The organism is Leclercia adecarboxylata, from assembly GCF_023639785.1.
GTDB lineage: Bacteria > Pseudomonadota > Gammaproteobacteria > Enterobacterales > Enterobacteriaceae > Enterobacter > Enterobacter adecarboxylatus_D.
Window position 1 is genome coordinate 4,404,229 of sequence record NZ_CP098325.1, and the last position, 115,343, is coordinate 4,519,571.

The window sequence follows — 115,343 nt, forward strand, 5'->3', positions numbered from 1 at the left end:
GGGCCTGGAATCAGGGCAACCTGCTTTTTGATCTCCGCCAGGGTTTCGAGCACCTTCGCGCCCTGCTCCGGGCTAAACTCAGCATGCAGACGGAAATCGAACAGGCCGAACTCCAGCTGGCGCAGGATAAACATCGCCGCCTGGTAGTTTTTCGCTTCCAGCATCTTATCCAGCAGTTCTTTCGGCAGCGGTTCGCCGGTCTCGTAGTGGCCGGAGATAAACGCCAGCGCGTCCGGCTCCCAGCACCAGTTTTCCATAAACTGGCTCGGCAGCTCTACCGCATCCCATGGCACACCGCTGATACCGGCAACGCCTGCCGCTTCAATGCGGGTCAGCATATGGTGCAGGCCGTGGCCGAACTCGTGGAACAGGGTAATCACTTCGTCATGGGTGAACAGCGCAGGCTTGCCGTTTACCGGACGGTTGAAGTTACAGGTCAGGTAGGCCACCGGCTTCTGCAGCGAGCCGTCGGCTTTACGCATCTGGCCCACGCAGTCGTCCATCCAGGCGCCGCCGCGTTTATTTTCGCGGGCGTACAGGTCGAGATAGAAGCTGCCGCGCAGTTCGTTTTTATCGTCATACAGCTCGAAGAAACGCACGTCGTCGTGCCACACGTCAACGTCGTTACGCTCTTTCGCGGTGATGCCGTAGATGCGTTTGACCACTTCGAACAGGCCGTTAACGGCTTTGTTTTCCGGGAAGTACGGGCGCAGCTGCTCATCGCTGATGCTGTAGAGATGCTGTTTCTGTTTTTCGCTGTACCAGGCGATATCCCACGGCTGCAGCTCGTCGACGCCGAACTCCGCTTTCGCGAAGGCGCGCAGCTGGGCCAGCTCTTTCTCACCCTGAGGACGGGCGCGTTTTGCCAGATCGGTTAAGAAATCGAGCACCTGCTGCGGGTTCTCGGCCATTTTGGTGGCGAGGGATTTGTCCGCGTAGCTGTCAAAGCCCAGCAGCTGCGCCAGCTCGTGACGCAGGGCGAGGATTTCGGCCATCACCGGGCTGTTATCCCATTTACCGGCGTTCGGGCCCTGATCGGACGCACGCGTGCTGTAGGCGCGATACATCTCTTCACGCAGAGCCTGGTTTTCGCAGTAGGTCATCACCGGCAGATAGCTCGGGATATCCAGGGTCAGCAGGTAGCCTTCCTGCCCTTTTGCTTCGGCCTGGGCTTTTGCCGCCGCCAGCGCGCTCTCCGGCATGCCCGCCAGCTCCGCTTCGTCGGTAATCAGCTTCGTCCAGCCCATGGTGGCATCCAGCACGTTGTTGCTGTACTGGTTGCCCAGCTCGGACAGGCGGGTGGCGATTTCACCGTAGCGCTGCTGCTTCTCTTTGGCGAGGCCGATGCCCGACAGTTCAAAGTCACGCAGGGCGTTATCGACAGACTTTTTCTGCGCGATGTTCAGCGCCGCATAGTGATCGCCATCGCGCAGGTCGCGGTACGCTTTGTACAGCCCCTCGTGCTGGCCGACCCAGGTGCTGTATTCCGACAGCAGCGGCAGGGTTTGTTCGTAGGCTTCACGCAGTTCCGGGCTGTTTTTCACCGAGTTCAGGTGGCTGACCGGGGAGAAGATGCGACCAAGCACATCATCCACTTCCGCCAGCGGCTGACACAGGGTTTCCCAGGTGTAGGGGGCGCCTTGCGCAACCACGCTTTCGACGGCAGTACGGCAATCGTCCAGTGCTTTAGTGACCGCGGGGACAACATGTTCAGGCAGAATGGAGGAGAACGGTGGCAACGAAAAAGGCGTCAGTAATGGGTTGGTCATAAACACTGTCCTGTTAAATGAGTGAATGAAGCGCGCATCCTGCGCGAGCATATTGTATCCAGGATGGGGTTAAGTGTAGTGAATTTCAATGGCCGAGGTGACAGAAAAACCGCCGCCGCGACGGTGGGTGCCGGGCCTGCGGGTAATCTGTGCCGTTCTGCTGTAAACTGTGGCCAATCGACATTATCTGGAATTTATCTACCCATGCTCAGTTATCGCCACAGCTTTCACGCGGGCAACCACGCCGACGTCCTTAAACATACCGTTCAGAGCCTGATTATCGAAGCGCTGAAAGAGAAAGATAAGCCTTTTCTCTATCTGGACACCCATGCTGGCGCGGGCCGCTATCAGCTGAGCGGTGAACATGCCGAGCGCACCGGGGAGTATCTGGAAGGCATCGCCCGTATCTGGCAGCAGGACGACCTGCCGGCAGAGCTGGAGCCTTACATCAGCGTCATCAACCACTTCAACCGCAGCGGCCAGTTACGCTATTACCCTGGCTCACCGCTGATTGCCCGCCAGCTGCTGCGCGAGCAGGACAGCATTCAGCTTACTGAACTGCACCCGAGCGACTACCCGCTGCTGCGCTCTGAATTCCAGAAGGACAGCCGCGCACGCGTGGAGAAATCGGACGGCTATCAGCAGCTGAAAGCAAAGCTGCCGCCGGTTTCCCGTCGCGGCCTGGTGCTGATTGACCCGCCATACGAAATCAAAAGCGACTATCAGGCGGTGGTTGCGGGCATCAATGAAGGTTACAAACGCTTTGCCACCGGCACCTATGCCCTGTGGTATCCGGTCGTGCTGCGTTCGCAGATCAAGCGCATGATCAAAGACCTTGAAGCGACCGGCATCCGTAAGATCCTGCAAATTGAGCTGGCGGTTCTCCCGGACAGCGATCGACGCGGCATGACCGCCTCCGGCATGATTGTGATTAACCCGCCGTGGAAGCTCGAGGCGCAGATGAATAACGTTCTGCCGTGGCTGCACAAAAAGCTGGTTCCGGCCGGAACGGGCCACACTACCGTCAGCTGGATCGTGCCAGAGTAATCGCAGCCATCGATGGAAACTATTGATTTCAGGTATACAATCGCGGCAATTAACGATTAAGGATAAGACCATGACTAAGCATTATGACTACATCGCTATCGGTGGCGGCAGCGGCGGCATCGCCTCGATTAACCGTGCGGCCATGTATGGCCAGAAGTGCGCGCTGATTGAAGCGAAAGACCTCGGCGGCACCTGCGTCAACGTCGGTTGTGTACCGAAAAAGGTGATGTGGCATGCGGCACAGATCCGCGAGGCTATCCACCTGTATGGCCCGGATTACGGTTTTGACACCACCATCAACAACTTCGACTGGGATCGCCTGATTGCCAGCCGTACTGCGTACATTGACCGTATTCACACCTCCTACGACAACGTGCTCGGCAAGAACAACGTTGACGTGATCCGCGGTTTCGCCCGCTTTGTGGATGCGAAGACGATCGAAGTGAACGGCGAGACGATCACCGCCGATCATATCCTGATCGCCACCGGGGGCCGTCCGAGCCACCCGGCTATCCCGGGTGCGGAATACGGCATCGACTCTGACGGTTTCTTTGAGTTGCCTGCTCTGCCAAAACGCGTCGCCATCGTGGGCGCGGGTTACATCGCCGTGGAGCTGGCGGGCGTGATTAACGGCCTGGGCGCTGAAGCGCACCTGTTTGTCCGTAAACATGCCCCGCTGCGCAACTTCGACCCGCTGATTGTGGATACGCTGGTAGAAGTGATGAACGCCGAAGGCCCGCATCTGCACACCGAAGCCATTCCAAAAGCGGTGCTGAAAAACGCCGACGGCAGCCTGACCCTGGAGCTGGAAGATGGCCGCAGCCAGACCGTCGACTGCCTGATCTGGGCCATTGGTCGTGAACCGGCAAACGACAACTTCAACCTGGCCGTCACCGGCGTTGAAACCAACGACAAAGGCTATATCGTTGTCGATAAGTTCCAGAACACCAGCGTTCCGGGCATCTACGCGGTGGGCGATAACACCGGTGCAGTCGAACTGACTCCGGTGGCCGTGGCCGCGGGTCGTCGTCTTTCTGAGCGTCTGTTTAACAACAAACCGGAAGAGCACCTGGATTACAGCAACATCCCAACCGTGGTCTTCAGCCATCCGCCAATCGGCACCGTCGGTTTAACCGAACCGCAGGCGCGGGCGCACTATGGCGATGACCAGGTGAAAGTGTATAAATCCGCTTTCACCGCCATGTACACCGCAGTGACCTCTCACCGCCAGCCGTGCCGCATGAAATTAGTGTGCGTCGGCCCGGACGAGAAGATCGTCGGCATTCATGGTATTGGCTTTGGTATGGATGAGATCCTGCAGGGCTTTGCGGTGGCGCTGAAAATGGGTGCGACGAAGAAAGACTTTGATAATACTGTGGCTATTCACCCGACGGCGGCAGAAGAGTTTGTGACCATGCGTTAATCACGCACAGCGACCGGTGTCAGGCAATCATCATCTGCCCGACACCGGTACACTCCTCGAAAATGAACATCCTTAACGGCATATTCAACAGCCGCATCCCCGCCACGTTGCAGTGACGTAAACGAATAGGTTGCGTCGCGGTACTGTTTGAGAAAAAGACATTGCGCATATCGCAATTCTCAAAACAGAGTCCGTCGATATAACAGCGGTTAATTAATAAACTGCCAAACTGAATATTGCGAAACACACCTTTCTTCAGATTGCTGCGAAAAACAATCGCTTTGTTCTCTCCTTCACAAATATCCAGCCACGCTAAATGGCGGCTTTCCAGCAGCCCTACCAGTTCTGTTATAGTGGATTTATATCCTTCAGGTTTTTCAAAAGAAAAGGGCGTAACGCCCTGACGCTTCGCGTTAAGGTTCATAAGGATCCCTGTTTTGAGGTTGTCATCTGATGCGATGACGACGGAGTGGAATCTCTTAATTACTTATTTCAGCGTGGCGAAACAATATCGATTTTGGCCAATTATTTGCAGAGTTGGCCGATAAAATAAAAGTCTGAATACACAGCGTATTTAATTTAATAAATAATTAATTTCACTTAGGTATCTATTTTATGTCAATCAGCATCAATAAGAATGCCATTCTGGTTCTGGAATCTCCGTGGAAGCTCGACGATCACGATGCCCATCGCTCGTCGGTATTACCCTTTGTGCAAGGGATCGCGAAGATGCACGGCAACACTGAGGTTTATTGCCTGAACTTCTACAACAAAAGCAGCTTTGATGTCGCGCTGGAGTGTCTGTGTCGACAGAAGTTCGACAACACCATCGTCTACGTGGCGGCACATGGCAGCAGAACGCATATCGGCGATGTTTCCCTTGACCATCTTCTCTATGCCATTAATCAAAAATCGAAGAAATTTAATATTAAAGGCCTGATGCTTGGCTCATGCTTTGCGGGCAGTAAAATCGAACAGCTGGAAGCTTTTATCGAAGACAGCAAACTGACCTGGTGCGCGGCGTATTCCTCTTCATGTTACTGGCTTCAGGGAACCATGCTTGACTGCGCCATTATTCATAGCGCGCTGAATATTGAAGACGAACAATATAAAACGCGTGAAGAGATGGAAGAGGCTTTTGCCGCTGCTGTCGCGCCATTCGCCCCAAATGCGGTCATCGGCTCGAACGCGAAAGATGAAGATGTGGCCCTGTCTGCCTCCCTGCAGTTTGTTATCCAGCCGGAAGGCAGAGGTTTTCGCGCACTATGCTCATCTGACAAGGTGTTTGAACGCGCCAGCGGGTATCGCTTTGACGAAGAGACGGAAAAGGTCATCTTATAAGCGCGATAATGCATAGCGAAAGATCCGAATTTTAGCTGCCCTTTTTACTGCTGGATGCCCTGTTTATTGCCGCAAAAACATCAACATGACGCCAGCAGCCTCCCTTTTCCCCTCAGCATAAAACGTGATCTACCGCACATTTCCCTCACCACAGACCGAAGCGAATGTCTAAGATTAGTAAGCAACCGGATAAAACCAGACCTGAGACAACGTAAACCGGAGGTCCTGACCACCATGTTCAACCAGAAAATACGCACTGTAGAGACCGTAGAGTTCGATATAGAACAAGAACTTCTCTACGAAATCGATCCCTGCGAGTTAAAACTGGATGAAATGCTCGAGGCGGAGCCGGAACCTGAGATGATTGAAGGGCTGCCCGCATCCGATGCGCTCACCCCTGCCGATCGCTACCTTGAACTCTTCGAGCATGTGCAGTCGTCGCGCCTGTTTGCCGACAGCAAAACCTTCCCCGACTGTGCGCCGAAGATGGATCCGCTGGATATTCTCATCCGTTATCGTAAGGTGAGACGCCACCGGGACTTTGACCTGCGCCAGTTTGTGGAAAACCACTTCTGGCTGCCGGAAGTGCTGTCGAGCGAATATGTATCCGATCCTTCTTTCTCGCTCAAAGACCATATCGACAACCTGTGGCCGGTGCTGACCCGCGAGCCGCAGGATCATATCCCCTGGTCATCGCTGCTGGCGCTGCCGCAGGCCTATATTGTGCCCGGCGGGCGATTCAGCGAGACCTACTACTGGGACTCCTACTTCACCATGCTGGGGCTGGCCGAAAGCGGCCGTCACGACATGCTCAAATGCATGGCGGATAACTTTGCGTGGATGATCGAAAGGTACGGCCATATTCCCAACGGAAACCGCACCTACTACCTGAGCCGCTCCCAGCCGCCGGTGTTCGCCCTGATGGTGGAACTGTTTGAAGAGGACGGCGTGCGCGGGGCCAAGCGCTATCTGGATCACCTGAAAATGGAGTACGCCTTCTGGATGGACGGCGCGGAGTCGCTGCTGCTCAACCAGGCCTACCGTAGCGCCGTACGCATGCCGGACGGCTCTCTGCTCAACCGTTACTGGGACGATCGTGATACCCCGCGGGACGAATCCTGGATAGAGGACGTCGAAACCGCCCGTCATTCCGGGCGCCCGCCTAACGAGGTCTACCGCGACCTGCGCGCCGGGGCCGCCTCCGGGTGGGACTACTCCTCCCGCTGGCTGCGGGATCCGAGCCGACTGGCGAGTATTCGCACGACCCAGTTTATCCCTATCGATCTCAACGCCTTCCTGTTTAAGCTGGAGAGCGCCATCGCCAATATTTCGGCATCGAAAGGAGATAAAGAGACCGCGGAGCTGTTCCGCCAGAAGGCGAGCGATCGCCGCGCGGCGGTTAACCGCTATCTGTGGGATGATGAAAACGGCTGCTATCGCGATTACGACTGGCGTCGGGAGCAGCTGGCGCTGTTCTCCGCGGCCAGCATCGTGCCGCTTTACGTCGGCATGTGTACTCATGAGCAGGCCGAACGCTTATCCGATGCGGTCAAAGCCCGCCTTCTGACGCCGGGCGGTATCCTTGCCACCGAGTACGAAACCGGCGAACAGTGGGACAAACCCAACGGCTGGGCGCCGCTGCAGTGGATGGCAATCCAGGGGTTCAAGCAATATGGCAATGACTCGCTGGGAGATGAAATTGCCTGGAGCTGGTTGCACACGGTGAACCACTTCTACAAAACGCATCATAAGCTGATTGAGAAGTATCACATCGCCAGCAGTCAGCCCCGGGAAGGTGGCGGGGGTGAGTATCCCCTGCAGGATGGGTTTGGCTGGACCAACGGCGTGGTGCGCAGACTGATTGGCCTGTACGGGGAGCCGTAGCTCCCCGCGGTGTCAGCGGATGACCTCATAAATGGCCGTCTGAATGGTCTGCCATTTTTTGGTGCTGGCGTCCGGCTGAGCCTGCGCCCGCCGCTTCGCCTGGTCCATATCTCGTCGCTGACGCTCCACCACCGCCGGAACGGTGCAGAAGGCCTGGAGGTACTCCTTACGCAGATCGGTCAGTGGCTCACCACCTGCCATCGCGTGTCCGAGCGTGTTAATAAACTGCCGACAGGGCTTCTCCTGCCCCATTTGCAGACGGTAGCGCATTAGCAGCTCCAGCACCTCGCGGTGGTTCATGGAAAGCGCATGCTCCGTCCAGGAGAGTTTCCACTCCATTCCCGCCTTCAGGAACAGCTTCGCCACGCGGATGTCGTTCCTGTCGATTGCCGCGCGGAAGTTACTCTCATCCCATGTAATGCCCAGACGCGTCAGCGTTTCGCGGGAGGAAGGCATCTCGCGCATCTCTTCCTCGACCGTCGTGTTTATCGGGGGTGCCGAAGTGCTGGCCGCCTGGGTCGGGCCGCTGCTCTCAATTAACAACCACGTGCCCATCATCAGCATGCCCATCACCATCACGCCTACTGCGCCCCACAGCACAACCGAGATCAGGTAATCGCGCTGCTCCGGGGTACGTGCGGGCCGACGGTTCGGTTTATCGATGGTGTCGCGCACCTCAAAGATGTCGTCGCCGGTGGCCTGGTTTTTTTTCCTCGCGCTCTCCCAGAAGAGATTCAGCTCGTGGGCCCCCTCGGCCATCAGCCCCGTTGGGTTGACGGCGGTGCGCCCCTCGTTAAAGGCGCGCTGAACGGGGCTGGCGATCTGGGTGTAATAGTTTTCCAGCAGCAGGAGTTGCGCAGAGGTCAGCGGCTGCCGGGCAATAATGTTATTGCGGATCAGCCGGATATCATCAAGAAAGGACTGGAGTGTTTTACGCGGATCGACCATTAACGTCAGCAGGGTGGGATCGCTGAACAGCGTAGAATAGGAGCGGGAGTACTCTTTTTTATCCACCAGCATCAGCGCCAGCTCGCTGAACATCATGCCGCCGAGGGCATCATTGCGTTCACCCTGCTGCAGCCAGCGGCGAACCCGATCGGCCCCAAACAATGTTTTCAGATGATTGTTCAGGCGCGTTGGGTCCGGCCAGGCCTGCATAATCAGCCCTTTCATCATCAGTTCCAGCGCCCGCACCTGTTTTTGGGCATGCTGCTGGCGAGGCTCATCGCCGGTACTCAGTTCCGTACTGTAGGTTAGCAGCGGCTGCTGCAACCGCAGATGTTCCAGCGCCGTGATGAAGCGCATCGCGGCAATCAGCTGGTTGTCGCTCACCTCCTGGCCGCTTTCGTACTGCGGCACCCGCTGCTGCAAAAGCCGCAGCTGCAGGGTGAACTGCGACAGTTCCGCATCGTTAAGGTTTAGCCGTTTTGCCACGCTCGCCCAGCCCCCCAATGCCAGCCTGGCGGAATCCAGTTGCTCAAGGAACCAACGGGGATCTTTGCCTTCGGTAACATGCACCTTTAACAGGAGCAGGATCTCCACGGAGGCCTGACGAATAATTCCCAGACAGCGTTCAAACTGCTCGCGGATCACGTGCGAATTACTGAGGGTCATCATTTTCCTTTAAATGCCGCGCAAAGGTTCGGGCGCAGCTAACGGAGAGCGTTGATTTTTTAAGTGGTTATACCAGATTAAACATAACCGATAACCGGTACTATTTCAGTGATAATGTTAAAATCATTTACAAAAGCTCCCGGAGATCTGGCATGCCCGTGTTGCACACCCCGCGTTTAACCTGCTCGCCGTTGCAGGAAGAAGACTGGCCCTTTTTTCTCGCGCTTCAGCAACACCCCGATGTGATGCGCTACGTGGCCGAAGCGCGCCCGGAGGAGGCTATTCGCGAAGCCTTTTCTGCCCGTCTACCCGCATGGACGCCGGGCAGCGCCCACTGGCTGTGCCTGGTCGTGCGGGACAATATTCATCACACGCCCCTCGGGGTCACCGGCTATATTCATCATGATGATGACTGCGCAGAAGTGGGCTTTCTGTTTGCCCCCCAGGCGCAGGGAAAAGGCTACGGCTTTGAGTCTCTACAGGCGGTATGCGATTACGCTTTTAGCCAGGGAGGTATCCGCCGCTTAACCGCGACGGTGACGGCGGGCAACGTGGCCTCAAAACGTCTGCTGGAAAAAGTGGGGTTTGTGCTGGAAGGTGAACTGCGCGAAAGCTACTGGCTGGCAGGCGAGTGGCATGACGACTGGCTGTTTGGCCTGTTAAGAAAAGAGTACTGCTAAACGTGCCGCGGGGATCCCTCCCCGGCACCTGCTTACAGGAACATCCCTCCGGAAACTTCAATACGCTGGGCATTCATCCAGCCGAGCTCATCGCTGAGCAGGGCGGCAATCGCATCGCCGATATCGTCCGGCAGCCCGACCCGTCCCAGCGCCGTCTGGGAGGCAATCTGCTGATTAATCTCTTTATTATCGCGCACGCGACCGCCGCCAAAATCGGTTTCGATGGCCCCGGGAGCAATAATATTGGCGGTGATCCCGCGCGCGCCCAGCTCTTTGGCCTGGTAGCGGGTGAGCACTTCCATCGCCCCTTTCATCGCCGCATAAGTGCTGGAGCCTGGCAGGGCAAATCGGGCCAGACCGGATGAGACGTTGAGGATCCGCCCGCCGTCTTTCATTAGTGGCAACAGGCCCTGGGTCAGAAAGAAGGGGCCTTTGAAATGGATGTTCATCACTTCATCAAACTGTGCTTCCGTGGTCTCTGTATAGGGGGCGTATAAACCCACGCCAGCGTTGTTCAACAAATAATCGAAGTTGTTACGCTGCCACACCGACTGCAGTGTTTCGCTTACCTGTGAAGTAAAAGCCCCAAAGCGGGTGACATCGCCGACGTTCAGCTGCAATGCCGCCGCTTTTACCCCTTTTTGCTCAATTTCGCGTACAACATCAAGTGCTTCCTGCTCACTGCGGTTGTAGGTCAGCAGGATTCCGACGCCTTTCGCTGCCAGCTTCAATGCCGCATTTTTACCGAGTCCGCGGCTACCGCCAGTCACTATTGCAATACGTTCAGTCATAAGAAACCTCGTTTCGGCTGTTGTGGTGATTGAGAAAGAGCTTATTAGGTGATAGAAAATCAATAAATACGCTCTGCAACGCTTCACTGTTTCAAACTCAACAACAATGAGCGCTCCCTATGGATAAAATTCACGCAATGCAGTTGTTCATTCGCGTCGCTGAACTGGAGAGTTTTTCCCGCGCCGCGGACTCTATGGGCCTTCCTAAAGGTAGCGTATCGCGCCAGATTCAGGCGCTGGAGAACGGGCTTGGCACGCAGTTGCTGCACCGCACCACGCGGCGTGTCAGCCTGACTCAGGACGGCATGGTCTATTACGAGCGGGCAAAAGATCTGCTGGCAAACATGGATGAACTGGATAGTCTTTTTTTGCACGACCCTGCCAGCGTCAGCGGACGGATCCGCGTGGATATGCCGGCAGGCGTTGCGCGAAATTTAGTCATCCCCAAACTGCCCCTTTTTTTACAGCAGTATCCCGGTATTGAACTGGAGCTGAGCAGCAGCGACCGGCTGGTGGATGTGATCCGGGAAGGGTTTGACTGCGTGATGCGCGTCGGCACCCTGAAGGATTCCGGCTTAATCGCCCGACCCATTGGCAGGCTGTCGGTAATTAACTGCGCCAGCCCCGATTATCTGTCGCGTTTTGGCTATCCTGACGGGCTGGATGATTTAGCCTCCCATGCGGTGGTGCACTACACGACGCATCTCGGTACCCGGCCTCAGGGGTTCGAATATTTTGATGGTGACATAAGCCACTGGATCAAGACCGGTGGCGTCCTGACGGTCAACAGCACCGAAACCTATCACGCCTCGGCGCTTGCCGGGCTGGGGATTATTCAGGTTCCAAGGGTCGGCGTGCGTGACGCGCTGCGCGCCAAAAAGCTGCTGGAGATCCTGCCGCAGTACCGCGCCAGACCGATGCCGGTGTCGCTTATTTATCCCCACCGCCGCAACCTCTCCCGCCGGGTGCATCTGTTTATGGCCTGGCTCACGGAAATTATGAAAACCTACGTTGACTGAGCGCAGGCTATAATTGCAGGGACTACTCGCTAAACGATAAGGAAAACGTGACTGATGCCGGATAGCAGCCCGCAACGTCCCACCCAGGATCTGGACTACGAGCCGATTAAAAAACTGGAAAACAGCCCGCCACAGGCGCCGGCTGAACCTGAAATTACCGCCGTGCGTAAAACGGGCAGCCTGCTCGACAAGGCGAAAGACGTTATCCAGTTGATTCAGCAAAGGCCGATGATTGCCCACCTGCTGCGCGCTACCGAGCGTTTTAACGATCGACTGGGCAATCAGTTTGGCGCGGCAATCACCTACTTCTCGTTTCTGTCGATGATCCCCATCCTGATGCTCTCCTTTGCCGCAGCAGGGTTTGTGCTGGTGTCGCATCCGACGCTGCTGCAGGACATCTTCAGTAAAATTCTGCAAAACGTCAGCGATCCGACGCTGGCCTCCACCCTGAAAAGCACCATTAGTACCGCCGTCCAGCAGCGTACGACCGTGGGGATTGTCGGGCTGTTTGTGGCGCTCTACTCCGGCATTAACTGGATGGGCAACCTGCGGGAGGCGATCCGTGCCCAGTCGCGCGACGTCTGGGAACGTAAGCCCCAGGACCAGGAGAAGATATGGACCAAGTATTTCCGTGACTTTGTCTCGCTGATTGGGCTGCTGGTGGCGCTGGTTATCACCCTCACCATCACCTCCGTGGCCGGCTCGGCGCAGCAAATGATCATCTCCGCGCTTTACCTCGATACCATTGAGTGGCTGAAGCCCGTCTGGCATCTGGTGGGGTTAGGGATCTCGATGCTGGCGAACTATCTGTTGTTCTTCTGGATTTTCTGGCGTCTGCCGCGCCACCGGCCTCGCCGCAAGGCGCTGATCCGCGGCACGTTCATTGCTGCCATCGGCTTTGAGGTGATTAAAATCGTGATGACCTATACCCTGCCGTCCCTGGTGACCTCCCCGTCCGGCGCGGCGTTCGGCTCCGTGCTGGGGCTGATGGCCTTCTTCTACTTCTTTGCCAGATTGACCCTGTTCTGCGCAGCCTGGATCGCCACCGCCGAGTACCCGGATGACCGGCGAATGCCGGGCAAAACGCACCGTTAAATACCCCATCGGGCTGAATAGTATTGCAATATTTCAGCCCGATTCATCATTTCAGCATATAAATCCAGCCTGTAACTTTTATTTAACCAAAAAACAGTTTTATCCTCTAAGTTTTAATTTCTGTGAAGCATTTCATAGTTGTGATTGTCCTGGTCTGAAAATTATCCGCTTTTTGCTGCTTTTTTCACCGTGCGCCGCGTTTGTTACAGATTGAAATGTCGCTTTTGCTGTGCGTAATATGGCCTTTCGTTCGCCAAAAATAAGAAAAGTTTATGCAAGCCACAGCCACAACACTCAATTCAGAGCAGGAAAACGCCCCGGTTAACTCGCGCAATAAAGTTGTCGTCGCATCACTGATTGGCACCGCCATCGAATTCTTCGACTTCTATATTTACGCCACCGCGGCGGTGATTGTTTTCCCGCATATCTTCTTCCCACAGGGCGACCCGACGGCGGCAACCCTGCAGTCGCTGGCGACCTTCGCCATTGCCTTCGTCGCGCGTCCTATCGGCTCTGCGCTGTTCGGCCACTTTGGCGATCGCGTCGGACGTAAGGTGACCCTGGTCGCCTCGCTGCTGACCATGGGGATCTCCACCGTTGCCATCGGCCTGCTGCCGACCTATGAAACCATCGGTATTCTGGCTCCGCTGCTGCTGGCGCTGGCCCGTTTTGGTCAGGGTCTTGGGCTGGGTGGTGAATGGGGCGGCGCGGCGCTGCTGGCTACCGAAAACGCGCCACCGCGCAAGCGTGCGCTGTATGGCTCCTTCCCGCAGCTGGGCGCGCCGATCGGCTTCTTCTTTGCCAACGGCACCTTCCTGCTGCTCTCCTGGCTGCTGACCGATGAGCAGTTCATGACCTGGGGCTGGCGTATTCCGTTTGTCTTCTCAGCGGTGCTGGTGCTGATCGGCCTGTATGTGCGCGTCTCTCTTCACGAGACCCCGGTGTTTGCCAAAGTGGCCGCCGCGAAGAAACAGGTAAAAGTTCCGCTGGGTACGCTGCTGACCAAACACGTCCGCGTGACCGTGCTGGGCACCTTCATCATGCTGGCGACCTATACGCTGTTCTACATCATGACCGTCTACTCCATGACCTTCAGCACCACGGCTGCGCCGGTGGGCCTGGGTCTGCCGCGTAACGAAGTGCTGTGGATGCTGATGATGGCGGTCATCGGTTTTGGTGTGATGGTGCCGATCGCAGGCCTGCTGGCCGACCGCTTTGGCCGTCGCCCGAGCATGATCGTCATCACCTCGCTGATTATTGTGTTTGCGCTGTTCGTCTTCCCGCCGCTGCTCGGTTCCGGAAACCCGGCCCTGGTGATGGCGTATCTGTTGATTGGTCTGAGCCTGATGGGGCTGACGTTCGGCCCGATGGGCGCGCTGCTGCCAGAGCTGTTCCCGACCGAAGTGCGTTACACCGGAGCCTCTTTCTCCTATAACGTCTCCTCGATTCTGGGTGCGTCCGTGGCGCCCTATATCGCCACCTGGTTACAGGCGAATTATGGTCTGCAGTATGTAGGGTTCTATCTGGCGGCCATGGCGGCACTGACGCTGATTGCGCTGCTGCTGACCCACGAAACCCGTCACCAGTCGCTGTGATCCTTCATGCCCTCTCCTGAAAGGAGAGGGCGAGTCATTCCCAGGCCCGGCAGGCATTGCGCCGCCGGGCAATAACTCCCGCACTATTTCTTCATCTGCGACAGAATGGTCTGACACTGATTGGCCTGCCCTTCTGACGGCGAGATAAGCGCCAGCAGTGCCGCAGCTGGCGTAACCAGCGTTGCCAGCGCCGCAGCCACCGCGCCACGGGCAATCAACGGCCCTGCTTTCACTCCCGCGTCCGGATCCTTAAAGCTACCGCGCACGTACAGCGGCGAGCGCAGCGTCACGATGCGTATCCCTTTACTTTCCGGGTTGATGGTGAGATCCAGCTGCTCCGAAGCCATACTGGCCGTGCCGGTAATATTGATCACCGCATTTTCGGTATCGAAGGCAAAGATTTGCGGACGCGCCACGCCGTTTACCAGGTCGATATTGGCTGCGGCACAGTTCACCCGCACTTCGTCATCGCCAAAGATCTGCCCGATAATAAAGTTACCGACGTTCAGACCGAGGATCTCCATCAGGTTACGGCTTACCAGCCCGTCGTTCATCAGCAGCTTCAGGTTGCCGTTGCCGTTACCCAGCAGGGCCGCCACCGAGTTGCCGGTACCGCGAATTTTGGCATCGCCGTTCATCTCACCCAGGGTTTTCTGCATCAGTTCCACATCCGGCATCAGCTCTTTGAGCTTAAGACGACGCGCCTGGATGTCTGCCTGACCGCGCATCGGGTTTTTATCCCCTTCCAGATGAATGTTGGACGAGATAGTTCCCCCGGCCAGGCCGAACTTCAGCGGCTCCAGGCGCAGATCGGCATTTTTCAGGATGATATGGGTAGAGAGATTACTAATAGGCAGGCTGCTGCCATGCTCGATTCTGCGCCCTTTAAAGCGCACATCGGCATCCATCACGTCCCACTTATCGGTTTCGAAGCGGTCATTCGGCAGTACTTTGCCCGATGGCGGAGCCTCCTTTCTGACCTTCTGCGCTTTTGTCCCTTTACCGGAATCGACGCCAATCAGCGGCCCCAAATCGGCAAGGCGTAGCTGACGGGATTCCACGTCCCCTTCCAGCTTCGGTCGCGGTTTGCCGGTGCTGTAAGTCAGCGAGCCATGGATATCGCTGTCACCGATCCGGCCATTAAAGTCGCGATAATCGAAGACCGAGGATTTTTCCGTATCGATTTTCGCCACCAGATGGCCGTCAGTTTCAAACGGCGGCGTATCCGGGAGCAGTACACCGGTCAGCTTATAGAGTTCACCCAGTGAATCTCCGGCGAACTTAAGCTGCAGATCGACCCCGCCCATTTTCATCGGGTCGTTCACTGTGCCAACAAAGGCCACCCGGGTATTACCGGAGCGGAAGTTGGCCTGTACCGGGAAGGGCGTGCCTTCACTGCGCAGGGCCAGCATGCCGCCAATTTTACCGGTGCCGCGTAACGGCTGATCGTTGTAACGCCCTTCGGCCTTCAGGCCAAAGACGTAATCACCCACCTTGCCCTTCTCATCTTTCCCCTTCGCGCCGGTCACTTCACTGAACGGCAGCGGTTTACCGAGCGGATCGACAAAGATCTCCAGGTCAGCTTTACTCACCGCATCATCAATGGCGACGCGGCCGCGATCGAAAATAATATTATCAAGCCGGAACGACCAGGCCGAAGGCTGCGCGTTGGCCTCTTTGTCATCGCTACCGGCAAGATCAAAGGTCCAGTTGTTGGTCTTTTCCGACAGGCGGATCAGCCTGGCATCGGGCTGTTGCAGTTTGATCCACGGCAGATAGACCGTTTTGGTGAGCAGCGCCAGCGGTGCCAGCGTAGCTTCGACGCGCGGCAGGTGGACCATTGTGATATCGGGGATCTCCGGCGGATTGCCGAGGAGGATGTCGTTAGCATGGACGTGCGGCCAGGGGATCCAGCTGCGCCAGCCCGTTTCGCCCTTCTGGCGTTCCCATACGACGCCCAGATCGCCGCGAATGGCGAAAGGACGGTTAAGTTCGGTCGAGACTTTCTGGTTGATGGTCGGTTTGAGGCGGTTCCAGTCAAACGTCGCAATGATGACGATTGCCACCACAATCAACAACAAGAAGACCCCCATGATCCAGGTGATAATCTTTGTTGTTTTTGTCATTCCATTCTCCCTTTCAGTATTCACTTGCCTTTCATGAATATAGTCGAGGCATGCGGAAAGGGGGCGGCAGCGTCCGGTAATAACGCGTTAATCACGCGCTATTATGGGAAGCTGCCGGATTTCAGAGGGTGATAATAACGTTGTCGAGCGTCTCCATCGACACCGGACGGGAGAGGAAATAGCCCTGCGCGGCGGCGGCAGGTGAGTTCTGGACATCGCGCCACTCTTCCAGCGTCTCGACGCCTTCGACGATCACACCCTGGCAGTAGCGGTTCATCAGTTGCAGCAGGAGCGTGAACAGGTTGCGGCCTTCCGGGGTCTGGCGCAGCATGATGAACAGGTCACGCGCCACTTTGATGTAGTCGTAACGCACTTCACTCAGGGCGGAGAAGTTCGCCATGCCGGTGCCGAAGTCGTCCAGCCACAGCGGACCAAACTCGCACATGGTGGCAAACGAGGAGTCCTGCGGCAAACGAACATGTTCCACCAGCTCAAAGCGCAGCCACGGCAGCCGCTGGATCAGCTTCTGCAGGCTCTCATCCTGGCGCACCGCCAGCAGGGTTGGACCATCGACGTTAACCGAAGCCAGAATGTTATTGTCAGCGAAAAATTCCTGCCTGGCCGCCAGCATGATGAGCTGCTCTTCCAGAATATCCAGACGATGGCGCACGGGCACTTCCGCAAAGTAGCGATCCGGTGCGATGCGCTGTGCCGGGTTTGAAGGATGGGTCACGACGGTCAGGATCTCAATCGCCATCAGCTTACCGTCGGTACGGTAGATCGGCTGATAAGTATAAGTGCGCTCACACTGCAGCCAGTAGCGGTGTTCCTGTAAGTTCTCAATACTCGCTTCAGGGATGCTCAGGAGCTGGATGTCCTGCCTTAACTTCATTTCAGATATCCTGTTGAATAGGGAATAGCCTGTCGGGACTGGTCAAAGGATTATCGGCCCCAGGTAAGAGAACTTTATGTCCCGTTGCGGTCGAAAATGAAAATCTGGGATCTCATACCCGCCAGGAACTTGTCCGAGTTCAAAAAAATAATGGAACGTCGTTTTAATACAGTTGACCGCTCCCGGCCTCCAGCGCAAACTAACCGCAGTTTAATTATCCAGGTTCACGACTATGTCCAAAAAAATTGCCGTGATCGGCGAATGTATGATCGAACTGTCCCAGAAAGGGGCGGAAGTCAGCCGCGGCTTCGGTGGCGATACCTTAAACACCTCGGTGTATATTGCCCGTCAGGTTGATGCTGACGCGCTGGCGGTAAACTATGTAACTGCTCTGGGCACAGATAATTTCAGCCAGCAGATGCTGGACGCATGGCAGAGTGAGAACGTCGATACCTCGCTGACCCAACGCATGGAGAACCGCCTGCCGGGTCTCTATTACATCGAAACTGACAGCACGGGCGAGCGCACGTTCTACTACTGGCGTAACGAAGCTGCCGCCAAATTCTGGCTGGAGAGCGACAGCGCGGCGCAGATCTGCGAAACGCTGGCCCACTTCGACTACCTCTATCTCAGCGGCATCAGCCTGGCGATACTGAGCCAGAGCAGCCGTGAAAAGCTGCTCTCCCTGCTGCGCGAATGCCGCGCCAACGGCGGGAAAGTGATTTTCGACAACAACTACCGTCCACGCCTGTGGACCAGCCGCGAAGAGACGCAGCAGGTCTATAGCCAGATGCTGGAGTGCACCGATATCGCCTTCCTGACCCTCGACGACGAAGACGCGCTGTGGGGTGAGAAGCCGGTTGATGAGGTGATTGCCCGCACGCAGGCCGCCGGCGTCAGCGAAGTGGTGATTAAGCGTGGCGCAGAGTCCTGCCTGGTGGCGATAGCCGGAGAAGCGGTTATCGAGGTGCCTGCAGTGAAGCTGGCAAAAGAGAAAGTGATTGATACCACCGCGGCGGGTGACTCCTTCAGCGCCGGGTATCTGGCAGTACGTCTGACGGGCGGTACGCCGGAAGCAGCAGCCCAGCGCGGTCATCTCACCGCCAGCACGGTGATTCAATATCGCGGGGCCATCATTCCACGCGAAGCGATGCCAGAGTAACTGCGGCCTGGTGCCCTCACCCCGACCCTCTCCCACGGGGCGAGGGAGCAAACACTAAAAAAGGCAACTTACGTTGCCTTTTTGCTTTTATTTCCCTGGCGCCATAATCTCATTCCACGTCGCCTGCAGGTCCTTCATGTCATATTCTGGCTCACCTTTCGGCTGCATCAAAATCAACGACATATCCTGAGAAAGCTGCTGACGCAGATCCTGGCTCAGCATATCCGCGGTCAGGCTGTTAAGGAAATCCTGACGTAGCTTCTGATACTGTTCTGGCGCGATATCCACCACCTGATTTTGCAGGGAGCGAATACGCTGACTGATCAGGATATCGGTATCCGTGCGGGCATAGGTGGCGAACAGTTTTTGCAGCTCGAGGTTTTTCTGCGCCACCAACGCGTTGAACTCCTCTTCGCTCAGGCCATTATCGCGCACTTTCGCCAGCTCTTTGGCCACCACCGCCATATTGGCGTTCAGCTTGTCGCCCGGCGACTCAACGTTAATGGCGCACTGGGCACGCTGGAACAGCACCCGGCAATCGAAGCCCAGACCAATGTCTTTGGCGTTGTTCTTACTCAGGGTTTGCTGAACATGCCAGAACAGCGCTTCACGGGCCAGATCGGCGCGCCAGTAGCGCAGCAGCGCGGCTGATTCACGAATCGGCTGCCATGGGCTGTCCCACATAATAGAGAGACGATCCTGACGCACGGCATCGGTCATGATGCTCACCGGCTCTGCGCGCAGAGGCGAAAGCGTGGGCACCGGCGCTGGCGTGCTGCGTTTGCCTTTCAACTCGCCGAAGGTTTTGCTGATTTGCTCAATCACCGCGCGGCTATCGATATTGCCCACCACAATCAGGGTCATGGCATCCGGGGTGTACCAGGTCTGGTAGAAAGACTTCAACTGCTCGATATCAACCGGCTGCTTTAACGGCTCTGCCGGATCGTGGCCCAGCAGCGCAGACCCTTTCAGGCGATACCGCCACCAGCCCTCTTTGGTATCCGCCGGCCAGGTCGCCACCATATCGCTGTTGCTCAGGGTGTAATTCACCGTTTCAGGGGTAATGGAGACGCTACCGGCAGTATCTGACAGCCAGGTCAGCGCCTCTTTGAGCAGATCGTTGCGGTTGTTCGGCAGGCTGAGGTTAAACATGGTGTAGTCGTAGGAGACGATTGCAGGCGGCAGCGGGCGTTTTGGATCGATGCCCTGTTGCCATAATGAACGTACCTGCACGGCCTGCAGGCTGCCGCTTTGCGTCAGCGCCAGACGAGGCAGAAAATGGCTGAAACCGCTCTGTTGCGTGCTCTCGGTCAGGGAGCCGGTGTTGACGGAAAGGCGGATTTCAATGCGGTCACTGGGGCGCTGTGGGGTGGCTAATACCTGCCACTGAAAACCATTCGCCAGCGTTCCCTGTTGCCAGGCCGGGTCCGGCTGGAGCGCGTCAGCCTGCACGTAACTGGCTGCTGCCATCATCAGCAAACCGCCGGTTAAGAGTCGAATTTTTGTGCCCTGCATGTGAACCCCTGATCAACATTCCTGGTTACAAAGAGTGCCACACGCCCTGTCGCACTCTAAATATGATGTTCAAAACACTCCGATTAGACCGCGCATGAAGCGAAACGTCACGGCATGAAGTGAAATTTACCCGAAATAAATCTTATCGAATTATGACAAGTAATCAGGGCCATTATGCGCAGGAGCCCGCACCCCGACAAGGGAATGCGGGCCAGAGGGAAGATTTTAGGAGGACAAACCGCGTGTTTTGACGTCTGGCGCACGATTATTCAGCGTATCGTCGAGCTTTTTGTGGTCCAGCTCTTTCACCCACTTCGCCACGACCACCGTCGCCACACCGTTGCCGACCAGGTTAGTCAGGGCACGAGCTTCAGACATAAAGCGGTCGATACCGAGGATCAGCGCCAGCCCGGCCACCGGCAGGTGCCCGACGGCGGAGATGGTTGCCGCTAAAACGATGAAGCCGCTTCCCGTCACCCCTGCCGCCCCTTTCGAGGAGAGGAGCAGCACCACCAGCAGCGTAATCTGATGGAAGATATCCATGTGGCTGTTGGTGGCCTGCGCGATAAACACCGCCGCCATCGTCAGGTAGATGGACGTCCCGTCGAGGTTAAAGGAGTATCCGGTGGGAATAACCAGCCCCACCACCGATTTACGGCAGCCCAGCTTCTCCATCTTATCGAGCATGCGCGGCAGCGCCGACTCGGACGAGGAGGTGCCCAGCACAATCAGCAGCTCTTCACGAATGTAGCGGATGAACTTGAAGATACTGAAGCCGGTCGCGCGCGCAATGCTGCCCAGCACGACCACCACAAACAGAATACAGGTGATATAGAAGCAGATAATCAGCTGACCAAGCTGCACCAGCGTACCGACGCCATATTTACCGATGGTAAACGCCATCGCCCCGAAGGCGCCGATGGGAGCCAGACGCATAATCATATTGATGATGCCGAAGATCACCTGCGAGAAGCTTTCAATGACGTTGAAGATCAGCTGGCCTTTGCTGCCGAGACGATGCAGGGCAAAACCAAACATCACGGCGAACAGCAGCACCTGCAGAATATTTCCGCTGGCGAAGGCGCCAATCACACTGCCGGGGATCACATCCAGCAGGAAGGCAACCACGCCCTGATCTTTCGCCTGGTCTGCGTAAACCGCGACTGCTTTTGCATCCAGCGTCGAGGGATCAACGTTCATGCCCGCGCCAGGCTGCACGACGTTAACAATCACCAGGCCGATGATCAGCGCAAGGGTACTGACCACTTCGAAATAGAGCAGCGCCACCGCCCCCGTGCGGCCAACGGCCTTCATGCTTTCCATGCCTGCGATGCCGGTCACGACGGTACAGAAAATAACCGGGGCGATAACCATCTTAATCAGCTTAACGAAGGCATCACCAAGCGGTTTCATTTGGGCGCCTAATTCAGGGTAGTAATGGCCAAGCAGAATACCGATGGCAATGGCGGTTAACACCTGAAAATAAAGACTTTTAAAGAGAGAGGTTTTCATAAGATGTCCTTGGGAAGAAAAACCACAAGTGCTGTAGGGTTACTGCTCACCCGCGGCTTTAAAATACCACCCATAAATCAGGACAGATAGGCGTTCAGGCTGAATTTGAAACGAAAATGTTAAGAATTTTGAGCTGGCTCGCACAAGCCAGCAACATTTCAGTCATCAGCGCTATTGTCATTTTGTTTGAGATAGCGGCTCTCAAAAATCTCGCCCGGAACGGCCTTGTCGAACAGATACCCTTGTCCGCATTCAACCCCGGCATCGGCCAGCCAGCGACGCTGGGCTTCGGTTTCGACACCTTCTGCGATAATCCTCAGTTTCAGGCTACGCGCCAGCTGGATAATCGCCTCAACCATGCTGCTGTCGTCCGGCAGCCCCTCCACGAAGGCCTTATCAATCTTCAGTACGTCTACCGGCAGGGTTTTCATATGCTGCAGCTGACGCAGGCCTGCGTATCCCATGCCGAAGTCATCCAGCGCAATACGCACGCCGGCATTACGCAGCGGACGCAGAATCGTCACCGCTTCGTTAGGATCGTCAATCCGGCGGCTCTCAGTGACCTCAAGCATCAGGGTATCGGGCTTGATCTGGTAGCGGTGAATCAGCGCCAGCAGATCCGGAACCATGTTCGGATGCATCAGCTGCAGTGCCGACAGGTTGACCGACAGCGGCATCATTATCCCCCGCGACTGCCAGGCTGACAGCAAGCGGCAGGACTCCTCCAGCACCCAGTGACCCACCGTCACAATCAGGCCACAGTTCTCAATACGGTCGATCAGCCCTTCCGGAAGTTCCCAGCTGCCATCGGCCTGCCGCACCCGCAACAGCGCTTCGGCGCTATGAACCTTCCCGGTATGCAGATCCACCTGCGGCTGGAGCCAGATGGCGAAATGGTTGCTGTCCAGCGCGTTCAGGATATCGTTCTCTTCTGACAGCCGCTGCTGGGCCTTCTCCATCTGCTCAGGTTCGAAGAACTGAATCTGATTCTTTCCCTTCTGGCGAGCGGTAAACGCGGCGGAAAACGCCCGGCGGTAAAGTTGCTCTGCGGTCAGGTTGCCGTAAAACATCGCGATACCAATGCTGGCGCTCGGACGCAGCTGGATCCCCTGCACCGGCAACCGCTCATTAATAACAGTGAGCACTTGCTGACCTAATGTGATGGCGTGCCATGGCTCCTTAACGCCATTGGCGATAATCACAAAGTCATAGCCGCTTACCTGAGTCAGCACCATGCGGGGTGCCAGCACAGATTTCAGCTTTTCGACCAGCGTAAGCAACACCATCTCCCGCTGACTCTCTTTCAGCACGCCAGCGGTATCCTGCAGAGTTTCGCAGGCCACTACCATCAGCGCCATGGTCTGCTGACGCTTAACCGCCTGCTCCAGCAGCATCATCAGAAACGCCTTGTTGGGCAGTTCCGACACCGGGAAGCGGGTGGCATTGTGGTTGAGTTCATCATGCTGACGCATCATGCGCTGCTGATTGAGGTTGTAGCTGCGTACCAGCATACCGATCTCGTCATCATGGTGCAGGCGCTGCAGGGCCAGCTGGTGCCCCACCTGTTGCTGAGGTGAGAGGGAATCCAGCTCGCGGGCAATGCGACGTAACGGGTGGACTATCAACCGGTTAATGCACCAGGTCAGCGCCACGGTCAGCATCAGCGTCAATAATAAGTAAGTGGTTACCAACGTTGAAATCCAACTGATAACGAATTTGTACATTCGCCATGAGTCAGACTTCAGCACCAGATAGGCCAGCGGCTGCGGGTTGGCCGGACGCTGCAACGAATAGACAGGCAGCGAGATTTGCACCGGCATCTCAAACAGGCGTTTCATCATCACCGGTACCGGACGCTCCGGGATAAAGCTCATGCGCAGCGCCTGAAACTGGTTCGGCAGTACGACATCCGCCTGGCTGACGACGCCTGCAGGCTTGATGCTTTTAATAATGGACTCCGCCTGGGGAATATCACCCTTCAGAATGGCGGCAGAAAGGGGCTCACGGATTGAGCGGGCGATGCTCTCGAGTTGCGTAGCCGTGTTGTAGCGATTCTGCTGAATGGCATGAAACAGCAAAATGACGCAAAAGACGAAAACAAACACCATGGTGACGGCAGTGACCATCGCCATTTGTTTGATAGTTAAAGAGCGACTGACACGCAAAATGGATCTCCAGAAACGCGAAAGGCAGGTTAATCAACGGTTACCCTGCTGCTTTCAGAGTATACCTTATCGGGAACTGTTTAAGAGAGTGTAACCAGGCGTTTAGGGATTATTCTGGTTGCCGCTTCGCACCGGGCTGACGGCGATAGAGTTGAAGGGCCGGGAGCCAGCGGCTCCCGGCAATTTATTCGGCGCTGCGCAGCGAAATCTCGCCGCCGACCCAGGGTTTAATCACGCCATCCTGCTCCAGCAACAACGCGCCCTGCTCGTTGATACCGCGCGACGTGCCGTAGATCTCTTTGTCACCGATGATCAGCTTCACCGCACGGTGGGCAAAATTATCCAGCTTCTCCCAGCGAGGCAGGAACGGCGTTAAACCTTCCTGTTCGAAGATTTTCAGCGAGTCGCGTAGCTCATTAATAACGCGCACGGCGAGGACATTGCGATCGATGGCGATCCCTGCTTCCTGCAGATTGATCCAGCCCTGGTTAATATCATCAGCCTGCACATTGCGCATCACCAGGTTGATCCCGGCTCCCATGACGATCTGCGCAGCGTCCCCGGTTTTACCCGTCAGTTCCACAAGGATACCGGCCAGTTTGCGATCGTTCAGATAGAGATCGTTTGGCCACTTCACACGCACTTTATCGGCACCCAGCGACTGCAGAACTTCTGCCAGCACAATGCCAATCACCAGGCTAAGGCCGATCGCGGCGGCAGGCCCTTGCTCCAGACGCCAGTACATAGACAGATAAAGGTTAGCGCCAAAAGGCGAGAACCATTTACGTCCCCGACGGCCACGGCCCGCCTGCTGATACTCTGCCACACAGCAGTCGCCGGACTGCAGCTCGTTGATTCTGTTGAGCAGGTACTGGTTGGTAGAGTCAATCACCGGCAGAACGGCGACGCTGTTACCGGTGATTTGGCTGTGGATAAAGCCTTCATCCAGCAACTGAATCGGCTCCGGCAGGCTGTAGCCTTTGCCCGGCACGGTAAAGACATCCACTCCCCAGTCACGCAGGGTCTGAATATGTTTATTGATGGCGGCGCGGCTCATTCCGAGCTGTTCACCCAGCTGTTCACCGGAATGAAAATCACCGTCGGCCAGAACAGCGATCAGCTTCAGGGGAACGGTATGGTCTTTCATGCAATGGCCTCCACCGCATTCACTTCGCCATGATGGCCAATGAAGCGCACCTCTGGCTCCAGCCAGACATCAAATTTTTCACCCACGCGCTGGCGCACCTGATGGGCCAGCTGTACAACATCATTGCTGGTCGCATTGTTTTCGTTGATCAGCACCAGAGCCTGCTGACGATGTACCGCCGCGCCGCCAAAGGTTGTCCCTTTGAGCTGACACTGATCGATCAGCCAGCCTGCGGCCAGCTTGACGCTACCATCGGCCTGCGGATAGTGCGGTGCATTCGGCCATTGCGCCAGTAAGATACCCGCTTTTTCGCCGGAGATTACCGGGTTTTTGAAGAAACTACCGGCATTACCGTTTATTTTAGGATCCGGCAATTTACTCATACGCATATGGCACACCGAATCGAAAACGTCTTTCGCTGTGACGGTGGCCGGATCCAGACGGGTGAGATCGCCGTAGGTGAGCACAGGCTGCCAGTTTTTCGTCAGGCGCAGTCCAACCGCGACGATGACATATTTATCCTGATACTCATGTTTAAAAATGCTGTCGCGATAGCCAAAACGGCACTGTTCTGCGCTTAAACGGAGCGCGTTGCCCGTTGCCAGTTCAATGCAATCGACATATTCGCAGACATGTTTGAGCTCGATACCGTAAGCACCGATGTTCTGAATAGGCGATGAACCGGCGCAGCCAGGGATCAGGGCAAGGTTTTCCAGCCCCGGCATATTGTTTTCAAGGGTAAACTTCACCAGGTTATGCCAGTTCTCCCCGGCACCCACGTGCAGACGCCAGCAATCCTGGGTCTCTTCAACCTCGATCCCGCTGATGCGGTTAACGATCACTGTGCCTGAAAAGTCTTCCAGAAAAAGAACGTTACTGCCTTCGCCCAGGATAAGAACAGGCTGGTGGTGTTGCGTGGCGTGATTCCATGCGGCCAGCAGTTGCTGCGCATCGTCGGCCCGTACGATCTGTCGGGCATTTCGGTCGATACCGAAGGTATTCCAGGGCTTAAGGGAGTGATTCATAGACGCTATCCAGATGCAAAAACCGGGATAGTTTACCCCATCGGGGGATCTTTGTCGGCTGGAATCGGGATATGTAGGTCGGGTAAGGCGATTTTGCCGAAACGCAAAAAGCCCGTCCTTGCGGACGGGCTCTCGGCTTTAATTGATGCCTGGCAGTTCCCTACTCTCGCATGGGGAGACCCCACACTACCATCGGCGCTACGGCGTTTCACTTCTGAGTTCGGCATGGGGTCAGGTGGGACCACCGCGCTACAGCCGCCAGGCAAATTCTGTTATCTGTATCAGGCTGAAAATCGTCTCAAATCACACCGAAACAGCTTCGGCGTTGTAAGGTTAAGCCTCACGGTTCATTAGTACCGGTTAGCTCAACGCATCGCTGCGCTTACACACCCGGCCTATCAACGTCGTCGTCTTCAACGTTCCTTCAGGACCCTTAAAGGGTCAGGGAGAACTCATCTCGGGGCAAGTTTCGTGCTTAGATGCTTTCAGCACTTATCTCTTCCGCATTTAGCTACCGGGCAGTGCCATTGGCATGACAACCCGAACACCAGTGATGCGTCCACTCCGGTCCTCTCGTACTAGGAGCAGCCCCCCTCAATTCTCCAGCGCCCACGGCAGATAGGGACCGAACTGTCTCACGACGTTCTAAACCCAGCTCGCGTACCACTTTAAATGGCGAACAGCCATACCCTTGGGACCTACTTCAGCCCCAGGATGTGATGAGCCGACATCGAGGTGCCAAACACCGCCGTCGATATGAACTCTTGGGCGGTATCAGCCTGTTATCCCCGGAGTACCTTTTATCCGTTGAGCGATGGCCCTTCCATACAGAACCACCGGATCACTATGACCTGCTTTCGCACCTGCTCGAGCCGTCACTCTCGCAGTCAAGCTAGCTTATGCCATTGCACTAACCTCCTGATGTCCGACCAGGATTAGCTAACCTTCGTGCTCCTCCGTTACTCTTTAGGAGGAGACCGCCCCAGTCAAACTACCCACCAGACACTGTCCGCAACCCGGGTAACGGGTCTACGTTAGAACACCAGCCATTAAAGGGTGGTATTTCAAGGATGGCTCCACGCAGACTGGCGTCCACGCTTCAAAGCCTCCCACCTATCCTACACATCAAGGACCAGTGTTCAGTGTCAAGCTATAGTAAAGGTTCACGGGGTCTTTCCGTCTTGCCGCGGGTACACTGCATCTTCACAGCGATTTCAATTTCACTGAGTCTCGGGTGGAGACAGCCTGGCCATCATTACGCCATTCGTGCAGGTCGGAACTTACCCGACAAGGAATTTCGCTACCTTAGGACCGTTATAGTTACGGCCGCCGTTTACCGGGGCTTCGATCAAGAGCTTCGCGTTGCCGCTAACCCCATCAATTAACCTTCCGGCACCGGGCAGGCGTCACACCGTATACGTCCACTTTCGTGTTTGCACAGTGCTGTGTTTTTAATAAACAGTTGCAGCCAGCTGGTATCTTCGACTGATTTCAGCTCCACCCGCAGGGGCTTCACCTACATATCAGCGTGCCTTCTCCCGAAGTTACGGCACCATTTTGCCTAGTTCCTTCACCCGAGTTCTCTCAAGCGCCTTGGTATTCTCTACCTGACCACCTGTGTCGGTTTGGGGTACGATTCGTTGTTACCTGATGCTTAGAGGCTTTTCCTGGAAGCAGGGCATTTGTTACTTCAGCACCGTAGTGCCTCGTCATCACACCTCAGCGTTAAAAAGGTACCGGATTTACCTGGAACCTCCGCCTACATGCTTAAACCGGGACAACCGTCGCCCGGCCAACATAGCCTTCTCCGTCCCCCCTTCGCAGTAACACCGAGTACAGGAATATTAACCTGTTTCCCATCGACTACGCCTTTCGGCCTCGCCTTAGGGGTCGACTCACCCTGCCCCGATTAACGTTGGACAGGAACCCTTGGTCTTCCGGCGAGCGGGCTTTTCACCCGCTTTATCGTTACTTATGTCAGCATTCGCACTTCTGATACCTCCAGCAAACCTCACAGTTCACCTTCAACGGCTTACAGAACGCTCCCCTACCCAACAACACATAGTGTCGCTGCCGCAGCTTCGGTGCATGGTTTAGCCCCGTTACATCTTCCGCGCAGGCCGACTCGACCAGTGAGCTATTACGCTTTCTTTAAATGATGGCTGCTTCTAAGCCAACATCCTGGCTGTCTGTGCCTTCCCACATCGTTTCCCACTTAACCATGACTTTGGGACCTTAGCTGGCGGTCTGGGTTGTTTCCCTCTTCACGACGGACGTTAGCACCCGCCGTGTGTCTCCCGTGATAACATTCTCCGGTATTCGCAGTTTGCATCGGGTTGGTAAGCCGGGATGGCCCCCTAGCCGAAACAGTGCTCTACCCCCGGAGATGAGTTCACGAGGCGCTACCTAAATAGCTTTCGGGGAGAACCAGCTATCTCCCGGTTTGATTGGCCTTTCACCCCCAGCCACAAGTCATCCGCTAATTTTTCAACATTAGTCGGTTCGGTCCTCCAGTTAGTGTTACCCAACCTTCAACCTGCCCATGGCTAGATCACCGGGTTTCGGGTCTATACCCTGCAACTTAACGCCCAGTTAAGACTCGGTTTCCCTTCGGCTCCCCTATACGGTTAACCTTGCTACAGAATATAAGTCGCTGACCCATTATACAAAAGGTACGCAGTCACACCACGAAGGTGCTCCCACTGCTTGTACGTACACGGTTTCAGGTTCTTTTTCACTCCCCTCGCCGGGGTTCTTTTCGCCTTTCCCTCACGGTACTGGTTCACTATCGGTCAGTCAGGAGTATTTAGCCTTGGAGGATGGTCCCCCCATATTCAGACAGGATACCACGTGTCCCGCCCTACTCTTCGAGTTCACAGCAAGTGTGCTTTCATGTACGGGACTATCACCCTGTACCGTCGGACTTTCCAGACCGTTCCACTAACACACAAGCTGATTCAGACTCCGGGCTGCTCCCCGTTCGCTCGCCGCTACTGGGGGAATCTCGGTTGATTTCTTTTCCTCGGGGTACTTAGATGTTTCAGTTCCCCCGGTTCGCCTCGTTAACCTATGTATTCAGTTAACGATAGTGCAACGGATTGCACTGGGTTTCCCCATTCGGACATCGCCGGGTCAAAGGTTCATATCACCTCGCCGGCGCTTTTCGCAGATTAGCACGTCCTTCATCGCCTCTGACTGCCAGGGCATCCACCGTGTACGCTTAGTCGCTTAACCTCACAACCCGAAGATGTTTCACTTCATGGTTGTGAAAATTTGAGAGACTCGAACACACTTTCGTGTGTCGTTTCAATTTTCAGCTTGATCCAGATTTTTAAAGAGCAAAACTTCTTAATGCACTCAAGAGTACATTCAGAAGTTCATCATTCATCAGACAATCTGTGTGAGCACTACAAAGGCAGGTTCTTTAAGGTAAGGAGGTGATCCAACCGCAGGTTCCCCTACGGTTACCTTGTTACGACTTCACCCCAGTCATGAATCACAAAGTGGTAAGCGCCCTCCCGAAGGTTAAGCTACCTACTTCTTTTGCAACCCACTCCCATGGTGTGACGGGCGGTGTGTACAAGGCCCGGGAACGTATTCACCGTAGCATTCTGATCTACGATTACTAGCGATTCCGACTTCATGGAGTCGAGTTGCAGACTCCAATCCGGACTACGACGCACTTTATGAGGTCCGCTTGCTCTCGCGAGGTCGCTTCTCTTTGTATGCGCCATTGTAGCACGTGTGTAGCCCTACTCGTAAGGGCCATGATGACTTGACGTCATCCCCACCTTCCTCCAGTTTATCACTGGCAGTCTCCTTTGAGTTCCCGGCCTAACCGCTGGCAACAAAGGATAAGGGTTGCGCTCGTTGCGGGACTTAACCCAACATTTCACAACACGAGCTGACGACAGCCATGCAGCACCTGTCTCAGAGTTCCCGAAGGCACCAATCCATCTCTGGAAAGTTCTCTGGATGTCAAGAGTAGGTAAGGTTCTTCGCGTTGCATCGAATTAAACCACATGCTCCACCGCTTGTGCGGGCCCCCGTCAATTCATTTGAGTTTTAACCTTGCGGCCGTACTCCCCAGGCGGTCGACTTAACGCGTTAGCTCCGGAAGCCACGCCTCAAGGGCACAGCCTCCAAGTCGACATCGTTTACGGCGTGGACTACCAGGGTATCTAATCCTGTTTGCTCCCCACGCTTTCGCACCTGAGCGTCAGTCTTTGTCCAGGGGGCCGCCTTCGCCACCGGTATTCCTCCAGATCTCTACGCATTTCACCGCTACACCTGGAATTCTACCCCCCTCTACAAGACTCTAGCCTGCCAGTTTCGAATGCAGTTCCCAGGTTGAGCCCGGGGATTTCACATCCGACTTGACAGACCGCCTGCGTGCGCTTTACGCCCAGTAATTCCGATTAACGCTTGCACCCTCCGTATTACCGCGGCTGCTGGCACGGAGTTAGCCGGTGCTTCTTCTGCGAGTAACGTCAATCACTGTGGTTATTAACCACAATGCCTTCCTCCTCGCTGAAAGTACTTTACAACCCGAAGGCCTTCTTCATACACGCGGCATGGCTGCATCAGGCTTGCGCCCATTGTGCAATATTCCCCACTGCTGCCTCCCGTAGGAGTCTGGACCGTGTCTCAGTTCCAGTGTGGCTGGTCATCCTCTCAGACCAGCTAGGGATCGTCGCCTAGGTGAGCCGTTACCCCACCTACTAGCTAATCCCATCTGGGCACATCTGATGGCAAGAGGCCCGAAGGTCCCCCTCTTTGGTCTTGCGACGTTATGCGGTATTAGCTACCGTTTCCAGTAGTTATCCCCCTCCATCAGGCAGTTTCCCAGACATTACTCACCCGTCCGCCACTCGTCACCCGAGAGCAAGCTCTCTGTGCTACCGTTCGACTTGCATGTGTTAGGCCTGCCGCCAGCGTTCAATCTGAGCCATGATCAAACTCTTCAATTTAAGTTTGATGCTCGTGAATTAAACTTCGTAATGAATTACGTATGTTCACTCAGAGACTTGGTATTCATTTATTGTCCGAAGACATTAAGAATCCATGTCACTTTGAGTGCCCACACAGATTGTCTGATAAATTGTTAAAGAGCAGTGCAACGCGGCTTTCGCTCACCGTTGCGAGGTGGCGTATATTACGCTTTCCTCTTTCAGAGTCAAGCGATTATTTCACGCTTTTCTCTGCTGACCCGGCGGCTTATTTGCCGTTGTTCCGTGTCAGTGGAGGCGCATTATAGGGAGTTCTCCGGCGGTGACAAGCATAAATATTAAAAAACTTTCCGTTCGCTTGATTTTCGACCTTTACGTTTATTAAAGCCGCGATGTGCGGGTTAATTGCGCAATTTCCCGGGCGAAACTGGCGACCTGAGACCAGTCGGTATAGACCACTTCTTTGCGGGTATCCGTTTCGCCGCCGGTCATCTTCATAATAAGACGGATCATAAAGCGATCGTACCAGCGATAGCGTGGGTAACGCAGGGCACCGGCAAAGACAGCACAGGCGGTTGGCTTCCACGGAGAACTCAGCAAAAACTTGCGCGTGTAGCTATTCGTCTGCGGCGTGCGCTTTTCTGCTTTACGCGCTACCAGATTCACGGAATAGAACGCGCCCGGCAGGCTGTTCAGCGCTGCCGTATGTTTTTTCACAAAGCGATCCACCGCCGGATGGAAATGGCCGTAACGAATCGAGGCGCCGATCACCACGCGGTCATACTCCTGCCACGCAATCTGCTCGGTGCGGTTCAGATTGATGACATCCGCATAGATACCCTGCTCTTTTAACTCAGAGGCCAGAAAGGCGGCAATCTCCCGCGTCTGCCCGTCGCGCGTTGAAAATAGAATTAATGTTTTCACAAACTGCTCCCTTATTCGCGCCAGAAAGTGGGTGTAAAGAGGACCAACAGCGTAAAGACCTCAAGACGCCCGAACAGCATATTAGCAATCAGGATCCATTTCGCGGTTGGATTCATGCTGGCAAAGTTATCTGCAACCACGCCAAGACCTGGCCCCAGGTTATTCAGTGTGGCGACAACAGAGGCAAACGCCGAGAAGTCATCCACGCCCGTCGCGATAATCGCCAGCATGCTGACAATAAAGACCAGCGCGTAGGCGGAGAAAAAGCCCCATACCGCTTCCAGAATACGCTCCGGCAACGCGCGGTTACCCAGCTTGATACTGTAAACCGCATTCGGGTGAACCAGACGTTTCAGCTCACGGTTCCCCTGTTTGAACAGCAGCAGGATGCGAATCACCTTCAGGCCCCCCCCCGTCGAACCGGCGCAACCGCCGATGAAAGCCGAACAGAGCAGCAGGACAGGCAGGAAGAGCGGCCAGCGCGCAATGCTGTCGGTGGTAAAGCCTGCCGTGGTCGCCATGGAGACTACCTGGAAGAACGCCTGGTTGAGGGTGGTTAGCGCCGAGTTATAGACGTCGTGTAGCCACAGTACCAGAGTACAGATAGCCACCAGCGTCAGCTGCACGCCGATAAACATGCGGAATTCCGGGTCACGCCAGTAGACCTTCAGGTTACGGCCGCTTAATAAAGAGAAGTGCAGGCCATAGTTACACCCGGAGATCAGCAGGAAGACCGCAATAATGGTGTTGATCGTCGGGCTGTCAAAATAGCCGATGCTGGCATCATGAGTAGAGAACCCGCCGATAGCGATGGTGGCAAAGCTATGGCCGATAGCATCAAAGGCGGGCATCCCGGCAAACCACAGCGCCAGCGCGCAGGCGACGGTCAGCAGTACATAGATGAGCCACAACGTTTTAGCCGTCTCGGCGATACGCGGGCGCATCTTATTATCTTTCAGCGGCCCCGGCATTTCTGCCCGGTAGAGCTGCATCCCCCCGACGCCCAGTATTGGCAGGATAGCCACGGCTAACACGATGATCCCCATCCCGCCGAACCACTGCAGCATCTGTCGGTAAAAAAGGATGGCATGAGGCAGCGAGTCCAGCCCCACCAGCGTCGTGGCCCCGGTGGTCGTCAGTCCGGAGAAGGATTCGAAGAACGCGTCGGTGATCGTCAGGTTGGGCTGTTCTGAAAAGATGAAGGGTAATGCCCCCACGCTGCCCAGCACGGTCCAGAAAAGAACCACGATAAGGAATCCTTCGCGGGATTTTAGTTCCCCTTTCTGACGACGGTTAGGCCACCACAGCAGGGAGCCAATCATCAGCGCGACGAAAAAGGTCTGCGTAAAGGCACGGCCCGCACCATCCCGATAAATAAGCGCCACCAGTCCAGGGAGGATCATCGTCCCGGAAAAGAGTATGACCAGCAATCCAACGATTCGGGTTATGGCACGAAAATGCATCTCTGCCGCTTCCTTAGGTATTAAAAAGTAAGGTGGGGATTATTCTTCAATCGGCCGTAATTGCAACGAACCACGACTAAAATCAGCCAGTTTTGCTGAGAATGCCGGAAGCGACGCCTGGGGTAACGCGACCCGCAACTGCACCATCGCCTGGTAATCACTGTGCACGATCAATCCCTGATACTGCTTCAGCAACGCTTCGATGCCGGATAACTGGGCGTAATCGCACAATAAAGTATATTCGGTAAGTGGCGTTTTGCGGATAGTCGTCAGATGATTAAGTGCCTGCTGGACACCGCCGCCATAGGCCTTGACCAGCCCGCCCGTTCCTAATAGTACGCCGCCGTAGTATCGCACCACGACGGCGGTGATCTCACCAACGCCGCTACCCATTAGCTGGGAGAGCATCGGTTTGCCCGCCGTGCCCGCCGGCTCACCATCATCCGAGAAGCCAAGCTTTTGCGAGTCGTCAGGCGGCCCGGCCACCCATGCCACACAGTGGTGGCGGGCGTCAGGATGTTCCGCACGTACCGACTCAACAAAGGCCTTTGCCGCCTCCACGCCATCGGTATGGGCCAACAGCGTGATAAAACGGCTTTTCTTGATCTCTTCCGTAAAGGTGACCGGCGCTGCCGGTATGAGCCAGCTTTCCATTACGCCAGCTTCAGATCTCGCGTCATGTTTTCAGTACCGTTTTCGTGGATCACCACGTTATCTTCGATACGGATCCCGCCAAACGGCTTCAGCGCTTCAATTTTCTGCCAGTTGAAGTGTTTGCTGAACTGCCCTTCACGCCACGGCGCCAGCAGCGACTCAATAAAGTAGATGCCCGGCTCGATGGTCAGCACCATGCGCGGCTGCAGGATGCGGGTGCAGCGCAGGTACGGATATTTGGACGGTGCAGCCAGGTGCGTACCGGTGTCATCCTGCATAAAGCCTGCGGTGTCATGCACCTGCAAACCCAGCGGATGACCGATACCGTGCGGCATGAACGGCCCGGTGAGATCGTTTTCCACCATCGCCTCTTCGCTCATATCGCTGACGATCTGATGCTTACGCAGCAGCTTCGCAATGCGCTGATGGAACTGGATGTGGTAATCCACATAGCTCACGCCCGCCTTCATGGTGGCGATCAGGGCCAGCTGCTCATCGTTCACGTCTTTAATAAGCGCAGCGAAATCGGTGTCGCTGTTCCCGGCCCAGGTTCGGGTGAGGTCAGCGGCATAGCCGTTATATTCCGCACCGGCATCCAGCAGGAAGCTGCGCATTTCGGACGGCGCACGGTGATCGAGTTTAGTGTAGTGCAGCACCGCCGCGTGCTCGTTCAGCGCCACGATGTTGCTGTAAGGAACGTCGGTATCGCGATGACCGGTGGCCGTCAGGTAAGCCTGGTTGATATCGAACTCGCTCATGCCGGACAGGAAGGCTTCATGCGCCGCACGATGGCCGTTTACCGCGGTTTTTTGCGCTTCACGCATACACGCCAGTTCATAATCGGTTTTATAAGAGCGGTAATAGTGCAGATAGTCGATAACGCCTTTCGGGTTGATGTTATCCGCCGCGATCTCCAGACCGCGCGCACGTTCAGGCACCGGGCCAATATAGGCGATATTGCCGCGGGCTGCGGGTAACTGGCTGCCAATGCCGTCAGCTTTTGGCAGGGCAATCACCTCTACTTCATCCGTCCAGAAAGATGTCGGCAGCGGCTCCACGTTGTGCCAGTAATCCACCGGCAGGTAGAACCACAGCTTTGGCTTGTTCACGCCATCCACCAGCAACCAGCAATTGGGAACCTGCGTTACCGGCACCCAGGCTTTAAATTGCGGGTTCACTTTGAAGGGATAAGCGTGATCGTCGAGGAAGACATTGAACAGTTCGCCGGAGTGGATGAGCAGTGCATCCAGCTTAAAGCGAGCCAGTACGTCGCGGGTACGTTCCTGTAAGGTAACAATATGATTTTTGTAGAGCGCGGCCAGTGAGTCCATCATTATTCCTTTCGTTTTGACCTCAAGTCTCCGCATCTTAGCACACCTCAGAAAGGCTGCGTGATCTTCGCCGAGCGTGATCGAACCTACAATTATTTAATGACTGATTTGCATTTCATTAACACAAAACCCACACTCCGATTCATCTGGTATGACCAGATCCAATTGCTGGATTCAGGAGACTGACATGCTCTACAAAGGCGACACCCTGTACGTAGACTGGCTGGAAGGTGGCATTGCCGAACTGGTATTCGACGCCCCCGGCTCAGTGAATAAGCTGGACACCGCAACCGTGGCCAGCCTTGGCCATGCTCTGGACGTTCTTGAAAAACAAACCGATTTAAAAGGTCTGCTGCTGCGTTCCGAAAAAGCGGCATTTATCGTCGGCGCGGACATTACCGAATTCCTTTCGCTGTTCCTGGTACCTCAGGAGCAGCTCAGCCAGTGGCTGCATTTCGCCAACAGCGTCTTTAACCGTCTGGAAGACCTGCCGGTTCCGACCATTTCCGCGGTCAATGGCTACGCGCTGGGCGGCGGCTGCGAATGCGTGCTGGCCACCGATTATCGTCTGGCAACACCGGATCTGCGCATTGGCCTGCCGGAAACGAAGCTGGGCATTATGCCGGGCTTTGGCGGCTCAGTTCGCCTGCCGCGCCTGCTGGGTGCCGACAGCGCCCTTGAGATCATCGCCGCCGGTAAAGATGTTGGTGCCGATCAGGCGCTGAAGCTTGGTCTGGTAGACGGCGTGGTTAAGCCTGAAAAATTGCGTGAAGGGGCAGTGGCGATCCTGCGCCAGGCAATTAATGGCGATCTCGACTGGAAAGCGAAACGCCAGCCGAAGCTGGAGCCGCTGCACTTAAGTAAAATTGAAGCCACCATGAGTTTCACTATCGCCAAAGGCATGGTGATGCAGACGGCGGGTAAACACTACCCGGCACCGATCGCCGCGGTGAAAACCATCGAAGCCGCTGCGCGTCTGGACCGTGACGAAGCACTGAAATTAGAAAACCAAAGTTTCGTCCCACTGGCTCACACTAACGAAGCGCGTGCTCTGGTGGGGATTTTCCTCAACGACCAGTTCGTGAAGGGCAAAGCGAAGCAGCTCACCAAAAATGTCGAGACGCCAAAACAGGCTGCGGTGCTGGGCGCAGGCATTATGGGCGGCGGCATTGCGTATCAGTCCGCCTGGAAAGGCGTGCCGGTGGTCATGAAAGACATTAACGACAAATCCCTGACCCTGGGCATGACCGAAGCGGCCAAGCTGCTGAACAAACAGCTGGAACGCGGCAAAATTGACGGCCTGAAGCTCTCCGGAGTGATTTCCACCATCCACCCGACCCTGGAATACAGCGGGTTTGATCGCGTGGATGTGGTTGTTGAAGCGGTAGTCGAAAACCCGAAAGTGAAAAAAGCGGTGCTGGCGGAAACAGAAGACAAGGTCCGGCCGGATACCGTACTGGCGTCCAACACCTCTACTATTCCCATTGGCGAACTGGCCAGCGTCCTGAAGCGCCCGGAAAACTTCTGCGGGATGCACTTCTTTAACCCGGTGCACCGTATGCCGCTGGTTGAAGTGATTCGCGGGGAAAAGACCTCCGATGAAACGATCGCCAAAGTGGTGGCCTGGGCCAGCAAAATGGGCAAAACCCCGATTGTGGTCAACGACTGCCCGGGCTTCTTCGTCAACCGCGTGCTGTTCCCTTACTTTGCCGGGTTCAGCCAGCTGCTGCGCGACGGAGCTGACTTCCGCAAGATCGATAAAGTGATGGAAAAACAGTTTGGCTGGCCAATGGGCCCCGCTTACCTGCTGGACGTTGTCGGCATCGATACCGCCCATCACGCCCAGGCGGTGATGGCGGCTGGTTTCCCTGAGCGGATGCAGAAAGATTATCGCGATGCTATCGACGCGCTCTTCGACTCCAGTCGTTACGGCCAGAAAAACGGCCTCGGCTTCTGGCGTTATAAAGAAGACAGCAAAGGCAAGCCGAAGAAAGAGGAAGACGCAGCCGTGGATAGCCTGCTGGCAGACGTCAGCAATGCGAAGCGCGATTTCAGCGACGAAGAGATCATTGCCCGCATGATGATCCCGATGGTCAACGAAGTGGTGCGTTGTCTCGAAGAGGGCATTATCGCCAGCCCGGCGGAAGCCGATATGGCGCTGGTGTACGGCCTGGGCTTCCCTCCGTTCCACGGCGGCGCGTTCCGCTGGCTGGATACGCTCGGCAGCGCCCGCTATCTGGATATGACGCAGCAGTACGAGCATCTCGGCCCGCTGTATCAGGCGCCGGAAGGTCTGCGTAATAAAGCGCGTCACAACGAAGCGTACTATCCCCCGGTTGAGCCTGCCCGTCCGGTTGGCGCACTGAAAACGGCTTAAGGAGTCACAATGGAACAGGTTGTCATTGTCGATGCAATTCGCACCCCGATGGGCCGTTCGAAGGGCGGCGCATTTCGTCACGTGCGCGCGGAAGATCTCTCCGCACATTTAATGCGTAGCCTGCTGGCGCGCAACCCGGCGCTGGAGGCTACCGCGCTGGACGATATCTACTGGGGCTGCGTGCAGCAGACCCTGGAGCAGGGTTTCAATATCGCCCGTAACGCCGCGCTGCTGGCGGAGATCCCACACTCGGTACCGGCTGTCACCGTCAACCGCCTGTGCGGTTCGTCGATGCAGGCCCTGCACGATGCGGCACGCATGATCATGACTGGCGACGCCCAGGTGTGCATGATTGGCGGCGTGGAGCATATGGGCCACGTGCCGATGAGCCACGGCGTCGATTTTCACCCTGGCATGAGCCGCAACGTGGCAAAAGCCGCGGGCATGATGGGGCTGACGGCAGAGATGCTCTCCCGCCTGCACGGCATCAGCCGTGAAATGCAGGACAGCTTTGCCGCCCGCTCGCACGCCCGTGCCTGGGCCGCGACGCAGTCCGGTGCCTTCAAAAACGAAATTCTGCCTACCGGCGGCCACGACGCCGATGGCGTGTTGAAGCAGTTCTACTTCGATGAAGTGATCCGCCCGGAGACGACCGTTGAAGCGCTCTCGACGCTGAAACCGGCCTTCGATCCGGTGACCGGCACCGTGACGGCGGGCAGCTCTTCCGCCCTGTCCGATGGTGCGGCCGCCATGCTGGTCATGAGCGAAAGCCGCGCCCGCGAGCTGGGGCTGACGCCGCGCGCCCGTATCCGCTCGATGGCGGTGGTGGGCTGCGATCCTTCGATTATGGGTTACGGCCCGGTACCGGCGTCGAAGCTGGCGCTGAAAAAAGCCGGCCTCACGACCAGCGATATCGACGTTTTCGAGATGAACGAAGCCTTTGCCGCACAGATCCTGCCGTGCATTAAAGATCTGGGGCTGATGGATCAGATCGACGAGAAGATTAACCTCAACGGCGGTGCCATTGCACTGGGTCACCCGCTGGGCTGTTCCGGGGCGCGTATCAGCACGACGCTTATCAACCTGCTGGAGCGCAAAGATGCCCAGTTTGGTCTGGCGACCATGTGTATCGGGTTGGGCCAGGGGATCGCGACGGTGTTTGAGAGGGTGTAAATCTAACTGAAAACGTAGGCCCGATAAGCAACGCGCCATCGGGCTTTTGCCGGGGGCGCTACGCTTGCCCGGCCTACGAAAAGCATCTCAGTGCCAGTGGCGTCATTGGCGAAGAGAGAAATTTTAGTTGCCGTTTTCCCGCCTGTCAGGGGCGGGTTTTTTTCGTCTCAAATAAATGCAAAGGCATCGCCAAACAGACGATCTTCACGCGCGCCACGTTCGTTGCAGAACAGGTCGCGGGCAATTTTCGCCATCTCGAAACGACCGGCAATATAGATATCGTGGTTTACCAGGGTGCCATGATCCTGCAGTACCGCCGTTAACACCGTGCCGCTGCGGCCACGCCAGCCCTCTTCCGGCTGCTCCACCACCGGCTCAACGCGCAGGTTTGGATGGGTCACGCTCAGCGCTTCCAGCTCAGACAGATCGTAAAGGTGCTTCGACTCACGTCCACCCCAGTAGATAGTGATATCGCGGTCCGGGTTACGCGCCAGTGCCGTCAGCAGAATGGAGCGCGCATAGGAGAAACCGGTGCCGCCAGCAATCAGGATCAGCGGACGCTCTTCATCATCGCGCAGCCAGGCTTCTCCGTGTGGGATATCAATCTCGATCTCGTTCTCTTTCAGGATGCGATCCATCACCGCCATCGCATACAGGTTGAGCTCTGACGCCCCAATGTGCAGCTCGATAAACTCTTGCTCGTCCGGCGTAGAGGCCATTGAGAAAGGACGCTTATCCCGCTCATCCATCACCACCATCAAATACTGGCCAGCGCGGAAGGAGAACGCCGATTCAGGTACTAAACGGACGCGATATACAGTGTCGGTGATAGCGTCTACCGAGGTCACTTTACAGCTTAAGGTTGTCATTCGCTCTCTCTGTCAGTCGGTAAGTCTATAAGGCTTAACGGTCGGAATCCGGCGTACCGTTATTCATTATGGCCAGTTCATCCCAGATCGCGTCAATTCGCGCAGTCACCTCAGGATCCTTTTTGATCGGTCGCCCCCATTCACGCTGGGTTTCGCCGGGCCATTTATTGGTGGCATCCAGTCCCATTTTTGAGCCAAGACCGGAAACCGGCGAGGCAAAATCCAGGTAATCAATCGGCGTGTTTTCAACTAACACGGTATCGCGTGCCGGGTCCATTCGGGTCGTGATGGCCCAGATGACGTCATTCCAGTCACGGGCATTGACGTCATCATCGCAAACGATCACAAACTTGGTATACATAAACTGGCGCAGGAAAGACCATACGCCCATCATCACCCGTTTTGCGTGACCCGCGTACTGCTTCTTGATGGTCACTACCGCCAGGCGATAAGAGCATCCTTCCGGGGGCAGATAAAAATCAACAATTTCCGGGAACTGCTTTTGCAAAATGGGCACAAACACTTCGTTAAGCGCGACGCCAAGCACGGCAGGTTCATCCGGCGGACGTCCGGTGTAGGTGGAGTGATAAATCGCATCTTCCCGCTGGGTAATGTGCGTCACGGTGAACACCGGGAAGTTGTCTATTTCATTGTAATAGCCGGTGTGGTCGCCATACGGCCCTTCCGGTGCCATCTCCCCCGGCTCGATGTAGCCTTCGAGGACAATTTCGGCGCTGGCGGGCACTTCCAGATCGTTAGAAATGCACTTCACCACTTCGGTTTTGGTACCGCGCAGTAATCCGGCAAAGGCGTATTCCGACAGCGTGTCCGGCACCGGCGTCACCGCACCGAGGATGGTGGCCGGATCGGCACCCAGCGCCACGGAAACCGGGAAGCGTTCGCCGGGATGGGCTGCACACCACTCCTGAAAATCAAGCGCGCCGCCGCGATGCGACAGCCAGCGCATAATAAGTTTGTTCTTGCCGATCAGCTGCTGACGGTAGATCCCGAGATTCTGGCGCTCTTTATGCGGACCGCGCGTCACGGTCAGACCCCAGGTGATGAGCGGGGCGGCGTCTTCGGGCCAGCACTGCATGATCGGAATACGCGTCAGATCGACTGCGTCGCCTTCCACAATTTTCTGCTGGCAGGGTGCGCCGCGCAGACGTTTGGTCGGCATGTTCAGCACCTGCTTAAACTGCGGCAGCTTATCAAAGAGATCGCGAAAACCTTTTGGTGGCTCAGGCTCTTTCAGAAAAGCCAGCAGCTTACCCACTTCACGCAACGCGCTGACATCCTCCTGGCCCATACCCATCGCCACACGCTTCGGTGTGCCAAACAGGTTACAGAGCACCGGCATGGTGTAGCCTTTCGGGTTTTCAAACAGGAGCGCAGGCCCACCGGCACGCAGGGTGCGGTCGGCAATCTCTGTCATCTCCAGATAAGGATCGACAGGAAGGGTAATGCGTTTGAGTTCGCCCTGCTTTTCCAGCAGTTCCAGGAAGTCGCGTAGATCGTTGTATTTCATGCAGTTAGTCAAGCTCTCTCTGTAAGCGTTTCATTATACGGCGTAAGACTGCGTGATGCTGTATTTTTGTTAAATTAGCGTGAAGATTCATGCCTTCTTCTGCGTACTGCCATTATAATCAGCTTAGCGATCCCGCCAGGGTTTTGATATGCTTGCCGGCATAACAAGCGGAAAAGAGTCATTATGCAGGCCTGGTATTTACTGTATTGCAAGCGTGGGCAACTTCAGCGTGCTCAGGAACATCTGGAACGCCAGGCGGTCAACTGCCTGACGCCCGTCATCACGCTTGAAAAAATGGTTCGCGGTAGACGCACAACGGTCAGCGAGCCGCTTTTCCCGAACTATCTGTTTGTTGAATTCGACCCCGAAGTGATCCATACCACCACCATTAATGCGACGCGCGGTGTCAGCCACTTCGTGCGCTTTGGCATTCATCCGGCCACGGTGCCCTCTTCCGTTATCCACCAGCTCTCGGTCTATAAACAGCCAGAGGACATTACCGATCCTGATACCCCCTTCTCCGGCGATGATGTAGTGATCACCGAAGGGGCATTCGAAGGACTGGTGGCGATTTTCGCTGAGCCGGACGGTGAGGCCCGCTCCATGCTGCTGCTGAACTTACTGAACAAAGAAGTGAAGCAGAGCGTGAAAAACACCAGTTTTCGCAAAGTTTAAAATTCGACGCCAAACAGACGACGCACGTTGTCATCCGTCTGCGCAGCCAGCCACTGCGCATCCTCTGCACGCCAGTGCGCAACCCGCTCAAGAATATGGCCTAAATACGCCGGTTCGTTGCGACGTGATGCCGGTTTGGGGCTGAGATCGCGCGGCAGCAGGTACGGCGCATCGGTCTCAATCAGCAGACGATCGGCAGGAATGACCGGCAGCAGCTCGCGCAATTCCAGCCCGCGCCGTTCATCGCAGACCCAGCCGGTGATCCCCAGATACAGGCCGCGATCCAGACAGTCTATCGCCTCCTGCCGCGAGCCGGTAAAACAGTGCAGCACCGCACCGGGCAATTTATCCAGCCAGGGTTCCAGCAGCGCCAGAAAACGCGCATGGGCATCGCGGCAGTGCATAAACACCGGCATCTCCAGCTCCGCTGCCAGCGCAAGCTGGGCGCTGAAGGCGTGCTCCTGCTCGGCGGGAGTAGAGAAGTTGCGGTTAAAGTCGAGGCCACACTCTCCGATAGCCACCACCTCCGGCGAGGCGGCTAACACCCGCAGCCTGTCTGCGCTTTCGGCCGTCCACTGACTGCTGTCATGAGGATGGACACCCGCCGTTGACCAACAGCGGTCATAACGTTGCGCTAACTGGTACGCCTGCTCACTTTCGTGCAGGTTGGTGCCCGTCAGCAGTAATCCGTTAACCCCTGCGGCGAAGGCCCGGGCGACGACCTCATCGCGATCCTGGGCAAACTGCGGGCTGGTCAGGTTCAGACCGATATCAAACATGCTAGCTCCCATATGACAACCGCCCTGGCGGGCGGTTGATATTACTCTTCTGACTCTTCCTCGTGATCTTCACGTCGCTTGCCGGTATAAAAGCGCGAGAAGAAGATACCCACCTCGAACAGGCAATACATCGGGATCGCCAGCAGGGTTTGCGAGAAGACATCCGGCGGCGTTAACAGCATGCCAACAACAAAGGCGCCCACCAGAATATACGGACGTTTTTTGCGTAAGTCTTCCGGCGTGGTGATCCCCACCCAGCAGAGCAGCACGATGGCAACCGGCACTTCAAAGGCCACGCCGAAGGCCATAAACAGCGCCATGACGAAGCTCAGATAGCTGGCGATATCGGTAGAGACCTGGACCCCTACCGGCGCGGTATTTGCCAGGAAGCCAAACGCCAGCGGGAAGACCACGAAGTAGGCAAAGGCCATGCCGATATAGAACAGCAGCGAGCTGGAGACCAACAGGGGGATCACCAGACGGCGTTCATGCTTGTAGAGCGCAGGGGCGATAAAGGCCCAGACCTGATAAAGGATCACCGGCGCAGAGGCAATCAGCGATACCCAGAAAGTCAGCTTAATCGGCGTGAAGAATGGCGAGGCGACGTCGGTCGCAATCATGGTTGCGCCCAGCGGCATCTGTTTGATCAGCGGCGCAGAGACCACCTGATAGATGTCGTTGGCGAAATAGACCAGGCCTAAGAAAATAAGGCAAACCGCAATAATGCAGTTCATCAGGCGCTTACGCAGCTCGATCAGGTGCGCAATCAGCGGTTGAGTTTCATCTACTGCCATGTTTACGATTTATCACTCGACGAGGAGGACGCGTCAGCGGCGGGTGCAGACATTTTCTCTGCGGGCGCTGGCGTCGGTTCTTGTTTTTTGATCACCGGCTCTGTAGGCGTCTGTTCGGGCGCGCTGGCCTGGTGTTCAGCAGTGGCAGGCGTCACGCCTTCGTGCTGCGCTTCGTTATCTTTGACCAGCGGGTTGCGAATGGTATTGGCTTCATCACTCGACTTTTCCGGGTCATTAACGCTGTAAGAGCGCTTCATGGATTCCGCCGCTTCGCGCAGTTCGTCCATTGAGGCTTTGAGTTCCGGCGTCAGGTTATCCATGCTCGCCTTCTCTACTTTTTTCAGGCTGTCCTGAAACTCCTGCAGCTTAAGCTCCTGCGCCAGTTCATTCTGAACCGTTGTCGCAAGCGAACGTAGCGCGCGCACCCAGCCTGCAATTGTTTTTACTGCCACCGGCAAACGCTGTGGCCCCAGAACGATGAGGCCAATCACGAATACCAGCAGCAGTTCGCTAAAACCGATATCAAACACGTATTACACCTGCTCGTTATCGTGGCGTTTAGCATTTTCCTTTTTGGCATCGTCTTGTTTATCGGCGATAGATTTAGCAGTGAAATCCGCATCCTGGCTGGATTTGTCCTGCTTCTCATCATCATCTTTGATCGCTTTCTTGAAGCCTTTGATGGACGCACCCAGATCGGAACCGATAGAACCGAGCTTTTTGGTACCGAACAGCAGCACGACGATGACGGCAATAATCACTAATTGCCAGATACTGATACCACCCATACATCTTCCTCAGTTGTAGATGATAAATTAATCAGGCCGCATTATACGTTATGCGGCCCTGCGATAGCGATGCAATTCAGCGCGTTTTACGCCATCCCGCCAGCCAGACAACAACACCACCGGCCATCAGCCAGGCGGGCATTAACTCCCAGTCAGGGCGATTGATTAGCAACAGCGTGCCGCTTAACAGCAGCGTGGCGCCAATACCAAACAGATATCGGGACTGACCCTGACGGACGTGGTTGGTTTGCAGTTCGCGAGCAATTTTATCCACGCTGTGCTCCAGGTTCTTGCTCTGACGCAAACTGTCGTACACCAGTTCCGGCAATTCTGGCATTTTTTCAATCCAGAACGGCGCTTTCTCTTTCAGGGAGCGGACCAGCGCAGGCAGACCAACCTGGTCTTTGATCCACGACTCAAGGAAGGGTTTTGCCGTTTTCCATAAGTCTAACTGAGGATAGAGCTGTCTCCCCACCCCTTCAACGTAAAGTAATGTTTTCTGGAGTAAAACTAACTGCGGCTGCACTTCCATATTAAAGCGGCGAGCGGTGTTGAACAGGTTCAGCAGGACATGGCCAAACGAGATCTCAGCCAGCGGCTTCTCGAAGATTGGCTCGCAGACCGTACGAATGGCGAACTCAAACTCTTCCACGTTGGTATCCGGCGGAACCCAGCCGGAGTCGACGTGCAGTTCAGCCACTTTGCGGTAATCGCGGTTAAAGAAGGCGATAAAGTTCTCTGCCAGATAGCGCTTATCTTCTTTGTTCAGGGAGCCGACAATACCGCAGTCGATGCCGATATATTGCGGATCTTCAGGATGCTCGTAGCTGACGAAGATGTTGCCAGGGTGCATGTCGGCATGGAAAAAGCTGTCGCGGAACACCTGGGTGAAGAAGACCTGAACGCCACGCTCCGCCAGCAGCTTCATGTTGGTGCCCTGCTTTTCCAGGGTTGCGACATCAGAGACCGGGATCCCATAGATGCGTTCCATCACCATCATGTCCTGACTGCAATAGTCGGAATAGACTTCCGGCACGTACAGCATCGGGCTGTTTTCAAAGTTACGGCGCAGCTGAATGGCGTTTGCCGACTCACGCAGCAGGTTCAGCTCATCAATCAGCGTCTTTTCATACTCACGCACCACTTCCATTGGGCGCAGACGACGGCCATCAGGCAGCAGGCGCGGCACCCATCGGGCCAGACGGTAGATAAGTTTCATATCGGCTTTGATGATCGGCAGAATGTCAGGGCGGATCACCTTGATGACCACCTCTTTACCATTCTCTTTCAGCCGTGCGGTATGAACCTGGGCAATGGAGGCCGAGGCCAGCGGTTGAATGTCAAAGTCATCAAACCAGCTCTCTACCGGGATATCGCCCATCGCTTTTTCAATCTGCTGTTTTGCCAGTCGCCCATCGAACGGGGCGACCTTATCCTGAAGCAGAGCCAGCTGATCGGCAATCAGAGGCGGGAAGAGATCGCGGCGGGTCGAGAGCATCTGGCCGAACTTGATCCACACCGGACCCAGCTCCTGCAGTGCCAGACGCAGCCGTTCGCCAAGCAGCTTGTCTTTATGACGATTTGGCATCCAGAAAAGCGTTTGCCGCCAGAGCCGCAGCGGCAATGTGATGCGCATTCGAGGGATCAACTCATCGAGCCCGTAGCTCAAAAAGGTGCGGATGATAAAATAGAGGCGCCGAATTTCACCTGGCGTCATTTGCCCTCCAGCTTTTCAAGCCGTTTTGTCAGTGCGTCAACCGAACGCTCAACCGCGGCGGTTTCTTCTGCAAACCATGCCGCTTCCAGCGGCCCTGGCGCCATGCGCCACTCTTCGGTAAGCACTTGTGCAGTGTAGCGCTGTTGACGCTGAAAACCTTTCTTCAGAAAAGCGGCGCCGCCGCGCAGCACTTTACCGATCCCCTCTGCGGCAATATCGCCTGTCCAGGGGGCCAGCAGCTCGGCCGGATCGAATTCAGCCAGATCGGCCAGGGCAACGAAGTTCTGCACCACCTGGATGTCGCCTTCTACCTCAAGCTCACCGCTACGGATCAGGGCGGTGAGCTGCTGGCGATCGCGCAGTTTAGGCAGGGTGCTCATGCGGGTGATGACAGAGCAGTCCGCCTCGCCTTCCCACTCGCCCAGCACGTCGAGCTGACGCTCGCTGAAAACCAGCACCAGAGGCGTCGAAAACTCTTTAACCACCACCCGCAGCACTTTGCCGTTCAGCCGCTGACGCGCCGTTTTCAGCGCGGGTGAGCGATACAGAAAGGTATTCAGTACGTTCTCAACGCCCGCTGTGATCAAGGGTTTAAACGGCATTTGCCACCTCCACTCAGAACTTGTAACCGCGATGCAGCGCCACAACGCCCGCCGTCATGTTGAAGTAATCAACATTGTCGAAGCCTGCGTCCTGCATCATGGCTTTTAAGGTGTCCTGGTTTGGGTGCATACGGATTGATTCAGCCAGGTAGCGATAGCTGTCGGCGTCGTTTGCAACCACTTCGCCAATGCGTGGCAGTATGTGGAACGAGTAGGCGTCGTACGCTTTGCTCAGCGGCTCAATAATCGGTTTGGAGAACTCCAGCACCAGCAGGCGTCCACCCGGTTTAAGCACGCGGTACATGGAACGCAGCGCTTTCTCTTTATCGGTGACGTTACGCAGACCGAACGAGATGGTGATGCAGTCAAAGGTGTTATCCGGGAAAGGCAGCGCCTCGGCGTTAGCCTGGACATATTCAACGTTGCCGACCACGCCGATATTGCGCAGTTTTTCACGACCCATTTTCAGCATAGAGTCGTTGATGTCAGCCAGCACAACGCGACCGCTTTCACCCACCAGACGTGAGAATTTCGCAGTCAGGTCGCCGGTGCCGCCCGCCAGATCCAGCACGGTTTGCCCACGACGCACGCCGCTACAGTCAATAGTGAAGCGCTTCCACAAGCGATGAATGCCGAATGACATCAGGTCATTCATTACATCGTACTTCGCCGCCACGGAATGGAATACGTGGGCCACCATGTCAGCTTTCTGCGCTTTAGCGACAGTCTGAAAGCCAAAGTGCGTTGTGTCTTGTGAATCTTCAACCATCTCAGAGCCTGCTTATCAGTCAAATGTACGAGAAGTGTAACAGATTGGGCGCATTTGCCCTACGATTCAACCACCCCGGGAATAACGCGCCAGGGGGTCTGCCGACGCATGATCATCTGCTAAGGTGTTGTTTGTCTTTTGAACAGCCCCGTCACCGCGCAGGCGGTACTCTTCATCCTGCGCGGTGGTCTGCTCCACCAATTCCGGATTAATCTCGCGTTTAACTTCCACGCCAAGGCTGCGGAACGATTCGGCCTGTGCCAGCAGGTTGCCGCGTCCGGAGGCGAGCTTTTTCATCGCCTGACGGTAGTTATCCTGCGCGCGATCCAGGCTCTGTCCTACCGAAGACATGTCATCGACGAACAGGCGCATTTTGTCGTACAGGCGGCTGGCACGATCGGCAATCTGCTGGGCATTGCGGCTCTGGTGCTCGTAACGCCAGAGATTAGCGATGGTGCGCAGCGCCACCAGCAGCGTGGTCGGACTCACCAGCATAATGTTGTTTTTCAGCGCCTCGGAGATCAGCTCCGGCTGGCGATCCAGCGCCAGTAAGAAGGCCGGTTCAACCGGAATAAACATTAGCACGTAGTCCAGCGAACGCAGGCCGGGTAGCTGCTGATAATCCTTCCGCCCCAGCAGACGGATGTGGTTACGTACCGAGGCGATATGCTCCTGCAGCGCCGCCTCGCGGGTGTAGTCGTCCTCCGCATTGAAGTAGCGCTCATAAGCCACCAGCGTCATTTTAGCGTCGATGACGACATCTTTTTCCTGCGGCAGGCGGACAATAACGTCGGGCTGCATCCGCGCGCGATTTTCCGTTTCAATGCTGACCTGGGTCTGGTATTCATGCCCTTCACGCAGGCCGGAGGCTTCCAGGACGCGGGTCAGGACCACTTCTCCCCAGTTGCCCTGGGTTTTATTGTCGCCTTTCAGCGCTTTGGTGAGGTTGATTGCCTCCTGGGCCATCTGGGCATTCAGCTGCTGGAGATTGCGAATTTCATGGGCCAGCGTGTGCCGCTCCCGCGCCTCCTGGCCAAAGCTGTCCTGCACCTGGCGTCGGAAACCGTCCAGCTGTTCACGCAGGGGGGTCAGCAGGCCGTTCAGGCTCTGGCGGTTTTGCTCATCGACACGGCGGTTGCTCTGCTCAAAGATGCGGTTGGCCAGGTTTTCGAACTGCTCGCTCAGACGCTGTTCGCTGTTGATCATCTGGCGGATTTTGTCCTCCGCATGCAGCTGGGTCGATTCCAGCCGGGTCGTGACTTCGCGCAGGTCGGCTTCCAGTGAGGTGTTGATATCCCGCAGGTTACGCAGTTCGTTATTGAGCAGCTCGCACTCGTCGCGCCAGTGCCCGCTTTGGGCGACGGTCTGTCGTAATGCGCTGAGATCGGCCACCATCTCTTCACGTTCGGCCAGCTGTTCGGCTTTTTGCTGCGCATGCTGATAGCTGGCGAACAACCAGCCGACGCCTACGCTGACCAGCGCAATAACGGCATAAAAAAGGATGGAAATATCCACGACGCCCCCTGCATCAAGGTATGACCCGCACAAAATAGAATTGTGCTGTATAAACGTCCAGTTTGAAAAGAGTTTTCTGCGAGGCGCTACGCAAAGAAAAAGGCCGAACAGGTCGGCCTTTCGCGTAGAAAAGGGGGAAACTACAGCAGGCGGCGGGCCGCTTCCACAACAATTTTCACCGCGTGGCTTTCGGTCTGCTTCATGGTCTCAGCGTTCGGGATCTCTTGCTGAGTACGGTTAACAATCACACCCGCGACCATACCGGCACGCAGACCCTGGCTTGCGCACATGGTCAGCAGCGTGGCGGATTCCATTTCGTAGTTCATTACGCCCATGGACTGCCACTCTTCCATTGAGCCTTTGAAACGGCTGACCACGCGACCGGAGAAGGTGTCGTAGCGCTCCTGGCCCGGGTAGAAGGTGTCAGACGAGGCGGTAACGCCAACGTGGGTGGTTGCGCCAACGGATTTCGCCGCTTCCACCAGCGCGGTGGTGCACTCGAAGTCGGCCACTGCCGGGAACTCCATTGGAGCAAAGTGCAGGCTCGCGCCATCAAGACGTACGGACGCCGTGGTGACCAGCACGTCGCCTACGTTGATATGCGGCTGGATCGCGCCGGTGGTACCGATACGCAGGAAAGTACGGATGCCCAGCTGCGCCAGCTCTTCAACAGCGATAGAGGTAGACGGGCCACCGATCCCGGTTGAACAGACGATCACCGGTTTTCCGTCCAGCTCTGCGCGCCAGGTGGTGAATTCACGATGCGATGCCAGCTTAACCGGCTTATCCATCAGCGCGGCGATCTTTTCCACACGCTCTGGATCGCCAGGGACGATAGCGAGCGTAGCCCCTTGTAAATCGTTTTTAGTGAGGCCGAGATGAAAAACATCAGACTTAGACATAGAAAACTCCTCTGTGGGTCAGTTTGTCAGCAGAAGCAAAACGGTACTTTACCGAAGCAAACAGCTTATTTTCGTGACAGACATCACCGGTAATGAATTTGATTGCAGTTAATTACCATAAAAAAGTGACTAACATCACATTAACAAGTTATATCGCGACGGCTTGCACAAAAGATAGCCTGTTTCGGGCACTGTGGATTGATAACCTGCGGACTATATTTAACTTTGCGCTAATTGGTACGGAGAATGCCATGACTGGAAAAACTGGATTTGCACCTGCTGCTGACCTGCAAACGTCAACCGTTGTCACCACCGCCGGGGAGTCGATTTCCGCCGGGGAGACCTCCATTCCGACCCAGGGCGACAATATGCCCGCTTATCATGCCCGGCCAAAAAACGCGGAAGGGCCGCTGCCCATCGTCATTGTGATTCAGGAAATTTTTGGCGTGCATGAACATATTCGCGACCTCTGCCGTCGTCTGGCGCTGGAAGGCTATCTGGCGGTCGCGCCGGAGCTCTATTTCCGCCAGGGCGATCCGAACGAGTACAGCGATATTCCCACCCTGTTCAGCAATCTGGTGAGCAAAGTGCCGGACGCCCAGGTGCTGGCGGATCTCGATCACGTCGCCAACTGGGCGGCGCGCAATGGCGGCGATCCTCATCGTCTGCTGGCGACCGGCTTCTGCTGGGGCGGACGTATTAGCTGGCTGTATGCCGCGCACAACCCGCAGCTGAAGGCCGCCGTCGCGTGGTATGGCAAGCTGGTCGGCGAGAAGACCCTGAATTCACCGAAGCATCCGGTCGATATCGCCACCGATTTAAACGCCCCCGTGCTTGGGCTCTATGGTGCTGAAGACACCGGCATTCCGCTTGATACCGTCGAGACGATGCGTCACGCCCTGCGGGCGGCAAACGCCACGGCGGAGATTGTGGTCTATCCGGGCGCGGGACACGCCTTCAATGCCGATTACCGGCCGAGCTATCATGAAGAGTCAGCGAAAGATGGCTGGCAGCGGATGCTGGCGTGGTTCCGCCAGTACGGCGGTAAAAAAAGTTAAGCGGCTCACACTTCAACGTGCAAAGCGCCGTGACCGTTTGACTTTTAATCACAATCTGGACGATATAAAAACCACAGGCGTGTAACTACATTCCGTAGGCAAGACCTGAACCCCCTCTCCGTTTTCGAGCGCAGAAGGGGTTCAGGTCTTTTTTTTTGCTCTGGAGACAGGGGCCAGAACATGAATCACTTGCAAACAGCGCTGGAAATCATCGCCCAGGTCGGCGGGGCTGAGAACATCGAACATATCGAACACTGCTCTACCCGTTTGCGGCTGAGCCTGTATGACAATGGCAAAGTCAACGAGGCGGCACTGGCAAAGGTCGACGGCGTCCTGGGCGTGCGGGTGAACGTGCAGTGTCAGGTGATTATCGGTCATGAAGTGGTGCAGGTCTTTGAAGCGGTGCGCTCGCTGGTGGGGTCGCCGCAGTCCGCAGGTCAGCACGCAGCGGCTAAAACCTCGCGTGGCGCGCAGATTATCGATTTCGTCATCAGCGTTTTTCAGCCGCTGGTGCCTGCGATTGCCGGTGGCGGCGTGCTGAAATCGCTGCTGCTGTTGCTGGACGTCATGGGCTGGCTCAGCCGCGACAGTTCAACCTACAAGGTACTGGATAATATTGGCTCTGCGCCGCTCTACTTCCTCCCCATCCTGGTGGCAATCACCACGGCGATGAAGCTGAAGGTGAACGTGCTGGTTGCCGTCTCGGCGGTTTCGGTGATGGTGCTGCCGGCAATGACCAGACAGCTGGCAGACGGCACGGCGTTTATGTCATTTGACCTGCGCAACGTGGCGTATGCCTCGCAGGTCTTCCCCGCCATTCTGTGCGTGCTCTTTTACGCCCGGACGGAAAAGCTGTTTAACCGCTATTCCCCCGGCGCGCTACGCATATTCCTCTCACCGATGCTCTCTCTTCTGGTGACGGTCCCGGTCACGCTGCTGATCCTGGGGCCGCTGGGTTACGAGCTGGGTGCTGGCCTGGCAACGGTAATTTTGTGGCTGTACGGCAAACTTGGCTTTGTGGCAACCGGACTGCTGGCCGCCGCCCTGCCCTTTATGGTCGCCGCCGGGATGCACAAGCCGATGCTGCCGTACGCCGTGGCCTCCATGAGCCAGTTCGGGCGCGAGATGCTCTATCTGCCTGCCTCTCTGGCGCACAACATTGCCGAGTCCGGCGCCTGTCTGGCGATTGCGCTCAAAAGCAAAGACAAGGTGCTGAAATCCACTGCCTTTTCCGCCGGGATCTCTGCGCTGTTCGGCATTACTGAACCGGCACTCTATGGCGTCACCTTGCTGAATAAAAAAGCGCTCTACAGCGTGATCCTCGGCAGCATGGTGGGTGGGGCATTTATCGGCTGGATGGCCATTGAGGCCTTTGCGCTCGTCGGCCCGGGGCTTGCCAGCATCTCGATGTTTGTCTCGCCGGATAATTCCATGAACATCGTCTGGGCCTTTGCCGGGGCAGGGTTATCTTTTGCCGTGGCGTTTATCAGCGCCCTGCTGCTCTGGCGCGATAAAGCCCCTGAAAAAAGCGACGCACTGAATTTCACCCGTCCGGTCGAAGGGCAAATCATCCCGCTTGAGAAGGTTAACGATGACGTTTTCTCCCGCAAAATCATGGGCGATGGGATCGCAATTATCCCTTCTCAGGGCGTGCTGCGCGCCCCGGCGGATGGCACCATCGTGAACATATTCGAAAGCGGCCATGCGCTGAGCCTGCTCACCGATGCGGGCGTCGAGCTGATTTTTCATATCGGGATCGACACCATCAGGCTGCAGGGCGATGGCTTCTCCCCACGGGTGATGGAAGGCCAGCACGTAAAGAGCGGCGACACGCTGATTGAATTTTCTCTCGATACCATCACTGCCGCCGGGCTCGATCCGGTGGTGATGATGGTGGTCACTAACGGCGAACGCTTTTCGCTGACACCAGGAAATACCGACGATAAGAACCCAGACCCGCATATCATCATGACGCTTAAGGAGTCCGTGTAATGGAAAAATCCCTCCCGTTTCCGCAAGGTTTTTTATGGGGTGGCGCAATCGCCGCCAATCAGGCCGAAGGGGCATGGAATGTGGATGGCAAAGGGCCGTCCGTCGCTGACGCCATCACCTGGAAGCCCAACCTGTCCGTGAAGGATTACAGTGGTCATATGGCGCTGACGGACGAGAATATCCGCGACGCGTTTGAAGGTAATAACGATGCGCTCTACCCGAAACGCCGCGGCATCGATTTTTATCACCACTATAAGGACGATATCGCCCTGTTTGCCGAGATGGGCTACAGGGTGCTGCGCGTGTCGATCGCCTGGTCACGTATCTTCCCCACCGGCGAAGACGCCGCGCCCAATGAGGCGGGTCTGCAATTTTATGAAGATATGTTCCGCGAGCTGCGTCGCCATAACATTGAGCCGCTGGTGACGCTCTCCCACTACGAAATGCCGCTGGCCCTGAGCGAAAAGTATAACGGCTGGGTGCACCGTAACGTGGTGGATGCTTTCGTGCGCTTCAGCAACGTCTGTTTTGACCGTTACAAAGACCTGGTGCGCTACTGGCTGACGTTTAATGAGATCGACAGCATCCACCGCCACCCGTTTACCACAGCGGGCATCCGCGAAGAGAAAAGTCTGCCCGGCAAAGCGCAGCAGGATATCTACCAGGGGCTGCATCATCAGTTTGTCGCCTCTGCGCTGGTCACTCGCGACTGCCACGCCAAAATCCCGGGCAGCCAGGTCGGGTGCATGCTGACCAAACTCACGACCTACCCCCACAGCTGCCGTCCGGAAGATGTGGAAGCGACGCTGAAAAAGAATCTGGAAAACTTCTTCTACGCCGACGTGCAGGTGTTTGGCGAGTATCCCCCGTTGATCCTGCGCGATCTGGCGCGCCGGGACATCCAGATTGAGATGCAGGCTGACGATCAGCGTATTTTAAAGGATCATACCGTCGACTTTGTCTCCTTTAGCTACTACATGTCGATGACCGAGTCGACCCAGCCGGACGTCGAACGTATTCCGGGCAATACCGTTCTCGGTGTAAAAAACCCCTACCTGCCCGCCTCCGAATGGGGCTGGCAGATCGACCCTGTCGGGCTGAAAATTTCCCTGCTGGAGCTGTACGACCGTTACCAGAAGCCGCTGTTTATCGTTGAAAACGGTCTTGGCGCGAAAGATGTGGTGGAAAACGGCGAGATCCACGACAGCTACCGCATCGACTATTTCCGCGCCCATTTCGGGCAAACTTTGGCAGCTATTAATGAAGGGGTGGATGTGATGGGATTCACCACCTGGGGATGCATCGACATTATCAGTGCGGGCACCTCGCAGATGTCCAAGCGCTACGGTTTTATCTATGTCGATCAGGACGATGAAGGTAACGGCACGCTGAAACGCCTGAAAAAAGACTCCTTCTGGTGGTACAAAAAAGTGATCGCCAGCAATGGCGCAGACATGAGCTAACCGGCCATGCCGCAGGAATAACCGTGATAACGATAAAAAAGTCGCTTAATAACAGTATGCTGCTGGTCGACAGCGACCAGCGGGAGATGATTTTGTTCGGCAAGGGGATCGGCTTTGGCGCGAAACCCGGTACGAATATCGACCTGACACAGGTGGAGAAGGTGTTCCTGCCGCTGAGCGATCTCAAATCCCGCCATTTTTTATCCCTGACGGACACTATTCCTGCGGCATTCTTCGACATTAGCCATGACATTCTTACCCTCGCGCGCAGCCTGTGCGGGGATAAGCTCAATTCCGTACTGCTGTTTACCCTGGCGGAGCATCTGCATTTTGCGGTGGAACGCAGCCGGAGCGGCCAGGCGATCCTGAATAAGCTGAGCTGGGAAGTGAAGCGCTACTATCCGCAGGAGTACAGCGTAGGGTTGCAGGCGCGCGCGCAGGTTAATGAAAAATTCGACGTTGAGTTACCTGAAGACGAGGCGGTAAACATCGCCTTTCATCTCATTAACGCCAGCAGCCAGGGCGACGACAGCACCGCTCACCAGCAGGTCGAGCTGGTAAACCGTATCGCCGATATCGTGCGCTATAAGCTGGGCAAGGTCGTTGATACCCGGTCGGTTAACTACATGCGCTTTATTACCCATCTTCGCTACTTTGCGGAGCGGGTACTCGCCGGAAAAATCGCCCTCAGTGAGACCGACGATTTTTATCAGGAGCTGATGCGCCACCGCCCGGACGCGATGACCGTGGCATGGGCGATCCGCGACTATGTGCAGGATAAATATCAACTCACCCTGCCGAAAGATGAGCTGACGTGGTTAAGCATTCATATCAGCCGCCTGATGGACGGGCAGGCGTAAAATGCCCGGTGGCGGCTACGCCTTACCGGGCCTACGGGATATCATGCCTGACGCAAATTCTGCGCCGCCTTCACCATATTCGCCAGCGCGGCACGGGTCTCTGGCCAGCCGCGGGTTTTGAGGCCGCAGTCCGGGTTCACCCACAGGCGCCCGGCCGGGATACGCTGGGCCGCTTTCTGCAGCAGGGCCTCAATCCACTCCACGCTCGGCACGTTCGGGGAGTGGATGTCGTACACGCCCGGCCCGATTTCGTTCGGGTAGTCGAACTCCTCAAACGACTCCAGCAGCTCCATATCGGAACGTGAGGTCTCAATGGTGATCACGTCGGCATCCAGCGCGGCGATGGAATCCATGATGTCGTTGAACTCGCAGTAACACATGTGGGTGTGGATCTGGGTCTCATCCTTCGCCACCGCGGCGTTAATGCGGAAGGCTTCCACGCCCCATGCCAGGTAGGCATCCCAGTCGCTGCGGCGTAGCGGCAGCCCTTCACGCAGCGCCGGTTCGTCAATCTGGATAATGCCGATGCCCGCCGCTTCCAGATCCGCCACTTCGTCACGTAGCGCCAGGGCGATCTGCTTCGCAATGGTTTCACGGGTGACGTCTTCACGCGGGAAGGACCAGCAGAGGATGGTCACCGGACCGGTCAGCATACCCTTCACCGGCTTGTCGGTCAGGGACTGGGCATACTTCGCCCACTCCACGGTGATCGCTTCCGGACGGCTGACGTCGCCAATCACCACCGGCGGCTTCACGCAGCGGGAACCGTAGCTCTGTACCCAGCCGTTCTGGGTAAAGACGAAACCGTCGAGGTGTTCACCGAAGTATTCCACCATGTCGTTACGCTCGGCTTCACCGTGGACCAGCACGTCCAGGCCTAAACGTTCCTGCTCAACAATCGCTTGTTTGATGTGTTCCGCAATGCCGGTGCGGTAGTTGCCCGCATCCAGGTTACCCTTTTTGAAGTCCAGACGCAGGCCGCGGATCTCGGTGGTCTGCGGGAAGGAGCCAATGGTGGTGGTCGGCCATGCCGGGAGCTTAAAGCGCGCGCGCTGGGCTTCGGCACGCACCTCATACGGGCTCTGACGCTGGCTGTCCTGGGCGGTGATAGCCGCCAGTCGTTTTTCTACTGCCGCATTGTGTACGCGCGTCGAGTGGCGACGGGCCTGGATCGGTGCGCTCCAGGCGGTAATTGCCGTGGTATCGCCGCTGTTCAGCGCATCGCGCAGCAGGGCCAGCTCTTCACATTTTTGCAGGGCGAAGGCAAACCAGCTTTTCACTTCGTCATCCAGGCGGGTTTCGACGCTCAGGTCGATCGGGCTGTGCAGCAGGGAGCAGGATGAGGCCACCCACAGGTCACGTTTGCCGACAATATCGCTAATCTGACTGTATTTTTCTGTCAGATCGGCACGCCAGACGTTACGGCCATTTACCAGACCGGCAGAGAGCAGCCAGCCGGACGGCAGGCGGGCATGTAACTCCGCCACATCATCTTTACCGTGCACCAGGTCAACGTGCAGGCCCTGCACCGGCAGCGTGGTGATAGTGTCGAGGTTCGGGGTGACGCCTTCAAAATAGGTGGTGAGCAGCAGCTTAACCTGGCCTGCGAGGGCGTCATAAGCCGGTTTGAAGGCATCAAGCCACGCCTGCGGCAGCTCCAGCACCAGCGCCGGCTCGTCGATCTGCACCCACTCCACGCCGCGTTTTGCCAGCTCGCCCAGCACCTGCTGGTACACCGGGAGAATGTCATTCAGCAGGCTCAGGCGGTCAAACTGTTCGCCTTTCACTTTACCCAGCCACAGCCAGGTGACCGGCCCCAGCAGGACTGGTTTTACCCTGTGGCCCAGAGCCAGCGCCTCGTCCACTTCATCCAGCAGCTGGGTCCAGGTCAGTCTGAACTGCTGACCTTTTACAAATTCCGGCACCATGTAGTGATAATTGGTGTTGAACCATTTGGTCATTTCCGCCGCCGCCGCCGGCTCACCGGTGGGAGCACGGCCACGGCCAATGCGGAACAGGGTGTCGATATCCACCGATCCATCTTTGTTCTGATGACGAGCCGGCACGTTGCCAAGCAGCAGGCTGGTCGTCAGAACATGGTCGTACCAGGCGAAATCGCCCACCGGCAGCAGATCCACGCCTGCCTGTTTTTGCTGATCCCAGTGACGGGCGCGCAGCTCGCGGCCAACGGCCAGCAGCTCGTCACGGGTGGCGTTGCCCGCCCAGTAGCTTTCTTGTGCTTTTTTCAGCTCGCGACGCAGGCCGACGCGCGGGAAACCGAGGGTATGGTTGATGATTGTCATGATGTGTCCCCTGTGAATTTTTAGGATTTAGCCGTCCAGATGTTTACACTTCCATAATGTGAGGGTACTGTATATTCCTCAAGCGCAAATTGCTCATGGCGAAGTGAAGGACATTCATGATCGAGATTAAACACCTGAAAACGCTCCAGGCGTTGCGGAACTGCGGTTCTCTTGCGGCGGCGGCGGCCACGCTGCATCAGACCCAGTCCGCCCTTTCCCACCAGTTCAGCGATCTGGAACAGCGCCTTGGCTTTCGTCTGTTTGTGCGTAAGAGCCAGCCGCTACGCTTTACGCCGCAGGGGGAAATCCTGCTGCAGCTGGCTAATCAGGTGTTGCCGCAGATCGCCAGCGCGTTGCAGGCCTGCCATGAGCCGCAGCAGACCAGACTGCGCATCGCCATTGAGTGTCACAGCTGTATCCAGTGGCTGACCCCCGCGCTTGAGAACTTCCGCCAGCGGTGGCCGCAGGTGGAGATGGACTTTAAATCCGGCGTGACCTTTGATCCGCAGCCGTCGCTCCAGCAGGGCGAGCTGGATCTGGTCATGACTTCGGATATTCTGCCGCGCAGTGGCCTGCACTATTCGCCTATGTTTGATTTTGAAGTGCGTCTGGTGCTGGCCCCGGATCACCCGCTGGCCTCCAGAGCGCGCATTACGCCGGAAGATCTGGCGACCGAAACGCTGCTGATCTACCCGGTACAGCGCAGTCGTCTGGATATCTGGCGCCATTTCCTGCAGCCGGCTGGTATCAGCCCGCAGCTGAAAAGCGTGGATAACACCCTGCTGCTGATTCAGATGGTGGCGGCCAGAATGGGCATTGCGGCGCTGCCGCACTGGGTGGTGGAGAGCTTTGAACGCCAGGGTCTGGTGGTGACCAAAACCCTGGGCGAGGGATTGTGGAGCCGGTTGTACGCCGCCGTGCGCGATGGCGAGCAGCGACAACCGGTTACCGAGGCCTTTATTCGCTCAGCGCGGAACCACGCTTGCGATCATCTGCCATTTGTCCGGAGCGCGGAGCGACCCAACGGCGATGCACCCACAGTGAAGCCAGGATCACCGTCCCCCCAATAATGAAACTTGGCCAGTGCGGCTGTTCCTGCCAGATGGCGAGGTTCACCAGCAGGCCCGCAGGGACGTGGACGTTGTTCATGATCCCGAGCGTCCCGGCGTCCACCTGCGTGGCGCCATAGTTCCACATGAAGTAGCCCAGTCCGGATGCCACCACGCCCAGCCACACCAGCACGCTCCACTGCAGCGTGGTGGTCGGCAGCTTCTGCGGGTTCCCCAGCATAAACCACGCCGCGACCGCCACGATCGCCGCCCCCATATAGAACCAGGCAAAGGCGTTATGCTGCGGCATCGGGCGGGTTTCCATCAGACGCTTGTAGCCCACCATGCCGATGGCAAAGCTGATGTTGGCGAGCTGGACGAACATCAGCCCGGTCCAGAAGTGGTCGCTCACTTTATCGTAGCGAATGATCGCCGCCCCCACTACCGCCAGCGCCGCGCTCAGCAGATAGCCCCAGCGCAGGCGACGCTTGCTGAGCAGATCGTAAATCAGAGTGATATAGAGCGGGGTGAGGACGGTGAACAGCAGGAATTCCGACACCGTCAGATAGACGTAAGCCCGGAAGCTGAACAGGTACATGATGCCGAGCTGCATCGCCCCCACCAGCATGTACAGCAGAATGGTTTTCAGCGTTTGCCCGCGCGTACGCAGGAAGGGCAGGAACACCAGCGCCGCCAGCCCCACACGCATCAGTACCGAGAAGTAGCTGTCGACATGTCCGGCAAGGTATTCACCGATCAGGCTGAAAGAGAAGGCCCACAGGATAGTGGTGATAATGAGTAGCGCCACAATGCTTGTCTCTTGAAAAGATGGACAGGCATTGTAGCGAACTCTTTGGTTGACAACTGAACGTTAAATAACCATGTGAAGATTATTCAAGAAACAGCTTACGCAGATATTTTGGCACTGCGTTGTCAGCGTTGGTGCCGATCACTTCCAGCTCCGGATGCAGATCTTTCAGGCGCTGGTGAGCGTTTTCCATAATGCAGCCCTTACCCGCCATCGACAGCATTTCGGCGTCGTTCATACCGTCGCCAAAGGCGATGCAGTCCCGCAGGTCAAAGCCCAGACGTTTCGCCACCGCTTCCAGGGCATGCCCTTTGGAGACACCGCCCGCCATCACTTCGAGACAGGTCAGCGTGGAGAAACTGACGTTAACCCGATCCCCCCAGCGCGCGTTAATCGCCTGCTCCAGCGGGAGCAGCGCTTCGTGGCTGTCGGAAGTGAAGAACACTTTGCTGATGCCTTCCGGCTCCAGCAGGCCCGGCTCATACAGGGAATAGTTAAAGACCGCCTCTTTGAAGAAACGCATCTCGTCCGGACGGTGACGGTTCATAAACCACTCATCATCGCGATAGACGTTAGTGATGATGTCGGGGCTGTTATGCATGATACCGAACAGATCGGTGGCAATGTCGCGATCGAGGTTATGTGTGAAGATCAGATTCCCGTCCAGATCGTGCACGCGGGCACCGTTGGAGGTGATCATGTAGGATTTGATCTCCAGATTATCGCGGATCTGGCCCACATCGACGTGGTGGCGGCCGGTCGCGAAGACAAAGTTCACGCCACGGGCGGTCAGGAGTTTTAAGGTCTCTTTCGCGTAAGGCGATAAAGTGTGGTCGGGAGAGAGCAGCGTGCCATCTAAATCAGACGCGACAACCTGGTACATAGAAAAATTTAACCTCTGGTGAATATCAGTTATGCCTGCCGAAAAAGTCGACGATGGCGTGGAGTGCGACTGAGCGCATGGCGTCCTTTTCGAAAAGGATCTCATGGTACGCGCCGTTTATGACCAGCGGTTTACCCCCTTCACAAGGGTGTCCGGCTGCGGCTCGCAGTTCACAAAAGCGGTCGTGCATACGGTTATCCACCACCCGCTCCTCTTCAGCCTGAAGGATGAGCGCGGGCGTGTCGTCCTGGCCGGCACCCGCCAGCACCTGTTCTCCTGCCAGGATTCCTTCGCGAACCCAGTGCCAGGTGGGGCCGCCAACGCGCAAGCGCGGTTCATCGGCATAGAAACGCAGGTTACGGCGATAACGCTGCTGGCTGTGGGTTAAGACGTTGATGGCAAAAGGCAAAGCCCGCCAGCGCCCTGTTCCGATGGCGTAGCTTTCACGAATGCGCTGATGGCCCTCAGCCCAGTCGAGAAGATGGCGCACCATCCAGTCCGGAAAACGTATCACAATGCCATACATCGGCGCGGTAAGCGCAATGGCATCGCACTGGTGATCGTAGCGCTGCAAAAAGAGCGTAGAAATGGCGCCGCCCATGGAGTGCGCAAGAATATAGCGCTTGCGCCACGGACCGGGCTGCACTTCCTGTTGCCAGAATGCGGCCAGATCGTCGACGTAATCACTGAAGTTATCCACGTGGCCACGATGGGTATCCGGCAACATCCGACCGGAAAGTCCCTGCCCGCGATGGTCGATAATTAACACATCAAAACCCAGATGGAACAGGTCGTATGCCAGCTCGGCATATTTGATGTAACTTTCGATACGCCCGGGGCAAACGACAATCACCCGGTCATTTTTTTCGTCACGGAAACGAACGAAGCGAACCGGGATATCCCCGACGCCCGTAAACTCATCTTCCTCGCGCTGTCGCCAGAAATCGGTCAACGGCCCCATGGAGAAAGCAGCATATGCCTTTTCTCGTGTTTCCCAGTCCTTATTCTGCTGAAACATCGGGATTACGCCCCTGTAAGCCAAGGAATATCGTTTTTTTGTGACAGGTCGCAAAATGACTCAACATTAGCGTATTGTGGCATAAAAATAGACGATTCGGGAGCTTCAAATGTCCTTCGAGTGGTGGTTCGCCTACCTGCTGACATCCATTATCCTCAGCCTTTCACCGGGTTCCGGGGCGATCAATACCATGACCACTGCCATGAATCACGGCTATCGCGGCGCAGCGGCGTCGATTGCCGGGTTGCAGACCGGGCTCGGTATCCACATTGTGCTGGTGGGCGTGGGGCTCGGCACGCTGTTCTCCCGTTCGGTGCTCGCCTTCGAAGTGCTGAAGTGGGCCGGGGCTGCCTATCTTATCTGGCTGGGGATCCAGCAGTGGCGCGCTGCCGGCGCCCTCGATTTGAATACCCTCGCCCAGACGCAAAGCCGGGGCAAGCTGTTTAAACGGGCAGTGTTTGTGAACCTGACCAACCCGAAAAGCATCGTCTTTCTTGCCGCCCTGTTTCCGCAGTTTATCGTCCCGCACCAGCCGCAGATCGCGCAGTACGTGGTGCTTGGCGTGACGACCATCGTGGTGGATATCATTGTGATGATTGGCTATGCGACGCTGGCGACGCGGATTGCCGTATGGATTAAAGGGCCTCGCCAGATGAAGGCCCTGAATAAGGTATTTGGTTCGCTGTTTATGCTGGTGGGCGCGCTGCTGGCGTCAGCAAGACACGCTTAACGCGACAGGATCAGGTGAATACCGAAGCCGGCGAACAGCGCGCCGGCTACGCCGTCAATCCACTTCGCCAGACGCTGATAACCGCGACGCATCGACGGCAGCGCAAACAGGCTTGCCACCACGGTGAACCAGGCGAAGGTCTCCAGCACGATCAGCAGGAAAATGCCCCAGCGCGCACCGGCGCCAACGTCTTCACCCACGAACAGTGAAAATACCGACCCGAAGTAGATAATCGCTTTTGGATTCGCGAGGTTAGTGAGCAGCCCTTTCACGAAGCTGCGCCCGCCAGCCGCCAGCTCCATCTTTGGCTCAGGCGCGTCGTTATCCTCTTTCCTGAATGCCCCACGCAGCATCTGGTAACCCATCCAGCACAGATACAGACCGCCGCCGACCATAATGATGTTATGCAGCCAGGCCATCTTAGCGAGGATCAGGTTCAGGCCCAGCAGCGCCAGGGCAGCCCAGACCATGACACCAAGGGTAATACCCAGCACGCCCATCATCGCCTCTTTGCGCGAACGGCTCACTGCCGTTTGTGAAACGAAGAAAAAGTCGGGGCCAGGGCTCATCAGCGCCACGATATGCACCAGCGCTACGGTCAGAAACAGGGTTAACATAATTAACTCGCGGGAGAATAGTTCAGGGAGCAATCATCCTGGCACTTTTTTGCCGGGCTGACTACTCCTCATCATCTCCATCCGCGTGGGAGCGAATAAGCGCCATAAACTCTTTACCAAAGCGCTCCAGTTTGCGTGTTCCAACGCCGTTGACGCTCAGCATTTCGCTGGCGCTAAGGGGCATCTGCTCGGCCATCTCAATCAGCGTGGCATCGTTGAACACCACATAAGGTGGGATGTTCTCTTCGTCGGCGATCGCTTTGCGCAGCTTACGCAGCTTGGCGAATAGCTTACGGTCATAGTTGCCACCGTAAGACTTCTGCATCACCCGTGGTTTCAGCGCCACCACGCGCGGTACGGCGAGCTGCAATTCGACCTCACCGCGCAGCACCGGGCGGGCGGCTTCGGTGAGCTGCAGCGCCGAGTGCTGGGCAATATTCTGGGTAGCAAAACCGAGATGGATAAGCTGGCGGATCACGCTGACCCAGTGCTCGTGGCTCTGATCGCGGCCAATGCCGTAGACCGGCAGCTTGTCATGCCCCATCTCGCGGATACGCTGATTGTTGGCCCCGCGCAGTACTTCGACCACGTAGCCCATCCCGAAGCGCTGATTAACGCGACCAATGGTGGAGAGCGCCTTACGCGCGTCCATCAGGCCGTCATACTGCTTCGGCGGATCGAGGCAGATATCGCAGTTGCCGCACGACTCCTGTCGCCCTTCGCCGAAGTAGTTCAGCAGCACCAGACGGCGGCAGGTTTGCGCTTCGGCAAACGCGCCCATCGCGTTGAGCTTGTGGCGTTCGATATCCTGCAGCGCCCCCTGGGGCTTTTCTTCCAGGCAGCGACGCAGCCAGGCCATATCCGCCGGATCGTAAAACAGCATCGCCTCGGCGGGGAGGCCGTCACGTCCGGCACGGCCGGTCTCCTGGTAGTAGGATTCGATATTGCGCGGGATGTCGAAATGCACCACAAAGCGCACGTTCGGCTTGTTGATACCCATCCCAAAGGCAACGGTCGCCACCACGATCTGCAGGTCGTCGCGCTGGAATTTCTCCTGCACGTCGGCGCGAATGTGGTTTTCCAGCCCCGCATGATAGGCAGCGGCGCTGAACCCGCGGCTTTGCAGACGGGCGGCGGTGTCTTCGACCTTCGCCCGGCTGTTGCAGTAGATGATGCCGGACTTACCGCGCTGCTCCTGCACGTAGCGTAAGAGCTGATCGAGCGGCTTGAACTTCTCCATCAGCATGTAGCGGATGTTCGGGCGGTCGAAGCTGCTGACCTGAATCAGCGGATCGTTGAGCCCCAGCAGACGCACGATATCCTGCCGGGTGGTATCGTCGGCGGTGGCGGTGAGGGCCATAAACGGCAGTTCGGGGAAACGCTGTCGTAGCTGACCGAGCGCGGCATATTCCGGGCGGAAATCATGCCCCCACTGGGAAATACAGTGCGCTTCGTCCACCGCCAGCAGTACCGGGTTCCAGTGAGCCAGATGCTCGAGGAAGTTATCCAGCATCAGGCGTTCCGGGGCGATATACAGCAGCCGAACCTGCCCGGTACGGCACCCGGCCATCACCTCCTGCTGCTGCTCGCGGGTCTGGGTGGAGTTCAGACAGGCCGCCGCCACACCGTTTGCCAGCAGCTGGTCGACCTGGTCCTTCATCAGCGAGATAAGCGGTGAAACCACCACCGTCAGGCCGTCAAGCACCAGCGCCGGAACCTGATAGCACAGCGATTTGCCGCCACCGGTCGGCATGACCACCAGACAGTCACGGCCCTTGAGGGCGGTGTTAATGATGGTTTCCTGGCCCGGGCGGAACTGGTGATAGCCAAAGGTTTCATGCAAAACCTGTTTAGCCAGCGACTCCTGATTAACGACTTCCGCCTGCACCACATCAACCCCATTTGCCCGAAATAAAAACAGGCGCTATTTTCAGCGCCTGCGAGAGAAACTTCAACGTTTAAGACAAAAACATTCGAGGAGACTAGAAAAGATCGTTCAGCATCACGCCCACACCCACGCGGGTCTGGTTGAAGTTATAGTCGATCAGGGATTCGCCATAGCCGCTGTAGACCTGGGTATAGAGACGAACATGTTTGGTCAGCGGGTAGCTGACGCCCATCTCTGCGCCGCCATAGCCGGTGTTCCAGTTGTACTGCCCCTTCACGCTTAACACCGCCTCGCCCAGCTGATACCCCACCCGCAGCTGATAGTAGCCCATGTATTTGGTGATATCCGGGTTATCGTCAGTGTTACCCACTACGTACCAGGGCTTCACCTCGACCATCCAGTTACCGTTCTGCGCCATCAGGCGGGTATAGAGACGGTTCCAGCTGCGTGAGGTAGGGTCGGAGCGACCGTTGGATTGATGGTTATAGCCAAACTCCACGTCCCGCAGCGTCCAGCCCGCCAGCGAATAATCGGTGGCAAAGCCGAGGAACAGCTGGGGCTCATAGTTGGTCTCACGAAACGGCGAGGATTCATCGCTGTTGGATAACTGCCACCAGGATCTCTGCGTATAGGAGCCACCCAGAATTGAATTCGGCCCCAGAATGCCGCGCCACAGCGGGAAGGCGAGGCTCAGCTGGAATTTCACCTCGTCTTTCTGCGAATCGTCGGCCCAGTCATAGGTCTTGATCGCCTCTTTGTTGAGGTCGCTGGTGGCGGTGTAGATCAGGTAATTGCTGTCATAAGGATAGAGCGTGAAGGGATTATCGTGCTCCTCCAGCAGGTTCGCGATGATGCTGCCCCGCACGGCAGGCACCTCCTGCGTTGTCCCTTCCTGTGCAAATGCCGTAAAGGGCAGCGCAACCGCCGCCGTTAGCCCGGCCAGATATGTCCGCATCGGTGATGCTCTCCTGCAAAAGCGTTTTAATGAAGAATTATTTGGATCCCTTTTAACACATTTAATTATTAGTCGCTTCACCTGCACTCCGAATCTGGCAATTCACATTGCCGGGGCATAAAATCAACATTCTTTTAACAATAAGGATGTGACGTGCTATGTCTGCCACGCTTACTGCCGAAGAAGCGCTGAAGCTTGTCGGCGAGATTTTCGTCTACCACATGCCGTTCAACCGCGCGCTGGGGCTGGAACTGGAGCGCTACGAGAAAGATTTCGCCCAGCTTAGTTTTAACAACCAGCCGATGATGGTCGGCAACTGGGCGCAAAGCATTCTCCATGGCGGAGTGATCGCTTCTGCCCTCGACGTGGCCGCTGGCCTGGTCTGCGTCGGCAGCACCCTGACCCGCCACGACACCATCAATGAAGATGAGCTGCGCCAGCGCCTGTCGCGGATGGGCACTATCGACCTGCGCGTTGACTATCTGCGCCCTGGCCGCGGAAATCGCTTTACCGCCAGCAGCAGCCTGCTGCGCGCGGGTAACAAAGTCGCCGTCGCCCGCGTGGAGCTGCATAACGAAGAGCAGGTCTATATCGCCAGCGCAACTGCCACTTATATGGTGGGTTGAGAAGGTAAAATCGGGTAAAATTGCGTTACTTTTTTGTAACGGATTTTCCTGATGGATGCTAAACAGACGCGGCAGGGGGTTTTACTCGCGCTTGCCGCTTATTTTATTTGGGGTATCGCGCCCGCGTACTTCAAGCTGATTCACTACGTCCCCGCCGACGAAATTCTTACCCACCGCGTGATCTGGTCGTTTTTCTTTATGGTGGCGCTGATGAGCGTGAGCCGTCAGTGGTCAGGGGTTAAAACGCTCCTGAAAACGCCGAAAAAGATTCTCTTACTGGCGCTGTCCGCCGTGCTGATTGGTGGCAACTGGCTGCTGTTCATCTGGGCGGTAAACAACCAGCATATGCTGGAGGCGAGCCTCGGCTACTTCATTAACCCGCTGGTGAATATCGTGCTGGGGATGCTGTTCCTCGGCGAGCGCTTTCGCCGGATGCAGTGGCTGGCGGTGATCCTCGCCCTCTGCGGCGTGCTGGTGCAGCTGTGGACCTTCGGCTCGCTGCCGATCATCGCCCTGGGGCTGGCGTTCAGCTTTGCCTTCTATGGCCTGGTGCGTAAGAAAATCGCCGTGGAAGCCCAAACCGGGATGCTGTTTGAAACCCTGTGGCTGCTGCCGGTGGCGGCGATTTACCTGTTCGGCATCGCCGACAGCAGCACCAGCCATATGGGCAGTAACCCGTGGACGCTGAACGTGATGCTGATGGCGGCCGGTGTGGTCACCACCATCCCGCTGCTCTGCTTTACCGGGGCGGCGACGCGTTTGCGCCTGTCAACGCTGGGCTTCTTCCAGTACATCGGCCCGACGCTGATGTTCCTGCTGGCGGTGCTGTTCTACGGCGAAGTGCCGGGAGCGGACAAGATGGTGACGTTTGGGTTTATCTGGGTCGCGCTGGCGGTGTTTGTTGCGGATGCGATCTATACCCAGCGCAGGACGCGCAAAGGGCTTTGATTTTTGCCGGATGCGCTTCGCTTATCCGGCCTACGGGGTCGTGCCTTTGTAGGCCCGGTAAGCGTTAGCGCCACCGGGCAAAACCGTCACAGCCAGTTACGGCGCTTAAAGTAGAGATACGGCGCCAGTCCCGCGAGCACCATAAAGACGATCGCCCCAGGGTAGCCAAAACTCCATTTAAGCTCTGGCATAAACTCAAAGTTCATCCCGTAGCTGGATGCCACAAGCGTAGGCGGCAGGAACACCACCGAGACCACCGAGAAGATCTTGATGATGCGGTTCTGCTCGATGTTGATAAAGCCCATCGCCGCCTGCATCAGGAAGTTTACCTTCTGGAACAGGGATTCGTTGTGCGGCAGCAGGGATTCGATATCGCGCAGGATCTCACGCGCCTGCTCCAGCTGACCACCCGGCAGACGCGCCTTGCGCACCAGGAAGTTCAGCGCGCGCTGGGTATCCATCAGGCACAGTCGCACTTTCCAGCCGATATCTTCCAGCTCCGCCAGCGTTGACAGCGCTTCGTCGTACTCATCGCCCTGGTGCCCTTCCATGATCACCCGGCTCAGCTCTTCCAGATCGCTGTAGATGTTTTCAATCTCATCCGCCAGCTGTTCGATTTTGGTTTCAAACAGGTCAAGCAGCAGCTCGTAGGCGTTACCGTCCACCATCGCCTGGTTACGGGCGCGCATACGGTAGAGACGGAACGCAGGCAGCTCACGCTCGCGCAGGGTAAACAGGCGGCCATCGCGGATGGTGAATGCAACGGTAGAGTTACCGGCGTGATCCTCGGCATCTTCAAAGAAGAAGAAGGAGTGGATGTGCAGGCCGTCTTCGTCTTCAAAGAAACGGGCGGATGCTTCGATGTCTTCCAGTTCCGGGCGGGTTGCCAGGCTTTGTCCGAGCTCAGATTGTACGCGCAGGCGTTCGTCGTCATCCGGCTCGACCAGATCCACCCATACGGCATCAATGAGGGGTTGTGACTCTTCAGCTTCAAGCCGAATCAGTCGGTTTTTTTCCAGTTGAAATGCGCTCAGCATGACCGGGACTCCCAATGCAAAAAATATCGGACAGTTCGGTGGGCACACAGAAACAATTTGGGTTTCAGACCATTAAACAGCCTGACTCAGCGCGACGGGAATAATTGTCGCTGACAACCACTAAGGCCATCAGCGTGAGGAGATAGCCTTAGGAGTTGTTCCTGAATGACAGGGAATTGAGCCAGTATCTACTGGGTGTGTCCAAGGCGAATGTCCTCTTAGCGTAATCGTGCGCGCATGTTACGCCAGCAGTAACGGCGGCGTCAACTCGCAACGGAACGCTGAAGAACATTAAATGCCCTTCAACGTATAAGCATGGCAGCTTATTAAAAAATAGTGATATTTTTCGGAAAGTTACACTGCTTCCAGCCTGGCGTAAGCCGCGACCAGCCATTTGATCCCCTGGCCCTGGAACGCCACCTGCAGGCGGCTGTGCTCGCCGCTGCCTTCCAGATTCACAATGGTGCCTTCGCCAAATTTGGCATGACGAACGCGCTGGCCGAGCTTAAAGCCGCTGTCGCTTTCCGAGACCGGCGTGCCCAGACGCTGATGGCTCACCGGGCGGCTGATGCTGGCGCGCAGACGCACCTCCTCCACGCACTCTTCCGGCAGCTCGCCGACAAAGCGCGACGGACGGTGATACACCTCTTTGCCGTACAGACGGCGGGTTTCGGCGTAGGTCAGGGTCAACTTTTGCATCGCGCGGGTCACGCCCACGTAGGCCAGACGGCGCTCCTCTTCCAGACGCCCGCCTTCATCCAGCGACATCTGGCTCGGGAACATCCCCTCTTCCATCCCGACGATAAACACCTGCGGGAACTCCAGCCCTTTGGCGGAGTGCAGGGTCATCAGCTGAACCGCATCCTGCCAGGTATCGGCCTGCCCTTCTCCCGCTTCCAGCGCGGCATGGGACAGGAACGCCTGCAGCGGCATCAGGTCTTCGTCTTCTTCGTTGTAGCTAAACTGGCGCGTCGCTGTGACCAGCTCCTCTAAGTTCTCGATACGCGTCTGGCCCTTCTCGCCTTTTTCCTGCTCATACATCATGCGCAGACCGGAGTCTTTAATCACCCGGTCGGTCTGCACGTGCAGCGGCATGTCGGCAGTTTCCTGGGCCAGCGCTTCGATAAGCTCCAGGAAGCGCTGTAGGGCGCTGGCGGCACGCCCGGCGAGGGCTTTCTCCTGCAGCAGCTCGCGACACGCCTGCCATAGCGTTAGCTGGCGGTCGCGGGAGGTCTGACGCACCACGTCGAGGGTGCGATCGCCGATGCCACGGGTGGGCGTGTTGACGACGCGCTCAAACGCCGCGTCGTCGTTACGGTTGGCAATCAGACGCAGATAGGAGAGCGCGTCTTTAATTTCCTGGCGTTCGAAGAAGCGCATCCCGCCATAAATACGGTATGGCATGCTGGCCTGCAACAGCGCCTCTTCCAGCACGCGCGACTGGGCGTTGCTGCGGTAGAGAATGGCGCACTGCTCCAGCGCGCCGCCGTTGTCCTGCCAGGTTTTGATCCGGTTAACCACGAAGCGGGCTTCGTCCAGTTCATTAAAGGCACAGTAGAGAGAGATCGGCTCGCCGTCGATGCCCTCGGTCCACAGTTTTTTACCCAGACGCCCGTTGTTGTTTTCAATCAGGGCGTTGGCCGCACTCAGAATGTTGTTGGTGGAGCGGTAGTTCTGCTCCAGGCGAATGGTTTCCGCGCCGGGGAAGTCCTTGAGGAAGCGCTGGATGTTCTCCACCTGCGCGCCGCGCCAGCCGTAGATCGACTGGTCGTCGTCGCCGACGATCATCACCTTGCTGGAGTCCCCCGCCAGCAGGCGGATCCAGGCGTACTGAATGTTGTTGGTATCCTGGAATTCGTCGACCAGGATATTGGTAAAGCGTTCGCGATAGTGCTGCAGAATATGCGGCTTGTTCAGCCACAGCTCGTGGGCGCGCAGCAGCAGCTCGGCGAAATCCACCAGCCCTGCGCGATCGCAGGCTTCCTGATAGGCCTGATATACCTTCTGCCAGGTCTGCTCAATCGGGTTGCCAAAGCTCTGGATGTGATGCGGACGCAGCCCTTCATCTTTCTGGCTGTTGATGTACCACATCGCCTGACGCGGCGGCCACTGCTTCTCGTCGAGGTTCATCGCCTTAATCAGGCGCTTCAGCAGACGGAGCTGGTCTTCGCTATCGAGGATCTGGAAATCCTGCGGCAGGTTGGCGTCCATATGGTGCGCACGCAGCAGGCGGTGCGCCAGGCCGTGGAACGTGCCGACCCACATGCCGCCCTGGCTGGTGCCCATCAGCTGGGCGATACGGTGGCGCATCTCTGCTGCCGCCTTGTTGGTGAACGTCACCGCCATAATGGAATACGGCGAGCAGTTTTCCACGCTCTGCAGCCAGGCGATACGGTGAACCAGCACGCGTGTCTTACCACTGCCCGCCCCTGCCAGCACCAGCATATTGGTGCGCGTCGCGGCAACCGCGTCACGCTGTTTGTCATTAAGGCTGTCGAGCAGGTAAGAAACGTCCATTGGGCACCGCCGCAAATAAGGTTTCCGGCGACCAAAGGCCGCCGGAGACACTGGGAATTTATACAGAACTGCTGGTGATTATATCAGCGTGGTGAGGGATGCCAACCGCGAAATTTCCACGTGCGGCAGCAGACGGCTGTCCAGCGTGGTCATCAGATCGGCATTTTCCGGTTTGATCCAGCAGGCCTGCATTCCGCAGCGGATCGCCCCTGCGACGTCGGTCGTCAGGTCATCCCCTACGTGAAGAATGTGCCCCAGCGGCAGGCCGAGCTTCTCCGCCGCCAGATGGTACATATCGTTGAACGGCTTGGAGCGCCCGTGCGGGCCTGCGCGCAGCACAAACTCGAAATAGCCCCCAAGACCGAACAGCTCCGGCTGGGCGTTGCCGTTAGTAATGGCCACCAGCGGCCACTTTTTGGCAAGCGCTGCCAGCGTGTCGTGCGTCTCCGGGGGGACGTCGATGCGGCTGCGCCAAGTCGCGAAGTGCGCCATCGAGGCCTCGGCGCCAAGCGCAGCTTCGGCAGCGGTCAGGCCTGCGTTAAGCATAGCCAGCTCCACGGCACGACGACGCCATTCGGTCACGTCGTGATAGATTTCCGGCTCGGTCTGGCGTAACGCCTGGCGCAGGCGGTGGAACTCTTTGTTTTCCAGCGTTTTTAAGGCCGGGTGGTAATTCTGTACAAACGCCAGCGCTTCCTGCTCGGTACGCAGGATCACCTCGCGGTTGTCGTAAAGGGTGTCATCAAGGTCGAATGTCAGGGCAGAGATTTGGCCTAATGGACGATAAAAACGCATTATTTCCCCCGTTTGGCGCGTGGATGCGCCGCGTCGTACACCGAGGCAAGGTGTTGAAAATCAAGGTGGGTGTAAATTTGGGTGGTGGACAGATTGGCGTGCCCCAGCAGCTCCTGGACACCACGCAAGTCACCGCTGGACTCCAGCATGTGCGTGGCGAACGAATGGCGCAGCTTATGCGGATGAACATGGCTGTTCAGCCCCTGCTTGATCCCCCACTCGGCAAACCGTTTTTGCACGTTACGCGCCGAGATGCGCTTGCCCAGCTTCGAGAGGAAAAGCGCCTCGTCCTCGGTGCCAAACAGGCCGCGCAAATCGAGCCAGTGCTCAATCCACGCCACGGCGTTGCGGCCAATGGGCAGGCGGCGCTCTTTGCTGCCTTTGCCCATCACCCACACCTCGCCGGTGTCCAGATCGAGGTGTTTGATATCGAGGTTCACCAGCTCGGACAGACGCAGACCGGCACCGTACATCACCTCCAGCATGGCGCGGTCGCGCACCGCCAGCGGATCGTTAAGATCGATATCCAGCAGGCGGTTAACGTCATCAACGTCGATATTTTTGGGCAAATGGCGCGGCGCTTTCGGCGCGGCGATACCTTTCGCCGGGTTGGCGTTGAGTTCGCCCTGGCTGACCAGCCAGTCAAAGAAGCTGCGCAGTGCCGAGAGCCGGAGCGCAAGGCTGGCCGGGCCAAGACCTTTACGGCGGCTGCGCACGGCAAAGGTCCGCACCGTGGCGGCATCACATTGTTGCCAGCTCGTCAGGCCGATCTCGCCGGCTAACTGCATGATGGCATCAAGCTGACGCTGATAGTTCAACAGGGTAATCGGGCTGAGCTGGCGCTCAACGCCCAGATAGCGCAGAAAACGCGTGACGGCCGTCGACAGCGAAGCGTCCGTCATACGCGCTCAATCCAGCGCTCCAGCAGCTCGGGCAGCATCTGCGCGATCTCCTGCAGCAACTGCGTGCCTTGTCCCTGCTGATAATGATGCGGATCGCGACTGGTAAACAGCATTACGCCAAGCTCGCCGTCGCGTCCCATCAGGGACATGGCGACCGACCCGATAGCTTTGGCCTCCGGCAGCACCAGCAGCAGCTCAGGGCCATTCAGCTGCCCAAGGTAGTGATTTTCTTGCCCCATACGCTGAATGCGCAGCGGCTCAAACGCCTGACGCGACAAGGCCAGATGGGTAAAACCGGAGGGCGCGCCAATGCGCCAGCGATCCGGGAACAGGCGCAAGGTTGCCCCTGCCAGCCCCAGCTCGCGCGCCCAGCGATGCAGGCGGAGAAGAAATTCGTCGAGGCTGCTGGCCGAGGCCAGCCGGGATTGCAGGTGCAGCAGGCGATAAAACAGACCTTCATTACTGGTGGCCTGCTCCATCAGCAGGGAGATGTTCTCTTCAAGATGGTTGATATGGTTGCGCGCGCGCGCCATATGCCACTCAACCAGCGAGACTGTCCCGCGAACCGGGTGCGGGACGCGCATCTCTTCCACGACACGTGCATTGCGAATGAAAAAGTCAGGATGGCGCAGCAGATAATCAACAACCGCCCGGTCGTCCATCTCCGTCAGCGTCTCCTGCAGTTCTTCTCCTGGTTGTTTCATAGATGGATAAACCCGTCGTAAACTTGTGTCGCCGGACCGGTCATATACAGCGGCTGGCCCGGGCCTTTCCATGCGATATCAAGACGCCCGCCTGGCAAATCCACGCGAACCTCCTGCGCCAGTAAACCCTGCGTAATTCCCACCGCGACGGCGGCACAGGCGCCGCTGCCACAGGCCTGCGTCTCGCCTGCACCACGTTCAAAAACGCGCAGGCGGATGTGTTCGCGAGTAAGAACCTGCATAAATCCAATATTAGCGCGCTCCGGGAAACGTTCGTGGCTTTCGAGCACCGGTCCGAGCGTCTCGACGGGGGCAGTCGCCACGTCATCAACCTGAATCACGCAGTGCGGATTTCCCATGGAGACCACGCCGCACAAGACTGTCTGTTCCGCCGCGCGCATGATATAGGTCTTTTCCGCTTTGTTGGCGCGAAACGGCACCTGGGACGGCTCGAAGTTCGGCTCGCCCATATTGACCCGCACCAGTTCGTCGTCGGTCACGCTCAGTACCATCCGCCCGTTGGCGGTGCTGACGCGAATATCACGCTTGTTGGTGAGCCCTTTCAGACGGACAAAACGGGCAAAGCAGCGCGCACCGTTGCCGCACTGGGCCACTTCGCTGCCGTCGGCATTGAATATCCGGTAGTGGAAATCGAGATCCGGATCGTAAGGCGGCTCAACCACCAGCAGCTGATCGAAGCCTACGCCAAGGTGCCGATCGGCCAGACGGCGGATCAGCTCCGGCGAAAAGAAGACATTCTGCGTTACCGCGTCGACGACCATAAAGTCATTGCCAAGGCCATGCATCTTAGAGAACTGCATTATTTACTCCATTGCGCGGATCGGAGCGCTTGTCAGTAATTCACCTGGCTTGGACCATTGTTATCGCCACGATCGTTACGACCCGGCATGGTGGACTCAACAGGGCTTTCCGCTTTTTTAGTTGGCGGAGGCGCGGTTTTATCGGCTGGCGGGAAATAGAGCGGCCCTTTCAGACCACAACCGGTCAGGCTAAACAGCGTGAGGAGAACGGCAAGCGTTCGAAAAACGTTTTTCATTATTGGTTGCCTGTAAGTTCGTGCTTTATGTGTTCTATCATCGCAGGAGAAGGCGCAAAAGCAAGAGTTTGCCGCTAACCTGCAACCGGAATTATTTAGCGTTATACTGCCGCCATCACGAAAAACAGGAACAGAACCATGAATGACAGTGAATTCCATCGCCTTGCCGACAACCTGTGGCAAACCATCGAAGAACGCCTTGATGACTGGGATGGCGACAGCGATATCGATTGTGAAATCAACGGTGGTGTGCTGACCATCAGCTTCGAAAACGGCAGCAAAATCATTATCAACCGCCAGGAACCGCTTCACCAGGTCTGGCTAGCCACCAAACAGGGCGGCTACCATTTCGACCTGAAGGGCGACGAGTGGGTTTGCGATCGTAGCGGTGAGACGTTCTGGAATCTGCTGGAACAGGCTGCGACCGCACAGGCGGGTGAAGAGGTAAGATTCAGCTAAGGCTGTTTTGCCGGATGGCGCTCCGCTTATCCGCCCTACGGGTTCGAGCTATTGTTGGCCCGGTAAGCGTAGCGCCACCGGGCAAAATTCGTCAGGAGAAATACTGCTGCAACAGCGGAGTGCTGGCGTCCTGGCGGTCAGGCACCACCGGCGTAATCGCCTGGGTGCGGAACGGGATCACCTGCGCACGGCCATCTACTTTCACAATCTGATAGAACTGCGGCAGGTTGAAGTTGATAAAGCTTGAGCCGTAGGTGAAACGGTCGTGTGAAGAGGAGTAGAAGCGGCTGACGTCGCGCACCAGCTCCTCTTTGCTGCCTTCACAGTGGTGATACACTTCGGCGCGGTTGGTTTCATCGAGGATGTAGATGTTGAACCCGGCTTCATCCCCCGTCTCTTCAAAGAAGAACTGAATAATCCCTTCGCTGGCAAAGCCGTCCACCACCTGCGGCAGTTTGACGTGGTTGGTCTCAACCTGTACCGACAGACCGTGCAGTTTGTTATGTGAAATGGCGCCGTAGAACTCAATGGCGTTTTCCAGCTTTTGCACCGAGACGTTCAGACGTTCAAAGAACAGGCCCCAGGTCTGGCCGGAGACGCGCAGCGCTTTGAAGCGCCCGGTTTCCTGGCGGGTGCTGGAGAGGCGCAGATCGATGCATTCAGAGACCAGCTGCTGCACGCGGGTACGGATCAGGCCGCGCAGATGCTGGCTATAGCAGAAGACCTCTACGCTGTCCGGCGGGGCGGCATCCTGATGCATCTTGCCGAGGATCGTTTTCAGCGCTTCGATCATCGCCTGCTCGCCGTTGAAGTGCAGAGTACGCACTTCGTTCCACGAGTTGCGGTACAGCAGATCGACGCTGCCCACCAGGCAGTTTTGCTGCTCGCCAAAGCTGAACACATCCAGCTTACGGAAATCGAAATGGACCACCTGATTGCGGAAGGCCGCCGTCGGGTCATATTCCAGGTTGACGATAATCGCCAGATGGCGAATTTCGCACGGACTGTAGAGCGCTTTTGGCGTCGGGGCAGGCAGACGCAGCGGGAAGTGGTGCGACACATCGGCAACCATTTCCTGCAGCTTGGCTAAATCGACAATCTCGTTACCTTTGATAAACAGGCGCGTGCGGGACGTCAGCAGGCCGTTAAACCAGGCCCAGGCCACCAGCTTGTTCAGGTAACGGTTATATTCCAGCGGCTGATGGCTGATGATCGAATCCATGCTTGGCGCACGGTTGTAGAGATACCAGCCGGTACGGTTCGCACGACCCGGAGGAACATAGATAAAGGTCAGGTTTGGTTCAGACAGGTCAGGCGAAATTTGTGGGTTCACCAGCGTCACTTTACCCGGCAGCGCTTCAAACGCGGCGTACAGCTTACGGGTCAGCACCCCGATATCCTGCGGGCTGGCGGAAACGCTGAGGTTGTTACGACGGGCAAAGCGAATCAGGTTACGGTAGCTCTGCATCATCGCATCGAGCAGCTCGTTGTGTGCCTCACGCACCTGATCGATCTTCCAGTTGGCGCGGTTATCGAGCATCGACAGACGCTCTTCATCCCATCCCCACTCTTTGACTAACTGACTGACCACTTCACGACGCCAGCCGACGCAGGCGCGTTCACGGCTGAGCTTCTCGCACACTTTAAGATAGAAACATCGACGAACCAGGTCCAGACGGGTGGGATCGTCGATGGCTTTCAGGTATTCGGTGACGCGCTCGAGCATCATGCAGTAGGCATCAAGACCGAAAGAGACGATCTCGCCGTCGTGCAGACGCTGTTTAATGTCTTTCGCCAGCAGGCGCGGCGTCGGGTATTCCCAGGAATAGGCCTCGAGCAGCAGGGTCTTCAGCACGGCTTTATACGGGGAATCGATACTTTTATACAGTTGCCACAGGCTGGCACCGAAATACTCTTCCGCAGACAGCGAGCTTAAGCCGCCCAGATCCAGCCATTCGTTTGGCGTCAGGACACCCTGGGCATAGAGCTTCATGACGTAGTCGTCGTAGTGCTCTTCTTCATCGCACGGCACCATACTCCACAGGATACGCTTCCCGGCCAGGCGCACGGCGGTACGGTAGAACTCATCCAGCAACAGGATGTGCTGAGTCGAGCCGCAGTCTTCACCACCCAGACTGCCGCTTTCATTGTGGCGGAAACGGTTTTCATCGATCAGGAAGAAGCTCACTTCCACGCCGAGCGATGCCGCCCAGCTCTCAAGCAGGCTGCATTTACGCTGCAGCAGCTGGCGCTCGTCGTTATCGAGCCAGGATTGATGGCAAACCCAGATATCGAGATCCGATGAACAGCTTTGCCCCACCGAAGAGGTGCTGCCCATGGTGTAGACACCGGTGATCGGCAGTTCGCCTTTCGGGGACTCCTGCGCCGGCATGCCACGATAGAGTTCCAGCTCTTTGAGATAGTGCTGTTGGGTTTCATCAGGCGTGAAAAGGCAGATGCCTTTGGGAACGTTACCGTCAAGGTAACCCGGCATCAGCGGATGGTGATAGTGCAGCAATGTCGGCAGTAGACTGTAAACCTGTTGAAAAGCAGGTCCCATGGCAGCAAGCGCGCGATCGACGCGCAGTTGATTGATGGCATCCAGTCGCTGTTTCAGAGTCTCAATATAGAGGTACAAGACGTATCGCCTGATGTTCAGAAGGCTCTAATCGCCAGTCAGACTGAGGATTAGGCGTTCACAGTATTTCGAAAGTAGCCGTCGCCTTTTTTCGCCCTTATCTTTTTGGTCATGGAGACGAAAAAATGGTCTAAAACGTGATCAATTTAACACCTTGCCGATTGACCGTAAAGAAAGATGCGCTACATACAAGTGTAGCACCGTTCTGTACGTGTAAATTCCTGAATACGGCAGCAGGCAACTTCTATCGCAGCCTTGTCCTGTCCCCCTCAACGTCCGTAAAACTGACAGTCCTGAGACAACAATGTTAGGATGGTCAGCAGACGATTAAGACGGTAACAAGCATGTTAGACAATGTTTTAAGAATTGCCACACGCCAAAGCCCCCTTGCGCTCTGGCAGGCACATTATGTTAAGCAGCGCCTCGAGGCCTGTCATGCAGGTTTGCGTGTAGAGCTGGTACCCATGGTGACGCGCGGTGATGTCATTCTTGATACGCCGCTGGCGAAAGTGGGCGGTAAAGGCCTGTTCGTGAAAGAGCTTGAGCTGGCACTGCTTGAAGATCGCGCTGATATTGCGGTCCACTCGATGAAGGATGTCCCGGTTGATTTCCCTGAAGGGCTGGGGCTGGTCACCATTTGCGAGCGTGAAGATCCGCGCGACGCCTTTGTCTCTAATCACTACGATTCTCTGGATGCCCTGCCTCAGGGGAGCATCGTTGGCACGTCAAGTTTACGTCGCCAGTGCCAGCTGGCCGAATACCGCCCGGACCTGATCATCCGCTCCCTGCGCGGTAACGTCGGCACCCGCCTCGGCAAACTGGATAACGGTGAATATGATGCCATTATTCTGGCGGTAGCCGGCCTGAAACGCCTGGGTCTCGAGTCGCGTATTAAGGCGGAGCTCTCTCCGGAACAGTCGCTACCGGCCGTCGGTCAGGGCGCGGTGGGCATCGAGTGCCGACTCAACGACACGCGCACCCATGCCCTGCTGGCGCCGCTCAATCACGATGAGACCGCAATCCGCGTTCAGGCGGAGCGTGCCATGAATACCCGCCTTGAAGGGGGATGTCAGGTGCCGATTGGCAGCTATGCTGAATTAACCGATGGCGAACTGTGGCTGCGTGCGCTGGTTGGCGCGCCGGATGGTTCGCAGATGGTGCGCGGCGAACGCCGCGGCAAACCACAGGATGCAGAACAGCTGGGGATTTCACTGGCGGAAGAACTGCTGAATAACGGCGCCCGTGAGATTCTCGCGGACGTTTATAATGGAGAACCCCCGGCATGAGTATTCTCGTCACCCGCCCTTCTCCCGCTGGAGATCAGTTAGTGAGCCGACTGCGCACACTGGGGCAGGTGGCGTGGAGCTTTCCGCTGATTGAGTTTTCTCCGGGCCGGGAGCTACCCCAGCTCGCTGGCCATCTTGGCGCGCTGCAGGCTGGCGATTTGCTGTTTGCCCTGTCACAACATGCCGTGGAATTTGCCCACGCCCGGCTGCAACAGGACGGCCAGAACTGGCCTGATGCGCCGCGCTATTTCGCCATCGGCAGAACCACTGCCCTGGCGTTGCATACTGAAAGCGGCCAGGACATTCGCTATCCGTTGGATCGGGAAACCAGCGAAGTGTTGCTACAATTACCTGAATTACAAACTGTTGTAGGGAAACGCGCGCTGATTTTGCGCGGCAACGGTGGACGAGAATTGCTGGGCGACACGCTGCGTGAGCGTGGAGCAGAAGTGACATTTTGTGAATGTTATCAACGTAGTCATAAACATTATGACGGTGCGGAAGAGGCGATGCGCTGGCAGGCGCGCGGCGTCACTACCCTGGTGGTTACCAGCGGGGAGATGCTGCAACAGCTCTGGACACTCATCCCACAATGGTATCGTGAAAACTGGTTACTCCGCTGTCGGCTTCTGGTCGTCAGTGAGCGTCTGGCGAACCTCGCCCGGGAACTGGGCTGGCAAGATATTCGGATCGCTGATAACGCCGACAACGATGCGCTGCTGCGCGCATTACAATAACTCTCATAATGGGAAGCCATAATGACGGAACAAGAAAAATCCTCCGCCGTGGTTGAAGAGACCAGGGAGACTGTGGACACCACGCCACAGCCAGAAACGACAGAGAAAAAGCATGGCAGCAATAAAACCAGTCTGGCGTTGAGCGCCATTGCCATCGCCATTGCGCTGGCCGCTGGCGTCGGCCTGTATGGTCTGGTGAAAAAACAGGCGACCAATCAGGTTGCAACGAACGACGAACTGGTGACGCAAATCACCGCCTTACAAAAGGCGCAGCAGACGCAAAAAGCCGAGCTGGATGGCGTCATCAAGCAACAGGCCGACCAGCTGGCTGCGGCCACCCATAAGCAGGACGAGCTGGTCAAACAGCTGGATGAGATGCAGCAGAAAGTCGCGGCCATTTCCGGTACCGACGCCAAAACCTGGCTGCTGGCGCAGGCTGACTTCCTGGTCAAACTGGCCGGACGCAAGCTGTGGAGCGATCAGGATGTCACCACCGCTGCCGCGCTGCTGAAAAGCGCCGATGCCAGCCTGGGCGATATGAACGACCCAAGCCTGATCGCCGCCCGTCGTGCAATCACTGCGGATATCGCCAGCCTGTCGACCGTATCGCAGGTGGATTATGACGGCATCATCCTGAAAGTGAATCAGCTGTCGAACCAGATCGATAACCTGCGTCTGGCAGACAATAATGACGACGACTCCCCGATGGATTCCGACAGTAGCGAACTTTCCAGCTCGCTGAGCGAGTGGCGTATCAACCTGCAAAAAAGCTGGCAGAACTTTATGGACAGCTTTATCACCGTCCGCCGCCGCGATGAGACCGCCGTACCGCTGTTAGCCCCGAATCAGGACGTCTACCTGCGTGAGAACCTGCGTTCACGTCTGCTGGTGGCCGCGCAGGCCGTGCCGCGACATCAGGAAGAGACCTACAAGCAGGCGCTGGATAACGTCTCCACCTGGGTACGCGCTTACTATGATACCGATGACGCCACGACCACCGCCTTCCTTGAAGACGTGGATAAGCTGAGCCAGCAAAACATCACCATGAACGTACCGGATAAGCTGGAGAGCCAGCCGATTCTGGAGAAGCTGATGCAGACGCGCGTGCGTAACCTGCTGGCACAGCCGGGCGAAGCGGCGGCGCAGACGCCTGCCCCAGCCCCGGCCCCTGACAGCGCACCGCAAGGAGAGTAACTATGTTAAAAGTCCTGTTACTCTTCGCACTGTTGATCGCCGGGATCGTTCTCGGCCCTCTCCTGGCTGGTCATCAGGGTTACGTGCTGATCCAGACCGATAATTACAATATTGAAACCAGCGTCACGGGACTGGTGATCATTCTGATCCTGGCGATGGTGGCGTTTCTGGCGATCGAATGGATCCTGCGCCGCATCTTCCGTACCGGAGCGCATACCCGCAGCTGGTTTGTCGGCCGCAAGCGCCGCCGTGCCCGCAAGCAGACCGAACAGGCGCTGCTGAAGCTGGCCGAAGGCGACTATCAGCAGGTTGAGAAGCTGATGTCGAAGAACGCCGATCATGCAGAACAACCGGTGGTGAACTATCTGCTGGCTGCAGAGGCTGCCCAGCAGCGCGGTGATGAAGTGCGCGCCAATCAGCATCTGGAACGCGCCGCCGAGCTGGCTGAAAACGACCCGATTCCGGTTGAGATCACCCGCGTGCGTCTGCAGCTGGCCCGCAACGAGAATCATGCTGCCCGTCACGGCGTCGATCGCCTGCTGGAGATCGCGCCGCGTCATCCGGAAGTGCTGCGTCTGGCAGAGCAGGCCTACATCCGCACCGGCGCCTGGGGCTCGCTGCTGGACATCATCCCCTCAATGGCGAAAGCTAACGTGGGAGACGATGAGCAGCGCGATAGTCTGCAACGTCAGGCCTGGATTGGCCTCATGGACCAGGCGCGTGCCGATCAGGGCAGCGATGGCCTGAAAGAGTGGTGGAAAAATCAGAGCCGCAAAACGCGTCAGCAGGTGCCACTACAGGTTGCAATGGCAGAGCACCTGATTGAGTGTGACGATCATGATACCGCCCAGAACATCATCGTTGATGGCCTGAAGCGTCAGTATGACGATCGTCTGGTGATGGTGATCCCGCGCCTGAAAACCAACAATCCGGAGCAGATCGAAAAAATGCTTCGCCAGCAGATCAAAACCGTGGGCGATCGCCCCCTGTTGTGGAGCACCCTCGGCCAGTCGCTGGCAAGACATGGCGAATGGAAAGAGGCCAGCCTCGCCTTCCGCGCCGCGTTAAAACAGCGACCGGATGCGTTCGATTACGCCTGGCTGGCGGATACGCTGGATAAACTGCATCTGCCGGAAGAGGCCGCCGCAATGCGCCGCGATGGCCTGCTGCTGACGCTCCAGAACAATCCTTCGCAACAATAATTTAACAGGAGGCCTGACGGCCTCCTTTTTTATTTGCTACATTCTTTGCACCCTCTTCAGAGACCGACTCCGCCAATGTAACCAACACCTTTCAAAAAACATTTTTCTGCACACGCTTTTAACGCGTGGACTCTATCGTTTTTGAAAGGATCGTTTCATGAACACGCTTCTGTATGCGCTTTTTCACGCGCTGCGCTGCCATCGCTGGCTGCGCCTGCTGGCCTGCGCTTTTCTATTTACCTCGCTGGGAAATGGCTTAACCCAGGTGATGGTCTTTGGCCTGCTGCTTGACTGGCAGGCTCCTGCATCCTTACTGACAATGGCATACCTGTTTGCCACCCTGCCGGGGTTTCTCGGCAGCCTCGCGGGCGAAAAGCTCTGTATGCGCTATTCCCCTGTCCACCTGCTGCTCCTGACGGAGGGGCTGGGCCTGCTTGCTCTGCTGTTCCCTCTGCTGGGTATTCAGTATCACAGCGTAACGGCGCTGCTGGCGGTGCAGTCTGCCGAGGCCTTTCTGATGGGCATGAGCTGGCCGGCCCTGACCCTGCTGTTCAGGCGCGGCCTGTCGGAAGCCGAACTGCCTGCGGCCACCTGTCTGGAGAATATGATTTTTGCTTCGCAGGTGTTAGTCGGGACGGGACTGGGCATCGTGCTGTTTCATCATCTGCCTGCGCTGGCGCTGGTGGGGATCGACGCGCTTACCTTTGCTGGCTCGCTGTTGATGCTGATGCTCACAGGCAAAGCGTTGCCCTCACTGGCACCTGAGCACACAGCTGAAGCAGAAAGACCGGTGACGGTACGCTGGCAGACGCTGGCCCCGCAGCAAAAGCGCAGCCTGGTATTGTTGCCGGCGCTTGCCGCAGTGGGATCGCCAGCCATGGCGCTGCTTCCGGCCCTGGCACAGCACATTGAACCGGATGACGCCACCGGCCTTGCTCTGCCTCTGCTGTTTGCCCGCAGTATGGGGCAACTGTGCGGCCCGCTGCTGCTCAAAAGAGAAAGCCTGGCCCGCTACGCCGGGCAGAACCGCCGTCTGCTGGCCTGCCTGGGGCTCTTTTTACTCTCGTATGGTGCCATCCCGCTGTTGCCCGGGATGCTGGCGCTGGGCGTGGTCTTTATCGCCCATCTGGCTTCGAACATTGTCTTCGCGGCCGGAACCTACAGCGTTTTGAGTAGCTTTCAGGCTGCGCAAGTCTCTGCTGCCAGCGGTAAGGCATGGCGGTGGCAAACCCTCAGCGCTGCCCTCTTTACCTGTGTCACCGCCATGGCTGCTGACGCGCTGGGACCGGTAGAAGCACTGTATGGCGTCTCAACGTGCGCATTGCTGATTGTGTTGGGGATCATGACGCGCTACCGCAGATAAGGCATAAAAAAACGCCTGCTAAAAAGCAGGCGTTAAACAGGTCTGTTTGACAACTTGTGGTGCTTCACTCAACGTTGTGCCCATGGTGTTTGATGAGGCCGAAGCGACATCTGTCAGTGGACGATAAGCACCGTAAATGGCTCTGCGTCATTCCGGAGTTTATGAGGCGCTAAGGCGAACATAAGAGGTGGAATGAGCATCTACACGTATATTATTGCACGCAACGTGCCAAAGTTGCATCCCGAAGTTGGATGTATCCCAACTTTTTAAGACAAAAGGAAATTATCGCTGTGAGGCGGTAAACAGGCAGCAGAAAACGTCGTCACAGGCGGGAAACTGTCTCCTGGAAGAGACGGCCATGACGATAAATAGATATATTATTATATTTCAGTGGGTTAAGTGTCACTTATTCACGACAGGCCAGCATAGCGCTGTCGGCAATAAACAACAGTGGCAGGAATAGAGAAGCAGGAATAGCAGAAAACAAAAAACCCCGCCGAAGCGGGGTTCAAAATTGGTCGGCGAGAGAGGATTCGAACCTCCGACCCACTGGTCCCAAACCAGTTGCGCTACCAAGCTGCGCTACTCGCCGAAATACTGCTTTTTTGAATTTTTAGTTCAATTCATTAAAAGTCGTGGTGCGAGGGGGGGGACTCGAACCCCCACATCCAAAGGACACTAACACCTGAAGCTAGCGCGTCTACCAATTCCGCCACCTTCGCAATTCACAACTCTTTAAATAATGGGGTGGCTAATGGGATTCGAACCCACGACAACTGGAATCACAATCCAGGGCTCTACCAACTGAGCTATAGCCACCACTGTATTCTTTCACGCGGTTCTGCCTACTTCACAGACCACCGCAGCTCCAGCACCGGGTAAATGGTGCGCCCGACAGGATTCGAACCTGAGACCTCTGCCTCCGGAGGGCAGCGCTCTATCCAGCTGAGCTACGGGCGCTTAGCGCCGTTGCGGGGCTGGATATTACGGAGGTCTCGGTCTGCTGTCTAGTGCTTTTTTAAAATAAATGCGCGTTTGCTTAGACTTTGCGCACTTTGCCGCATATTACTGCGTTTTTGTCCGATCTATGTGTCGACCCAGGCCAAAAAGCTTGTATCCCGCGCTCACAGCGGCCAGGAAGATCATCCCGACATACAGCGACATGCGGGTATCTTCGTTGAAGTACATGCCGATCAGCACGCAACTTAGGAACGCCATCGTTAAGTAGTTCGTCCACGGGAACAGAATGGAGCGGAACGGATGACTGGCGATCGCTTTTTTATGCGCCTGACGAAAACGCAGCTGGCTAATCAGGATCACAAACCACGGCACCATGCCCGGCAGAACGCTGGCGCTGTACACATAAACAAAGACACGCTGCGGATTCGGGATGATGTAGTTCAGGCATGAACCCACCAGCAGAATGACAATCGAGATAGCCACGCCCGCCACGGGCACGCCTGCACGGGAAACCTTACCCACCGCCGCCGGAAGCTGGCGGTTTTTCGCCAGGGCGTAGAGCATGCGTCCGCAGCTGTACATGCCGCTGTTACAGCCGGACAGCGCCGCCGTCAGCACCACAAAGTTGATAATCGCTGCCGCTGCGGTAATGCCGATTTTGGCGAAGGTCAGCACGAACGGGCTGCCGTTACTGCCAATCTCATTCCACGGGAAAAGGGTGACGATGACAAAAATCGCGCCCACATAGAAGATGAGGATACGCCACAGCACCTTGCCTACCGCGCTGCGCAGGGTCACCTGCGGGTTTTTCGCTTCACCGGCAGTAATACCAATAAGCTCAACACCCTGGTAGGACGCCACCACGATACAGAGCGCGGTCAGGAACCCTTTCCAGCCGCCGGCAAAGAAGCCGCCATGTTCGGTCAGGTTGCTGAAACCGATCGCCTGGCCGCCGTTACCCAAACCGAAGAAGATCACCCCCACGCCGATAACAATCATCACAATAATGGTGGTGACTTTAATCATCGCGAACCAGAACTCGATCTCACCGTACAGACGCACGGCCGCCAGGTTCGCCAGCGCCACCAGCCCCACGGCGATCAGCGCGGGTATCCATTGCGCCATCTCCGGGAACCAGAACTGCACGTAGACCCCGATGGCGGTAATCTCCGATATTCCCACCGCCATCCACATAAACCAGTACGACCAGGCCGTGAGATAGCCAAAAAACGGACTCATGTAGCGGTGCGCGTAAACCGCAAACGAACCGGCAACGGGTTCAAGGAACAACATCTCACCCATGGAGCGCATGATAAAGAAGACGAACAGCCCGGCGATGATATACGCCAGCAGGACCGACGGCCCGGCCCATTTCAGGGTACTGGCGGAGCCCATAAACAGGCCCACACCAATCGTCCCGCCAAGGGCGATAAGTTCAATATGACGAGCTTCCAGCCCACGCTGTAGCTCCGGTTTTTTCTCTGCCATAAATCCTCGGTTGTGCTTGCGACTCTCCCGGCCTTAGCCGGTTATTGTTATAGGTACAGATGCGCTATCACAGGCTGTGCGTAATGGACCGTTTATGTTAACGGTTGATGCAAAAACAGCCTGGTACGGTAGTGACGGGGGGGAATGGTTTCTTAAATTTTGTGAAATGGCAAACGATGCGTTAAAAAAAAGAATGTATTGCACATAAAAGCAGCAGGTTTGCAGGTAAGTAGCAGCGCGAACAGCATATCGCGCTGCTAACAGGAAATTAAAGCCGCCCTGAGTAGTGCCAGCCGAGATAACGCAGCAGACGTAACTGGCGGGTGATCCGGCTGGGCTGGGATAACAGACGATACAGCCACTCCAGCCCCAGGTTCTGCCACACTTTCGGCGCGCGTTTCACATGGCCGGTAAAGACATCGTACGTGCCGCCCACGCCCATATAGAGCGCGTCCGGGTAGACCTGACGGCAGTCGCGCATCAGGATCTCCTGGCGTGGGGATCCCATCGCCACGGTGACAATCTTAGCTCCACTATCACGCACACGAGCAAACAGCGCCTGCTGCTCATCCGCGCTGAAATAGCCGTCCTGGCTGCCGACAATGTTTACCTGCCACTGTGTACGTAATTTTTGCCCGGTTTGCGCCAGAATCTCCGGTTTACCGCCGATGAGAAATACCGGTGTGCCATCTGCCCCTGCCCGCGCCATCAGCGCTTCCCAGAGGTCGGCCCCTGCCACACGGGAGATATTTGCAGACGGGTATTTCTTACGTACGGAGCGAACCACGCTAATCCCATCGGCATATTTAAACTCCGCTGCTTCGATGAGATCCCGCACCTGGGCGTTATCCTCAATGGTAAGCATTTTTTCTGCATTGATGGCGACCAGCGTGCCGGTTCTTATTCCATCTCCGGCACACAGATAGTCCAGCGCATGCTGCATATCACGCCAGCCGATCAGCTTCAGGCCCCGCAGGTCATACTGCGGTGCAGAGGTATTGTCAGTCATTATTATCCTTACTCAGACTCGCGAAAGCGCCCTGTCCCTGGCCGGTTCGCGCTTATGCACTAAACCAGCGCTGTCGAACAGCCAGTACAGCAGCTTCGCCAGCAGCAGACAGGCGCCAAAAACCACCATGAAAAAGACCACGCGGGAGACAAAAGAATCCAGCCCTTCTCGCGCCAGCACGATCATATTGAAAATGGCACCGAAACAGAAACTATGCAAAATCGCTGCCTTATAGCGGTTGGTCTCCTGATTGCCCAGGGTATAGAGCCAGTCAAACCATTTGATAATCAGCCCCACGGCAATGGCGCCCGGCAGGATAAACCAGCCGCCGCCCATCACCACCAGCGAACCGATCAGCGTCGGTGAAATCGCCAGCCCTGAGTGGTTGTTCAGCACTTCCCAGGTAAAGTAGTTCGCGGTGTTCAGAACCACGCCGGGCCTGTCCGGCCACAGCCAGGTGGGAATAAAGACATAAAAATCGCGGACAATGGGCGCCAGCCCCTGGAAATCGATTTTGTCGTAGTTCTGCAGCAACAGGGCTAAGTTTTCCCACGGCGAGAAGGTGTCGCGGGTGAGGTACAGGAAGGTGTAAAACGCCTCGTCGCCGCTGACATCCATGCCATAGCGCTTCAGCGCCAGCCAGAACATGCCCACGATCCCCAGCACGCCCGCCGCAGCCAGCATCCACAGCGAGATCCAGCCGCGAATAATGCCGATAAACAGGAAGATGGCGAAGGCGATAATGATGTTCGCGCGCGTGCCGCCAACAATCATGTAGGTCAGGAGGCCAAACGCCACGGTGCTGACCAGGAAGAAAAGCCATGCCCGGGCATCCTGCCGCAGGAAATAGACAACCAGCATCGCCGGAATGAAGAAATAGAAGAAGCGCTTGAGCGCCACCCCGGAAACTTCGCTGGAGAAGATCTGGCTGTAAGAGTGCAGCTTAAACAGCAAAAAGCCGTTGTGCATAAAGAAGATACCGACGGTGACCAGCGCGATACCCATCAGCATCATCCAGGTCAGGTGCGTCTCGACCCGGTTCATGGTAAACAGCGGCCGCCGCGCGGCGTCGCTGCTGGCCGGTTTTAGCCGCGTCTTATAGGCCACGTAATAGACCCCATAGAAGCAGGTCGCCGACAGCAGCGCCTGCATCAGGATCTCCGGCGGGACGACTGCCACATCGAAGCGGAAGACCAGAATACTCGTCAGCGGGAAGCCGAAGTAAAAGGTCAGCAGAAACAGCAGCGAGAAGAAGACGTTAAAGTTGAAGCGCACCCGGCGGAACTCGAACCACGTCAGCGTGGCGATAAATAAGGTGCTCAGAAGCCAGATGACCAGCAGGCCACTAAATTGCAACTGGCTCATGCATTCTCTCCTGAGGCGATCCGCAGCGCCTGATGCCACGGCGTAAGGTAGTTCGGGCTGAAGAAGTCGATGGCGTTTTTATCCACCTGCGCCAGCTGTCGCTGAGCCTCACGCACCACCTCTTCGTTCAGGTCATCCGTGGTGAACAGCACCGGAATGTGCTGCTCGGCCATATCCTGCCAGAACGGGTTTTCGCGGTTAAGCACGCAGGGTATTCCCGCCTGGATCAACAGACACAGCGTACCAATGCCCTGCTGGCGCGCAAAGATGAAATAGCCCAGGTCGCACCGGCGCAGCAAGGCCAGGTAGTCGTCAAAGTCCAGCTTATCGCTGAGGATCTGCAGGTTGTCAGGACTAAACAGCGCCAGCCCGCTTTGACGGACCTCATCGATGTACGCCGCGTTATTAGCAGGATAGCCCATCGGCACAATCACGTTGACCGTATCGCCAAATTGTTGATGCACCGCCTTCAGGGCCGCAATATGCTCATTACTGCGATCCCCGGAGTTACCCACCAGAATCGTCAGCTTGCCCTCGCGTCGCACGTCACCGGCTAAACCGTTCAGCGCCGGGTTCATGCGCGTCGGAAAATAGAGCAGCTCACCACGCACGTTCGGATGCTGTTTCGCGAAATAGTTCAGATCGCCGCGCGTGGCAAAAATACATCCTACCCGGCCCTGCGCCATGCGCCGCAGCGGATAGAAAAGCCGGAATTTCCAGCCCCGGGAGACTTCATACAGATCAGCGCCCCAGATATGCCAGTTAAACTGCGCGGGCTTGATCCCGCCGTTCAGCAATGCCAGCCACAGGCCGGTATTGAACTGCCCGTGGAAAAAGAAGCGTTGCTCTCGGTTCGCTTTGGCTTTCGCGATCACCGCTTTCGCAAGGGAAGCTTTGTCCCGCCAGAAGGTCAGCCGCAGTGCCGGGCAGGCGGCGCTGAGGCCGGTGTCTTTCCCCACCACCATAAATTCGCGCGCCAGTGCGCTGCCGGGTGCCAGTTCATCGTTGAAGAACCGCAGTACGGTCTGGTTATGATGTGGGATATCCGATCCCAGGACGTGAATCAGTGCAGTCATGCGCGTTTATGCCAAAGTAAAAAGACGCCGCAACAGGCAGCAAAATAGACAATGTAGGTGGCCATGTAGGCCTGAGCCGCCCCCAGCGCGCCGTGCGTGGGGATCAGCCAGTGCGAGAATGCCGTCAGCAACGCAAACTGGCTGATTTCCGCCAGGATATAGAGCCGCAGCGACGCTTTGGCGATCACCAGATAGCCAAAGACGTAAGCACCTACTTTCAGCACGTCGCCCACCAGCTGCCATGCGAACAGATCGCGCATCGCGGTAAATTTGTCAGAGAACAGCAGCCAGATGGCGACATCGCGCAGCAACCAGACGGTAAAGCTCGCCGCCGCAACCGCCGGTAAGACGAAGCGCAGCGAACGAAGGATCTCGCGGGTGATCTCCTGCCGGGCGGTCAGCCTTGAGAGCGTGGGCAACAGGTAGACGCTAAAGGAGGCGGTAATAAACTGCAGATAGGCATCCGAGATGCTGCTGACCCCCTGCCAGATCCCCACTTCATCCCAGCTGTAGTGCGCCGCCAGCAGGTTTCGCATCATCACATAGGCCACAGGCAGGGTGACGGAGGTGATGAGCGCCATCAGGGTAAATTTACCCAGCTGTCCGGCGAGAATGTTGTCCCATTTTGGCTTGAGATAGTGCAGCGGGATGGTTCCCCTGCGCATCAGCATAAAGGCCGCCGGAACAACCACCAGCGCCGGCACCAGCGCCAGCCCCAGCAGCGCGCCTTCGTAGCCGCCCAGCCGGTAACAGAAGTAATAGGCGATCACCCCAATCACGCTGCCGATAATCAGCGCCAGCGCATTGCCCGCGGCATCGCGAAAGCCCTTCATCAGCGCCAGTAGCAGATTTGCCCAGGCAATGCCCATTTGCACCAGCGCCACCAGCCGCACCAGACCCTGATAGCCGGTGTGGCCGAACAGGCCCTGACTGATGGGCGCGGCCGCCAGTAAAAAGATGATGGCCAGCAGGGTGGAAAAGCCCAGCACCATCGCCGATGAGGTGCCGACTACGGTGCGTAGCTGCGCCGCATCATCATGATATTGCGCGACGTACTTGGTTACGCCGTTGAAGATCCCTGCCCCGGCCAGCACGCCCAGTACGGTGACCAGCTGGCGGAAGTTGCCCGCCTGCCCGACACCGGAAGGGCCAAAGGATACTGCCAGCAGTTTTACGACCAGCAATCCCGCGCCGATCTTGACGAGTGTGGACGCGGCGGTCCACACCGATGCTTTCGCCAGAGACATATCAGCCGAAATAACTCAGAAGGGTATTGATCACCGTGCGCTGGTTGACCGCAGCGAGGTTATAGAACAGCGGTAAGCGGAGTAATCGCTCACTTTCTTTCGTGGTAAAGCGATCTTCACCCACGAACTCGCCAAAGGCTTCGCCCGCCGGGCTGGAGTGCAGCGGAATGTAGTGGAACACCGCCAGGATCTCAGCTTCTTTCAGCCAGGCGATAAGCTCGCTGCGATCGTCGTTATCCCGCAGCTTAATGTAGAACATATGGGCGTTGTGCACGCACTCGGCCGGGATGGTCGGCAGTTCGATACGGCCTTTGCGCGCCAGCGGGGCCAGCGCATCGTGATAGGTCTGCCACAGGGCCAGACGCTGCTGGTTGATGCGGTCAGCCGCCTCCAGCTGGGCCCACAGGTAGGCCGCCTGCAGATCCGCCATCAGATAACTTGAGCCGATATCACGCCAGGTGTACTTATCCACCTGTCCGCGGAAGAACTGGCTGCGGTTGGTGCCTTTCTCACGGATGATTTCAGCGCGTTCCACCAGGGCGCGATCGTTAATCAGCGTCGCGCCGCCTTCTCCACCGGCGGTGTAGTTTTTGGTTTCGTGGAAGCTGAAGCAGCCAATATGCCCGATAGTGCCCAGGGCGCGGCCTTTGTAAGTGGACATCACCCCCTGGGCAGCATCTTCCACCACGAAGAGGTTGTGCTTTTTGGCAATCGCCATGATGGTGTCCATCTCGCACGCCACACCGGCATAGTGAACCGGCACGATGGCGCGGGTCTTATCGGTGATCGCCGCTTCAATCAGCGTCTCGTCGATGTTCATGGTATCCGGGCGGATATCCACGAAAACAATTTTCGCCCCGCGCAGCACGAAGGCGTTGGCGGTGGAGACGAAGGTATAGCTCGGCATAATCACTTCATCGCCGGGCCCCAGATCAAGCAGCAGCGCCGCCATCTCCAGCGACGCCGTGCAGGAAGGCGTCAGCAGTACTTTTGGACTCTGGAAACGCTGCTCCATCCACTGCTGGCAACGGCGCGTATAACCGCCATCGCCACAAAGTTTGCCGCTGCCCATCGCAGACTGCATGTAATCGAGTTCGGTGCCCACCACAGGAGGCGCATTAAATGGGATCATCTTGTCACCTGTATAACCAGTAAGCGGTCGATTCGATGTTGCCGCCGCTTGCGATATAACGTTTAAGCGCGGCGGTGTTGCCCATCTGGGTCGCCACCCGCAAAGTGGAAATCTGCTGCTGCTGCGCCCAGTAGAGCGCCGCCTGCATTAACTTTTCGCCCATACCACGCCCCGCCAGCAGGCCGATACGCGCCTCGCTGTCGTTGAGCTTGCGCAGGGAGACAAAGCCCCCGATGGTGCCATCTGAAGCACGAAACACCAGGCAGAGATGGTCGAAAGTGCCTTTTACCGCATTTTCGATCCACCGGGCGTAGAAGCGGCCGCTGTCATCTGCGGCGTACCAGGGCGCGCGAAAGCGGCTCTGAGCAAAGGCATGGGCGGCAAGCTGGCGCAGCGCCGGAATATCCTGTTCGGTTGCGGGTTCCGCGCCGGGACAGGCATGCTGCGTCACGGTAATGGCGAGATCGACTTCGCCTTCTACCAGCCTGAACCCCAGCTGCTGCAGCGCATCCAGCCAGTCGGCGCGGGTCGCCGGAATTTTGGCCTGCACCCGCTGCCAGGCGTCTAAACCGGAGGGCGCCAGCAGCGGAGCATCATCAGCCAGGCGTACAATCGCCGTGGGAAGGGCAAAAAAATCACTCTCCCACGCCAGCGGCTGTAATTCGCCAAAGAGCTGACTCAACGCCATACCCCTTTGGTATCAACGATATAATCCTGACGCACAGCCTCACCCCTGATCGCCTTAAACTCGCTGTGATCCACCAGCAGCACCAGCACATCGGCGGAGGCCAGCGCATCATCAATGCTTGTCAGGGTACAGTGGCCGGCCAGCTTTTTCGGCAGCTCATGGATATTGGGTTCAACTACCTGGGTTTCGCCGCTGTGCCATTGGGCAATCATTTCGGCAATTTCCATCGCCGGGCTTTCACGCAGATCGTCAATGTTCGGCTTAAAGGCCAGACCGAAACAGGCGATGGTCACTTCGTTGGCCCGCTTGCCGCTCTGGGTCAGGTAATCTGCCACGGTGGCTTTCACCTGATTCAGCACCCAGTGGGGTTTGCTGTCGTTCACTTCGCGGGCGGTACGGATGAGACGCGCCTGCTCGGGGTTTTGCGCCACGATAAACCACGGGTCGACCGCGATACAGTGACCGCCCACGCCCGGCCCGGGTTGCAGAATATTGACGCGCGGGTGACGGTTTGCGAGGCGAATCAGTTCCCAGACGTTAATCCCCTGATCGGCACAGATGAGCGACAGTTCATTGGCAAACGCGATGTTCACGTCGCGGAAGCTGTTTTCGGTCAGTTTGCACATCTCGGCGGTGCGCGAGTTGGTCACTACACACTCGCCCTTAAGGAAGATGTTGTACAGTTCACTGGCGCGGGCGGAACAGACCGGGGTCATCCCGCCGATAACACGATCGTTTTTAATCAGTTCGACCATCACCTGCCCCGGAAGCACGCGCTCCGGACAGTAGGCGACGTTAATATCGGCCTGCTCGCCTGCCTGCTGCGGGAAGGTCAGATCCGGGCGCGCCTCTGCCAGCCACTCGGCCATCTGCTCGGTGGCGCCCACCGGTGAAGTGGATTCGAGGATAACCAGCGCGCCTTTCTTCAGTACAGGCGCGATAGATTTCGCTGCCGCTTCGACATACACCATATCCGGCTCGTGATCGCCTTTAAACGGCGTCGGCACGGCGATCAGGTAGGCATCAGCGGCGACCGGCGTGGTGGTGGCCTTCAGGTATCCCCCTTCAACGGCGGTCTTTACTACCTTGTCGAGATCCGGTTCAACGATATGAATTTCACCCTTGTTGATGGTCGCAACCGCATGCTGGTTGATATCAACGCCCACTACCTGTTTTTGACGGGAGGCAAATGCCGCCGCCGTTGGCAGCCCGATATAGCCAAGACCAATGACAGAAATGGTAGTAAAACTCATAGCGATACCCGATTGTGTTTGAGTGCGAACAAAATACGGTCACAGGCCTGCCCATCACCATACGGATTATGGGCCCGGCTCATGGCCTGATACTCTTCATTGTTGTGCAGCAGGCGCGTCACCTCTTCGACGATGGTTCGCGAATCGGTCCCCACCAGCCTTACCGTTCCTGCTTTAACCGCTTCAGGACGTTCGGTGGTTTCACGCATCACCAGCACCGGTTTGCCCAGTGAAGGCGCTTCTTCCTGAATGCCGCCTGAATCCGTCAGGATCAGCCAGGCATGGTTCATCAGCCAGACGAAGGGCAGATAGTCCTGCGGCTCAATCAGTATGACGTTTTTGACATGCCCCAGGATGCGATTAACCGGCTCGCTGACGTTAGGATTCAGATGCACCGGATAGACGATCTGCACATCTTCGTTCTGCGCGGCGATTTCGGCCAGCGCATGACAGATTTGCTCGAAGCCCTGACCAAAGCTTTCCCGCCGGTGGCCAGTGACCAGAATCATCTTTTTACCGTTGGCGAGGAAGGGGTACTGTTCCGCCAGATGTCCACGCAGGCTCTCATTCGCCAGCACCCGGTCGCGCACCCAGATAAGCGCGTCGATCACCGTGTTGCCGGTGACAAAAATATGCTGGTCATTGACGTTCTCACGCAGCAGGTTCTGACGGGAATTCTCGGTCGGCGCAAAGTGATACATCGCCAGATGGCCGGTCAGGGTCCGGTTCGCCTCTTCAGGCCACGGAGAGGAGAGATCCCCGGTACGTAAGCCAGCTTCGACATGCCCAACCGGAATACGTTGATAGAACGCTGCCAGACTGGTGGCAATAGTGGTAGTGGTATCGCCATGTACCAGCACGACATCCGGCCTGAACGACTCCAGAATAGGTTTTAACCCTTCCAGAATACGGCAGGTGATTTCGGTTAACCCTTGCCCCGGCTTCATAATATTGAGGTCGTAGTCGGGAACAATGGAAAAGAGTTTAAGGACCTGATCCAGCATCTCCCGATGCTGCGCGGTAACACAAACTTTCGCCTCAAAATGAGGGTCGTTTGCAAGCGCATGAACCAGAGGCGCCATCTTGATGGCTTCCGGCCTTGTACCAAAGACGGTAAGTACTTTCACATCGATTCTCTTCGATTAAGCGATGAAGGCCAGAAGCCTTCATCGTAGATGGCGTTCTTACAGTTTGCGACGACGCGTTAATGCCACGCCTGCGCCAATTAAAGCACCCACAATCCCCCACATAATCATCAGGAATGCGCGACGTGGACTATCGCGTTTTACAGGTTCTTCAGGTGTACGCAAATAACGATAGGTCTGAAAACGTGGGTCCAGTGTCGGACCTACGTTGAGGGTCGTGAGCATGGCGCGGTTTTGGTCGTAATCGAGGTCCACATCTGGCCCAACGGCCTGCAGATTCTCCAGGCGTGCCTGGAGCATAGGACGACCCAGCAGGAACATTTCAGAGTCTGGCAGTTCATCGGCAGGCACGTCGGTTTCGCTGCGGGAGATATTGCTCTTTTCGGCAATCTTCAACGCCTGCTCGATGTTGTGCACCCGACGATTAAAGATCGCTTTAGCGACCTCTTCCTGACGTTTTACCTGTGCTTTCATCTGAATGGTACGCGCTGCCCAGGCACCTTTCAGCTCATCATTAAGATGGCTCGCCGCACGCTGGCTGGCGAAGGCAACATACTGACGCAGCAGGTTGTTAGCATCCGGCGCGGTTTCAGCGATCAGCTTGACGCTGTCGTTGATGTTGCGCAGCGGGTCGCCCGCCATAAACTGAATGTTGTTGATCAGTTCATCCAGCAGGGCCGCATCCGCTTTGCTGTTGCCGACCATCCGCTGTTTAAAATAGTCGGTCTGGTTCCAGAAATCGCGGCGCGTATCCCAGGAGGCGAGCTGCATAACGAACTCTTTGTAGGACTCATCCATCACCGAAGGCTGGTCAGCGGAGGCCGGATTCGCTTTCACATCCAGGTTGCGCAGAAACTGTTGCTGAGAGTAGAACCCACCCAGCATGTTTACCGTAGGGCGGTCAGTAATCGCCGTCGCACTCCACTCCTGTCTGGCGAAAAAGGTATACGCCAGAGCGATAAGTGCAAAGCCCAGCGCAATGCCTGCAATCCAAAACTTGCCCGCCCATAACACGCGGAACAAGCCACGAACATCCAGCTCATTCTCAGTTACCACCGATTTTGCTCCCGCCAACGGTTGAGTCATTACAGTCCCGATTTACTTAGTTAAAGTTGGGTTATTACCATTTCTACGCATACGGCGTTTGACGCGTTTAATAAAGCGCGCGACTTTCCATGCGCGTTTAATACAGTAGCCGTACAGGAAAAATGCAAGCAAGAATAATACCAACATTACCCATTCAGGAATGAAATGCGCATATTCTGCGGCAACACCAATTCCGGCTAACAGCGCAGCGGCCAGCGTAATGAGGACAAATGCCTGACGTGAAGTGAAGCCCGCGCGCATAATTAAGTGGTGAATATGCTGGCGGTCCGGAGAGAACGGGCTCATACCTTTACGCAGACGGCGGTACATAATCGCCACCATATCCATCAGCGGGATCGCAATAATCCACAGCGCCGTCACCGGACTGATAGGATGTGTATTACCCTGGGTGGTTTCGAGCAGGATCCAGATAACGGTAAAACCAATCAGCGTACTCCCGGCATCGCCCATAAAGACCTTATAGCGACGGCCCAGCACGCCGAGGTTAAGACAGATATAAGGCAGAATGGCGGCGATCATCGCGAAGCACCACATCGACAGACTGTACTGGCCGTCGAACCACAGGATGATACCGATAGCCGCGAACGAGACGCTTGAGAGCCCGCCAAGCAGGCCATCAATGCCATCCACCATGTTAAAGGCGTTAATCGCCGCCCACACGGCAAACAGCGTCAGGAAGTAGCCGAATGGCCCCAGCACCATCTCCCAGGTGCCAAAGATGTAGCCGAGGCTGCTGAGATACAGCTTCCCCACCACCATCATGATGACGCCGATCGCCGCCTGAACCGCAGCGCGGAATTTGACGCTGATGTCGTATCGGTCGTCCAGCGCTCCGACCAGCACCAGCACACCGGCACAGGCCAGATAAAGTGCCGCATGAGGAATATAATAATCCGCAATGCTGAAGGTGAAGCAGATACCCGCGTAAACAGAGATTCCGCCAACCAGCGGAATCAAGCCTTGATGGCGTTTACGATAATTGGGCTTATCCACCAGTCCGACTCTCTTCGCCACTTTACGGGCGAGGAATAAAAAGCAGGTGGTGAAAAGAAAAATACTGATTAGCTCAGTCACCGCAGTGAGTAGATTCACAATGGATGCTCTCAACAAATGTTAATCCCGGAAGTATAACCTTGAAGGCTCGGCTCCAGAAGGAAAAAGCAGGCCTCACCCAAGTCCCTTTGTTTATTTTTCAGACAATTACTTTTCTGCTTTGACGAACATTCCGATTTTCGTCCCCGGCAGTATAATTTGACAGCTTACTGTTACAGCGTATAAGCCACAAAAGAAAAACGCCACGTAAAAACGTGGCGTTTCGGCGCTTTATTTACTTTACGAGCGTTTCATCATATCGAAGAAATCATCGTTAGTTTTGGTCATCGCCAGCTTATTAATGAGGAATTCCATAGCGTCGATTTCACCCATTGGATGGATAATTTTGCGCAGGATCCACATTTTCTGCAGCTCTTCCTGAGTGGTGAGCAGCTCTTCTTTACGGGTACCGGAACGGTTGTAGTCGATAGCCGGGAAGACGCGTTTTTCAGCGATTTTACGTGAGAGGTGCAGTTCCATGTTGCCTGTACCTTTAAACTCTTCGTAAATCACTTCATCCATCTTCGAGCCGGTGTCGATCAGCGCGGTTGCGATGATGGTCAGGCTACCGCCCTCTTCCACGTTACGTGCAGCACCGAAGAAACGCTTCGGACGATGCAGGGCGTTGGCATCCACACCACCGGTCAGTACTTTACCGGAAGCCGGAACCACGGTGTTGTAGGCACGAGCCAGACGGGTAATGGAGTCGAGCAGAATAATAACGTCTTTTTTATGCTCAACCAGACGCTTCGCCTTCTCGATAACCATTTCAGCGACCTGAACGTGACGGGATGCTGGTTCGTCAAAGGTAGACGCAACCACTTCACCTTTCACCAGACGCTGCATCTCGGTTACTTCTTCCGGACGTTCGTCAATCAGCAGCACCATCAGCACGCAGTCTGGATGGTTGTAAGCGATGCTCTGCGCGATGTTCTGCAGCAGCATGGTTTTACCCGCTTTTGGCGGCGCAACAATCAGGCCACGCTGGCCACGACCAATCGGAGAAGCCAGATCCAGAACGCGAGCGGTCAGGTCTTCGGTAGAACCGTTACCACGCTCCATGCGCAGGCGAGAGTTCGCGTGCAGCGGCGTTAAGTTTTCAAACAGGATCTTATTGCGCGAGTTTTCTGGTTTGTCGTAGTTAACTTCGTTAACTTTCAACAGCGCAAAGTAGCGTTCACCCTCTTTAGGAGGACGAATCTTACCTGAAATGGTGTCACCAGTGCGGAGGTTGAAACGGCGGATTTGGCTGGGGGAAACGTAGATATCATCAGGACCGGCGAGGTAGGAGCTGTCTGCAGAGCGGAGGAAACCAAATCCGTCCTGCAATATCTCCAGCACACCGTCGCCAAAGATATCTTCGCCACTCTTCGCGTGCTGCTTCAGGATGGCAAAAATGATGTCCTGCTTGCGCATACGGGCCTGGTTTTCCAGTCCCATATTTTCGCCGAGAGTGATCAGCTCAGAAACCGGCGTATTCTTTAATTCGGTAAGATTCATAATGGTGTGGGTTCTTAAACTCGGGGTGATACTCGAACTTAATTTGTGAATGGTATGGCAGGGTCATCCATGCCTGTTAACGGCCATCAACTCATGTCTGTTCGCTGTCTGGTCACAGGGAAAGCACAGAACTGAAACGACAAGACGGATTGAGTGACAAGCCCGGAATCTATCCACTTCACGCACTGTTTAAAAGGAAACAACGGGAAGTATCGGGTAAAACAAGATTCAAACAACAAGGTATGTTTAAAACGAAGTCATAGCTAACTTAGCACGACTCTGGCCGGGCGTCCAGAGATCCAAACAATTTAGAACCCCTGGACGCACAGACGAGAACCTTACGCCAGGTTGGCGTCCAGGAACTCTTTCAGCTGACCTTTGGACAGTGCGCCCACTTTGGTCGCTGCCACTTCACCGTTTTTAAACAGCAGCAGAGTCGGGATGCCGCGGATGCCATATTTTGGCGCGGTGCCCGGGTTCTGGTCGATGTTCAGTTTAGCTACGGTCAGTTTGCCCTGATATTCGTCGGCGATCTCATCCAGAATCGGGGCGATCATTTTGCAAGGACCACACCATTCAGCCCAGAAATCGACGAGGATCAGCCCGTCAGCTTTAAGTACGTCCGTGTCAAAACTGTCGTCAGTCAGGTGAATAATTTTATCGCTCATATATAACTCCACAGGAATAAGCCTGGTGCGTTGATCTCGCATCCATCAACGACCTGTTGATGTCGCATTAACCAACTAAAGGTTGACTTTATTTCACCGGATACGCTTTCGTAAAGCAATAGATAGCTGATATTCTACCACACTATGAGCAAAACACATTTAACAGAACAGAAGTTTTCCGACTTCGCCCTGCACCCAAAAGTGATTGAAGCCCTTGAAAATAAAGGGTTTCATAACTGCACGCCCATTCAGGCTCTCGCTCTTCCGCTGACGCTGGCGGGCCGCGATGTTGCAGGGCAGGCGCAAACCGGTACCGGCAAAACGATGGCGTTTCTGACGTCAACGTTTCATTATTTACTTTCTCATCCGGCAATTGCTGACCGCAAAGTTAACCAACCGCGCGCGCTGATTATGGCACCGACGCGAGAACTGGCGGTACAGATCCACGCTGACGCAGAACCGCTGGCGCAAGCCACCGGCCTGAAGCTCGGCCTGGCCTACGGCGGTGACGGCTATGACAAACAGCTGAAAGTGCTGGAGAGCGGCGTCGATATTCTGATCGGCACCACTGGCCGTCTTATCGATTACGCGAAACAGAACCACATTAACCTCGGCGCGATCCAGGTTGTGGTGCTGGACGAAGCCGATCGCATGTACGATCTGGGCTTTATCAAAGACATCCGCTGGCTGTTCCGTCGTATGCCTGCTGCCAACCAGCGTCTGAACATGCTGTTCTCGGCAACGCTGTCCTACCGCGTCCGTGAACTGGCGTTCGAACAGATGAACAACGCCGAATACGTTGAAGTGGAACCGGAACAGAAAACCGGCCACCGTATTAAAGAAGAGCTCTTCTACCCTTCTAACGAAGAGAAAATGCGTTTACTGCAAACGCTGATTGAAGAAGAGTGGCCAGATCGCGCGATCGTTTTCGCCAACACCAAACACCGTTGTGAAGATATCTGGGGCCATCTGGCTGCGGATGGGCACCGTGTTGGTCTGTTGACGGGCGATGTCGCACAGAAAAAACGTCTGCGCATTCTTGAAGAGTTCACCCGTGGCGATCTGGATATTCTGGTTGCAACGGACGTCGCCGCGCGTGGTCTGCACATCCCGGCGGTAACACACGTCTTCAACTATGACCTGCCGGATGACTGCGAAGATTATGTTCACCGTATCGGTCGTACCGGTCGTGCGGGCGCCAGCGGTCACTCCATCAGCCTGGCCTGTGAAGAGTACGCGCTGAACCTGCCAGCGATTGAGACCTATATCGGGCACTCGATTCCGCAGAGCAAGTACAACCCGGAAGCGCTGTTAAGCGAACTTCCGCCACCGAAGCGCCTGACCCGTGCACGTTCCGGCAATGGCCCGCGCCGTAACAGCGCTCCGCGTAATCGTCGTCGTTCAGGCTAAACACTATGCTCCGGTCTACCTCGCTTTATGCAGCTATTGATTTAGGTTCAAATAGTTTTCATATGCTGGTTGTACGCGAGGTAGCGGGAAGTGTACAAACGCTGACGCGAATTAAACGCAAGGTCCGTCTCGCGGCGGGCCTGAGTGCTGATAATCAGCTTTCGCCAGAGGCCATGGAGCGCGGCTGGCAATGCCTGCGCCTGTTTGCCGAACGTCTGCAGGATATCCCTCCTCAGCAAATCCGCGTTGTCGCCACCGCAACCCTGCGTCTGGCGGTAAATGCCGGTGAGTTTATTGCTACTGCCCAGCAAATCCTCGGTTGCCCGATACAGGTGATCAGCGGTGAAGAAGAAGCCCGCCTGATTTATCAGGGTGTGGCGCATACTACGGGCGGTGATGAGCGTCGCCTGGTGGTGGATATCGGTGGTGCAAGCACGGAACTGGTTACCGGGAATGGCGCCCAGGCGACCTCCCTGAACAGCCTGTCCATGGGGTGCGTCACCTGGCTTGAACGCTACTTCACCGATCGCAATCTGGCACAGGAAAACTTCGATGACGCGGAAAAAGCCGCTCGCGAAGTTCTGCGTCCGGTGGCGGATGAACTTCGTTATCATGGCTGGAAAGTCTGCGTAGGCGCTTCGGGCACCGTTCAGGCGTTGCAGGAAATCATGATGGCGCAGGGGATGGATGAGCGCATCACGCTGGCCAAACTTCAGCAGTTAAAACAGCGCGCAATCCTTTGTGGCCGCCTGGAAGAGCTGGAAATTGAAGGCCTCACCCTTGAGCGCGCGCTGGTATTCCCAAGCGGGCTGGCGATCCTGATTGCCATTTTCACCGAGCTGAACATTCAGTGCATGACACTCGCGGGCGGTGCGCTGCGTGAAGGTCTGGTTTACGGCATGCTGCATCTGGCGGTCGACCAGGATATTCGCCATCATACCCTGCGCAACATTCAGCGTCGGTTCATGGTCGATATTGATCAGGCTCACCGGGTTGCAAATCTTGCTGAACATTTCCTCGATATGGTCGATAACGAGTGGCATATTGAGCCGATTTGTCGCGAATTACTGATTAGCGCCTGCCAGCTGCATGAAATTGGCCTGAGCGTCGATTTCAGGCAAGCACCGCTGCACGCGGCCTATCTGGTTCGCAATCTCGATTTGCCGGGTTTTACCCCCGCGCAAAAGAAACTCCTTGCCACGCTGCTGTTAAACCAGACCAACCCTGTCGATCTCTCTTCGCTCCACCAGCAAAACGCGGTTCCCCCGCGCGTCGCCGAACATCTTTGTCGCCTGCTGCGTCTGGCGATCCTGTTTGCCAGCCGTCGCCGGGATGATCTACTGCCGGCCATCACGCTGATGGCGGAAGGTGAAAAGCTGACGCTAAGCTTGCCGGAAAACTGGCTGGATACGCATCCGCTGGGCGCCGAAATGCTCGTACAGGAGTGCCAGTGGCAGAGCTACGTGCACTGGATGCTTGAAGTCCACTAACCACGACGATCCCCGGTAGCGCTAAGCATACCGGGGCTTCAGACTAACGATTTTTAGCCTTTTCCATCATGGCACGAATATTGGCAATACTCGCCTGCCCTTTGTGCATCCGCTCTTCGGCGGTAATCACTTTGCGCTCCTGCTCCCAGAGCACATCATCCTGAGGTAACTCCAGCAGGAAACGGCTCGGCTCAGGCCGTACCAGCTCGCCATACTGACGTCGCTCCTTACACAACGTAAAGGTCAGCTCCTTCTGGGCGCGCGTAATGCCCACATAGGCCAGACGACGTTCTTCATCGACATTGTCTTCGTCGATGCTGCTCTGGTGCGGTAGCAAACCCTCTTCCATTCCCACCAGATAGACATACGGAAATTCCAGCCCTTTCGAGGCATGCAGGGTCATCAGCTGCACCTGATCCGCCTCTTCTTCGCTTTCGCCGCGTTCCATCATATCGCGCAGGGTAAAGCGGGTGACGACCTGGGTCAGTGTCATCGGCTCGTCGATGTCTGAGCCTTCCAGCATCTCGGTCATCCATGTGAAGAGCTGGTTGACGTTCTTCATCCGCATCTCGGCCGCTTTCGGGCTGGCGGAAGTCTCATACAGCCAGGATTCATAGTCGATGCCGCGGATCAGATCCCGCACCGCATTGATTGGTTCCCGCTCGCTGAGCTGCTGGATCTCGCGCAGCCAGTGGGTAAAGCGGGTCAGGGATTCATAGCCACGCCCGGTTAACGTCTGGCTCAGGCCCATATCGAAACTGGCCGTAAGCAGGCTCTTGTTACGGGTCATTGCCCACTCGCCCAGTTTTTGCAGCGTCGCCGGGCCAATTTCGCGCTTCGGCGTATTCACGATCCGCAAAAAGGCGCTGTCATCATCCGAATTGGTCAGCACCCGCAGGTAGGCGAGCAGATCTTTGATTTCCGGGCGCGAGAAGAACGACGTCCCCCCGGAGATTTTGTACGGGATGCGGTTCTGCATCAGCATCTTTTCAAAGACCCGCGACTGGTGATTCCCGCGATAGAGAATGGCGTAGTCTTTGTAGTTGGTTTTGTTCACAAAGTGGTGAGCGATCAGTTCACCCGCGACGCGTTCAGCTTCGTGATCTTCGTTATTAGCGCTGAGCACCTTCAGCTCCGTGCCATACCCGAGTTCAGAGAACAGGCGTTTTTCGAAAACGTGCGGGTTGTTGGCGATAAGGATGTTGGCCGCCTTCAGAATGCGCCCGGATGAGCGGTAGTTCTGCTCCAGCTTAATCACCTGCAGCGCCGGAAAGTCCTTGCTGAGCAGGACCAGGTTCTGCGGACGCGCGCCGCGCCAGGAGTAGATCGACTGGTCATCATCGCCTACCACGGTGAAACGCGCCCGCTGGCCCACCAGCAGTTTCACCAGCTCGTACTGGCTGGTGTTGGTGTCCTGATATTCATCCACCAGCAGATAGCGGATCTTGTTCTGCCAGCGCTCGCGCACCTCTTGATTGCTTTGCAGCAACAGCGTAGGCAGCAGGATCAGGTCGTCAAAGTCGAGCACGTTACAGGCTTTAAGGTGATCGTTATAGAGGCTGTAACAGTGGGCGAAGATCCGATCCCGCTCCCCTTTGGCGCTTGCGGCGGCCTGGGCTGGGTTCATCAGATCGTTTTTCCAGTTGGAGATCGTGGAGATCAACTGCTGCAGCACCACTTTGTCATCTTCGATCAGCCCTTCGGTCAGCTCTTTGAGCAACGCCACCTGATCGGTATCGTCAAACAGCGAGAAGTTAGCTTTCATCCCCAACGCGGCGTATTCGCGCTTAATGATATCCAGCCCCAGGGTATGGAAGGTGGAGATCATCAGGCCACGCGCCTCTTTGCGCCCTAATGTCTGACCGACACGCTCTTTCATCTCGCGCGCGGCTTTGTTAGTAAAGGTCACCGCTGCGATATGGCGTGCCTGATAGCCGCAGCCGCGGATCAGGTGAGCGATTTTGTTGGTGATGACGCGGGTTTTACCGGAACCCGCCCCTGCCAGCACCAGGCATGGTCCAGTAACGAATTCGACCGCTTGTTGTTGTCCAGGGTTTAAACGCATGGGAGTATTGCTCAATCTTCGAACGGGGTGGGGATTGTAGCAGAAAGCCGGGGGCAGATTTAACGGCTAATGATAAAGTGAAGAAAACGCGATTAACCCCGAGAGTGAAACCATGAAAAAGACCGCAGCCGCCCTGCACATTCTGGTAAAAGAAGAGAAGCTGGCGCAGGAGATCCTCGCCAAACTGGAGCGCGGCATCAGCTTCGATCATCTGGCAAAGCGCTATTCAAAATGCCCGTCCGGGCGTAACGGCGGCGATTTAGGGGAATTTAAGCAGGGGGTAATGGTGGGGCCTTTCGATGAGGCGGTCTTTAGCTGTCCGCTCCTTAAGCCCTACGGCCCGGTCAAAACCAGGTATGGTTACCATCTCATAAAGGTGCTGTATCGCCGCTAACGCGTGGTATATTGCGCCCCGATTTAACTCAACCCTTCAAGGCACGATCATGGCAAAAACAGCAGCAGCACTGCATATTCTTGTTAAAGAAGAGAAACTGGCTCTGGATCTTCTGGAGCAGCTCAAAAACGGCGCCGACTTCGGCAAGCTGGCGAAGAAGCACTCAATTTGCCCGTCAGGCAAACGCGGCGGCGACTTAGGTGAATTCCGCCAGGGTCAGATGGTTCCGGCGTTCGACAAACTGGTCTTCTCCTGCCCGGAGCTGGAGCCGGTCGGCCCACTGCACACCCAGTTCGGCTACCACGTCGTCAAGGTTCTGTACCGGAAATAAACAGCAAGGCCTTCTCAAAGAGAAGGCCTTTAATGTTTGCTCCCTCTCCCTGTGGGAGAGGGTTGGGGTGAGGGCATCAGCCCGCACCTTTTGGCTTTTAGCCCGCGACCGCAATACGTTTCATATCGGTCATATAGCCGCGCAGCTTCTGACCAATCTTCTCGATTTCATGGCTGCGAATTGCATCGTTCACATCGCGCAGCTGGGCGTTATCCACCGCACCTTCAGGAATCGCTTTGCCCAGGTCACCCGCCTGCAGGGTGGTCATGAACTCTTTCAACAGCGGCACACAAGCGTAAGAGAACAGGTAGTTACCGTACTCGGCGGTATCGGAGATAACCACGTTCATCTCATACAGACGCTTACGGGCGATGGTGTTCGCGATCAGCGGCAGCTCGTGCAGTGACTCGTAGTAAGCAGATTCTTCGATAATGCCGGAATCAACCATGGTTTCGAATGCCAGCTCAACGCCTGCTTTCACCATCGCGATCATCAGTACGCCTTTATCGAAGTACTCCTGCTCGCTGATTTTGCCTTCAAACTGTGCAGCGGTTTCGAACGCGGTTTTACCGGTCTCTTCACGCCATGTCAGCAGTTTTTTGTCGTCGTTGGCCCAGTCCGCCATCATGCCGGAAGAGAACTCGCCGGAGATGATGTCGTCCATATGTTTCTGGAACAGCGGTGCCATGATGGTTTTCAGCTGTTCAGACAGCGCGTAAGCACGCAGTTTTGCCGGGTTAGACAGGCGATCCATCATCAGGGTGATACCACCCTGCTTCAGCGCTTCGGTGATGGTTTCCCAGCCGAACTGAATCAGCTTTTCCGCGTACGCCGGGTCGGTACCCTCTTCCACCAGCTTGTCGAAGCACAGCAGAGAGCCGGCCTGCAGCATACCGCACAGGATAGTCTGCTCGCCCATCAGGTCAGATTTCACTTCGGCAACGAAGGAGGATTCCAGCACGCCTGCACGGTGGCCGCCGGTCGCTGCTGCCCATGCTTTGGCAATGGCCATGCCTTCGCCTTTTGGATCGTTTTCCGGGTGAACCGCGATCAGGGTTGGCACGCCGAAACCACGTTTGTACTCTTCACGCACTTCGGTACCCGGGCACTTCGGCGCCACCATCACAACGGTGATGTCTTTACGGATCTGCTCACCCACTTCAACGATGTTGAAGCCGTGAGAGTAACCCAGCGCCGCACCGTCTTTCATCATCGGCTGTACGGAACGCACAACGTCAGAGTGCTGTTTGTCTGGCGTCAGGTTAACAACCAGATCCGCCTGCGGGATCAACTCTTCGTAGGTACCGACTTTGAAGCCGTTTTCGGTCGCTTTGCGCCAGGAAGCACGCTTTTCAGCAATGGCTTCTTTACGCAGGGCGTAAGAGATATCCAGACCGGAGTCACGCATGTTCAGGCCCTGGTTCAGGCCCTGTGCGCCACAGCCGACGATGACCACTTTTTTACCCTGAAGGTAGCTCGCGCCATCGGCAAATTCATCGCGCGCCATGAAGCGGCATTTGCCCAGCTGTGCCAGCTGCTGGCGCAGGTTCAGTGTATTAAAGTAGTTAGCCATGGGTGATACCTCGTGATGTTGTGTGTCTTATTGTTCGGTTCGCGTTTCAGCGAGAATGTACCCACATTACAACAGGAAATTTATTGCGGAAATTGATATATTCACAACGTCACGTTGCAATTTTTGCAATGTAAAAAGGTGGAGTGGAATCCGTGGATTTACGCGATCTTAAAATGTTTCTGCATCTGGCGGAAAGCCGCCATTTTGGCCGCAGCGCGCGGGCGATGCACGTCAGCCCCTCCACGCTTTCGCGCCAGATCCAGCGCCTGGAAGAAGACCTCGGCCAGCCGCTGTTTGTGCGCGATAACCGCACCGTGACCCTCACCGAAGCCGGGGAAGAATTACGCGTCTTTGCCCAGCAGACACTGTTGCAGTATCAGCAACTGCGCCACACCATCGACCAGCAGGGGCCGTCGCTTTCCGGAGAGCTGCATATTTTCTGTTCTGTCACGGCGGCCTACAGCCATCTGCCGCCGATCCTCGACCGCTTTCGCGCCGAACATCCCTCGGTGGAGATAAAACTCACCACGGGCGATGCCGCTGACGCAATGGAAAAAGTGGTGACAGGTGAAGCGGATCTGGCGATTGCCGGTAAACCGGAGACCTTACCGGGGGCGGTGGCATTCTCGATGCTGGAAAATCTGGCGGTGGTGTTGATTGCTCCGGCGCTGCCCTGCCCGGTCCGTAATCAGGTGTCGGTAGAAAAGCCCGACTGGTCAACGGTGCCGTTTATCATGGCCGATCAGGGGCCGGTGCGTCGCCGTATTGAGCTGTGGTTCCGCCGTCAGAAGATCAGTAATCCTTCAATTTACGCCACGGTCGGCGGCCATGAGGCGATGGTTTCAATGGTGGCGCTGGGGTGCGGCGTGGCGCTGCTGCCGGAAGTGGTGCTGGAGAACAGCCCGGAACCGGTTCGCAATCGCGTGATGATTCTGGAGCGCAGCGACGAGAAAACGCCGTTTGAGCTTGGCGTGTGCGCACAAAAAAAGCGGCTACAGGAGCCGCTTATTGAAGCATTCTGGCAAATTTTGCCGAATCATTAACCCGCCAGAAAGAACCTGAACGCCGGGTTGTGGGTCTCGTCATGACACTCATAGCCCAGTTCGTTCAGCCGCGTTTCGAAATCCGGTTCATGCTCGCCCAGTTCGAACGCCGCCAGCACCCGACCGTAGTCGGTACCATGGCTACGGTAGTGGAACAGGGAAATGTTCCAGTGCGTACCGAGGGTATGCAGAAACTTCAGCAGCGCGCCGGGTGATTCCGGGAACTCAAAGCTGAACAGGCGCTCCCGTAACGGCTTCGATGGCCGCCCGCCCACCATGTAACGCACGTGCAGCTTCGCCATTTCATCGTCGGAAAGATCCACCACGCTATAGCCGCCGTCGTGCAGCAGGTTGAGGATCTCTTTACGCTCTTCAACACCACGGCTCAGGCGTACGCCAACAAAAATGCAGGCATCTTTAGCATCGGCAAAACGGTAGTTAAACTCCGTCACCGAACGACCGCCCAGCAGCTGGCAGAACTTCAGGAAGCTGCCCTTCTCTTCCGGGATGGTTACCGCCAGCAGCGCTTCACGCTGCTCGCCCAGCTCACAACGTTCAGAGACGTAGCGCAGGCCGTGGAAGTTCACGTTAGCACCAGAAAGCACATGGGCCAGACGCTCACCGCGAATGTTGTGCTGGGCGATGTATTTTTTCATTCCCGCCAGCGCCAGCGCACCGGACGGCTCTGCCACCGCACGCACATCCTCGAACAGGTCTTTCATTGCGGCACAGATGGCATCGCTGTCGACGGTAATGATGTCGTCGAGATACTCCCGGCAAACGCGGAAGGTTTCATCCCCGATACGTTTCACCGCCACCCCTTCGGCAAACAGCCCAACGCGGGGCAGATCCACCGGATGTCCGGCATCCAGCGCCGCCTTCAGGCAGGCAGAATCTTCCGCCTCAACGGCAATCACTTTGATTTGCGGCATCAGCTGCTTGATAAGCACCGCCACGCCTGCTGCCAGGCCACCGCCGCCGACCGGGACAAACACCCGGTCAAGATGGGCATCCTGCTGCAGCAGCTCCAGCGCCAGCGTACCCTGGCCTGCAATGACCATCGGGTGATCGAACGGCGGCACCCAGGTGAATCCCTGCTGCTGCGCCAGCTCGATCGCTTTAGCTTTTGCCTCGTCAAAATTGGCACCATGGAGCAGCACTTCGCCGCCAAAACCGCGCACGGCGTCCACTTTGATATCCGCCGTGGCCACCGGCATCACGATCAGCGCTTTTAACCCCAGACGCGCAGACGAGAACGCCACGCCCTGAGCATGATTCCCCGCCGACGCGGTGATCACGCCGCGCGCTTTTTGCTCGTCGGTCAGCCCGGCCATCATCGCGTAAGCGCCGCGCAGCTTAAAACTGTGCACCGGCTGACGGTCTTCACGTTTGACGAGGATAACGTTATCCAGGCGCGAGGAGAGTTTGTCCATTTTTTGCAGCGGCGTGACCTGTACCGCCTCATAGACCGGCGCGCGTAGCACTGCCCTGAGATATTCCGCCCCCTCAGGGGCGGTGGATAAGGGTTGGGATTCGGCCATCATTAGCCCCCAAGTTTAGATTTATCGCGCACTGCGCCTTTATCTGCACTGGTGGCAAGGGTCGCGTAAGCGCGCAGGGCGAAGGAGACTTCACGCTGGCGATCTTTCGGCGTCCAGGCTTTATCTCCACGCGCAACCTGAGCTTCGCGGCGGGCCGCAATTTCCTGGTCGCTCAGCTTCAGCTGAATGGCGCGATTCGGAATGTCGATCTCGATCAGATCGCCATCTTCGATGATGGCAATGTTGCCACCGCTTGCCGCTTCTGGCGAAACGTGGCCGATAGAAAGACCGGATGTCCCGCCGGAGAAACGACCGTCGGTGATCAGCGCACAGGCTTTGCCCAGGCCCATCGATTTCAGGAAGGTGGTCGGGTAGAGCATCTCCTGCATACCCGGGCCTCCTTTTGGCCCTTCGTAGCGGATCACCACCACGTCGCCTTCAACCACTTTGCCGCCGAGGATCGCTTCTACCGCCTCGTCCTGGCTTTCATAAACTTTTGCCGGGCCGGTAAATTTCAGGATGCTGTCGTCCACGCCTGCGGTTTTAACGATACAGCCGTTTTCCGCGAAGTTGCCATAGAGAACCGCCAGGCCACCATCTTTGCTGTAGGCATTTTCCAGCGAGCGGATACAGCCCCCGGCGCGATCGTCATCCAGGGTATCCCAGCGACAATCCTGCGAGAACGCCTGCGTGGTGCGGATACCTGCCGGACCAGCGCGGAACATTTTTTTCACGGCTTCGTCTTTGGTCAGCATCACGTCGTACTGATCCAGAGACTGAGGCAGCGTCAGGCCCAGCACGTTTTTCACGTCGCGGTTCATTAATCCGGCGCGATCCAGCTCGCCCAAAATACCCAGCACGCCACCGGCACGGTGAACATCTTCCATATGGTATTTCTGCGTGCTCGGCGCAACTTTACACAGCTGCGGCACTTTGCGGGAGAGCTTGTCGATATCGCTCATGGTGAAGTCGATTTCGGCTTCCTGCGCAGCGGCCAGCAGGTGCAGAACGGTGTTGGTGGAACCGCCCATGGCGATATCCAGGGTCATGGCGTTCTCAAACGCCGCTTTACTGGCGATATTGCGCGGCAGCGCGCTGGCATCGTCCTGCTCGTAGTAGCGTTTGGTCAGTTCAACGATGCGTTTACCGGCGTTGATAAACAGCTCTTTACGATCGGCGTGGGTCGCCAGCAGCGAGCCGTTGCCCGGCTGAGACAGCCCCAGCGCTTCGGTCAGGCAGTTCATCGAGTTGGCGGTGAACATACCGGAGCAGGAGCCGCAGGTCGGGCAGGCTGAACGCTCAACCTGATCGCTCTGCTCGTCGGACACTTTCGGGTCGGCACCCTGAATCATCGCGTCAACCAGGTCGAGCTTGATGATCTTATCGGAGAGCTTGGTTTTACCTGCTTCCATCGGGCCGCCGGAGACGAAGATCACCGGAATGTTCAGGCGCAGGGAGGCCATCAGCATCCCCGGGGTGATTTTGTCGCAGTTGGAGATACAGACCATGGCATCGGCGCAGTGGGCGTTGACCATGTACTCCACCGAGTCGGCAATCAGCTCGCGCGACGGCAGTGAATAAAGCATGCCCCCGTGCCCCATCGCGATCCCGTCATCCACGGCGATGGTGTTGAACTCTTTCGCCACGCCGCCGGAGGCTTCAATCTGCTCGGCAACCAGCTTCCCGAGGTCGCGCAGGTGCACGTGGCCCGGCACAAACTGGGTAAAAGAGTTGACCACGGCAATAATCGGTTTCCCGAAATCGGCGTCGGTCATTCCGGTGGCGCGCCACAACGCGCGGGCGCCCGCCATATTGCGGCCGTGAGTGGTGGTGGCGGAACGGTACTTAGGCATGCGTTATTTACTCCCGTCTATCTGGTAAATGGGACGGTGCGTGCCGTCCCATATTTATGCTTATGGATTAACCTGGTCCAGCCAACCCCATTTATCTTCGGTTTCACCGGTAAAGAGGCCAAAGAAGGCTTCCTGGATACGTTTGGTGACCGGACCACGGCGGCCTTCGCCTACCTGGATACCGTCAACGCTGCGTACCGGGGTGATCTCTGCTGCAGTGCCGGACATGAATACTTCATCGGCCAGATATAGCGATTCACGGGACAGCACCTGCTCACGCACTTCGATGCCCAGATCCTGCGCCAGCTTGATGATGGCGTCACGGGTGATACCCGGCAGGGCGGAAGAGGTGAACGGTGGGGTAAACAGAATGCCGTCTTTAACTTCAAACAGGTTTTCACCCGCACCTTCAGAGATATAGCCGTTCACATCCAGGGCGATACCTTCCTGATAGCCGTGGCGACGCGCTTCGCTGCCAACCAGCAGGGAAGAGAGATAGTTGCCGCCCGCTTTGGCTGCGGTTGGGATAGTGTTTGGTGCCACACGGTTCCAGGAGGAGACCATTGCGTCGATCCCCTGTTCCAGCGCTTCTGCGCCCAGGTATGCCCCCCACGGGAACGCGGCGATGATCACATCGGTGGTGTAACCGGCTGGCGGATTTACGCCCATGCCCACATCACCCACGAAAACCAGCGGACGAATATAGGCGCTGGTCAGGTTGTTTTTGCGCAGGACTGCGCGACAAGCCTCCATCAGCTCGTCGACGCTCTGAGAAACCGGGAAACGATAAATTTTGGCTGAATCACGCAGACGCTGCATGTGTTCACGATGACGGAACACCACCGGGCCTTTGTGTGAGTCGTAGCAACGGATACCTTCAAAGACAGAAGTACCGTAGTGAAGCGCGTGGGACATCACGTGGACTTTAGCGTCCTCCCAGCGAATCATCTCACCATTAGACCAAATGAAGTCAGCTTTTTTCGTCGTCATTTTTCTTCCTTTGCGCTCAGGCGCGGATTTGTTGTGTTTGTGATGAAGCGGCGCGCTGCTGGATATCAACCCGGGCGACGTCGACAAGTTTGCTCAACTGGCTAAACAGTAATTCGACGGGGCGCTGGCTGGCAACGGTCAATTCAATATTTATGTTCTGGGCATCGGTGGCGGTTTCCATGTTCATCGAACAGATCTGGAACCCACGATGGCGCACCACGCGCAATACACGTTCTAACGTTTCCGGGTTGAAGCGAGCCTGCACGGCGACCTGATGTTGCATCATGATAATTTCTCCAGCATTTGTGAGTTACTGGCGCCGGGCGGCACCAACGGCCAGACATTCTCAAGCTCGTCGATTGAGACATGAAGCAGGTAAGGCCCCTTGCTTGACAGCATTTCATCAAGTGCCGCTTCAACCTGGTCTTTACGGGTGATGTGCTGGCCAGGAATGCCAAAGGCGCTGGCCAGAACGAGGAAATCGGGGTTATCTGTCAGGGTGGTTTCGCTGTAGCGCTCCTGGAAAAAGAGCTGCTGCCACTGGCGAACCATGCCCAAACGTTGGTTATCCAGCAGGACGATCTTCACCGGCAACTGCTTACGCTTGATGGTGCCAAGCTCCTGCACGTTCATCATGAAAGAGCCGTCACCGGAGATACAGATGACCGTATCGTCGGGACGAGCTACCTGTGCCCCAACGGCTGCAGGCAGACCAAATCCCATCGTGCCTAATCCGCTGGACGTGATGAAATTTTCCGGGCGCGTGTAGGTCATGTGCTGGGCTGACCACATCTGGTGTTGGCCCACATCGGTGGTCACTACGCTGTCAGCAGGCTTACGGTCCGACAGTTGCTTCAACAGCAACGGCGCATAAATGGCGTCGCCCGGATGGTCATAGCGCCAGGCATGTTCGCGGCGCATCTCTGCGGCATGTTGGCGCCAGGCGTCGATAGTTAATGACTGCTGTAACGCAGGCAGCAGCGCGTTGAGATCGCCCTGCAGAGCCACGTGCGCCTGGCGGAGTTTGTTCATTTCTGCCGGGTCGATATCCATATGGATAACTTTGGCATTCGGCGCGAAGGTATTCAGCTTACCGGTAACGCGATCGTCGAAGCGCGCGCCCACAGCAATCAACAGATCGCACTCCTGGACCGCAAGGTTGGCGGCTTTGGTGCCGTGCATCCCCAGCATGCCCAGATAGTAGGGATAGCTGGCATCCACTGCGCCCAACCCTTTCAACGTGCAGGTCGCAGGCATTTGGGTTGCGGCGATAAATTCACGCAGGGCCGGGACGGCCTGCGCCATCCCCACGCCGCCGCCAACATACAGCATTGGCTTTTGCGCGTGGGCCAGCATCTGATACGCCTCTTGCACTTCGGCATCCGGGAATCCATCGACGTCTTCAACGGTGGAGAAGTGAGGCTCCAGTTCACCCAGCGCCACCTGAATATCTTTTGGAATATCAACCAGAACCGGGCCGGGACGGCCTGAGTTTGCCACCTCAAATGCCTCCGCCATTACGCGAGGCAACTCTTCCAGTGACTGAACGAGGAAGCTGTGTTTAGTACACGCCAGTGACAAACCGAGAACGTCCACTTCCTGAAAAGCATCGGTGCCGATGAAGGGTGAAGCAACCTGACCGGTGATGGCGACAACGGGAACAGAATCAAGCAGTGCGTCAGCCAGACCGGTGATCAGATTGGTTGCACCCGGGCCAGAGGTCGCCATACAGACGCCGGTTTTCCCCGTTGCACGCGCATAACCGATGGCCGCCATCGCCGCACCCTGTTCGTGTCGGCACAACAGATGTTCCACGCCGCCGTCATACAGAGCATCGTAAATCGGCATAATTGCGCCACCAGGGTAACCGAATACTGTCTCGACTCCCTGCGCTCGCAACGCATGTACCACCCACTGTGCGCCATTCATAGTTAGTTCCCCGTTGTAAATCGGGAGAAACAGAATTTTATGCTAAATCTCATCATCTGCTCCTCGCTTATGTTTTAAGGTCATAAAAAAACCCCCGGACCTTTCGGTGCGGGGGTCTTAGTTCGTTAAGGCTTGATTTTTAAGCCTTTCCTCGTCCAAGTGCAGCCCCGCACGGTGGGATAATAATCACCACCACGCTAATCACGACCAGGCTAATCACTAGTAGAAGGGCTGTCATTTTCAGTTCTTTTTGCATCTTGTTCGAAGGAATACCTAAAGAGTTATCACAGATACCGAGTGAAAAACAAGATTTTTTTATGATTGGTTTTATTATGACGCTAATAATTTAGATAAAAATCATTGTTTTTTATGACAAAAACAGAAAATGAATTATTTTCATTTTTTTGTGTGCAAAAACGGTAAAAAGACATTCTTATCACCTTTTGCGAGCCGGCTTCCATGACGATGAAAATATTGCAACTTGAGGGCAATTTTCAGGAACGGGCCGCGTAAAAACGCGCTTTGTTGGTAAAAATTACGGCTGGCAGATGACATAGTAGCGCTTCAAGGAGGCCATATATGTCATTATCGGTTGTCTATACCCGCGCTGCGTTAGGCGTAAAAGCGCCGCTTATTTCCGTTGAAGTTCATCTCAGTAATGGCCTGCCAGGCTTAACGCTGGTCGGCTTGCCCGAAACCACCGTCAAGGAAGCACGAGACCGGGTACGCAGCGCGATCATCAATAGTGGCTACACCTTTCCAGCCAAAAAGATCACTATTAATCTGGCTCCGGCGGATCTCCCTAAGGAAGGAGGAAGATACGATTTACCTATCGCAATCGCGCTTCTCGCCGCCTCTGAGCAACTCTCTTCCTCGAGGATAAGTGCCTATGAGTTTGTGGGGGAACTGGCGCTTACAGGCGCATTAAGAGGGGTTCCTGGCGCCATATCAGGCGCTCTGGCGGCTATACGCGCCGGTAGAGAGATTATTGTCGCCAGGGATAATGCCGCCGAAGTTAGTCTTATCGAAGAAAAAGGCTGTCTGGTGGCAGAACACCTGCAGGAGGTATGCGCCTTTCTGGAAGGGCGTCATGAGCTGGAAGCACCCACCGGGGAGCCTTTCATTGCGGAGCATAACGACTGTGACCTCAGCGATATCATCGGCCAGGAACAGGGTAAAAGGGCGCTGGAGATCACCGCCGCCGGTGCGCATAACCTGCTACTCATTGGCCCACCCGGCACCGGCAAGACCATGCTTGCGAGCCGGCTTAGCACTCTGCTACCGCCGCTGAGCAACCATGAGGCGCTGGAGAGTGCTGCTATCGTGAGTCTGGTTAGTGCTACATCAATGTATAAGCAGTGGCGCCAGCGTCCCTTTCGCGCCCCCCATCATAGCGCCTCGCTGGTGGCTATGGTGGGGGGAGGCGCTATCCCTGGGCCGGGAGAGATTTCGCTGGCGCATAATGGCATTCTGTTTCTGGATGAACTCCCCGAGTTTGAACGCCGCGTGCTGGATGCTTTACGCGAGCCCATCGAATCCGGGCAAATCAACATCTCCCGAACGCGGGCCAAGATCAGCTACCCGGCGCGCTTTCAGCTTATTGCCGCTATGAACCCCAGCCCGACAGGGCACTACCAGGGCAATCACAATCGCTGCACCCCCGAACAGACGCTTCGCTATCTTGGACGCCTGTCTGGCCCATTCCTGGATCGCTTCGATTTATCGCTTGAGATCCCGCTCCCGCCGCCAGGCTTGTTAAGCCAGGCGCATAAAACGGGAGATTCCAGCCTCACCGTAAGAAACAGAGTGATTGCCGCGCAGGAAAGACAGCTGGCGAGGCAGAATAAACGCAATGCACATCTGGATAATGCGGAGATCCGCACCTTTTGCCAGCTAACCGCAGACGATGCGATGTGGCTGGAAGAGACACTGACGCGCTTCGGCCTGTCAGTGCGTGCCTGGCAGCGGTTATTAAAGGTTGCGCGTACAATTGCCGATCTGGAAGAGTGTGAAAATATAGAACGCAGGCACCTGCAGGAAGCGCTGAGCTATCGGGCTATTGACCGCCTGCTGCTACACCTGCAAAAAATGCTGACGTAAAAAAAGGGGCCGTAGCCCCTTCTTATTAATCGTCTGAATCGGTGTAGTCTTCTGCACCTTCCATCTGTGGCTTACCACCAGACAGAGTATGGAAACGCTTTGGACGCTTGATACGCGCCATATACTTGATCCATACGCGCTCCGCTTCCGTTACCGGCTCACGTTCACCACGGCAGACGGCAACAAAAGATTTT

General features: G+C 56.5%; 96 protein-coding genes, 4 tRNA genes, 3 rRNA genes and 1 pseudogene (2 of these 104 only partly in view). 32 read left to right on the forward strand and 72 right to left on the reverse strand.

Annotation, left to right across the window (positions count from 1 at the left end; all coding sequences use genetic code 11):
• A protein-coding gene (prlC, locus tag NB069_RS20880) for an oligopeptidase A (protein WP_250586499.1) crosses the window boundary here: on the reverse strand, positions 1-1,769 show its 5' portion. The gene continues 274 nt to the left of window position 1, outside the view; only the first 1,769 of its 2,043 coding nucleotides appear in the window; it begins with the start codon at positions 1,767-1,769; the stop codon falls past the left edge of the window.
• A 204-nt stretch (positions 1,770-1,973) separates the two neighbouring features.
• Between prlC and NB069_RS20885 the strand changes: the two genes are divergently transcribed.
• Positions 1,974-2,816 carry a 23S rRNA (adenine(2030)-N(6))-methyltransferase RlmJ gene (locus NB069_RS20885; RefSeq protein WP_250586500.1) on the forward strand — a complete coding sequence of 281 codons (843 nt, stop codon included), beginning with the start codon at positions 1,974-1,976 and terminating at the stop codon, positions 2,814-2,816.
• Positions 2,817-2,886: 70 nt separating this feature from the next.
• The gene (gene gorA / locus NB069_RS20890; RefSeq protein WP_250586501.1) at positions 2,887-4,239 is read left to right on the forward strand and encodes a glutathione-disulfide reductase; all 1,353 of its coding nucleotides are present in this window, start codon (positions 2,887-2,889) and stop codon (positions 4,237-4,239) included.
• Positions 4,240-4,258: 19 nt separating this feature from the next.
• Here gorA and NB069_RS20895 read toward each other — a convergent pair whose 3' ends face one another.
• Complete coding sequence (locus NB069_RS20895; RefSeq protein WP_250586502.1) at positions 4,259-4,663, reverse strand: hypothetical protein; 405 nt, start codon at positions 4,661-4,663, stop codon at positions 4,259-4,261.
• A 191-nt stretch (positions 4,664-4,854) separates the two neighbouring features.
• Between NB069_RS20895 and NB069_RS20900 the strand changes: the two genes are divergently transcribed.
• Together NB069_RS20900 and NB069_RS20905 are read left to right on the forward strand one after the other, a co-directional pair.
• Positions 4,855-5,580 carry a hypothetical protein gene (locus NB069_RS20900; protein ID WP_250586503.1) on the forward strand — a complete coding sequence of 242 codons (726 nt, stop codon included), beginning with the start codon at positions 4,855-4,857 and terminating at the stop codon, positions 5,578-5,580.
• A 234-nt stretch (positions 5,581-5,814) separates the two neighbouring features.
• A complete protein-coding gene (locus NB069_RS20905; protein ID WP_250586504.1) occupies positions 5,815-7,464 on the forward strand; it encodes an alpha,alpha-trehalase in 1,650 nt (549 codons plus the stop codon).
• A 12-nt stretch (positions 7,465-7,476) separates the two neighbouring features.
• On the opposite strand, the gene NB069_RS20910 is transcribed toward NB069_RS20905, so the two are convergent.
• Entirely contained in the window at positions 7,477-9,078 is a 1,602-nt protein-coding gene (locus NB069_RS20910; RefSeq protein ID WP_250586505.1) for an STY4199 family HEPN domain-containing protein, read from the reverse strand.
• Positions 9,079-9,230: 152 nt separating this feature from the next.
• Here NB069_RS20910 and NB069_RS20915 point away from each other — a divergent pair, with 152 nt between their 5' ends.
• Positions 9,231-9,758, forward strand: a complete 528-nt coding sequence (locus tag NB069_RS20915) for a GNAT family N-acetyltransferase (protein ID WP_250586506.1) — start codon at positions 9,231-9,233, stop codon at positions 9,756-9,758.
• A 32-nt stretch (positions 9,759-9,790) separates the two neighbouring features.
• On the opposite strand, the gene NB069_RS20920 is transcribed toward NB069_RS20915, so the two are convergent.
• Positions 9,791-10,549 carry an SDR family NAD(P)-dependent oxidoreductase gene (locus NB069_RS20920; RefSeq protein ID WP_250586507.1) on the reverse strand — a complete coding sequence of 253 codons (759 nt, stop codon included), beginning with the start codon at positions 10,547-10,549 and terminating at the stop codon, positions 9,791-9,793.
• Positions 10,550-10,668: 119 nt separating this feature from the next.
• Here NB069_RS20920 and NB069_RS20925 point away from each other — a divergent pair, with 119 nt between their 5' ends.
• The 3 genes from NB069_RS20925 to NB069_RS20935 all read left to right on the forward strand — a co-directional run bounded on the left by NB069_RS20925 (position 10,669) and on the right by NB069_RS20935 (position 14,258).
• Positions 10,669-11,568 carry a LysR family transcriptional regulator gene (locus NB069_RS20925; protein ID WP_250586508.1) on the forward strand — a complete coding sequence of 300 codons (900 nt, stop codon included), beginning with the start codon at positions 10,669-10,671 and terminating at the stop codon, positions 11,566-11,568.
• 54 nt (positions 11,569-11,622) lie between these two features.
• Positions 11,623-12,663 carry an inner membrane protein YhjD gene (gene yhjD, locus NB069_RS20930; protein WP_434543597.1) on the forward strand — a complete coding sequence of 347 codons (1,041 nt, stop codon included), beginning with the start codon at positions 11,623-11,625 and terminating at the stop codon, positions 12,661-12,663.
• Between the two features lie 272 nt (positions 12,664-12,935).
• Positions 12,936-14,258, forward strand: coding sequence for an MFS transporter (locus NB069_RS20935; RefSeq protein ID WP_250586509.1), 1,323 nt, complete (start codon positions 12,936-12,938; stop codon positions 14,256-14,258).
• An 83-nt stretch (positions 14,259-14,341) separates the two neighbouring features.
• Here NB069_RS20935 and NB069_RS20940 read toward each other — a convergent pair whose 3' ends face one another.
• Together NB069_RS20940 and pdeH are read right to left on the reverse strand one after the other, a co-directional pair.
• On the reverse strand, positions 14,342-16,384 hold the full coding sequence (locus NB069_RS20940; RefSeq protein WP_250586510.1) for an AsmA family protein: 2,043 nt from the start codon (positions 16,382-16,384) through the stop codon (positions 14,342-14,344).
• Positions 16,385-16,505: 121 nt separating this feature from the next.
• Positions 16,506-17,276, reverse strand: coding sequence for a cyclic-guanylate-specific phosphodiesterase (gene pdeH, locus NB069_RS20945; protein ID WP_250586511.1), 771 nt, complete (start codon positions 17,274-17,276; stop codon positions 16,506-16,508).
• A 232-nt stretch (positions 17,277-17,508) separates the two neighbouring features.
• Between pdeH and NB069_RS20950 the strand changes: the two genes are divergently transcribed.
• Positions 17,509-18,438 carry a sugar kinase gene (locus NB069_RS20950; protein ID WP_250586512.1) on the forward strand — a complete coding sequence of 310 codons (930 nt, stop codon included), beginning with the start codon at positions 17,509-17,511 and terminating at the stop codon, positions 18,436-18,438.
• A gap of 96 nt (positions 18,439-18,534) precedes the next feature.
• On the opposite strand, the pseudogene NB069_RS20955 reads toward NB069_RS20950, so the two are convergent.
• The 12 genes and pseudogenes from NB069_RS20955 to pepQ all read right to left on the reverse strand — a co-directional run.
• Positions 18,535-19,953: pseudogene (locus NB069_RS20955) on the reverse strand (M16 family metallopeptidase); the annotation flags it as partial.
• Between the two features lie 225 nt (positions 19,954-20,178).
• Positions 20,179-21,465, reverse strand: a complete 1,287-nt coding sequence (dctA, locus tag NB069_RS20960; RefSeq protein WP_250586513.1) for a C4-dicarboxylate transporter DctC — start codon at positions 21,463-21,465, stop codon at positions 20,179-20,181.
• A 158-nt stretch (positions 21,466-21,623) separates the two neighbouring features.
• Complete coding sequence (gene hmsP, locus NB069_RS20965; RefSeq protein WP_250586514.1) at positions 21,624-23,630, reverse strand: biofilm formation regulator HmsP; 2,007 nt, start codon at positions 23,628-23,630, stop codon at positions 21,624-21,626.
• Positions 23,631-23,814: 184 nt separating this feature from the next.
• On the reverse strand, positions 23,815-24,777 hold the full coding sequence (gene birA / locus NB069_RS20970; RefSeq protein WP_250586515.1) for a bifunctional biotin--[acetyl-CoA-carboxylase] ligase/biotin operon repressor BirA: 963 nt from the start codon (positions 24,775-24,777) through the stop codon (positions 23,815-23,817).
• Positions 24,774-25,802, reverse strand: a complete 1,029-nt coding sequence (gene murB / locus NB069_RS20975) for a UDP-N-acetylmuramate dehydrogenase (protein ID WP_250586516.1) — start codon at positions 25,800-25,802, stop codon at positions 24,774-24,776. The genes birA and murB overlap by 4 nt, the downstream gene beginning before the upstream one ends.
• 147 nt (positions 25,803-25,949) lie before the next feature.
• Positions 25,950-26,065: ribosomal RNA gene (rrf, locus tag NB069_RS20980) — 5S ribosomal RNA — on the reverse strand.
• 66 nt (positions 26,066-26,131) lie between these two features.
• Positions 26,132-29,036 (reverse strand): 23S ribosomal RNA (locus tag NB069_RS20985).
• A gap of 196 nt (positions 29,037-29,232) precedes the next feature.
• Positions 29,233-30,772 (reverse strand): 16S ribosomal RNA (locus tag NB069_RS20990).
• The 16S, 23S and 5S rRNA genes sit together here, the layout of an rRNA operon.
• Before the next feature lie 360 nt (positions 30,773-31,132).
• Positions 31,133-31,675: a menaquinone-dependent protoporphyrinogen IX dehydrogenase gene (gene hemG, locus NB069_RS20995; RefSeq protein ID WP_250586517.1), complete on the reverse strand. Its 543-nt coding sequence runs from the start codon at positions 31,673-31,675 to the stop codon at positions 31,133-31,135.
• 11 nt (positions 31,676-31,686) lie between these two features.
• Positions 31,687-33,138, reverse strand: a complete 1,452-nt coding sequence (gene trkH, locus NB069_RS21000; protein ID WP_250586518.1) for a Trk system potassium transporter TrkH — start codon at positions 33,136-33,138, stop codon at positions 31,687-31,689.
• A gap of 39 nt (positions 33,139-33,177) precedes the next feature.
• A complete protein-coding gene (locus NB069_RS21005; RefSeq protein WP_250586519.1) occupies positions 33,178-33,792 on the reverse strand; it encodes an IMPACT family protein in 615 nt (204 codons plus the stop codon).
• Positions 33,792-35,123 carry a Xaa-Pro dipeptidase gene (gene pepQ / locus NB069_RS21010; RefSeq protein WP_250589554.1) on the reverse strand — a complete coding sequence of 444 codons (1,332 nt, stop codon included), beginning with the start codon at positions 35,121-35,123 and terminating at the stop codon, positions 33,792-33,794. The genes NB069_RS21005 and pepQ overlap by 1 nt, the downstream gene beginning before the upstream one ends.
• Before the next feature lie 187 nt (positions 35,124-35,310).
• On the opposite strand from pepQ, the gene fadB reads away from it, so the two are divergent.
• On the forward strand, positions 35,311-37,500 hold the full coding sequence (gene fadB / locus NB069_RS21015) for a fatty acid oxidation complex subunit alpha FadB (protein ID WP_250586520.1): 2,190 nt from the start codon (positions 35,311-35,313) through the stop codon (positions 37,498-37,500).
• A gap of 9 nt (positions 37,501-37,509) precedes the next feature.
• Complete coding sequence (fadA, locus tag NB069_RS21020) at positions 37,510-38,673, forward strand: acetyl-CoA C-acyltransferase FadA (protein WP_250586521.1); 1,164 nt, start codon at positions 37,510-37,512, stop codon at positions 38,671-38,673.
• Between the two features lie 167 nt (positions 38,674-38,840).
• Here fadA and fre read toward each other — a convergent pair whose 3' ends face one another.
• Together fre and ubiD are read right to left on the reverse strand one after the other, a co-directional pair.
• Positions 38,841-39,542, reverse strand: a complete 702-nt coding sequence (fre, locus tag NB069_RS21025; protein ID WP_039031181.1) for an NAD(P)H-flavin reductase — start codon at positions 39,540-39,542, stop codon at positions 38,841-38,843.
• A gap of 34 nt (positions 39,543-39,576) precedes the next feature.
• Positions 39,577-41,070 carry a 4-hydroxy-3-polyprenylbenzoate decarboxylase gene (gene ubiD, locus NB069_RS21030; protein WP_250586522.1) on the reverse strand — a complete coding sequence of 498 codons (1,494 nt, stop codon included), beginning with the start codon at positions 41,068-41,070 and terminating at the stop codon, positions 39,577-39,579.
• 183 nt (positions 41,071-41,253) lie between these two features.
• Here ubiD and rfaH point away from each other — a divergent pair, with 183 nt between their 5' ends.
• On the forward strand, positions 41,254-41,745 hold the full coding sequence (rfaH, locus tag NB069_RS21035) for a transcription/translation regulatory transformer protein RfaH (RefSeq protein ID WP_250586523.1): 492 nt from the start codon (positions 41,254-41,256) through the stop codon (positions 41,743-41,745).
• Here the strand turns inward: rfaH and tatD are convergent.
• The 9 genes from tatD to udp form a co-directional block, all read right to left on the reverse strand.
• Positions 41,742-42,524, reverse strand: coding sequence for a 3'-5' ssDNA/RNA exonuclease TatD (gene tatD / locus NB069_RS21040; protein WP_250586524.1), 783 nt, complete (start codon positions 42,522-42,524; stop codon positions 41,742-41,744). The two genes, rfaH and tatD, sit on opposite strands and share 4 nt — an antisense overlap.
• 41 nt (positions 42,525-42,565) lie before the next feature.
• Positions 42,566-43,318, reverse strand: coding sequence for a Sec-independent protein translocase subunit TatC (tatC, locus tag NB069_RS21045; protein WP_250586525.1), 753 nt, complete (start codon positions 43,316-43,318; stop codon positions 42,566-42,568).
• Between the two features lie 2 nt (positions 43,319-43,320).
• On the reverse strand, positions 43,321-43,848 hold the full coding sequence (tatB, locus tag NB069_RS21050; protein WP_250586526.1) for a Sec-independent protein translocase protein TatB: 528 nt from the start codon (positions 43,846-43,848) through the stop codon (positions 43,321-43,323).
• A 3-nt stretch (positions 43,849-43,851) separates the two neighbouring features.
• Entirely contained in the window at positions 43,852-44,106 is a 255-nt protein-coding gene (gene tatA, locus NB069_RS21055) for a Sec-independent protein translocase subunit TatA (protein WP_250586527.1), read from the reverse strand.
• Positions 44,107-44,182: 76 nt separating this feature from the next.
• Complete coding sequence (gene ubiB / locus NB069_RS21060; protein ID WP_250586528.1) at positions 44,183-45,823, reverse strand: ubiquinone biosynthesis regulatory protein kinase UbiB; 1,641 nt, start codon at positions 45,821-45,823, stop codon at positions 44,183-44,185.
• The gene (gene ubiJ, locus NB069_RS21065) at positions 45,820-46,425 is read right to left on the reverse strand and encodes a ubiquinone biosynthesis protein UbiJ (RefSeq protein WP_250586529.1); all 606 of its coding nucleotides are present in this window, start codon (positions 46,423-46,425) and stop codon (positions 45,820-45,822) included. The genes ubiB and ubiJ overlap by 4 nt, the downstream gene beginning before the upstream one ends.
• A gap of 13 nt (positions 46,426-46,438) precedes the next feature.
• Positions 46,439-47,194 carry a bifunctional demethylmenaquinone methyltransferase/2-methoxy-6-polyprenyl-1,4-benzoquinol methylase UbiE gene (gene ubiE / locus NB069_RS21070; RefSeq protein WP_250586530.1) on the reverse strand — a complete coding sequence of 252 codons (756 nt, stop codon included), beginning with the start codon at positions 47,192-47,194 and terminating at the stop codon, positions 46,439-46,441.
• Positions 47,195-47,260: 66 nt separating this feature from the next.
• Positions 47,261-48,709: a DNA recombination protein RmuC gene (gene rmuC / locus NB069_RS21075; protein WP_250586531.1), complete on the reverse strand. Its 1,449-nt coding sequence runs from the start codon at positions 48,707-48,709 to the stop codon at positions 47,261-47,263.
• A gap of 140 nt (positions 48,710-48,849) precedes the next feature.
• Positions 48,850-49,611, reverse strand: coding sequence for a uridine phosphorylase (gene udp, locus NB069_RS21080; RefSeq protein WP_039031192.1), 762 nt, complete (start codon positions 49,609-49,611; stop codon positions 48,850-48,852).
• A gap of 251 nt (positions 49,612-49,862) precedes the next feature.
• Here udp and NB069_RS21085 point away from each other — a divergent pair, with 251 nt between their 5' ends.
• The 4 genes from NB069_RS21085 to NB069_RS21100 all read left to right on the forward strand — a co-directional run bounded on the left by NB069_RS21085 (position 49,863) and on the right by NB069_RS21100 (position 54,984).
• On the forward strand, positions 49,863-50,669 hold the full coding sequence (locus NB069_RS21085; protein ID WP_250586532.1) for a dienelactone hydrolase family protein: 807 nt from the start codon (positions 49,863-49,865) through the stop codon (positions 50,667-50,669).
• A gap of 180 nt (positions 50,670-50,849) precedes the next feature.
• Positions 50,850-52,661, forward strand: coding sequence for a beta-glucoside-specific PTS transporter subunit IIABC (locus NB069_RS21090; protein ID WP_250586533.1), 1,812 nt, complete (start codon positions 50,850-50,852; stop codon positions 52,659-52,661).
• Entirely contained in the window at positions 52,661-54,124 is a 1,464-nt protein-coding gene (locus tag NB069_RS21095; protein ID WP_250586534.1) for a glycoside hydrolase family 1 protein, read from the forward strand. The genes NB069_RS21090 and NB069_RS21095 overlap by 1 nt, the downstream gene beginning before the upstream one ends.
• A gap of 23 nt (positions 54,125-54,147) precedes the next feature.
• Positions 54,148-54,984 (forward strand): PRD domain-containing protein, encoded by an 837-nt coding sequence (locus NB069_RS21100; RefSeq protein ID WP_250586535.1) that lies wholly within the window; start codon positions 54,148-54,150, stop codon positions 54,982-54,984.
• A 41-nt stretch (positions 54,985-55,025) separates the two neighbouring features.
• Here NB069_RS21100 and metE read toward each other — a convergent pair whose 3' ends face one another.
• The gene (metE, locus tag NB069_RS21105; RefSeq protein ID WP_250586536.1) at positions 55,026-57,287 is read right to left on the reverse strand and encodes a 5-methyltetrahydropteroyltriglutamate--homocysteine S-methyltransferase; all 2,262 of its coding nucleotides are present in this window, start codon (positions 57,285-57,287) and stop codon (positions 55,026-55,028) included.
• A gap of 116 nt (positions 57,288-57,403) precedes the next feature.
• On the opposite strand from metE, the gene metR reads away from it, so the two are divergent.
• Entirely contained in the window at positions 57,404-58,357 is a 954-nt protein-coding gene (metR, locus tag NB069_RS21110; RefSeq protein ID WP_250586537.1) for an HTH-type transcriptional regulator MetR, read from the forward strand.
• Here metR and NB069_RS21115 read toward each other — a convergent pair.
• From NB069_RS21115 to pldB, 3 genes are all read right to left on the reverse strand, one after another.
• Entirely contained in the window at positions 58,245-59,144 is a 900-nt protein-coding gene (locus NB069_RS21115) for a carboxylate/amino acid/amine transporter (RefSeq protein WP_250586538.1), read from the reverse strand. The genes metR and NB069_RS21115 overlap by 113 nt on opposite strands.
• A gap of 82 nt (positions 59,145-59,226) precedes the next feature.
• Positions 59,227-60,027 carry a sugar/pyridoxal phosphate phosphatase YigL gene (gene yigL, locus NB069_RS21120; RefSeq protein ID WP_250586539.1) on the reverse strand — a complete coding sequence of 267 codons (801 nt, stop codon included), beginning with the start codon at positions 60,025-60,027 and terminating at the stop codon, positions 59,227-59,229.
• Positions 60,028-60,052: 25 nt separating this feature from the next.
• On the reverse strand, positions 60,053-61,045 hold the full coding sequence (gene pldB / locus NB069_RS21125; protein ID WP_250586540.1) for a lysophospholipase L2: 993 nt from the start codon (positions 61,043-61,045) through the stop codon (positions 60,053-60,055).
• Positions 61,046-61,154: 109 nt separating this feature from the next.
• Between pldB and rhtB the strand changes: the two genes are divergently transcribed.
• On the forward strand, positions 61,155-61,775 hold the full coding sequence (gene rhtB, locus NB069_RS21130) for a homoserine/homoserine lactone efflux protein (protein ID WP_250586541.1): 621 nt from the start codon (positions 61,155-61,157) through the stop codon (positions 61,773-61,775).
• On the opposite strand, the gene rhtC is transcribed toward rhtB, so the two are convergent.
• The 3 genes from rhtC to pldA all read right to left on the reverse strand — a co-directional run bounded on the left by rhtC (position 61,772) and on the right by pldA (position 65,235).
• Complete coding sequence (gene rhtC, locus NB069_RS21135; RefSeq protein WP_250586542.1) at positions 61,772-62,392, reverse strand: threonine export protein RhtC; 621 nt, start codon at positions 62,390-62,392, stop codon at positions 61,772-61,774. The two genes, rhtB and rhtC, sit on opposite strands and share 4 nt — an antisense overlap.
• 61 nt (positions 62,393-62,453) lie before the next feature.
• Complete coding sequence (gene recQ / locus NB069_RS21140; protein WP_250586543.1) at positions 62,454-64,283, reverse strand: ATP-dependent DNA helicase RecQ; 1,830 nt, start codon at positions 64,281-64,283, stop codon at positions 62,454-62,456.
• Positions 64,284-64,374: 91 nt separating this feature from the next.
• Positions 64,375-65,235: a phospholipase A gene (pldA, locus tag NB069_RS21145; protein WP_250586544.1), complete on the reverse strand. Its 861-nt coding sequence runs from the start codon at positions 65,233-65,235 to the stop codon at positions 64,375-64,377.
• 158 nt (positions 65,236-65,393) lie between these two features.
• Between pldA and yigI the strand changes: the two genes are divergently transcribed.
• Together yigI and rarD are read left to right on the forward strand one after the other, a co-directional pair.
• Complete coding sequence (gene yigI, locus NB069_RS21150; RefSeq protein WP_250586545.1) at positions 65,394-65,861, forward strand: acyl-CoA thioesterase YigI; 468 nt, start codon at positions 65,394-65,396, stop codon at positions 65,859-65,861.
• 51 nt (positions 65,862-65,912) lie between these two features.
• Entirely contained in the window at positions 65,913-66,809 is an 897-nt protein-coding gene (rarD, locus tag NB069_RS21155; RefSeq protein ID WP_250586546.1) for an EamA family transporter RarD, read from the forward strand.
• An 86-nt stretch (positions 66,810-66,895) separates the two neighbouring features.
• Here rarD and corA read toward each other — a convergent pair whose 3' ends face one another.
• The 8 genes from corA to lptM form a co-directional block, all read right to left on the reverse strand.
• Entirely contained in the window at positions 66,896-67,846 is a 951-nt protein-coding gene (corA, locus tag NB069_RS21160; RefSeq protein WP_039031208.1) for a magnesium/cobalt transporter CorA, read from the reverse strand.
• A gap of 148 nt (positions 67,847-67,994) precedes the next feature.
• On the reverse strand, positions 67,995-68,240 hold the full coding sequence (ysgD, locus tag NB069_RS22575; protein WP_350223399.1) for a YsgD/CorL family protein: 246 nt from the start codon (positions 68,238-68,240) through the stop codon (positions 67,995-67,997).
• Positions 68,201-70,363: a DNA helicase II gene (gene uvrD, locus NB069_RS21165; RefSeq protein ID WP_250586547.1), complete on the reverse strand. Its 2,163-nt coding sequence runs from the start codon at positions 70,361-70,363 to the stop codon at positions 68,201-68,203. The genes ysgD and uvrD overlap by 40 nt, the downstream gene beginning before the upstream one ends.
• Before the next feature lie 78 nt (positions 70,364-70,441).
• The gene (yigB, locus tag NB069_RS21170) at positions 70,442-71,158 is read right to left on the reverse strand and encodes a 5-amino-6-(5-phospho-D-ribitylamino)uracil phosphatase YigB (RefSeq protein WP_250586548.1); all 717 of its coding nucleotides are present in this window, start codon (positions 71,156-71,158) and stop codon (positions 70,442-70,444) included.
• Positions 71,158-72,060: a tyrosine recombinase XerC gene (gene xerC / locus NB069_RS21175; RefSeq protein WP_250586549.1), complete on the reverse strand. Its 903-nt coding sequence runs from the start codon at positions 72,058-72,060 to the stop codon at positions 71,158-71,160. Before xerC ends, yigB begins: the two co-directional genes overlap by 1 nt.
• Positions 72,057-72,764: a DUF484 domain-containing protein gene (locus tag NB069_RS21180; RefSeq protein ID WP_250586550.1), complete on the reverse strand. Its 708-nt coding sequence runs from the start codon at positions 72,762-72,764 to the stop codon at positions 72,057-72,059. Before NB069_RS21180 ends, xerC begins: the two co-directional genes overlap by 4 nt.
• Complete coding sequence (gene dapF / locus NB069_RS21185) at positions 72,761-73,585, reverse strand: diaminopimelate epimerase (RefSeq protein ID WP_250586551.1); 825 nt, start codon at positions 73,583-73,585, stop codon at positions 72,761-72,763. Before dapF ends, NB069_RS21180 begins: the two co-directional genes overlap by 4 nt.
• A gap of 32 nt (positions 73,586-73,617) precedes the next feature.
• Entirely contained in the window at positions 73,618-73,821 is a 204-nt protein-coding gene (lptM, locus tag NB069_RS21190; protein ID WP_250586552.1) for an LPS translocon maturation chaperone LptM, read from the reverse strand.
• 138 nt (positions 73,822-73,959) lie between these two features.
• On the opposite strand from lptM, the gene cyaY reads away from it, so the two are divergent.
• On the forward strand, positions 73,960-74,280 hold the full coding sequence (cyaY, locus tag NB069_RS21195) for an iron donor protein CyaY (RefSeq protein WP_250586553.1): 321 nt from the start codon (positions 73,960-73,962) through the stop codon (positions 74,278-74,280).
• Between the two features lie 91 nt (positions 74,281-74,371).
• On the opposite strand, the gene cyaA is transcribed toward cyaY, so the two are convergent.
• On the reverse strand, positions 74,372-76,918 hold the full coding sequence (gene cyaA / locus NB069_RS21200) for a class I adenylate cyclase (RefSeq protein ID WP_250586554.1): 2,547 nt from the start codon (positions 76,916-76,918) through the stop codon (positions 74,372-74,374).
• 344 nt (positions 76,919-77,262) lie between these two features.
• Between cyaA and hemC the strand changes: the two genes are divergently transcribed.
• From hemC to NB069_RS21225, 5 genes are all read left to right on the forward strand, one after another.
• Positions 77,263-78,204, forward strand: a complete 942-nt coding sequence (gene hemC / locus NB069_RS21205) for a hydroxymethylbilane synthase (protein WP_250586555.1) — start codon at positions 77,263-77,265, stop codon at positions 78,202-78,204.
• A complete protein-coding gene (gene hemD, locus NB069_RS21210) occupies positions 78,201-78,941 on the forward strand; it encodes a uroporphyrinogen-III synthase (RefSeq protein ID WP_250586556.1) in 741 nt (246 codons plus the stop codon). The genes hemC and hemD overlap by 4 nt, the downstream gene beginning before the upstream one ends.
• Positions 78,942-78,962: 21 nt before the next feature.
• Positions 78,963-80,135, forward strand: coding sequence for a uroporphyrinogen-III C-methyltransferase (hemX, locus tag NB069_RS21215; RefSeq protein WP_250586557.1), 1,173 nt, complete (start codon positions 78,963-78,965; stop codon positions 80,133-80,135).
• A gap of 2 nt (positions 80,136-80,137) precedes the next feature.
• The gene (hemY, locus tag NB069_RS21220; protein ID WP_250586558.1) at positions 80,138-81,337 is read left to right on the forward strand and encodes a protoheme IX biogenesis protein HemY; all 1,200 of its coding nucleotides are present in this window, start codon (positions 80,138-80,140) and stop codon (positions 81,335-81,337) included.
• Between the two features lie 157 nt (positions 81,338-81,494).
• Positions 81,495-82,700, forward strand: coding sequence for an MFS transporter (locus tag NB069_RS21225; protein WP_250586559.1), 1,206 nt, complete (start codon positions 81,495-81,497; stop codon positions 82,698-82,700).
• A 515-nt stretch (positions 82,701-83,215) separates the two neighbouring features.
• Here the strand turns inward: NB069_RS21225 and NB069_RS21230 are convergent.
• The 17 genes from NB069_RS21230 to trxA all read right to left on the reverse strand — a co-directional run bounded on the left by NB069_RS21230 (position 83,216) and on the right by trxA (position 98,430).
• Positions 83,216-83,292, reverse strand: a tRNA-Pro gene (locus NB069_RS21230).
• A 44-nt stretch (positions 83,293-83,336) separates the two neighbouring features.
• A tRNA-Leu gene (locus tag NB069_RS21235) sits at positions 83,337-83,422 on the reverse strand.
• Between the two features lie 21 nt (positions 83,423-83,443).
• Positions 83,444-83,519, reverse strand: a tRNA-His gene (locus NB069_RS21240).
• A 64-nt stretch (positions 83,520-83,583) separates the two neighbouring features.
• Positions 83,584-83,660: transfer RNA gene (locus NB069_RS21245), tRNA-Arg, on the reverse strand.
• A 105-nt stretch (positions 83,661-83,765) separates the two neighbouring features.
• A complete protein-coding gene (gene thrP / locus NB069_RS21250) occupies positions 83,766-85,148 on the reverse strand; it encodes a bifunctional threonine/serine APC transporter ThrP (protein ID WP_250586560.1) in 1,383 nt (460 codons plus the stop codon).
• 268 nt (positions 85,149-85,416) lie between these two features.
• Positions 85,417-86,157: a lipopolysaccharide N-acetylmannosaminouronosyltransferase gene (gene wecG / locus NB069_RS21255; RefSeq protein WP_250586561.1), complete on the reverse strand. Its 741-nt coding sequence runs from the start codon at positions 86,155-86,157 to the stop codon at positions 85,417-85,419.
• Between the two features lie 12 nt (positions 86,158-86,169).
• Positions 86,170-87,522 carry an ECA oligosaccharide polymerase gene (gene wzyE / locus NB069_RS21260; protein WP_250586562.1) on the reverse strand — a complete coding sequence of 451 codons (1,353 nt, stop codon included), beginning with the start codon at positions 87,520-87,522 and terminating at the stop codon, positions 86,170-86,172.
• Complete coding sequence (locus NB069_RS21265) at positions 87,519-88,598, reverse strand: TDP-N-acetylfucosamine:lipid II N-acetylfucosaminyltransferase (RefSeq protein WP_250586563.1); 1,080 nt, start codon at positions 88,596-88,598, stop codon at positions 87,519-87,521. Before NB069_RS21265 ends, wzyE begins: the two co-directional genes overlap by 4 nt.
• The gene (gene wzxE / locus NB069_RS21270; RefSeq protein WP_250586564.1) at positions 88,595-89,845 is read right to left on the reverse strand and encodes a lipid III flippase WzxE; all 1,251 of its coding nucleotides are present in this window, start codon (positions 89,843-89,845) and stop codon (positions 88,595-88,597) included. Before wzxE ends, NB069_RS21265 begins: the two co-directional genes overlap by 4 nt.
• Before the next feature lies 1 nt (position 89,846).
• Positions 89,847-90,977, reverse strand: coding sequence for a dTDP-4-amino-4,6-dideoxygalactose transaminase (rffA, locus tag NB069_RS21275; RefSeq protein ID WP_250586565.1), 1,131 nt, complete (start codon positions 90,975-90,977; stop codon positions 89,847-89,849).
• A gap of 4 nt (positions 90,978-90,981) precedes the next feature.
• Positions 90,982-91,659, reverse strand: a complete 678-nt coding sequence (rffC, locus tag NB069_RS21280; RefSeq protein WP_250586566.1) for a dTDP-4-amino-4,6-dideoxy-D-galactose acyltransferase — start codon at positions 91,657-91,659, stop codon at positions 90,982-90,984.
• The gene (gene wecC, locus NB069_RS21285) at positions 91,656-92,918 is read right to left on the reverse strand and encodes a UDP-N-acetyl-D-mannosamine dehydrogenase (protein ID WP_250586567.1); all 1,263 of its coding nucleotides are present in this window, start codon (positions 92,916-92,918) and stop codon (positions 91,656-91,658) included. The genes rffC and wecC overlap by 4 nt, the downstream gene beginning before the upstream one ends.
• Entirely contained in the window at positions 92,915-94,045 is a 1,131-nt protein-coding gene (wecB, locus tag NB069_RS21290; RefSeq protein ID WP_250586568.1) for a non-hydrolyzing UDP-N-acetylglucosamine 2-epimerase, read from the reverse strand. The genes wecC and wecB overlap by 4 nt, the downstream gene beginning before the upstream one ends.
• A 57-nt stretch (positions 94,046-94,102) precedes the next feature.
• Entirely contained in the window at positions 94,103-95,149 is a 1,047-nt protein-coding gene (wzzE, locus tag NB069_RS21295) for an ECA polysaccharide chain length modulation protein (RefSeq protein WP_250586569.1), read from the reverse strand.
• 12 nt (positions 95,150-95,161) lie between these two features.
• Entirely contained in the window at positions 95,162-96,262 is a 1,101-nt protein-coding gene (wecA, locus tag NB069_RS21300) for a UDP-N-acetylglucosamine--undecaprenyl-phosphate N-acetylglucosaminephosphotransferase (RefSeq protein WP_039031232.1), read from the reverse strand.
• A gap of 240 nt (positions 96,263-96,502) precedes the next feature.
• Positions 96,503-97,762, reverse strand: coding sequence for a transcription termination factor Rho (gene rho, locus NB069_RS21305; RefSeq protein ID WP_001054528.1), 1,260 nt, complete (start codon positions 97,760-97,762; stop codon positions 96,503-96,505).
• Between the two features lie 338 nt (positions 97,763-98,100).
• Positions 98,101-98,430 carry a thioredoxin TrxA gene (gene trxA / locus NB069_RS21310; RefSeq protein WP_006179218.1) on the reverse strand — a complete coding sequence of 110 codons (330 nt, stop codon included), beginning with the start codon at positions 98,428-98,430 and terminating at the stop codon, positions 98,101-98,103.
• Between the two features lie 144 nt (positions 98,431-98,574).
• Between trxA and rhlB the strand changes: the two genes are divergently transcribed.
• Together rhlB and gppA are read left to right on the forward strand one after the other, a co-directional pair.
• Positions 98,575-99,840, forward strand: a complete 1,266-nt coding sequence (gene rhlB, locus NB069_RS21315; RefSeq protein ID WP_250586570.1) for an ATP-dependent RNA helicase RhlB — start codon at positions 98,575-98,577, stop codon at positions 99,838-99,840.
• A 5-nt stretch (positions 99,841-99,845) separates the two neighbouring features.
• Positions 99,846-101,330 (forward strand): guanosine-5'-triphosphate,3'-diphosphate diphosphatase, encoded by a 1,485-nt coding sequence (gppA, locus tag NB069_RS21320; RefSeq protein WP_250586571.1) that lies wholly within the window; start codon positions 99,846-99,848, stop codon positions 101,328-101,330.
• A 43-nt stretch (positions 101,331-101,373) separates the two neighbouring features.
• On the opposite strand, the gene rep is transcribed toward gppA, so the two are convergent.
• Positions 101,374-103,395 carry a DNA helicase Rep gene (gene rep, locus NB069_RS21325; RefSeq protein WP_250586572.1) on the reverse strand — a complete coding sequence of 674 codons (2,022 nt, stop codon included), beginning with the start codon at positions 103,393-103,395 and terminating at the stop codon, positions 101,374-101,376.
• Positions 103,396-103,507: 112 nt separating this feature from the next.
• Here rep and ppiC (NB069_RS21330) point away from each other — a divergent pair, with 112 nt between their 5' ends.
• Positions 103,508-103,789 carry a peptidylprolyl isomerase PpiC gene (gene ppiC, locus NB069_RS21330; protein ID WP_250586573.1) on the forward strand — a complete coding sequence of 94 codons (282 nt, stop codon included), beginning with the start codon at positions 103,508-103,510 and terminating at the stop codon, positions 103,787-103,789.
• A gap of 49 nt (positions 103,790-103,838) precedes the next feature.
• On the forward strand, positions 103,839-104,120 hold the full coding sequence (ppiC, locus tag NB069_RS21335) for a peptidylprolyl isomerase PpiC (RefSeq protein ID WP_039031237.1): 282 nt from the start codon (positions 103,839-103,841) through the stop codon (positions 104,118-104,120).
• Positions 104,121-104,217: 97 nt separating this feature from the next.
• Here ppiC (NB069_RS21335) and ilvC read toward each other — a convergent pair whose 3' ends face one another.
• On the reverse strand, positions 104,218-105,693 hold the full coding sequence (ilvC, locus tag NB069_RS21340) for a ketol-acid reductoisomerase (protein ID WP_250586574.1): 1,476 nt from the start codon (positions 105,691-105,693) through the stop codon (positions 104,218-104,220).
• Positions 105,694-105,845: 152 nt separating this feature from the next.
• Between ilvC and ilvY the strand changes: the two genes are divergently transcribed.
• Positions 105,846-106,736, forward strand: a complete 891-nt coding sequence (gene ilvY / locus NB069_RS21345; protein ID WP_039031239.1) for an HTH-type transcriptional activator IlvY — start codon at positions 105,846-105,848, stop codon at positions 106,734-106,736.
• On the opposite strand, the gene ilvA is transcribed toward ilvY, so the two are convergent.
• The 7 genes from ilvA to ilvL form a co-directional block, all read right to left on the reverse strand.
• The gene (gene ilvA, locus NB069_RS21350; RefSeq protein ID WP_250589555.1) at positions 106,733-108,277 is read right to left on the reverse strand and encodes a threonine ammonia-lyase, biosynthetic; all 1,545 of its coding nucleotides are present in this window, start codon (positions 108,275-108,277) and stop codon (positions 106,733-106,735) included. The genes ilvY and ilvA overlap by 4 nt on opposite strands.
• A 2-nt stretch (positions 108,278-108,279) precedes the next feature.
• A complete protein-coding gene (gene ilvD / locus NB069_RS21355; protein ID WP_250586575.1) occupies positions 108,280-110,130 on the reverse strand; it encodes a dihydroxy-acid dehydratase in 1,851 nt (616 codons plus the stop codon).
• Positions 110,131-110,190: 60 nt separating this feature from the next.
• A complete protein-coding gene (gene ilvE / locus NB069_RS21360) occupies positions 110,191-111,120 on the reverse strand; it encodes a branched-chain-amino-acid transaminase (RefSeq protein ID WP_039031242.1) in 930 nt (309 codons plus the stop codon).
• Positions 111,121-111,136: 16 nt separating this feature from the next.
• The gene (gene ilvM, locus NB069_RS21365; RefSeq protein ID WP_103177473.1) at positions 111,137-111,406 is read right to left on the reverse strand and encodes an acetolactate synthase 2 small subunit; all 270 of its coding nucleotides are present in this window, start codon (positions 111,404-111,406) and stop codon (positions 111,137-111,139) included.
• On the reverse strand, positions 111,403-113,049 hold the full coding sequence (ilvG, locus tag NB069_RS21370) for an acetolactate synthase 2 catalytic subunit (protein ID WP_250586576.1): 1,647 nt from the start codon (positions 113,047-113,049) through the stop codon (positions 111,403-111,405). Before ilvG ends, ilvM begins: the two co-directional genes overlap by 4 nt.
• A 2-nt stretch (positions 113,050-113,051) precedes the next feature.
• Positions 113,052-113,105, reverse strand: a complete 54-nt coding sequence (ilvX, locus tag NB069_RS22580; protein WP_350223422.1) for a peptide IlvX — start codon at positions 113,103-113,105, stop codon at positions 113,052-113,054.
• An 83-nt stretch (positions 113,106-113,188) separates the two neighbouring features.
• The gene (gene ilvL / locus NB069_RS21375; protein WP_023620831.1) at positions 113,189-113,287 is read right to left on the reverse strand and encodes an ilv operon leader peptide; all 99 of its coding nucleotides are present in this window, start codon (positions 113,285-113,287) and stop codon (positions 113,189-113,191) included.
• A 341-nt stretch (positions 113,288-113,628) separates the two neighbouring features.
• Between ilvL and NB069_RS21380 the strand changes: the two genes are divergently transcribed.
• Positions 113,629-115,149: a YifB family Mg chelatase-like AAA ATPase gene (locus tag NB069_RS21380; RefSeq protein WP_250586577.1), complete on the forward strand. Its 1,521-nt coding sequence runs from the start codon at positions 113,629-113,631 to the stop codon at positions 115,147-115,149.
• A gap of 25 nt (positions 115,150-115,174) precedes the next feature.
• Here the strand turns inward: NB069_RS21380 and NB069_RS21385 are convergent, their stop codons facing one another.
• Positions 115,175-115,343: the final stretch of a DUF413 domain-containing protein gene (locus NB069_RS21385; protein WP_039031246.1), read on the reverse strand. 170 nt of this gene lie beyond the right edge of the window; only the last 169 of its 339 coding nucleotides appear in the window; the start codon falls outside the window, past its right edge; it ends in the stop codon at positions 115,175-115,177.

What these genes read in the sequence shown, in the direction of transcription:
- NB069_RS20885 (WP_250586500.1), top strand. Translation starts at nt 1,974, where the DNA reads ATGCTCAGTTATCGCCACAGCTTTCACGCGGGCAACCACGCCGACGTC.
- gorA (WP_250586501.1), top strand. Translation starts at nt 2,887, where the DNA reads ATGACTAAGCATTATGACTACATCGCTATCGGTGGCGGCAGCGGCGGC.
- NB069_RS20895 (WP_250586502.1), bottom strand. Translation starts at nt 4,663, where the DNA reads ATGAACCTTAACGCGAAGCGTCAGGGCGTTACGCCCTTTTCTTTTGAA.
- NB069_RS20900 (WP_250586503.1), top strand. Translation starts at nt 4,855, where the DNA reads ATGTCAATCAGCATCAATAAGAATGCCATTCTGGTTCTGGAATCTCCG.
- NB069_RS20905 (WP_250586504.1), top strand. Translation starts at nt 5,815, where the DNA reads ATGTTCAACCAGAAAATACGCACTGTAGAGACCGTAGAGTTCGATATA.
- NB069_RS20910 (WP_250586505.1), bottom strand. Translation starts at nt 9,078, where the DNA reads ATGACCCTCAGTAATTCGCACGTGATCCGCGAGCAGTTTGAACGCTGT.
- NB069_RS20915 (WP_250586506.1), top strand. Translation starts at nt 9,231, where the DNA reads ATGCCCGTGTTGCACACCCCGCGTTTAACCTGCTCGCCGTTGCAGGAA.
- NB069_RS20920 (WP_250586507.1), bottom strand. Translation starts at nt 10,549, where the DNA reads ATGACTGAACGTATTGCAATAGTGACTGGCGGTAGCCGCGGACTCGGT.
- NB069_RS20925 (WP_250586508.1), top strand. Translation starts at nt 10,669, where the DNA reads ATGGATAAAATTCACGCAATGCAGTTGTTCATTCGCGTCGCTGAACTG.
- yhjD (WP_434543597.1), top strand. Translation starts at nt 11,623, where the DNA reads ATGCCGGATAGCAGCCCGCAACGTCCCACCCAGGATCTGGACTACGAG.
- NB069_RS20935 (WP_250586509.1), top strand. Translation starts at nt 12,936, where the DNA reads ATGCAAGCCACAGCCACAACACTCAATTCAGAGCAGGAAAACGCCCCG.
- NB069_RS20940 (WP_250586510.1), bottom strand. Translation starts at nt 16,384, where the DNA reads ATGACAAAAACAACAAAGATTATCACCTGGATCATGGGGGTCTTCTTG.
- pdeH (WP_250586511.1), bottom strand. Translation starts at nt 17,276, where the DNA reads ATGAAGTTAAGGCAGGACATCCAGCTCCTGAGCATCCCTGAAGCGAGT.
- NB069_RS20950 (WP_250586512.1), top strand. Translation starts at nt 17,509, where the DNA reads ATGTCCAAAAAAATTGCCGTGATCGGCGAATGTATGATCGAACTGTCC.
- dctA (WP_250586513.1), bottom strand. Translation starts at nt 21,465, where the DNA reads ATGAAAACCTCTCTCTTTAAAAGTCTTTATTTTCAGGTGTTAACCGCC.
- birA (WP_250586515.1), bottom strand. Translation starts at nt 24,777, where the DNA reads ATGAAAGACCATACCGTTCCCCTGAAGCTGATCGCTGTTCTGGCCGAC.
- murB (WP_250586516.1), bottom strand. Translation starts at nt 25,802, where the DNA reads ATGAATCACTCCCTTAAGCCCTGGAATACCTTCGGTATCGACCGAAAT.
- trkH (WP_250586518.1), bottom strand. Translation starts at nt 33,138, where the DNA reads ATGCATTTTCGTGCCATAACCCGAATCGTTGGATTGCTGGTCATACTC.
- NB069_RS21005 (WP_250586519.1), bottom strand. Translation starts at nt 33,792, where the DNA reads ATGGAAAGCTGGCTCATACCGGCAGCGCCGGTCACCTTTACGGAAGAG.
- pepQ (WP_250589554.1), bottom strand. Translation starts at nt 35,123, where the DNA reads ATGGACTCACTGGCCGCGCTCTACAAAAATCATATTGTTACCTTACAG.
- fadB (WP_250586520.1), top strand. Translation starts at nt 35,311, where the DNA reads ATGCTCTACAAAGGCGACACCCTGTACGTAGACTGGCTGGAAGGTGGC.
- fadA (WP_250586521.1), top strand. Translation starts at nt 37,510, where the DNA reads ATGGAACAGGTTGTCATTGTCGATGCAATTCGCACCCCGATGGGCCGT.
- fre (WP_039031181.1), bottom strand. Translation starts at nt 39,542, where the DNA reads ATGACAACCTTAAGCTGTAAAGTGACCTCGGTAGACGCTATCACCGAC.
- ubiD (WP_250586522.1), bottom strand. Translation starts at nt 41,070, where the DNA reads ATGAAATACAACGATCTACGCGACTTCCTGGAACTGCTGGAAAAGCAG.
- rfaH (WP_250586523.1), top strand. Translation starts at nt 41,254, where the DNA reads ATGCAGGCCTGGTATTTACTGTATTGCAAGCGTGGGCAACTTCAGCGT.
- tatD (WP_250586524.1), bottom strand. Translation starts at nt 42,524, where the DNA reads ATGTTTGATATCGGTCTGAACCTGACCAGCCCGCAGTTTGCCCAGGAT.
- tatC (WP_250586525.1), bottom strand. Translation starts at nt 43,318, where the DNA reads ATGGCAGTAGATGAAACTCAACCGCTGATTGCGCACCTGATCGAGCTG.
- tatA (WP_250586527.1), bottom strand. Translation starts at nt 44,106, where the DNA reads ATGGGTGGTATCAGTATCTGGCAATTAGTGATTATTGCCGTCATCGTC.
- ubiB (WP_250586528.1), bottom strand. Translation starts at nt 45,823, where the DNA reads ATGACGCCAGGTGAAATTCGGCGCCTCTATTTTATCATCCGCACCTTT.
- ubiJ (WP_250586529.1), bottom strand. Translation starts at nt 46,425, where the DNA reads ATGCCGTTTAAACCCTTGATCACAGCGGGCGTTGAGAACGTACTGAAT.
- ubiE (WP_250586530.1), bottom strand. Translation starts at nt 47,194, where the DNA reads ATGGTTGAAGATTCACAAGACACAACGCACTTTGGCTTTCAGACTGTC.
- udp (WP_039031192.1), bottom strand. Translation starts at nt 49,611, where the DNA reads ATGTCTAAGTCTGATGTTTTTCATCTCGGCCTCACTAAAAACGATTTA.
- NB069_RS21085 (WP_250586532.1), top strand. Translation starts at nt 49,863, where the DNA reads ATGACTGGAAAAACTGGATTTGCACCTGCTGCTGACCTGCAAACGTCA.
- NB069_RS21090 (WP_250586533.1), top strand. Translation starts at nt 50,850, where the DNA reads ATGAATCACTTGCAAACAGCGCTGGAAATCATCGCCCAGGTCGGCGGG.
- NB069_RS21095 (WP_250586534.1), top strand. Translation starts at nt 52,661, where the DNA reads ATGGAAAAATCCCTCCCGTTTCCGCAAGGTTTTTTATGGGGTGGCGCA.
- metE (WP_250586536.1), bottom strand. Translation starts at nt 57,287, where the DNA reads ATGACAATCATCAACCATACCCTCGGTTTCCCGCGCGTCGGCCTGCGT.
- metR (WP_250586537.1), top strand. Translation starts at nt 57,404, where the DNA reads ATGATCGAGATTAAACACCTGAAAACGCTCCAGGCGTTGCGGAACTGC.
- yigL (WP_250586539.1), bottom strand. Translation starts at nt 60,027, where the DNA reads ATGTACCAGGTTGTCGCGTCTGATTTAGATGGCACGCTGCTCTCTCCC.
- pldB (WP_250586540.1), bottom strand. Translation starts at nt 61,045, where the DNA reads ATGTTTCAGCAGAATAAGGACTGGGAAACACGAGAAAAGGCATATGCT.
- rhtB (WP_250586541.1), top strand. Translation starts at nt 61,155, where the DNA reads ATGTCCTTCGAGTGGTGGTTCGCCTACCTGCTGACATCCATTATCCTC.
- rhtC (WP_250586542.1), bottom strand. Translation starts at nt 62,392, where the DNA reads ATGTTAACCCTGTTTCTGACCGTAGCGCTGGTGCATATCGTGGCGCTG.
- pldA (WP_250586544.1), bottom strand. Translation starts at nt 65,235, where the DNA reads ATGCGGACATATCTGGCCGGGCTAACGGCGGCGGTTGCGCTGCCCTTT.
- yigI (WP_250586545.1), top strand. Translation starts at nt 65,394, where the DNA reads ATGTCTGCCACGCTTACTGCCGAAGAAGCGCTGAAGCTTGTCGGCGAG.
- rarD (WP_250586546.1), top strand. Translation starts at nt 65,913, where the DNA reads ATGGATGCTAAACAGACGCGGCAGGGGGTTTTACTCGCGCTTGCCGCT.
- corA (WP_039031208.1), bottom strand. Translation starts at nt 67,846, where the DNA reads ATGCTGAGCGCATTTCAACTGGAAAAAAACCGACTGATTCGGCTTGAA.
- ysgD (WP_350223399.1), bottom strand. Translation starts at nt 68,240, where the DNA reads ATGGCTGGTCGCGGCTTACGCCAGGCTGGAAGCAGTGTAACTTTCCGA.
- uvrD (WP_250586547.1), bottom strand. Translation starts at nt 70,363, where the DNA reads ATGGACGTTTCTTACCTGCTCGACAGCCTTAATGACAAACAGCGTGAC.
- yigB (WP_250586548.1), bottom strand. Translation starts at nt 71,158, where the DNA reads ATGCGTTTTTATCGTCCATTAGGCCAAATCTCTGCCCTGACATTCGAC.
- xerC (WP_250586549.1), bottom strand. Translation starts at nt 72,060, where the DNA reads ATGACGGACGCTTCGCTGTCGACGGCCGTCACGCGTTTTCTGCGCTAT.
- NB069_RS21180 (WP_250586550.1), bottom strand. Translation starts at nt 72,764, where the DNA reads ATGAAACAACCAGGAGAAGAACTGCAGGAGACGCTGACGGAGATGGAC.
- dapF (WP_250586551.1), bottom strand. Translation starts at nt 73,585, where the DNA reads ATGCAGTTCTCTAAGATGCATGGCCTTGGCAATGACTTTATGGTCGTC.
- lptM (WP_250586552.1), bottom strand. Translation starts at nt 73,821, where the DNA reads ATGAAAAACGTTTTTCGAACGCTTGCCGTTCTCCTCACGCTGTTTAGC.
- cyaY (WP_250586553.1), top strand. Translation starts at nt 73,960, where the DNA reads ATGAATGACAGTGAATTCCATCGCCTTGCCGACAACCTGTGGCAAACC.
- hemC (WP_250586555.1), top strand. Translation starts at nt 77,263, where the DNA reads ATGTTAGACAATGTTTTAAGAATTGCCACACGCCAAAGCCCCCTTGCG.
- hemD (WP_250586556.1), top strand. Translation starts at nt 78,201, where the DNA reads ATGAGTATTCTCGTCACCCGCCCTTCTCCCGCTGGAGATCAGTTAGTG.
- hemX (WP_250586557.1), top strand. Translation starts at nt 78,963, where the DNA reads ATGACGGAACAAGAAAAATCCTCCGCCGTGGTTGAAGAGACCAGGGAG.
- hemY (WP_250586558.1), top strand. Translation starts at nt 80,138, where the DNA reads ATGTTAAAAGTCCTGTTACTCTTCGCACTGTTGATCGCCGGGATCGTT.
- NB069_RS21225 (WP_250586559.1), top strand. Translation starts at nt 81,495, where the DNA reads ATGAACACGCTTCTGTATGCGCTTTTTCACGCGCTGCGCTGCCATCGC.
- thrP (WP_250586560.1), bottom strand. Translation starts at nt 85,148, where the DNA reads ATGGCAGAGAAAAAACCGGAGCTACAGCGTGGGCTGGAAGCTCGTCAT.
- wecG (WP_250586561.1), bottom strand. Translation starts at nt 86,157, where the DNA reads ATGACTGACAATACCTCTGCACCGCAGTATGACCTGCGGGGCCTGAAG.
- wzyE (WP_250586562.1), bottom strand. Translation starts at nt 87,522, where the DNA reads ATGAGCCAGTTGCAATTTAGTGGCCTGCTGGTCATCTGGCTTCTGAGC.
- NB069_RS21265 (WP_250586563.1), bottom strand. Translation starts at nt 88,598, where the DNA reads ATGACTGCACTGATTCACGTCCTGGGATCGGATATCCCACATCATAAC.
- wzxE (WP_250586564.1), bottom strand. Translation starts at nt 89,845, where the DNA reads ATGTCTCTGGCGAAAGCATCGGTGTGGACCGCCGCGTCCACACTCGTC.
- rffA (WP_250586565.1), bottom strand. Translation starts at nt 90,977, where the DNA reads ATGATCCCATTTAATGCGCCTCCTGTGGTGGGCACCGAACTCGATTAC.
- wecC (WP_250586567.1), bottom strand. Translation starts at nt 92,918, where the DNA reads ATGAGTTTTACTACCATTTCTGTCATTGGTCTTGGCTATATCGGGCTG.
- wzzE (WP_250586569.1), bottom strand. Translation starts at nt 95,149, where the DNA reads ATGACTCAACCGTTGGCGGGAGCAAAATCGGTGGTAACTGAGAATGAG.
- rho (WP_001054528.1), bottom strand. Translation starts at nt 97,762, where the DNA reads ATGAATCTTACCGAATTAAAGAATACGCCGGTTTCTGAGCTGATCACT.
- trxA (WP_006179218.1), bottom strand. Translation starts at nt 98,430, where the DNA reads ATGAGCGATAAAATTATTCACCTGACTGACGACAGTTTTGACACGGAC.
- rhlB (WP_250586570.1), top strand. Translation starts at nt 98,575, where the DNA reads ATGAGCAAAACACATTTAACAGAACAGAAGTTTTCCGACTTCGCCCTG.
- gppA (WP_250586571.1), top strand. Translation starts at nt 99,846, where the DNA reads ATGCTCCGGTCTACCTCGCTTTATGCAGCTATTGATTTAGGTTCAAAT.
- rep (WP_250586572.1), bottom strand. Translation starts at nt 103,395, where the DNA reads ATGCGTTTAAACCCTGGACAACAACAAGCGGTCGAATTCGTTACTGGA.
- ppiC (WP_250586573.1), top strand. Translation starts at nt 103,508, where the DNA reads ATGAAAAAGACCGCAGCCGCCCTGCACATTCTGGTAAAAGAAGAGAAG.
- ppiC (WP_039031237.1), top strand. Translation starts at nt 103,839, where the DNA reads ATGGCAAAAACAGCAGCAGCACTGCATATTCTTGTTAAAGAAGAGAAA.
- ilvC (WP_250586574.1), bottom strand. Translation starts at nt 105,693, where the DNA reads ATGGCTAACTACTTTAATACACTGAACCTGCGCCAGCAGCTGGCACAG.
- ilvA (WP_250589555.1), bottom strand. Translation starts at nt 108,277, where the DNA reads ATGGCCGAATCCCAACCCTTATCCACCGCCCCTGAGGGGGCGGAATAT.
- ilvD (WP_250586575.1), bottom strand. Translation starts at nt 110,130, where the DNA reads ATGCCTAAGTACCGTTCCGCCACCACCACTCACGGCCGCAATATGGCG.
- ilvE (WP_039031242.1), bottom strand. Translation starts at nt 111,120, where the DNA reads ATGACGACGAAAAAAGCTGACTTCATTTGGTCTAATGGTGAGATGATT.
- ilvM (WP_103177473.1), bottom strand. Translation starts at nt 111,406, where the DNA reads ATGATGCAACATCAGGTCGCCGTGCAGGCTCGCTTCAACCCGGAAACG.
- ilvG (WP_250586576.1), bottom strand. Translation starts at nt 113,049, where the DNA reads ATGAATGGCGCACAGTGGGTGGTACATGCGTTGCGAGCGCAGGGAGTC.
- ilvL (WP_023620831.1), bottom strand. Translation starts at nt 113,287, where the DNA reads ATGACAGCCCTTCTACTAGTGATTAGCCTGGTCGTGATTAGCGTGGTG.
- NB069_RS21380 (WP_250586577.1), top strand. Translation starts at nt 113,629, where the DNA reads ATGTCATTATCGGTTGTCTATACCCGCGCTGCGTTAGGCGTAAAAGCG.